Origin of the sequence: Desulfobotulus pelophilus (assembly GCF_026155325.1) — a bacterium.
Taxonomy (GTDB): Bacteria; Desulfobacterota; Desulfobacteria; order Desulfobacterales; family ASO4-4; genus Desulfobotulus; species Desulfobotulus pelophilus.
The window spans coordinates 56,935-172,277 of sequence record NZ_JAPFPW010000004.1; the positions used below are offsets into that span (position 1 = coordinate 56,935).

Annotated in this window: 107 protein-coding genes (1 of these 107 running past the window's edge); 57 read left to right on the plus strand and 50 right to left on the minus strand. The window is 51.4% G+C overall.

Annotation, left to right across the window (positions count from 1 at the left end; translation table 11 throughout):
* The first annotated feature begins 10 nt into the window (after positions 1-10).
* From eutM (OOT00_RS05040) to OOT00_RS05110, 15 genes are all read left to right on the plus strand, one after another.
* Positions 11-295, plus strand: coding sequence for an ethanolamine utilization microcompartment protein EutM (gene eutM, locus OOT00_RS05040; RefSeq protein WP_265424218.1), 285 nt, complete (start codon positions 11-13; stop codon positions 293-295).
* Between the two features lie 6 nt (positions 296-301).
* Complete coding sequence (locus OOT00_RS05045) at positions 302-1,048, plus strand: cobalamin adenosyltransferase family protein (RefSeq protein ID WP_265424219.1); 747 nt, start codon at positions 302-304, stop codon at positions 1,046-1,048.
* An 80-nt stretch (positions 1,049-1,128) separates the two neighbouring features.
* Complete coding sequence (locus tag OOT00_RS05050; RefSeq protein ID WP_265424220.1) at positions 1,129-1,800, plus strand: phosphate propanoyltransferase; 672 nt, start codon at positions 1,129-1,131, stop codon at positions 1,798-1,800.
* A gap of 11 nt (positions 1,801-1,811) precedes the next feature.
* On the plus strand, positions 1,812-2,633 hold the full coding sequence (gene eutJ / locus OOT00_RS05055) for an ethanolamine utilization protein EutJ (RefSeq protein WP_265424221.1): 822 nt from the start codon (positions 1,812-1,814) through the stop codon (positions 2,631-2,633).
* 9 nt (positions 2,634-2,642) lie between these two features.
* On the plus strand, positions 2,643-3,233 hold the full coding sequence (locus tag OOT00_RS05060; protein WP_265424222.1) for a hypothetical protein: 591 nt from the start codon (positions 2,643-2,645) through the stop codon (positions 3,231-3,233).
* A 16-nt stretch (positions 3,234-3,249) separates the two neighbouring features.
* The gene (locus OOT00_RS05065) at positions 3,250-3,525 is read left to right on the plus strand and encodes a EutN/CcmL family microcompartment protein (protein WP_265424223.1); all 276 of its coding nucleotides are present in this window, start codon (positions 3,250-3,252) and stop codon (positions 3,523-3,525) included.
* A gap of 3 nt (positions 3,526-3,528) precedes the next feature.
* Positions 3,529-4,077, plus strand: a complete 549-nt coding sequence (locus OOT00_RS05070) for a BMC domain-containing protein (RefSeq protein WP_265424224.1) — start codon at positions 3,529-3,531, stop codon at positions 4,075-4,077.
* A 3-nt stretch (positions 4,078-4,080) separates the two neighbouring features.
* On the plus strand, positions 4,081-4,455 hold the full coding sequence (locus OOT00_RS05075; protein ID WP_265424225.1) for a hypothetical protein: 375 nt from the start codon (positions 4,081-4,083) through the stop codon (positions 4,453-4,455).
* 41 nt (positions 4,456-4,496) lie between these two features.
* Complete coding sequence (gene eutM, locus OOT00_RS05080) at positions 4,497-4,775, plus strand: ethanolamine utilization microcompartment protein EutM (protein ID WP_265424226.1); 279 nt, start codon at positions 4,497-4,499, stop codon at positions 4,773-4,775.
* A 58-nt stretch (positions 4,776-4,833) separates the two neighbouring features.
* Entirely contained in the window at positions 4,834-5,943 is a 1,110-nt protein-coding gene (locus OOT00_RS05085) for a 1-propanol dehydrogenase PduQ (RefSeq protein ID WP_265424227.1), read from the plus strand.
* A 60-nt stretch (positions 5,944-6,003) separates the two neighbouring features.
* Entirely contained in the window at positions 6,004-7,329 is a 1,326-nt protein-coding gene (locus OOT00_RS05090; RefSeq protein ID WP_265424228.1) for a 4Fe-4S dicluster domain-containing protein, read from the plus strand.
* An 18-nt stretch (positions 7,330-7,347) separates the two neighbouring features.
* Positions 7,348-7,899, plus strand: a complete 552-nt coding sequence (locus tag OOT00_RS05095; RefSeq protein ID WP_265424229.1) for a BMC domain-containing protein — start codon at positions 7,348-7,350, stop codon at positions 7,897-7,899.
* Positions 7,900-8,104: 205 nt separating this feature from the next.
* Complete coding sequence (locus OOT00_RS16385; RefSeq protein WP_265424230.1) at positions 8,105-10,576, plus strand: CehA/McbA family metallohydrolase; 2,472 nt, start codon at positions 8,105-8,107, stop codon at positions 10,574-10,576.
* A 114-nt stretch (positions 10,577-10,690) separates the two neighbouring features.
* Complete coding sequence (locus OOT00_RS05105; RefSeq protein ID WP_368407578.1) at positions 10,691-11,050, plus strand: BMC domain-containing protein; 360 nt, start codon at positions 10,691-10,693, stop codon at positions 11,048-11,050.
* Positions 11,047-11,487: a EutP/PduV family microcompartment system protein gene (locus tag OOT00_RS05110; protein ID WP_265424231.1), complete on the plus strand. Its 441-nt coding sequence runs from the start codon at positions 11,047-11,049 to the stop codon at positions 11,485-11,487. The genes OOT00_RS05105 and OOT00_RS05110 overlap by 4 nt, the downstream gene beginning before the upstream one ends.
* 486 nt (positions 11,488-11,973) lie before the next feature.
* Here OOT00_RS05110 and OOT00_RS05115 read toward each other — a convergent pair whose 3' ends face one another.
* From OOT00_RS05115 to OOT00_RS05135, 5 genes are all read right to left on the minus strand, one after another.
* Positions 11,974-12,498: a 2-thiouracil desulfurase family protein gene (locus OOT00_RS05115; RefSeq protein ID WP_265424232.1), complete on the minus strand. Its 525-nt coding sequence runs from the start codon at positions 12,496-12,498 to the stop codon at positions 11,974-11,976.
* A 62-nt stretch (positions 12,499-12,560) separates the two neighbouring features.
* Positions 12,561-13,556 carry an NAD-dependent epimerase/dehydratase family protein gene (locus OOT00_RS05120; RefSeq protein WP_265424233.1) on the minus strand — a complete coding sequence of 332 codons (996 nt, stop codon included), beginning with the start codon at positions 13,554-13,556 and terminating at the stop codon, positions 12,561-12,563.
* A gap of 10 nt (positions 13,557-13,566) precedes the next feature.
* Positions 13,567-14,064, minus strand: coding sequence for an SRPBCC family protein (locus OOT00_RS05125; protein ID WP_265424234.1), 498 nt, complete (start codon positions 14,062-14,064; stop codon positions 13,567-13,569).
* The gene (locus tag OOT00_RS05130) at positions 14,045-14,959 is read right to left on the minus strand and encodes an alpha/beta fold hydrolase (RefSeq protein ID WP_265424235.1); all 915 of its coding nucleotides are present in this window, start codon (positions 14,957-14,959) and stop codon (positions 14,045-14,047) included. Before OOT00_RS05130 ends, OOT00_RS05125 begins: the two co-directional genes overlap by 20 nt.
* An 81-nt stretch (positions 14,960-15,040) precedes the next feature.
* Entirely contained in the window at positions 15,041-16,453 is a 1,413-nt protein-coding gene (locus OOT00_RS05135; RefSeq protein ID WP_265424236.1) for an MFS transporter, read from the minus strand.
* Positions 16,454-16,875: 422 nt separating this feature from the next.
* Here OOT00_RS05135 and OOT00_RS05140 point away from each other — a divergent pair, with 422 nt between their 5' ends.
* Positions 16,876-17,640: an AMIN domain-containing protein gene (locus OOT00_RS05140; RefSeq protein ID WP_265424237.1), complete on the plus strand. Its 765-nt coding sequence runs from the start codon at positions 16,876-16,878 to the stop codon at positions 17,638-17,640.
* Entirely contained in the window at positions 17,612-17,857 is a 246-nt protein-coding gene (locus OOT00_RS05145) for a hypothetical protein (RefSeq protein WP_265424238.1), read from the plus strand. Before OOT00_RS05140 ends, OOT00_RS05145 begins: the two co-directional genes overlap by 29 nt.
* Positions 17,858-17,950: 93 nt before the next feature.
* On the opposite strand, the gene OOT00_RS05150 is transcribed toward OOT00_RS05145, so the two are convergent.
* From OOT00_RS05150 to guaA, 4 genes are all read right to left on the minus strand, one after another.
* Positions 17,951-18,403: a metal-dependent hydrolase gene (locus tag OOT00_RS05150; RefSeq protein ID WP_265424239.1), complete on the minus strand. Its 453-nt coding sequence runs from the start codon at positions 18,401-18,403 to the stop codon at positions 17,951-17,953.
* On the minus strand, positions 18,390-19,184 hold the full coding sequence (locus OOT00_RS05155; protein ID WP_265424240.1) for an alpha/beta hydrolase: 795 nt from the start codon (positions 19,182-19,184) through the stop codon (positions 18,390-18,392). Before OOT00_RS05155 ends, OOT00_RS05150 begins: the two co-directional genes overlap by 14 nt.
* Positions 19,185-19,214: 30 nt before the next feature.
* Complete coding sequence (locus OOT00_RS05160; protein ID WP_265424241.1) at positions 19,215-20,075, minus strand: coiled-coil domain-containing protein; 861 nt, start codon at positions 20,073-20,075, stop codon at positions 19,215-19,217.
* A 69-nt stretch (positions 20,076-20,144) separates the two neighbouring features.
* On the minus strand, positions 20,145-21,668 hold the full coding sequence (gene guaA, locus OOT00_RS05165) for a glutamine-hydrolyzing GMP synthase (RefSeq protein ID WP_265424242.1): 1,524 nt from the start codon (positions 21,666-21,668) through the stop codon (positions 20,145-20,147).
* 357 nt (positions 21,669-22,025) lie between these two features.
* On the opposite strand from guaA, the gene efp reads away from it, so the two are divergent.
* A complete protein-coding gene (gene efp / locus OOT00_RS05170) occupies positions 22,026-22,589 on the plus strand; it encodes an elongation factor P (RefSeq protein WP_265424243.1) in 564 nt (187 codons plus the stop codon).
* A 145-nt stretch (positions 22,590-22,734) separates the two neighbouring features.
* Positions 22,735-24,738, plus strand: coding sequence for a response regulator (locus tag OOT00_RS05175; protein ID WP_265424244.1), 2,004 nt, complete (start codon positions 22,735-22,737; stop codon positions 24,736-24,738).
* A 38-nt stretch (positions 24,739-24,776) separates the two neighbouring features.
* On the opposite strand, the gene OOT00_RS05180 is transcribed toward OOT00_RS05175, so the two are convergent.
* The gene (locus OOT00_RS05180) at positions 24,777-25,832 is read right to left on the minus strand and encodes a radical SAM protein (protein ID WP_265424245.1); all 1,056 of its coding nucleotides are present in this window, start codon (positions 25,830-25,832) and stop codon (positions 24,777-24,779) included.
* A 3-nt stretch (positions 25,833-25,835) separates the two neighbouring features.
* A complete protein-coding gene (locus tag OOT00_RS05185; RefSeq protein WP_265424246.1) occupies positions 25,836-26,576 on the minus strand; it encodes an arginase family protein in 741 nt (246 codons plus the stop codon).
* Between the two features lie 445 nt (positions 26,577-27,021).
* On the opposite strand from OOT00_RS05185, the gene OOT00_RS05190 reads away from it, so the two are divergent.
* Genes OOT00_RS05190 through OOT00_RS05200 form a run of 3 tightly spaced genes read left to right on the plus strand, consistent with a single transcriptional unit; the run spans position 27,022 to position 29,755 of the window.
* Complete coding sequence (locus OOT00_RS05190) at positions 27,022-27,294, plus strand: metal-sensitive transcriptional regulator (RefSeq protein ID WP_265424247.1); 273 nt, start codon at positions 27,022-27,024, stop codon at positions 27,292-27,294.
* Between the two features lie 46 nt (positions 27,295-27,340).
* Positions 27,341-29,275, plus strand: a complete 1,935-nt coding sequence (locus OOT00_RS05195) for a heavy metal translocating P-type ATPase (RefSeq protein ID WP_265424248.1) — start codon at positions 27,341-27,343, stop codon at positions 29,273-29,275.
* A gap of 42 nt (positions 29,276-29,317) precedes the next feature.
* Complete coding sequence (locus OOT00_RS05200; protein ID WP_265424249.1) at positions 29,318-29,755, plus strand: arsenate reductase ArsC; 438 nt, start codon at positions 29,318-29,320, stop codon at positions 29,753-29,755.
* Positions 29,756-29,924: 169 nt separating this feature from the next.
* Here the strand turns inward: OOT00_RS05200 and OOT00_RS05205 are convergent, their stop codons facing one another.
* Positions 29,925-30,350: a TraR/DksA family transcriptional regulator gene (locus tag OOT00_RS05205; protein ID WP_265424250.1), complete on the minus strand. Its 426-nt coding sequence runs from the start codon at positions 30,348-30,350 to the stop codon at positions 29,925-29,927.
* 311 nt (positions 30,351-30,661) lie between these two features.
* Here OOT00_RS05205 and OOT00_RS05210 point away from each other — a divergent pair, with 311 nt between their 5' ends.
* From OOT00_RS05210 to OOT00_RS05225, 4 genes are all read left to right on the plus strand, one after another.
* Positions 30,662-31,411, plus strand: a complete 750-nt coding sequence (locus OOT00_RS05210) for an SGNH/GDSL hydrolase family protein (RefSeq protein WP_265424251.1) — start codon at positions 30,662-30,664, stop codon at positions 31,409-31,411.
* Between the two features lie 154 nt (positions 31,412-31,565).
* Positions 31,566-32,891: a uracil-xanthine permease family protein gene (locus tag OOT00_RS05215; RefSeq protein ID WP_265424252.1), complete on the plus strand. Its 1,326-nt coding sequence runs from the start codon at positions 31,566-31,568 to the stop codon at positions 32,889-32,891.
* A 459-nt stretch (positions 32,892-33,350) separates the two neighbouring features.
* Positions 33,351-33,761, plus strand: coding sequence for a hypothetical protein (locus OOT00_RS05220; RefSeq protein ID WP_265424253.1), 411 nt, complete (start codon positions 33,351-33,353; stop codon positions 33,759-33,761).
* A 351-nt stretch (positions 33,762-34,112) separates the two neighbouring features.
* Positions 34,113-35,810 (plus strand): methyl-accepting chemotaxis protein, encoded by a 1,698-nt coding sequence (locus OOT00_RS05225; RefSeq protein WP_265424254.1) that lies wholly within the window; start codon positions 34,113-34,115, stop codon positions 35,808-35,810.
* 202 nt (positions 35,811-36,012) lie between these two features.
* On the opposite strand, the gene OOT00_RS05230 is transcribed toward OOT00_RS05225, so the two are convergent.
* Complete coding sequence (locus OOT00_RS05230; RefSeq protein ID WP_265424255.1) at positions 36,013-36,429, minus strand: hypothetical protein; 417 nt, start codon at positions 36,427-36,429, stop codon at positions 36,013-36,015.
* Between the two features lie 242 nt (positions 36,430-36,671).
* Between OOT00_RS05230 and OOT00_RS05235 the strand changes: the two genes are divergently transcribed.
* Positions 36,672-39,248, plus strand: a complete 2,577-nt coding sequence (locus OOT00_RS05235; protein ID WP_265424256.1) for a zinc-dependent metalloprotease — start codon at positions 36,672-36,674, stop codon at positions 39,246-39,248.
* A gap of 112 nt (positions 39,249-39,360) precedes the next feature.
* Here the strand turns inward: OOT00_RS05235 and OOT00_RS05240 are convergent, their stop codons facing one another.
* From OOT00_RS05240 to OOT00_RS05250, 3 genes are read right to left on the minus strand one after another with little or no spacing between them, the layout of a single operon-like run.
* Positions 39,361-40,419 (minus strand): prolipoprotein diacylglyceryl transferase family protein, encoded by a 1,059-nt coding sequence (locus OOT00_RS05240; protein ID WP_265424257.1) that lies wholly within the window; start codon positions 40,417-40,419, stop codon positions 39,361-39,363.
* 17 nt (positions 40,420-40,436) lie between these two features.
* Positions 40,437-41,444 carry a phosphatidylserine decarboxylase gene (locus OOT00_RS05245; RefSeq protein ID WP_265424258.1) on the minus strand — a complete coding sequence of 336 codons (1,008 nt, stop codon included), beginning with the start codon at positions 41,442-41,444 and terminating at the stop codon, positions 40,437-40,439.
* Positions 41,441-43,840 carry a hypothetical protein gene (locus OOT00_RS05250; protein WP_265424259.1) on the minus strand — a complete coding sequence of 800 codons (2,400 nt, stop codon included), beginning with the start codon at positions 43,838-43,840 and terminating at the stop codon, positions 41,441-41,443. The genes OOT00_RS05245 and OOT00_RS05250 overlap by 4 nt, the downstream gene beginning before the upstream one ends.
* 362 nt (positions 43,841-44,202) lie before the next feature.
* On the opposite strand from OOT00_RS05250, the gene OOT00_RS05255 reads away from it, so the two are divergent.
* The 3 genes from OOT00_RS05255 to OOT00_RS05265 are packed head-to-tail and all read left to right on the plus strand — an operon-like array spanning position 44,203 to position 45,787.
* A complete protein-coding gene (locus OOT00_RS05255) occupies positions 44,203-44,604 on the plus strand; it encodes a hypothetical protein (RefSeq protein ID WP_265424260.1) in 402 nt (133 codons plus the stop codon).
* Positions 44,605-44,661: 57 nt separating this feature from the next.
* On the plus strand, positions 44,662-45,282 hold the full coding sequence (locus OOT00_RS05260) for an Lcl domain-containing protein (protein WP_265424261.1): 621 nt from the start codon (positions 44,662-44,664) through the stop codon (positions 45,280-45,282).
* Positions 45,283-45,334: 52 nt separating this feature from the next.
* On the plus strand, positions 45,335-45,787 hold the full coding sequence (locus OOT00_RS05265) for a hypothetical protein (RefSeq protein WP_265424262.1): 453 nt from the start codon (positions 45,335-45,337) through the stop codon (positions 45,785-45,787).
* A gap of 27 nt (positions 45,788-45,814) precedes the next feature.
* On the opposite strand, the gene OOT00_RS05270 is transcribed toward OOT00_RS05265, so the two are convergent.
* Complete coding sequence (locus tag OOT00_RS05270) at positions 45,815-48,217, minus strand: glycosyltransferase (protein ID WP_265424263.1); 2,403 nt, start codon at positions 48,215-48,217, stop codon at positions 45,815-45,817.
* 356 nt (positions 48,218-48,573) lie between these two features.
* Here OOT00_RS05270 and OOT00_RS05275 point away from each other — a divergent pair, with 356 nt between their 5' ends.
* The 6 genes from OOT00_RS05275 to OOT00_RS05300 all read left to right on the plus strand — a co-directional run bounded on the left by OOT00_RS05275 (position 48,574) and on the right by OOT00_RS05300 (position 55,228).
* Complete coding sequence (locus OOT00_RS05275) at positions 48,574-50,139, plus strand: hypothetical protein (protein ID WP_265424264.1); 1,566 nt, start codon at positions 48,574-48,576, stop codon at positions 50,137-50,139.
* Between the two features lie 807 nt (positions 50,140-50,946).
* Positions 50,947-51,462, plus strand: a complete 516-nt coding sequence (locus OOT00_RS05280) for a lipocalin family protein (protein ID WP_265424265.1) — start codon at positions 50,947-50,949, stop codon at positions 51,460-51,462.
* A gap of 214 nt (positions 51,463-51,676) precedes the next feature.
* Positions 51,677-52,048: a hypothetical protein gene (locus OOT00_RS05285; RefSeq protein ID WP_265424266.1), complete on the plus strand. Its 372-nt coding sequence runs from the start codon at positions 51,677-51,679 to the stop codon at positions 52,046-52,048.
* A 79-nt stretch (positions 52,049-52,127) separates the two neighbouring features.
* The gene (locus tag OOT00_RS05290; RefSeq protein ID WP_265424267.1) at positions 52,128-52,562 is read left to right on the plus strand and encodes a hypothetical protein; all 435 of its coding nucleotides are present in this window, start codon (positions 52,128-52,130) and stop codon (positions 52,560-52,562) included.
* Positions 52,563-52,651: 89 nt separating this feature from the next.
* The gene (locus tag OOT00_RS05295; RefSeq protein WP_265424268.1) at positions 52,652-53,302 is read left to right on the plus strand and encodes a CatA-like O-acetyltransferase; all 651 of its coding nucleotides are present in this window, start codon (positions 52,652-52,654) and stop codon (positions 53,300-53,302) included.
* Positions 53,303-53,587: 285 nt separating this feature from the next.
* Entirely contained in the window at positions 53,588-55,228 is a 1,641-nt protein-coding gene (locus tag OOT00_RS05300) for an ankyrin repeat domain-containing protein (protein ID WP_265424269.1), read from the plus strand.
* Between the two features lie 108 nt (positions 55,229-55,336).
* Here OOT00_RS05300 and OOT00_RS05305 read toward each other — a convergent pair whose 3' ends face one another.
* Positions 55,337-55,921, minus strand: a complete 585-nt coding sequence (locus tag OOT00_RS05305) for a hypothetical protein (RefSeq protein WP_265424270.1) — start codon at positions 55,919-55,921, stop codon at positions 55,337-55,339.
* Between the two features lie 186 nt (positions 55,922-56,107).
* Here OOT00_RS05305 and OOT00_RS05310 point away from each other — a divergent pair, with 186 nt between their 5' ends.
* From OOT00_RS05310 to blaOXA, 5 genes are all read left to right on the plus strand, one after another.
* Positions 56,108-56,947, plus strand: a complete 840-nt coding sequence (locus OOT00_RS05310; RefSeq protein WP_265424271.1) for a class I SAM-dependent methyltransferase — start codon at positions 56,108-56,110, stop codon at positions 56,945-56,947.
* Between the two features lie 387 nt (positions 56,948-57,334).
* On the plus strand, positions 57,335-58,351 hold the full coding sequence (locus OOT00_RS05315) for a methyl-accepting chemotaxis protein (RefSeq protein ID WP_265424272.1): 1,017 nt from the start codon (positions 57,335-57,337) through the stop codon (positions 58,349-58,351).
* A 158-nt stretch (positions 58,352-58,509) separates the two neighbouring features.
* Complete coding sequence (locus tag OOT00_RS05320; protein WP_265424273.1) at positions 58,510-59,883, plus strand: amidase; 1,374 nt, start codon at positions 58,510-58,512, stop codon at positions 59,881-59,883.
* A gap of 103 nt (positions 59,884-59,986) precedes the next feature.
* Entirely contained in the window at positions 59,987-60,472 is a 486-nt protein-coding gene (locus OOT00_RS05325) for a GNAT family N-acetyltransferase (RefSeq protein ID WP_265424274.1), read from the plus strand.
* Positions 60,465-61,262 (plus strand): class D beta-lactamase, encoded by a 798-nt coding sequence (blaOXA, locus tag OOT00_RS05330; protein ID WP_265424275.1) that lies wholly within the window; start codon positions 60,465-60,467, stop codon positions 61,260-61,262. The genes OOT00_RS05325 and blaOXA overlap by 8 nt, the downstream gene beginning before the upstream one ends.
* Positions 61,263-61,283: 21 nt before the next feature.
* On the opposite strand, the gene OOT00_RS05335 is transcribed toward blaOXA, so the two are convergent.
* From OOT00_RS05335 to OOT00_RS05360, 6 genes are all read right to left on the minus strand, one after another.
* Positions 61,284-61,775 (minus strand): hypothetical protein, encoded by a 492-nt coding sequence (locus OOT00_RS05335; RefSeq protein WP_265424276.1) that lies wholly within the window; start codon positions 61,773-61,775, stop codon positions 61,284-61,286.
* A gap of 293 nt (positions 61,776-62,068) precedes the next feature.
* The gene (locus tag OOT00_RS05340) at positions 62,069-63,430 is read right to left on the minus strand and encodes an ATP-binding protein (protein WP_265424277.1); all 1,362 of its coding nucleotides are present in this window, start codon (positions 63,428-63,430) and stop codon (positions 62,069-62,071) included.
* 47 nt (positions 63,431-63,477) lie between these two features.
* Positions 63,478-64,440, minus strand: coding sequence for a DUF2860 family protein (locus OOT00_RS05345; protein WP_265424278.1), 963 nt, complete (start codon positions 64,438-64,440; stop codon positions 63,478-63,480).
* A 315-nt stretch (positions 64,441-64,755) separates the two neighbouring features.
* The gene (locus OOT00_RS05350) at positions 64,756-65,484 is read right to left on the minus strand and encodes a response regulator (protein WP_265424279.1); all 729 of its coding nucleotides are present in this window, start codon (positions 65,482-65,484) and stop codon (positions 64,756-64,758) included.
* Positions 65,481-66,179, minus strand: coding sequence for a class I SAM-dependent methyltransferase (locus OOT00_RS05355; protein WP_265424280.1), 699 nt, complete (start codon positions 66,177-66,179; stop codon positions 65,481-65,483). Before OOT00_RS05355 ends, OOT00_RS05350 begins: the two co-directional genes overlap by 4 nt.
* 219 nt (positions 66,180-66,398) lie before the next feature.
* On the minus strand, positions 66,399-66,866 hold the full coding sequence (locus OOT00_RS05360) for a GNAT family N-acetyltransferase (protein ID WP_265424281.1): 468 nt from the start codon (positions 66,864-66,866) through the stop codon (positions 66,399-66,401).
* A gap of 319 nt (positions 66,867-67,185) precedes the next feature.
* On the opposite strand from OOT00_RS05360, the gene OOT00_RS05365 reads away from it, so the two are divergent.
* Entirely contained in the window at positions 67,186-67,725 is a 540-nt protein-coding gene (locus tag OOT00_RS05365) for an Lcl C-terminal domain-containing protein (RefSeq protein ID WP_265424282.1), read from the plus strand.
* 362 nt (positions 67,726-68,087) lie between these two features.
* Complete coding sequence (locus OOT00_RS05370; RefSeq protein WP_265424283.1) at positions 68,088-68,411, plus strand: hypothetical protein; 324 nt, start codon at positions 68,088-68,090, stop codon at positions 68,409-68,411.
* A gap of 214 nt (positions 68,412-68,625) precedes the next feature.
* Here the strand turns inward: OOT00_RS05370 and OOT00_RS05375 are convergent, their stop codons facing one another.
* Complete coding sequence (locus OOT00_RS05375; protein ID WP_265424284.1) at positions 68,626-69,165, minus strand: carboxymuconolactone decarboxylase family protein; 540 nt, start codon at positions 69,163-69,165, stop codon at positions 68,626-68,628.
* A 142-nt stretch (positions 69,166-69,307) separates the two neighbouring features.
* On the opposite strand from OOT00_RS05375, the gene OOT00_RS05380 reads away from it, so the two are divergent.
* Positions 69,308-70,228 carry a LysR family transcriptional regulator gene (locus OOT00_RS05380; protein ID WP_265424285.1) on the plus strand — a complete coding sequence of 307 codons (921 nt, stop codon included), beginning with the start codon at positions 69,308-69,310 and terminating at the stop codon, positions 70,226-70,228.
* Positions 70,229-70,333: 105 nt separating this feature from the next.
* Here the strand turns inward: OOT00_RS05380 and OOT00_RS05385 are convergent, their stop codons facing one another.
* From OOT00_RS05385 to OOT00_RS05415, 7 genes are all read right to left on the minus strand, one after another.
* A complete protein-coding gene (locus OOT00_RS05385; protein WP_265424286.1) occupies positions 70,334-71,092 on the minus strand; it encodes a 4Fe-4S double cluster binding domain-containing protein in 759 nt (252 codons plus the stop codon).
* A 113-nt stretch (positions 71,093-71,205) separates the two neighbouring features.
* Positions 71,206-71,403, minus strand: a complete 198-nt coding sequence (locus OOT00_RS05390; RefSeq protein WP_265424287.1) for a hypothetical protein — start codon at positions 71,401-71,403, stop codon at positions 71,206-71,208.
* 286 nt (positions 71,404-71,689) lie between these two features.
* Positions 71,690-71,890 carry a hypothetical protein gene (locus OOT00_RS05395; protein ID WP_265424288.1) on the minus strand — a complete coding sequence of 67 codons (201 nt, stop codon included), beginning with the start codon at positions 71,888-71,890 and terminating at the stop codon, positions 71,690-71,692.
* A 27-nt stretch (positions 71,891-71,917) separates the two neighbouring features.
* On the minus strand, positions 71,918-72,190 hold the full coding sequence (locus tag OOT00_RS05400; protein ID WP_265424289.1) for a hypothetical protein: 273 nt from the start codon (positions 72,188-72,190) through the stop codon (positions 71,918-71,920).
* Positions 72,191-72,295: 105 nt separating this feature from the next.
* Complete coding sequence (locus tag OOT00_RS05405) at positions 72,296-72,592, minus strand: hypothetical protein (protein WP_265424290.1); 297 nt, start codon at positions 72,590-72,592, stop codon at positions 72,296-72,298.
* Between the two features lie 122 nt (positions 72,593-72,714).
* Positions 72,715-74,469, minus strand: a complete 1,755-nt coding sequence (locus tag OOT00_RS05410; RefSeq protein WP_265424291.1) for a TIGR03768 family metallophosphoesterase — start codon at positions 74,467-74,469, stop codon at positions 72,715-72,717.
* Positions 74,470-74,653: 184 nt separating this feature from the next.
* Complete coding sequence (locus tag OOT00_RS05415) at positions 74,654-75,868, minus strand: transposase (RefSeq protein ID WP_265424292.1); 1,215 nt, start codon at positions 75,866-75,868, stop codon at positions 74,654-74,656.
* A 260-nt stretch (positions 75,869-76,128) separates the two neighbouring features.
* Here OOT00_RS05415 and OOT00_RS05420 point away from each other — a divergent pair, with 260 nt between their 5' ends.
* The gene (locus OOT00_RS05420; protein WP_265424293.1) at positions 76,129-76,749 is read left to right on the plus strand and encodes a type IV toxin-antitoxin system AbiEi family antitoxin domain-containing protein; all 621 of its coding nucleotides are present in this window, start codon (positions 76,129-76,131) and stop codon (positions 76,747-76,749) included.
* On the plus strand, positions 76,746-77,636 hold the full coding sequence (locus OOT00_RS05425; protein ID WP_265424294.1) for a nucleotidyl transferase AbiEii/AbiGii toxin family protein: 891 nt from the start codon (positions 76,746-76,748) through the stop codon (positions 77,634-77,636). The genes OOT00_RS05420 and OOT00_RS05425 overlap by 4 nt, the downstream gene beginning before the upstream one ends.
* 108 nt (positions 77,637-77,744) lie before the next feature.
* Here OOT00_RS05425 and OOT00_RS05430 read toward each other — a convergent pair whose 3' ends face one another.
* The 5 genes from OOT00_RS05430 to OOT00_RS05445 form a co-directional block, all read right to left on the minus strand.
* The gene (locus tag OOT00_RS05430) at positions 77,745-77,948 is read right to left on the minus strand and encodes a hypothetical protein (RefSeq protein ID WP_265424295.1); all 204 of its coding nucleotides are present in this window, start codon (positions 77,946-77,948) and stop codon (positions 77,745-77,747) included.
* Positions 77,949-78,431: 483 nt separating this feature from the next.
* The gene (locus tag OOT00_RS05435; RefSeq protein WP_265424296.1) at positions 78,432-80,153 is read right to left on the minus strand and encodes a DUF2326 domain-containing protein; all 1,722 of its coding nucleotides are present in this window, start codon (positions 80,151-80,153) and stop codon (positions 78,432-78,434) included.
* Positions 80,144-80,377 (minus strand): ABC-three component system middle component 6, encoded by a 234-nt coding sequence (locus tag OOT00_RS16390; protein ID WP_368407579.1) that lies wholly within the window; start codon positions 80,375-80,377, stop codon positions 80,144-80,146. The genes OOT00_RS05435 and OOT00_RS16390 overlap by 10 nt, the downstream gene beginning before the upstream one ends.
* On the minus strand, positions 80,370-81,362 hold the full coding sequence (locus tag OOT00_RS05440) for an ABC-three component system protein (protein ID WP_265424297.1): 993 nt from the start codon (positions 81,360-81,362) through the stop codon (positions 80,370-80,372). The genes OOT00_RS16390 and OOT00_RS05440 overlap by 8 nt, the downstream gene beginning before the upstream one ends.
* Before the next feature lie 191 nt (positions 81,363-81,553).
* Complete coding sequence (locus tag OOT00_RS05445) at positions 81,554-82,675, minus strand: hypothetical protein (RefSeq protein WP_265424298.1); 1,122 nt, start codon at positions 82,673-82,675, stop codon at positions 81,554-81,556.
* A gap of 1,159 nt (positions 82,676-83,834) precedes the next feature.
* On the opposite strand from OOT00_RS05445, the gene OOT00_RS05450 reads away from it, so the two are divergent.
* The 7 genes from OOT00_RS05450 (at position 83,835) to OOT00_RS05480 (ending at position 93,147) form a co-directional block, all read left to right on the plus strand.
* Entirely contained in the window at positions 83,835-84,278 is a 444-nt protein-coding gene (locus OOT00_RS05450; RefSeq protein ID WP_265424299.1) for a hypothetical protein, read from the plus strand.
* A gap of 280 nt (positions 84,279-84,558) precedes the next feature.
* Positions 84,559-86,001: a sigma-54 interaction domain-containing protein gene (locus tag OOT00_RS05455; protein WP_265424300.1), complete on the plus strand. Its 1,443-nt coding sequence runs from the start codon at positions 84,559-84,561 to the stop codon at positions 85,999-86,001.
* 201 nt (positions 86,002-86,202) lie between these two features.
* The gene (locus OOT00_RS05460) at positions 86,203-87,069 is read left to right on the plus strand and encodes a hypothetical protein (RefSeq protein WP_265424301.1); all 867 of its coding nucleotides are present in this window, start codon (positions 86,203-86,205) and stop codon (positions 87,067-87,069) included.
* Between the two features lie 10 nt (positions 87,070-87,079).
* Positions 87,080-89,053, plus strand: coding sequence for a TonB-dependent receptor domain-containing protein (locus tag OOT00_RS05465; protein WP_265424302.1), 1,974 nt, complete (start codon positions 87,080-87,082; stop codon positions 89,051-89,053).
* Positions 89,054-89,128: 75 nt separating this feature from the next.
* A complete protein-coding gene (locus OOT00_RS05470; protein ID WP_265424303.1) occupies positions 89,129-91,033 on the plus strand; it encodes an extracellular solute-binding protein in 1,905 nt (634 codons plus the stop codon).
* A complete protein-coding gene (locus OOT00_RS05475) occupies positions 91,030-92,127 on the plus strand; it encodes a microcin C ABC transporter permease YejB (protein ID WP_265424304.1) in 1,098 nt (365 codons plus the stop codon). The genes OOT00_RS05470 and OOT00_RS05475 overlap by 4 nt, the downstream gene beginning before the upstream one ends.
* 3 nt (positions 92,128-92,130) lie before the next feature.
* The gene (locus OOT00_RS05480) at positions 92,131-93,147 is read left to right on the plus strand and encodes an ABC transporter permease (RefSeq protein ID WP_265424305.1); all 1,017 of its coding nucleotides are present in this window, start codon (positions 92,131-92,133) and stop codon (positions 93,145-93,147) included.
* Positions 93,148-93,167: 20 nt separating this feature from the next.
* Here the strand turns inward: OOT00_RS05480 and OOT00_RS05485 are convergent, their stop codons facing one another.
* From OOT00_RS05485 to OOT00_RS05545, 13 genes are all read right to left on the minus strand, one after another.
* Positions 93,168-93,680 carry a hypothetical protein gene (locus tag OOT00_RS05485; protein WP_265424306.1) on the minus strand — a complete coding sequence of 171 codons (513 nt, stop codon included), beginning with the start codon at positions 93,678-93,680 and terminating at the stop codon, positions 93,168-93,170.
* Positions 93,677-94,933, minus strand: coding sequence for an AAA family ATPase (locus OOT00_RS05490; protein ID WP_265424307.1), 1,257 nt, complete (start codon positions 94,931-94,933; stop codon positions 93,677-93,679). Before OOT00_RS05490 ends, OOT00_RS05485 begins: the two co-directional genes overlap by 4 nt.
* Positions 94,934-95,051: 118 nt before the next feature.
* Positions 95,052-95,417, minus strand: a complete 366-nt coding sequence (locus tag OOT00_RS05495) for an SH3 domain-containing protein (RefSeq protein WP_265424308.1) — start codon at positions 95,415-95,417, stop codon at positions 95,052-95,054.
* A 107-nt stretch (positions 95,418-95,524) separates the two neighbouring features.
* Entirely contained in the window at positions 95,525-96,694 is a 1,170-nt protein-coding gene (locus OOT00_RS05500; protein ID WP_265424309.1) for a Fic family protein, read from the minus strand.
* Positions 96,695-96,917: 223 nt separating this feature from the next.
* Positions 96,918-97,916, minus strand: coding sequence for a Fic family protein (locus OOT00_RS05505; protein ID WP_265424310.1), 999 nt, complete (start codon positions 97,914-97,916; stop codon positions 96,918-96,920).
* Between the two features lie 37 nt (positions 97,917-97,953).
* Positions 97,954-99,273 (minus strand): restriction endonuclease subunit S, encoded by a 1,320-nt coding sequence (locus tag OOT00_RS16395; protein WP_265424311.1) that lies wholly within the window; start codon positions 99,271-99,273, stop codon positions 97,954-97,956.
* An 88-nt stretch (positions 99,274-99,361) separates the two neighbouring features.
* Positions 99,362-100,402 (minus strand): PDDEXK nuclease domain-containing protein, encoded by a 1,041-nt coding sequence (locus OOT00_RS05515; protein WP_265424312.1) that lies wholly within the window; start codon positions 100,400-100,402, stop codon positions 99,362-99,364.
* A complete protein-coding gene (locus OOT00_RS05520) occupies positions 100,399-102,117 on the minus strand; it encodes a type I restriction-modification system subunit M (protein WP_265424313.1) in 1,719 nt (572 codons plus the stop codon). Before OOT00_RS05520 ends, OOT00_RS05515 begins: the two co-directional genes overlap by 4 nt.
* A 5-nt stretch (positions 102,118-102,122) precedes the next feature.
* Complete coding sequence (locus OOT00_RS05525) at positions 102,123-102,374, minus strand: KilA-N domain-containing protein (protein ID WP_265424314.1); 252 nt, start codon at positions 102,372-102,374, stop codon at positions 102,123-102,125.
* Positions 102,375-102,501: 127 nt separating this feature from the next.
* Entirely contained in the window at positions 102,502-105,312 is a 2,811-nt protein-coding gene (locus OOT00_RS05530) for a type I restriction endonuclease subunit R (protein WP_265424315.1), read from the minus strand.
* On the minus strand, positions 105,299-105,520 hold the full coding sequence (locus OOT00_RS05535) for a helix-turn-helix domain-containing protein (RefSeq protein WP_265424316.1): 222 nt from the start codon (positions 105,518-105,520) through the stop codon (positions 105,299-105,301). Before OOT00_RS05535 ends, OOT00_RS05530 begins: the two co-directional genes overlap by 14 nt.
* Before the next feature lie 309 nt (positions 105,521-105,829).
* Entirely contained in the window at positions 105,830-106,705 is an 876-nt protein-coding gene (locus OOT00_RS05540; RefSeq protein WP_265424317.1) for an alpha/beta fold hydrolase, read from the minus strand.
* 67 nt (positions 106,706-106,772) lie between these two features.
* Positions 106,773-107,996: a MerR family transcriptional regulator gene (locus OOT00_RS05545; RefSeq protein ID WP_265424318.1), complete on the minus strand. Its 1,224-nt coding sequence runs from the start codon at positions 107,994-107,996 to the stop codon at positions 106,773-106,775.
* A gap of 573 nt (positions 107,997-108,569) precedes the next feature.
* Here OOT00_RS05545 and OOT00_RS05550 point away from each other — a divergent pair.
* The 4 genes from OOT00_RS05550 to OOT00_RS05565 all read left to right on the plus strand — a co-directional run.
* On the plus strand, positions 108,570-111,614 hold the full coding sequence (locus OOT00_RS05550) for a chemotaxis protein CheB (protein ID WP_265424319.1): 3,045 nt from the start codon (positions 108,570-108,572) through the stop codon (positions 111,612-111,614).
* Entirely contained in the window at positions 111,611-113,347 is a 1,737-nt protein-coding gene (locus OOT00_RS05555) for an ATP-binding protein (protein WP_265424320.1), read from the plus strand. Before OOT00_RS05550 ends, OOT00_RS05555 begins: the two co-directional genes overlap by 4 nt.
* Before the next feature lie 130 nt (positions 113,348-113,477).
* The gene (locus OOT00_RS05560; RefSeq protein WP_265424321.1) at positions 113,478-114,299 is read left to right on the plus strand and encodes a LytR/AlgR family response regulator transcription factor; all 822 of its coding nucleotides are present in this window, start codon (positions 113,478-113,480) and stop codon (positions 114,297-114,299) included.
* 6 nt (positions 114,300-114,305) lie between these two features.
* Positions 114,306-115,343, plus strand: partial view of a LytS/YhcK type 5TM receptor domain-containing protein gene (locus OOT00_RS05565; RefSeq protein ID WP_265424322.1) — the 5' portion only. Its footprint extends 666 nt past the window's final position; only the first 1,038 of its 1,704 coding nucleotides appear in the window; it begins with the start codon at positions 114,306-114,308; the stop codon falls past the right edge of the window.

Genomic DNA, 115,343 nt, shown 5'->3' on the forward strand with positions numbered 1-115,343 from the left:
GGAGAAAGACATGTCCTCATTGAATGCACTGGGAATGATAGAAACCAAAGGTCTTGTGGGCGCCATTGAAGCAGCAGATGCCATGGTCAAGGCAGCCAATGTTACCCTGATCGGACGGGCCCAGGTAGGTGCGGGTCTTGTGACCGTTATGGTTCGTGGTGACGTTGGTGCGGTGAAAGCGGCAACGGATGCCGGCGCGGCGGCGGCGGACAGGGTCGGTGAACTGGTGAGCGTGCACGTAATCCCCCGTCCCCATGGTGAAGTAGAGCTGATCCTTCCGAAAATTGAGGGGTGATAAGGTATGAAAGTCATATCGGAATCCTTTCTGAGGGAGCTTTTCAGAAAAGAGATCCCCGAGACTTTCAGGGTGGAGGAGGGTCAGATTCTGACCCCCTCCGCTGCACAGCTCCTTGGTGAAAGAGGAGTGAAAATCATCAGGGATGAAGACAGGGCTTCGGAGAAATTGCCGGAAGTCCGGGAAACGGCCGGAGATATCCCGGAACCTCAGTACGTGGTGGCCGGAGGCGGTATGCTGACAAGTAAGCCCGAGCATATGACCCAGCTTCGCGGTAACTGTCTGGTAGCCAAAGATCACGTCCGCATTATTCTCCGGGGCAGGCTGGACAGCCTTCAGTCCGAAATCCTTCTTGTCCAGGGTAAAGCCCATGGTAGCGGCCTTACGAATCTTGTCAGAGATCTGGGCGATGTGCTGGCACAGGCAAGGGCGGTGATGAGGGCAGAGGTACTGGAGGAACCCCTGCCGGAAGGTCTGATCATGGGGCTGGGTGCGGCGGAACTGAGGGCACAGTCCCATCATCCAAAACAATATTTCGGCGTGGATCATCTTCTCCCCTCTTTTACCATGGGGGAAATGCTGCTGACCCTGAATGCGCTCAGAAGCCTGGTCCGGGAAGTGGAAGTGGCCGCCGTCAGTGCCTTCAGAGCTGAGTTTGGATCGGAACGTCCGGATATCATTCAGGCCCTGAACCGGATGAGCAGTGCTGTCTACATCATGATGCTCAGGGAGGCGACGGGCAGGTACCGTTGATGAAGCCTTCGGCCGGGCGTGAAGATGGGGGAAACGGAAGGGTTTTCCGGGGGGAAGCAGAAACGCTAAGGGAGTCTTCAATGAATGAACAAGCCATGAAAGATATCCTTGGTGATATCATCAGAAAAGTGCTGGAACAGCTGGAGGGTGCATTGCCTGTGGTTCCGGAGGCAGCCGATGGGGTGGACGGGATTCCTGTGGAGCTTTCCGCGCGCCATGCCCATCTGAGTGAAGAAGATGCCATCGCTCTTTTTGGAGGTCCACTGACAAGGGTAAGGGATCTTTCCCAGCCGGGTCAGTTCCTCTGTAAGGAGCGGGTACGGTTGATCGGTCCTAAAGGGGTTATCGATAATGTGGCCATTCTCGGGCCTTCCCGCGGCAGTTCTCAGGTGGAGATTTCCAAAACCGATGCCCGTATTCTTGGAGTGGATGTCCCCATCCGGCAATCCGGTGATACGGCCGGAAGCCCCGGAATCATTCTTGCCTCTCAGCAGAATGTGGTGGGCCTGGAGGAAGGACTGATTGTTGCGGGACGTCATATTCATATGGCACCCAAGGATGCAGAAAGATTCGGCGTTACGGATAACACCAGAGTCAGTGTCCGGCTGAACAGCCAAAGGCCTGTTATTCTGGAAGACGTACTGGTTCGCGTGAATGAAAATTTCCGTCTTGCCATGCACATCGACCTGGATGAGGGAAATGGAGCCGGTTGGAATACGAATGTCACTGGCAGTATTGTGGCAAAACAATAGGGAGACGGCAGGTGGATTTCACAGCCATTGATCAACAAATCAACGCCCTTGAACAATGTGTGGACAAAACGGTTCCCGTGGACAGGGATGAACCCCTGCTTGTGGGGGTGGATCTTGGAACGGCCTACATTGTGGTGGTGGTCCTGAACAGCAGCAGCGAACCCGTGGCCTGTGCCATGGAGTTTGCTCAGGTGATCAAGGACGGGCTGGTGGTAGATTACATTGGTGCTACCCGCATTGTCCGCAGGCTGGTGTCTCAGCTGGAAGAACGGTTGGGCCGGACTCTGGAGCGCGCCGCCATCGCCGTTCCACCCGGAACCGGAGAGAAGGACTGCAAGACCCATGGCTATGTTGTGGAAGGAGCAGGGCTGGAGGTGGTAACCATTCTGGATGAGCCTACGGCAGCCAATGCGGTGCTGGGTATCTCCAGTGGAGTGATTGTGGATATTGGTGGCGGTACCACGGGCCTTTCCGTCATTGAAGAGGGCAAGGTGGTGTATGTAGCTGATGAAGCCACGGGCGGCACCCACCTTTCCCTTGTGCTGGCCGGCAATTACCGGGTGAGTTTTGAAGAGGCGGAAGAGCTGAAAAAGGACAGAAGCCGTCAGAATGAAATCCTTTCTGTGGTGCGTCCGGTTATTCAGAAGATGGCCTCCATCGTCAATACTCATATACAGGGAAGGGATGTGAAAGCCATTTATCTTGTGGGCGGTACCTGTTGTCTGAAAGATATGGAAAAGGTGATGGAAAAGGAAACGGGTAAGCCTGTGTACAAACCGGCCAATCCATTTCTTGTAACGCCTTTGGGCATAGCCATGAACTGCGGCAGGTAGGAGATAGCCATGGATGTGGACGAGCTGGTCCGAACCATTACGCGTGAAGTACTCAGGCAGATGACAGGGGAAAGTCCCAGAAAGTCTGTCATGGTTCTGGCCGAAAGAACGGATTTTCTTGCCGAACGGATTCAGGGGTTGCTGGGTCAAGAGGCGGAGATCCGTTTCAGAGGGGAAGGGGGGGTCCAGAAAGGTGCTGACCGCTATATCCTGCCCTTTCTTTCCTGCGGAAGCATGGCTGATCTGGCGGCCGGTCGTCCTGGTGAAGGGGAGGTTTCCGAAGTGCTTTCTCTTCTTCTGAAAGGGTATACAGTAGACGTGCTGGATTTTGAATACAGGATGTATACGGATACGGCACCCGGCCCCCTGTATGGTTTGTATGAATCCTATCGAAAAACGCTGGCAGCTTACGGACTGAAAGAATTTGTCCGGGATCAGCCCCATGCACTCAGGTTGAAAAAAACTCTGGTGACGGAAAAGGATATCCTTGAGGCACAGGAGCAGGGTGCATCGGTTCTCTGGCTTTCCATGGACGCAAAGGTGACACCTCTTGCCGCTGAGTCTGCCAAAGACCTGAATGTACGGCTTCTGAAACGCTAACGGAGGCGGTGGACAGATGATAATCGGCAAAGTGATCGGAAACGTATGGGCTACCCGTAAGGAAGAGTCCCTGAACGGTATGAAGCTGATGGTGGTCCGGCGTCTGGATACCGAAAGCGGATGTGAACAGGAAAGCTTTGTAGCGGTGGATTGCGTGGGAGCCGGTATTGGAGAACGGGTTCTCGTAACCACGGGGAGTTCCGCGCGCATGGCATTGGATAATCCTAACAAGCCTGTGGATGCCACTATAGTCGGAATCATCGACGAAGTGGAAGTCCGGGCGGAGGGTTGATTCATGGATACTCTCGGTATGGTGGAAGCAAAAAGCATTGCCGCAGGTGTGGAACTGGCGGATGGCATGATGAAGGCTGCGGCTGTAGAGCTGGTTCGCGCATCCACCATCTGCTCCGGCAGATACCTGATTTTTGTGGCGGGCGACCGCGATGCCGTTGGTACTTCCATCCGGTTTGCAGAGGATTCGGGCAGGTTGCTGGTCGGAAGTTTTATTCTCTCCAATGTTTCTCCTCAGGTGCTGGCGGTACTGAAAAGGAGCCAGCCCGCAGAAGAGGGGGCGGCCATTGGTGTTATTGAGAGCCGCAACGTATCTTCCGGGGTGGCGGCGGCTGACGGGGCTGTCAAACGGTCCGCTGTCCGTCTGGTCCGCCTGGTCACGGGGCAGGGCATCAATGGGAAGTCCTATTTTGTGATGAGCGGAGATGTGGCCTCCGTGAAAGAAGCTGCAGAGGCCGCAGAGGCCATACTGGGCAGAAATCTTGTCGAGGCCGTTGTGATACCCAAGCCCAGCGCCTCGGTTGTGAAGGCGTTAACCAGCGTAGTGAGGTAAAAAATGGGAAAAACACTAGTGGGAGTCAAAAACCTGGAGACTTTTATCTGTCAGAAGGATGCTGCCATTTATGTTGATGGCAGCATGATCCTTACGCCAGGTGCCAAGGATGAGTTGACAAAAAGAGGCATGAAAATTGTTTATGGCCCTAAGCCTGTAATGCCATCCAGCACGGAGTCGGCATATCCGGTCTCCTGCCCTCCTGGATGCACCTGCGAAGCCTGCATGAAAGCTCTTCTCCTTTCCGGGTCTGCCAGTCTGGAGGCATTGGTTCTGGCCGTAACGGGAGTTCTGAAAAATCAGTACGGTATCCGTGACCCTGAGCAGCTGGTCAGCATCAGCAGCCAGGTTGTTGCAACCATTCGTGAAAATATTTGAAAAACAGGAAACACCAACCCTACCCAACAAAGGAGTATACGATGAAAGCACTGGGAATGATTGAAACCAGAGGTCTTGTGGGAGCCATTGAAGCAGGTGATGCCATGGTAAAGGCGGCCAATGTTGAGCTGATCGGGCGTGAGCAGGTGGGCAGCGGCCTTGTTACCGTTATGGTTCGTGGAGATGTGGGAGCCGTGAAGGCGGCAACGGATGCCGGTGCGGCGGCTGCGGAGCGTGTGGGAGAGCTTGTGAGTGTCCATGTGATTCCCCGTCCCCACAGTGAAGTGGAAAGAATACTGCCTAAAAGCTTTACAAAGTAAAAACGGTTTGTGCTCGTTGCTATGAAGAATATTGGATTTACATGAGGAGGGTCGGCGGGTGACACAGTTTAACGGAAGAACCAAAATCTGCTACGGATCAGATGCCATTGAGACCCTCGAACATTTACCGGCGAAGCGGGCTTTTATTGTTACGGATCCCTTTATGGTGAAAACCGGCTTTGCTGCCAGAATCCAGAGTCATCTGGACCGGGCCGGAATTCTCCACCGGGTTTTTGACGGTGTGGAGCCCGACCCTTCTCTGGAAACGGTAACGCGAGGTACCCTGCTTCTCCTGCAGCATGAGTCGGATCTGGTCATTGCTCTGGGAGGAGGCTCGGCCATTGATGCGGCCAAAGCCATGATGTTCTTTGCCCATAAAGCCAGGGAAGATAAGAAAAAGCCCATGCTGCTGGCCATACCCACCACCAGTGGTACCGGATCGGAGGTAACGGCCATTTCCGTGGTGACGGATACGGCCAACGGCGTAAAGGTGCCCCTGAATGATGAGTTGCTGATTCCGGATGTGGCCATTCTGGATGCACGGTTCACCCGTACCGTTCCCCCTTCCGTAACCGCTGTAACGGGAATGGATGTGCTTACCCATGCCATTGAGGCCTACACTTCCCGTCAGGCCAGTGCCTTTACCCGTATTTATTCGGAATATGCCACTAAATACGTGTTCCAGTATCTTTTCAGGGCCTATCAGTGCGGGGATGACATGGAAGCCAGGGAAATGATGCTGCTGGCATCCTGTATGGCTGGTATGGCTTTCAATAACAGTGGTCTGGGTATTACCCACAGTATGGCCCACAGCCTTGGCGGACTTTTTCATATCGCCCACGGCATGGCCAATGCTGTGCTGCTTCCCTATGTGATCCGGTTCAACAGCTTTGATGTTGGCGTGAAATATAGGGAAATTGCCGGGATGCTCGGGCTTGCCGCCAGAACAGTGGAGGAGGGAACCACAAGCCTGATTGCGGCCATATGCAGTATGAATGACTCCATGGGTATTCCTAACAGGATACGGGATCTGAATATAGAAGAGCGTGCTTTCCGGGAGCATCTGGGCACTATGGCCGGCCATGCACTGGAAGATGCCTGTACAAAAGGCAATCCGAGAATGCCGTCCCACGGGGACATCAGAGGCCTTCTGGAAAAAGCCTGGTAAGCGGGCGGAATGCCCTTCGGACAGAACAGGCTGCCCATTTAACGGACAGTGGGGACTGAAATGAGAGAGCAGATTGTAGAGAAAATAAAGAATGCGGGTGTTGTGGGGGCTGGTGGTGCCGGTTTCCCGACCCATGTGAAGGTGAATGCGGAGGTGGACACGGTTCTGGTGAACGGTGCTTCCTGCGAACCCCTGCTCATGAGTGATCCTTATCTCATGGAAGCGGAAGTGGATACCATGGTTCGCGGTTTGGAAGCGGTTCTGGACAGTACCGGTGCTTCACGGGGAATTATCTGTCTCAAGGGTAAGCATGAAACAGCCATGGCGGCGGTGCGCCATTCCGTTGCAAGAGATTCCCGTGGTCGTCTGGAAGTCTTTGAACTGAAAGATTTTTACCCCGCCGGTGATGAGCAGGTACTGGTGCATGAGGTTTTGGGCAGAACGGTGCCCGAGGGCGGCATTCCCCTTCAGGTGGGTGTTGTGGTCAGTAATGTGGAATCCCTTTATAACGTGGCTCGGGCCATGGACGATATTCCCCTGATTGACCGGTATGTGACCGTTACGGGAGAAGTCCGCAGGCACATGGTAGTGAAGGTTCCCGTGGGCAGCCTTGTGGCCGATGTGATAGCCTTTGCCGGCGGTCCTGCCATTTCTGACTACCGGGTGGTGGACGGCGGCCCCATGATGGGCCGGGTACTGCCGGACATGAACCAGCCCGTAAGCAAAACCACCAGCGGACTCATCGTTCTGCCACCGGATCATACGGTGGTGGCCAGAAAAATCATGGATCCTGAACGGGTTCGACGGATTACCAATACGATTTGTTGCCAGTGTTCCCAGTGCACGGATCTTTGCCCGAGAAATCTGATGGGCCATTCCCTTCATCCCCATAAACTGATGCGGGTGCTGGCCTCCGGTATACTGGACAGCGATATGGCCAGAGAAGCGTTGCTTTGCTCTGAATGCGGTCTTTGTGAAAAATTTGCCTGCCCCATGATGGTTTCTCCCCGAGAAGTGAACGCCCAGATCAAGCAGGCACTGATGAAGGAAGGTATCCGCTGGCAGGCTTCCGGCAGGGAGCCTGTGGCTCATCCTTTCCGGAATACCCGCTATGTTCCCACCCAGCGTCTCATGCAGCGTTTAAATGTGACACAATATGATACCCACCCCGGTTTTGTGAGCGGATTTACGGCCAGCAGGGTGATGATTCCGCTCCGTCAGCATATCGGTGCACCCGCCCGTTGTCTGGTATGTGAAGGTCAGAGTGTGAAAAGGGGCGATCTTATAGGTGAAATTCCGGAGAATGCGCTGGGAGCAAGGGTCCATGCAAGTATTGACGGTGTGGTCGAAGCCATTGCAGACGGCATGGTAACCATCAGGGCCTAATCATATAAGGTGACTACAATGGATTTAAGAACAATAGGTTGCGTTGAGCTGAACAGTATAGCCATGGGCATGCACACGGCTGATGAAATGGTAAAGGCTGCGGAAGTCAGGCTTGTGTTGGCCCGTCCTACCTGCCCGGGACGTTATCTCGTTATGGTTGCCGGAGACACGGGGGCTGTGAAAAGCTCTGTGGAGACGGGGCGAGAAATCGGAGGTGAGGCCATTATCGACTGGTTTGTGCTTCCCAATGTTCACAGTGGTGTGATTCCGGCTCTGAACGGAACGGGTCTGAGGGCTTCCATTGATGCGCTGGGCGTGATTGAAACCTATACAACGGTGGCCTGCATTCTGGCCGCGGATGCGGCGGCCAAAGCCGGCCAGGTGGATCTTCTGGAAATTCGTTTTGCCGCTGGTCTTGCGGGAAAGTCCTTTGTCACTATGACCGGCGATGTGGGATCTGTGCATTCCTCCGTTCGCGCTGGAGTGGAGGGTGTGGGTGATGCGGGGCCGGTTCTGAGTCATGTGGTGATTCCCTCACCCAGTGAGGATTTGAAGGCACAACTGCTGTAAAATCCGGAAAGTGATTCCCGTTCCGCGGGAAGCAGCGCCGGTGTGTGATGCAGGATTGCCTGTTTCGGAAGAGTTTCAGGTTGCTGCGATTTCAGCACGGCTTCCCGGCTTCAGAAGTTGGGAAAGGAGGGGCTGCCTGCGGATTTTCCGGGGCCTTCCCTTGCGGAAGCGCAGTGAAAATGTACTTTTAAACGGGAGGTTTGTGGTGTTTGCTAAAAAAGTTTCAGGTTTTCTGGCCATTGGTTCCCTTGTCCTGCTGTCGGTATTTCTGCTGACAGCCTGTGGCAAGATGCAGGTTTCGAATCCTGCTTCCGGAGAAAAAGAGGGGGTGAGAGTGGTAACGGGTCCTTCACCCATTGAGGGTGATGTGCTCAATCACCCCGATGATATTACCCTTTATAATGAACACCTGGCCGTTACCCTGGCCATTGGCAGCCCCAATTTCTGGGGTATGACCAACGGCAGTATTTCCAATATAGCCGTTATGACGGAGCCGGGTGTTTTTGGGGTGAATATTGTCAATGACGTGGAGTTTTTGGTGAACTCCTGGACGGCCAGTGGCGGATCCCTTAAGGCGGAAGCCGCTATTCTTGAAAATACCGCTGATAGGGGTGTGGTCAAAACCACCAGCACATGGCTGGGTGATGGTAAGGGCAATGCCCTGGATGTGGTGACGGTCTATACACTGGAAAAGAACAGCCCCGTGCTGAAAATGGTGACAACCGTATCCAACCCCGGCCCTGACACGTACACGGACATGAAGAGCGGTTATTCCATGAGTGGTCTGGCTGCCTACATGTTCGGCCCCTTCGGTTATCATACGCCGGATGTCCGTGCCAGAAATATCCATGTGGGTAAAAATGTGGGTGAGACCTTTGGTGATTTTGTGGTGAGTTATAACCATGATTACGCCATCACCCTGCAGATGGATGATACGGAAATTTACCGAGGCACCACAGGATATAAGGATCTTCATCATAATTATGATCTTGCCCCCGGAGAATCCCGTGTCTTTACGGGTGAACTTCAGGTGGCTCCGCAGGGACACACCACGCCGTTTATTGCCAGAATGATTGAGAAGAAAAATCTGGATTCTGCCATGGTGTCCGGCGTGGTTCGCAGTGATGACGGTAAGGTTTACGCCAATCCTGTGATTGTGGTGGAAAAGGAAAGCCGTTTCAGGGGTACCTATGATGGATCCCAGTATCTTCCTTCGGAGGAGACCCATGTTCATACACAGCCTTTTGTATGGCACGTGGGGAATGGGGACGGGTCTTTTTCCTTTGAACTTCCCGAAGGGGATTACAATGTGTATGCCATTGCTGCAGGCTATACCGCATCCCGGTCCAAAGCCATCCGTGTGGAGGCCGGCAAGGACGCACGCCTTTCCTTTACGGGAGAGTATGCCATTGTACAGGGTGGTCGTGTGATGCTGACTGTGAGGGATAAAGAAACAAAAGAAGCCGTGGATGCCAGAATTGAAGTGGACGGTCCTGTGCCTGCGGTAAAGTATCTGGGAGCACGCACCTACTTTACGGATCTTGACAATGTCGGTCATGTATCCATTCCCCTGGCGGTGGGTGATTTCAGTTTCCGGGTGATGTCCGGTGCCCACTTTGTCAGCCTGCCGGAAGTGGTGAAAGCCCGTGTGGCATCCCGCCAGAAGCAGTCGCTTGACGTTGCCGTGAAAACCTTTATCCACCCCAGCCATGAAGCCTGGTACAGTGTGGATCTGCATCATCATTCCGATATCGGAGATGGCAATACTTCTCCGGAAGATCTGGTGAAATCTCAGCTTGCCAGTCGCCTGGACCTTACTCTGGTGAGTGATCATGATTCCACGGATAACCACCTGCCCATCAAGCGTTTTTCCGATGCCAGAAATATCGGTATGATACCCAGCCTGGAAGTATCTCCGGGATGGGGGCATCTGAATATTCTGCCCATGCCTCTGGGTGGTGAAATCATTGAACCCAGCCTCACCGTCGGGGAGATTATTGCTCAGGCCCACGCCAGAAACGCGCTGGTCATTGTGAACCATCCCTATACAGATTACGGCTACTTCAATAACCGGGAAATTGCTCCCGGTGGTTATGATGCGGATTTCGATCTGATTGAGCTGCAGCCAACCATGGATCTTTCCAAGGCAAAGAATACGGATACCCGTACCCTTGCCAAAGCCATGGAGCTGTGGACCGACCACCTTGCCGGTAAAAACAAGGCCTATTATCTGACCGGTGGTTCCGATTCCCACGATGTGGCTTCTCCCACCCTTTACTCCGGCATGATCCGTACCTATGCCAAAGTAGAAGGTGATTTTACACCGGCAAGCTACATAGAATCCGTTGCTAAGGGCAGGTCCTATGCGTCCATGGGGCCGCTGTTTTTCCCCAAGGGAATGGAATTCGGTGAGACCCTTACCATCAGGTCAGGTCAGACCCTTTCCCTGAAACTGGATGCTTTTGCCGTACATGGTCTGGAGAGTGTGGATCTCTACACCAGCGGGACGGAAATCGGCAGCCCCCTTTCTTCCAGAAAACTGGATGGAAGCAGAAACAGGGAAGCCCTTTCCTTTGACGTGAAACCCACCGCAGACACCTGGTATAATTTCATTGCAAAAGATGCTGCGGGCAGGGTTGCGGTCAGTAACCCCGTGTGGGTGCATGTAACACCCTGAGCGATGCGGTCAGGCAGATTCTGACGGGGTTTCGCCCTTCGGCTGGAAACGGCCGGGGGGCGAGTCTCTGCCCCCCGCCATCATACCTTTTTTGGTGATTTTCCGGAGGTGAAAGTGACAACGGTATCCGAACAGCCCAAGCAGAGGGTGATTCAGGAATATGTGCCGGGAAAACAGGTGACCCTGGCCCACGTAATTGCCAGTCCTCACAACAGTATCTACATGAAACTAGGGTTGGATGAGGAAGTGGGAGATGCCATCGGCATTCTTACCATCACCCCCAGTGAAGGTGTCATTATTGCCGCAGATATTGCCACCAAGGCCGCTTCTGTGGACATCGGTTTTCTGGACCGCTTTGGTGGCTCCCTTGTGATTGTGGGGGATGTGGCCAGCGTGGAAGCCTCCCTCGGGGCTGTTCTGGATTATTTTGACACTGTGCTTCGTTATGCTCTGGTCGAAATGACGCGGTCATGAGCGGTGTGGAAACCGGTAAAAAGATGTTGTTCATCGGAGAAAACGGAGCGGGTAAAACGGCCCTCATGGAAGCCCTCTCCGGCAAACGGTCTGCTACCCGGAGACCCATGGCCGTGGAATACTGCGGCCGTTTTGTGAATACGCCTGGGGAGTTTTTGGAGAACCGGCGTTTTTACCCTGCCATTATCACCACATCAGCAGACTGCGATGTGGTAGTCATGGTGCAGGATGCAACTCGAATTAACAGCCTTTTCCCTCCTCAGTTTGCCAGTCTTTTTACCCGTAGAGTGGTGGGAGTCGTATCAAAGGTGCAGATGGCGGGTGCCAATGCGGACAGAGCGATACGTTTTCTGAAAAGTGCGGGTGCCAGAGAAATCGTTCTCTGGAACAGTGATACGGGCGAGGGCCTGGAGAGACTGCAGGCCATGCTCCAGTAGTCAGCCTGCCGCAAGCCCACCGGATAATGTGTTTCCAGTTTTCTCCTGTATCTGCTCACGTCCTCCGCTTTGCACCATAAGGTACAGGCCACCGGGGTAGTGATACAACAGTTTGTGCCATCCGTTTCCGTTTCTTCTGATAATGGCATAGGAAACCCATGGCCCCGCAGTTTCGTATTATTGACAGGCGCAGGATTCTTTCTGCCAAGAATATGATGAAGACAGGGCTTGGCCCGCAGTCCCACAGTTCTGACCATAATCTGAGCCTGACAAAGGTATGTTCTTTCGGTTGACGATTTTTCGTAACACGGAAGAATGCCCTTTTTATTTCAAGTAGTTCAATGATTTTGAAAATCTTATGCATGCCGCACCTGCCCCCTTCCCTGCTGGCTGCTTTGCCTGCTGGGGCGGGAAGCCGACGGGGACGTATTGCCTGGATGAGCGGTCGATTATCTGCCTTGCTTCCAGAGCCGAATGGATACTGTATTACTCCCCTGATCGGATTTTTTTCTGCGACAGTTTCGTTTCCATTTTCTGAAGAAGCCGGGCAACATCTTCAATGGCATGCTGACTGAAAACATAAATATGGTTGGCTCGTAAAAGACTTGCTGTCACGCCTGCCCCCGCAATGGTTTTTCCGGAGAAGCTGCCATCGTAAATTCTGGTACTGCCGCAGGAAGGGCTTCCTTCGGTTAAAATGGCGATTCTTATTCCTTGCTTCAGGCAAAGATCCAGTGCCATTCGGGCAGCTGCTGTAAATAATGCGGTCATTCTGTTTCCGCTGGCATCCACGACATGGGCTGTGCCTTCCAGAACACGGCTGCCATCGCCTCCTCTGATTTCAGCGGGAGGGCGTGGGATGCTCATGCCGATATCTGCTTCCGGACATAGGGAAAGGATGCGTTTTTCAATCTTCCATTTCTCAAAAATGGGATCGGAAACCCCTAGGGAACTGCCGTTGTACCGAACTTTTTTCCCGAGAAGACAGCTGCTGACCAGTATTTGTTCCATACAATATTCCATGGTGTTGTGGGGGCACGGGAGGTCTTTTTTTTGATATCCGCCTTTGGCGTTTATTGTGTTCCCGGCAGTTTGTTGTGGGCTGTCAGATGGCTTCGGATTTTTTCCATGGATTCATTATAGGATACTCGGCTCTGCCATCCCAGTTCCTCCTTTGCCCGTTGGGTGGACACACTGTGGTCCATTCCCATGATGGCTGCGGAGATGCGGGAAATGGGGGGGCGTTTTCCCGTAAGACCGGACAGCCATTCCGCTGCACCACCCAGTTTCCATGCCAGGCCCACGGGGAGGCTGGCGGTGGTCGATTTCCCGATCCAGCCTGCAAGGGTCTGGATATAGGTTCTCCAGTCCGGTGAATCACCATCCATGAAATGGTAGGTTCGTCCCGCAGCTCTGGGAGAGAAGGCAGCCAGCAGGCTGCCTTCCACAAGATTATCAACGCTGATAAAGGCTCCGGGTGCCCTGCCTCCTGCTATGAGCGGTACGGGACCTTTCTGAAAGGCCTGCAGCACATCCCGTGTCCACAGGCTCTCCGGGCCAATGACATTGGCGGGCCGGATAATGGTTACGGGTATGCCGGAAGAATGGGATACCTGCCTGACAAGGATTTCTGCATCCAGCTTGGTGTCACTGTAGGGAATGCCCGTGCGAATGGCAGGGGCTTCTTCATCCAGACCGCGTGTGGGGCGACAGAAGCCCAGGGCTGCACAGGAAGAAAAGTAGACGAAGCGTTCGACCTTTTCTTCCATGCATGCTTCCAGGATATGACGGGTCCCTTCCACGGCCGTTTCATAAAAATCATTGTAGGAACCCCAGTCCGTAACCCTGGAAGCGAGGTGAAAGACGTGGGACACGTTCTTGGCCACTCCTTTGAGGGATTCAGGGCGGGTGATGTCTCCTGGGTATACTTCACATCTCGGAGCCGTCTGCTGGCGGGCTGGGCTGTGGGAACGGCTGAGTATGCGCACCTCGCAGCCCATTTTCAGAAGGGCGGTGCAGAGCTGGGATCCTATGAAACCGCTGGCACCGGTGACAAGAATTTTTTTCATTTTGGTCCTTTCATGGCTTGTCAGGGCGGCATTTCTTCAGGATGAAGCCGGAGGTATCAGGAAAACAGGCCTCAACCGCTTTTTCCCGGAAATCAAAAACCGCGTCCAGTCTTGTACGGATAAGGGGATGGAGAGGACGGCTGAAGGGATCCATGGGAAGGGCATAATGGATAGAGTCTTCCATGAGTATTCCCTTATCACAGGGGGTAAAGCGGTGCAGGTGATGCCAGAAACGGTAGGGACCGAACCGCTGCTCGTCCACAAAAAACACACCTTCCTGCACATGGGTGATCTCTGTGACCCAGGTCATGGGAATATTTGCGATGGCTTTGATACGGTAGTTCAGAATCTGGCCGGGAAACATGGCTTTTTCATGGCCGGAACGAATGGTAAAGTGCATCCATTCCGGTGTAATAGCCTGAAGATTGACGGGATCGGAGAAAAACGACCATATGGCGCTGTGCTTTCCGTAAAGAATCTGTTTTCTTTCAAGCCGGTGCAGGTGCATGGGAGACCAATCCTTTGCGGCGGACGAAGTCCAGAATATGATCAGCGCAGATATCAGGTTGTTCCATGGGAACAAAATGGCCGGCTTTGTCCACTACCACCAGTTCGCAGTCTTTCATGGAACGGGTGAGTCTTTCTGCAGCATCCTGTAGAAAAGTATCGGATTTTTTACCGCGAATGGCCAGAACGGGGCACTGAACGTTTTCCACATAGGTCCAGATATCCGCAGGAACGGATTCAAAAATCTGTGCTTCCAGTTCCGGGTCGCATTTGAGTATGGCCGTTTCCTCATCCACTTCCAGAAGGCCGCATTCAAGATAGGCATCCACAAAGGCGGGATCCCAGGTTTTAAAAATTCCCCGTCCGGCGGTAAAACGGGCAAAAGCTTCCTGTTTGCCCTGGAAGATGAATTTTCTGCGCCGTGCACCTTTGGCAAGCGGAAATTGTTTGATGAGGCCTGCCATGCGTAAAAAACGCATGAACAGGAGGTAGCGTCTGGGCAGTATCACGGGGTCCATGAGGATGATGCAGGAAAAAAGTTCCGGATGTCGCACGGCAGCAATGAGGGTGGTTACGGCACCGAGGGAGTGACCGATGCCTATGACAGGTGGAGGCATCAGGCTGGTAATGGTGTAGTGGAGGTCTTCGGCGAAGATTTTCCAGTGCCGGACGGGCATCGCAGTGGGAGAGGGGGAGCTGCCATGGCCCCGGATATCGCTTCCGATGATGTGCAGGTCTTTTGTCATTTTCCGGATCAGAGGATCATAGGTACCGGCACAGAAACCATTGGCATGGAGGAGGTGGGCGAAAGGCCCGTTACCTCCCCAGTCAATGTAGTGAAGAGGACCTTTATCCGGATGGTGTACATAACCTTCCTGAGGTGCAGGCTGTAGCATGAAGGATGCTCCTTGCTATGGGATCTGGGTACAATACAAAGTATAATAGCATAAGAAAGCCAGCCCTTCCGGTCAAGGCTTTCATTTCTCAGGGCCGCGCAGCCATGAAGGAATCATGGCACAGAAGGCAAAGGCGGCACCTGTCAGCATGGCAGCACGGAAGGACTGCATAAATATTTCAGTATGTTCCGGCCGGAAAGCGGCAAGGGAGACACCTCCACTGCGGGTGTCAAACACAAAATGGAAAACCGCTCCCGCCAGTGCCACGCCGAAAACCATACCAAGGTTTCGTGCCGATGCCACCACGGCTCCTGCCGTACCACGGTTCGCTGGCGGTACATGGCCCATGACCGTTGCAGAATTTGGAGAAACGAAAATGGAGGTACCGATGCCAACCAGCGCCAGACGCCATGCAATGTCTGTAACTGTGTGGGGGGCTGTCAGGTGAGCCAGACACACAAGGCCTGTTCCCATGACAAAAAGTCCGAAGGTGCAAAGAATCCTTGAACCCATGCGGTCCGAGAGAGTGCCGGATAGCGGAGAAAAGATGAGGAGGAAGACAAAGGGAATCATGAGCATTTTGCCCGTAAGGGCACTGGAGAACTCGGCGGCCAGCATGAGATAAAATGGCATGAGAAACACCATGAAAAAGAGGCTGCAGAAAAGCAGGAGGCCGCTGAGGGCTGGCAGGGCGAAAAGACGATTGCGAAACAGAGAGATATCCAGCATGGGAGATGGATTTTTCTTTTCTGCCTTCATAAAAAGAATGAAAAAGAGAGTACTTCCCCCAAGGGTAACGATAAACAGCGGAGAGAGAAATCCCCACCCGTATCCATGGGTAAGTGCCATCAGAAGGAGGCCAATGGCAAGGGCTGCGAAAAGGGTACCCTGCCAGTCAAAACTGTCAATCTGATGCTGCTTTTTGGATTCTCTGAGACACACTAGAACGAGGGCTGCTGCTGTAAGCCCTATGGGAACGTTTACGTAAAAGATCAGGCGCCAGGATCCGAAGGAAAGGAGAAAACCGCCTATGGCAGGACCTGCCGTGAGGCCACATGCCACCACGGCACCATTGAGCCCCAGCACTTTGCCGCGCTGGGCATCGGGAAAGGCGTCGACCAGAAGAGCGGGTGTGCAGGCCATGATCATGGCGGATCCCAGGCCCTGGAAAAGGCGGGCTCCTATCAGGCTGCCGATAGTGGGTGCCAGGGCACAGAAAAGGGATGCCAGAGTGAAAATAAAAAGACCTGTGGCATAGATACGCTTTCGTCCCAGAAGGTCGCCCAGTCTGCCGAAGGTCAGCAGAAAACAGGTGATGGTGAGCAGATAGATCATAACAACCCATTCGGTCATCGCCAGGCTGGACTCATAGTCTTTCAAAATGGTCGGCAGGGCAATATTGACGATACTGCTGTCCAGGGTAGACATGAAAACACCTATGGCCACAAGGAAAAATACCTGCCATGGGTGATTGCGGTATGAAGCGGTTTGCATTGTGGAAAATCCCGGCTGTAGGTTGCGTAAAAAAAATGGCGTCACAGGCTTGTGAAGTTCCATGTGAAGGTGGCATAATCTCAAGATTCCTGTTTTGTCAAATACGGATTTTCCGAAATGCATGGAATGGAAGGGATAATCATGGACAGAGTGGGGCCTGACAGGAGAGAGCAGGGGCTGTTTGCTGAAAAAAAGGATGTTCAGGCTTGAATCTGCGGGAAGCATGCTTATGATACCAAAGTTGCCCTTTCATATCCATAGAGTAATGGCCTTCACTGCAATCGTATTGTAGTGAAACACAAAATGATGCTCCCGTGAAAAACGAGTGCACGAAGAAATATTTCGGAAGTGCGCGTGCTGAAAGGCCTGCAGAAGCGCTTCGGGTTGAAGCCCTTCCGGAAAAGGCTGAGGAGGTTAACGGTATGCTGCGATGGGGATTTGGCCTTGCCGGAATCCTGCTGATTGTTCTCTGGGGTGTCATTCTGGGCCTGCAGGTGATGGGAAGTCAGAAAGATCCGAGGGCTATTCTGGAAACCGATGCCCATCAGAGTTCAGGACGGTATGTTCTGGTGTTTCCGGAAGAAGAAAAGGGAGTGCCGGGAGCTGTCGCTGCAGCGGATGTTTCGGAGAATCTGGTCTCCTCATCGGATTCGGAGAAGGAAAAAAGAGACGTTTTTGCGGCTGGCGACGGGGACCCGGGTGAACAGCCCGAAAGTGCAGCCATCGGATTTCCGGAGTCACTGGAAGAGGTTCAAAGCGATGTGGCTCTTCCTGTTACGATTGAGGCTGCAGGAAAAAATACGTTTCCATCCGTTACAGGTGCTGCCGCCGTAGAGAGAAAAAAAGAAGACTCTGCCGTACAGCCCCTTCTGAAAGAAATCCGGGTGGAGGAGGGGAAACAGACAGTCAGGATTCTAATTGATGCGGGAGCTTCCATCCATGACAGCAAAGCCTTTACTCTGGAAAAGCCAAGACGGATTGTTCTGGATCTGGCAGGCATGGGATCTCGTTTTAAGACAGAGCAGAGCCTGGATATTGCAAGCGAGGCTGTTATCCGCATCCGCCATTATTCTTCGGGAGAGAAAACCCGTGTGGTGCTGGATCTTCGGGAAGACTGGAAAGGATCTTTCCGTACGGAGGTCACGGGATTTGGCATGCATGTTCTGCTGGAAGATGGGCTCTTTTGAAAAATTATGTGCTTACCAGGTGACCGTGGTCAGCCCTGAGATCAGGTTCAGGCGGCGCATTATTCTGTATGCGCGTTTTTTTGCCGATCTTGTCAATGGATTTCCCCGCATTCTCACCGAATACCCTGAAGTACATTCTGTCTGCCATGGTAGGGATGCCGGCTGGATGGGACCGGACCTGCCATTGGAACATGGTGTCCGTATCACGGCAGTGTAGGGATATCTGTCACCCTTCTTTTTGCCCGATTGCTTCCATCTCCCTAGACAGAGGTACCACCTTGATGGGAGGCTGGCGGCTGAGTGGTCCATCTTAAAAGAATTTCCTGTCCAGAAGAAGATGGGAGAAATAGCCGAGAACAACGGCAAGGTAATAGGGGAGAGCCATCTGCCAGCTCTGATGGAAAATAAAAACAGGTGCGGCCAGTATGGGCAAGGGTATCAGGAGCATGGCCCACCATGAGTGGGTCCAACCCCTGTGATGGCCCAGGGCGGGCAGCATGGCGCAGAACCCCAGGATGGCAGCCCATTTATATTCTCCTTTCAAAATCAGAAAAAGATCAAAGAGAATGAGCAGTGTGTATACAAGATTCTGCCCCTTGGAGTCCGTATCCACATCCGGCGTCAGGGAGCCGATGAGGCAGAGTCCCATGAGAACCGCCATGGTTTCAGGAGAAGGACGGTAGATGCTCCAGAAAAAGAGAGCGGCAATACAGAGCAGGCCTGAAATGAAGCCGAAACTTACGTGAGCTTTATATCCGGGCATCAGGAATGGCCTCCAGCAGGGACGCAATGGCTGTAAAATAGGGTTTGAGTCCATAATAAAAAAGGGTGTTGTGGTCGGCTGTGGGAATGATGACCATGCTCAGGGGATGACCTGCGGCATGGTTTTTTAGTTTTTGAGCCTGTGCCAGAGGAATCACATGATCGTTCTCACCATGGATGATCAGGGTAGGCCCTCGGAAGGTTCGGACACCCTCAAGGTTGCCGAAATCCGCATCGTCAGGAATGCCAAGGGCTTTCATATCGGCTCCCAGAAGGCGTATCAGGGGCTGGGTGTCGGCAAATCCGGATTCAACAATGAGAGCGGCGGGTAGCTGGGGCCTCCTGGCCGCCGCATGAAGGACGGCGGCACTGCCCAGTGACCGCCCCATGAGGGCAATGGGTCTGTCCGGGTTTTCTTTGTGGAGGCTGTCCAGAATCCAGAGAGCATCTTCCTGCAGGCTGATGGCCGTGGGTTCTCCCTTGGATCGGCCGTATCCCCTGTAGTCCATGACCAGAAAATCCCAGCCGAGGGCCGTGAAAAAAGGAGCCAGCTCTCTGTATTCTGATGCAATTTCTCCGTTGCCGTGGAAAAAGAGAATAAGGGGCGCATTTTCTGTACCGCAGCTGTGGTGTTCACCGGAAAGACGAATGCCGTCGGGATGGACCATGTCTTTGTAGGAAACCGGTGGCAGGGGACGGGGAGCATCGTCTGGCCTTGGATGAAAAAGGACCCGTTGAACTGCCGGATGATTCAGAGCCGCAAGGACACGGTTATCGGTCATGATGCCTCCTTATTGGATGCCTGTGGCCGTTTATTCCTGCAGAACTTCCTGTTGCAGAATGGGTGATGAGGAACGGGTACTGTCATTTGTACCGGGCATGCCGCCACGGAGAGCGGCGTCCAGAGAGACCTGAAGCTGCTGGAATTTACGGTTGATGCGGTTTTCCATGGCTATTCTGTCATTCTCATTGCGTCGGGCCAGTGCATCGAGGTCTGATTTTCTGGCCATGCCTTCGGGACTTTCCTGGGCTTTTCGCAGGGCCTGCTGTTCCTGACGCAGGGCCTGTATTTCTTTTCTGGTGGCAGCTTCCTGTTCCTGAATATTTTTGCTGATCTGGGCCAGCAGAGTGGCCTGGCTTTCTCCCGCCTGCCGGAGCTCGTTATGGTCTTTTTTCAGGGAGGCAAGCTCCGTTGCCATTTTTCTGCGTTCACCCTGTTCTGTCTGGAGGCTGCGACTGGTCTGAGTGAGCTGGGTCTTCAGATTTTCTATGGCAGCGGCATCCGGGATTTCCCGGGCCTCCACAGATGCCAGTTTCCGGGTCAGTTCACTCCGGTCTTGTGTCTGTCGGTCTGCCAGCTGTTTTGTTTCATTCTGAAGGGTTTGCAGCATTCCTCGGGTGAGGGAGAGCCGCTCCGCAACTTCCTCCTGTTTGGCTTCCAGGGCAAAAAGCTGCTGGGAGAGGGGCTTGTTGCCGGAAAGAACCTCGGCCTGCCGGGTCTGGATCTCCTTGAGTTCCTGCCGGATTTTTGAGTAGGAAATGAAAAACAGCCCGCCGAGAAGCCCGGCAATAACCAGAATGGCCAGCGTCAGGCGGAAGGAAACCCCATCCATTCGTTTCTGGAGGCGTTCCATTTCAAAGGCGGTATCGTAGTGATCTCCCTGCATGGGCATGACACAGGCCTGTCCTTTCATGGCTGGTCAGAAGCGGCCGTTTGCTGCTGTCTGCCGCTTCTGACGGTGTTATTCCCACTCTATGGTAGCCGGTGGTTTGGAGCTGATATCATAGGCTACACGGTTGATTCCGCGCACTTCATTGATAATACGGCTGGAAACCTTTGCCAGAAATTCATGGGGCAGCCTTGCCCAGTCTGCTGTCATGGCATCCTTGCTGGTAACGGCACGGATGACGCAGGTGAACTCGTAGGTTCTGTGGTCACCCATCACACCCACGGTACGGATGGGGAGCAGTACCACAAAGCTCTGCCATAACTCCTTGTACAGACCGGCGGACCTCACTTCTTCCAGTAAAATGGCATCGGCATCCCGGAGGATGGCAAGACGTTCTTCCGTAATTTCTCCCAGAATCCGGATGGCGAGCCCCGGTCCGGGGAAGGGTTGCCTCCAGACCATGGCGTCGGGAATTCCCAGTTCCGTACCCAGAGCCCTTACCTCATCTTTGAAAAGATACTGCAGAGGCTCGATGAGCTTCAGGTTCATGGTTTCGGGAAGGCCTCCTACGTTGTGGTGGCTTTTAATAACCGCTGATGGCCCGCCAAAGGCAGATCTGGATTCAATAACGTCCGGGTACAGGGTTCCCTGCCCCAGAAAAGCTGCATTCTGGATTTTTTTGGCTTCCTCATCAAAGATTTCTATAAAAAGATTGCCAATGATTTTACGTTTTGCCTCCGGATCGGTCACTTTCTCAAGGGCTGCAAGAAATTGCCTGCCCGCATCCACAAAGCGGATATTCATCTGAAGGTTAGTTGTGAGTATTTCTTTCAGGGTTGTGGCTTCATCCTTGCGAAGGAGGCCATTGTCCACGAAGATACAGGTGAGCTGATCCCCTATGGCTTTATGGATCAGCACCGCAGCCACGGAAGAGTCCACTCCACCGGAGAGCCCCAGCACCACCTGCTGATCTTTGACCGTGCTTCTGATTTCTTCTATGGTTTCTCTGGCAAAGGAGGCCATGGTCCAGTTACGGGTGCACTGGCAGATGGAGAGGAAGTTGTCGATGATTTTTCGACCTTCGCAGGTATGTTCCACCTCGGGATGAAACTGTACGCCATATAAATGTTTTTCAGGATGGCGGCAGGCTGCAACGGGAGTATTGGCTGTGTCTGCAATGATCTCGAAACCATCGGGAATGCTTTTAATGGAGTCACCGTGGCTCATCCAGCAGCTGGTATCTTTGATGTCGGCAAAAAGATCTTGGGTGCAGTGCAGTTTCAGAGAAGCAAACCCGTATTCACGCTTCAGCGATTTTTCAACGGCACCGCCAAAGGTATGTACCATGAATTGCATGCCGTAGCAGATGCCAAGCACGGGGATGCCCATGTCGAAGATGGCAGGGTCTACTTTCGGGCTTCCTTCATCATAGATGCTGGCAGGTCCTCCGGAAAGAATGATGCCTTCCGGGTTGCATGCCCGGATGGTTTCCATGGAGACATTCGGGGGTTCGATTACGCAGTAAACGGAATGCTCCCTCACCCTGCGGGCAATGAGCTGGTTGAACTGAGAGCCGAAATCAATAATCAGAATCATGAATACTCCTCAATGTGGAGGGGGCTGGCTGCCATAAACATAAAAAGCTGGCCTTTTTTCTAACAAACGAACGGAAATTGCAAGCTGGAATCCTGCAGACCGGAAAGGCAGGGTACAGGGTGTGCATGAAGAATTGCGAAGCTTCCGGAAATATGGTAGAAACCCTTTGTCTTGTCAAGACCGTCCTCCCGAGGGAGGTCTGGGCAGATACCCTGAAAGATTTCCGGTATCTGCATGGTTTATACCGCAATTCTGGCCGGGTAATATGGAGAAGCTTCCTTGTCTGGGAAGCTTTTTTTGAGGGTGCTTGTCAGGCACTTTTGTTATTTTTATGAGAACTTGGTAAAGGAGTTTGCTATGCTGGATTGTTCCGATCTTCGTAAGGGCCTTAAGATAGAGTATGAGGGGGATCCGTACGTGGTCACCCAATTTGAGTTTGTGAAGCCCGGAAAGGGGCAGGCTCTTTATAAGTGCCGCCTGAAAAACATGGTTAACGGGAACCAGTTCGAAAGAACTTTCCGTTCCGGAGAAAAATTTAATAAAGCGGATCTGGAAGAGCGTACCATGGAATTTTCCTATATGGACGGTGAGAATTACTGCTTTATGAACACCTCAACCTTTGAGCAGGAATTCCTTACCCCGGATCAGGTTGCCGATGTTGTTGGTTTTTTAAAGGAAAATGTTGTGTGCAGTGTGCTTTTCTGGGGCAGCAGGGCCATTGGTGTGACTCTGCCCAACTTCATTGATCTTGTGGTTACCAAAGCGGAGCCATGGGTCAAGGGCGATACCGCATCCGGGAATTCAAAGCCAGCTGTTCTGGAAACCGGCGTAACGGTTCAGGTTCCTTCCTTTGTCGAGGAAGGTGAAAAAATTCGTATTGATACCCGTACCGGGCAATACTCAGAGCGTGTGAAAGAGTAAAGAAAAACAGGGCCGCCGTTGCGGCCCTGAGTATTTTGGGCTGGTATGGAGAAAAGAAAAGCGTTTTCCGGTGTATGGGCTTTTCCCATTGTTTACGTCTGTGCTTCCGGGATTCTTTATCGCTTCAGCAGGTAAGGTGCTTGCCATGTTCCGATTTCACAGAATACTTCTAGTCGATGATGATCCGGCTCTGCGGCGCTTGTTGCACCGCATGCTGACTCAGGAAGGGTATGCATGCTGTACCGCCGCCAATGCCACCGAGGCCATGGCAGAAGTGGCGGAAGAGGTTCCGGATCTTGTTATTTCGGATATCACCATGCCGGGCATGGATGGTATCGGTCTGATGAAGATGCTGCGTCATCACCATCCCGAGCTTGATGTGATGATGATGACGGGTATGTCGGAAAAGTATAATTATGCAGATATTATCGAAGCCGGTGCCTCGGATTATGTGTGCAAGCCCTTTGACCGAAGGGAGATTCTGGCACGGATTCATCGTGTGGAGCGTGAACGGAAAGCCTTGAAGAGTTTGCGTGAGATGAATGCTTCCCTTGAGCGTATGGTTTCCGTTTCCGGTACGCTTGCAGCCAGGGCGGAGGCCGCATCCAGAGCGAAAAGTGAGTTTCTGGCGGGTATCAGCCATGAAATCCGTACTCCTCTCAATGGGCTGATCGGTTTTACGGATTTGCTTCTCGATACCCGCCTGGACGAGGAGCAGCAGGAATTTCTGGGAATCATCCGTTCCAGCAGCGAGACCCTTCTGCAGCTTCTGAACGATATCCTGGATTTTTCCCGCATCGAGGCGGGCCAGATGATCATGGAAGAGATTCCTTATGATCTTGAGCTTTTGTGCTTTGATGCCATGGAGGTGCTGCGTAGCCGCATGGATGCGCAAAAGGTTACCCTTATATCCCACTTTGATGACCTGGTGCCCGATCGTGTTGTGGGGGATCCTCAGAAACTCCGGCAGGTACTGATCAACCTTCTTTCCAATGCGGTGAAGTTTACGGAAGAAGGTGAGATTGTTCTTTCCGTATGCATTGTTGAAGAAAAGGAGGGAAGACTCTCTCTCCGTTTCCGTGTGAAGGATACGGGTATAGGCATTCCGCCCGGGCAGGAAGAGGCTATTTTCGGTGCTTTCAGACAGGCAGAAGGTACCTGTACCCGTAGGTACGGTGGCTCAGGGCTCGGTCTTGCCATTTGCCGGAAGCTCGTGGAGATGATGGGAGGAAACATTGCTGCGGAGAACAATCCGGAAAAGGGCAGCACTTTCACCTTCACCATCAACGCCTCCCGTGACCGGGAAGTTCTGGTGACAAAGCAGGGCTCCAGCCTTGATCTTCGGGGCTACAGCATTTTTCTGGTGGACGGGCATCCCATGCAGGCGGAGATATCTGCCCAGTATCTCAAAACTTCCGGAGCTTCCGTTGCCGTTTTTCGGAGTGGAGAGGAAGTCCCCCTTCAACCCGTGCCGGATCTGCTGGTGGTTTCCATCGATAATCCGGATAAGGGGCTGGAAGGCATGGGCATCAGGCTGCGGGGTGTTCCGGTTCTGGCCCTTTCCCGTCCTGTTCCCGGCAGTGCCGGTTTGTGCCGTAAATCCGGGTTTGCCGGATATCTGACAAGACCTGTTTCCCGTACTTTTCTCATTGAGATGGCGGCCCGCTTACTCGGTGAAGGCGGTGACGGAGAAATGCTGACCCGTCACCGTCTCCGGGAAGTCCGGAAAAAGAAATTCCGCATGCTGGTGGGCGAATTCGGACCGGGCGATGTTCTTGATTCCATGGTAGTTTCGTCCGGTTACAGAAGGCAGCAGGTTACGGATCCTTCCGCTCTTCTGGCGGCCTATGTGGCTGAAGAAGGGCATTTTGACGGGATTCTTATCTGGTTTTCCAGTGAAATGAGTTCTCACCTGATATCCCGGATCCGTCATTGGGAGCAGCTGGCAGGAAAGCCACCTGTTCCGGTTTTCATCGTATTTCCCGGTGGAAAAGGGGATGCCTTACCGGAAAAGGATGGAGATTCGATTTTTTGTACGGAGATGGAGGCTTTGCGCAGAGGCGGGCTCGATGCCTTTGTTCAGTCCTGTATCCTTTCCGGCCGTCCTGAAGTAAGGCAGGCTAAGGGCTTCGACAGAAAGAAGTCTTAGCCCTTCTGTTCTTTGTTTGTCAAAAACTGTCATCAGCCTTACAATCCATTCATTTTGGCGCATGCACGGCATGACTGTGGTACTGGGTGTTTGTCAAAAAAAGTCTTTTCAATGGCAGGGGCTTCCAGCAGGCGGCGTCTGCCCTCGCTGCAGTTGTCTATGCCTTTATAAAGATCTTCATGAAAATCCCTCCGGACCTGAAATGCCTCCCGGAATTGGCCGTAAAGGGTGTGATTCCATAGGGTATCAAATTCTTCTTCAAAAAGATTTCCCATGATCGCAAAGGGCGGATGCCCTGAACATCCAGGTTTCAGCGGTAGCTGAAGAAAGATGCAGGGGCTGACGGAACCATCTGCTCCAACGAAGACGCACTGGAGGGGATCATTGGCGCAGACGGCTTGCTCCACAGGCTGAACCCTGGCGCTGATATAGTTCTGAGCCTTTCGGATGGAAGTCCAGAGGGCGCGGAGACCGGCCCATTTTGTGCCGAGTCCGGGCCGGACATACTGGCGCTCATGGTCGGGTGTAGGCAGATAGGTCGCATTGATGGCAAGGCAGTCATCCATCTTGTATTCCCGGGCCATGGCGACCACCGCGGCCAATTCATGGATATTTTTGTCCTGTTGCAGAAAGCTCAGGGTAAGCTGGCAGGCGGCTCCGGATTCTTTCGCCAGTTCCCTGAAACGACGTATGTTTTTCATGATGGCTGAAAGATCCGAAGGAGGTCGCAGGGCTGCATGGGTTTCCTGTGTGGCTCCGCTTACGGAAACCGTGAGCTGGGAAAGTCCGGCTGTGAGGAGGTTCCTGCTTCGTTTTTCATCCAGAAGGGATCCGTTGGTGGTAAGGGCACAGCGGGTTCCTGTCTGTTGGATAGCTTCCACTATGGCAGCGATGCTGGGATGGCAGAGAGGTTCACCCCATCCCTGGATCTGTACCATTTCTGCCCTGGCAGCCAGTGGCAGTATGCGGTGCAGCTGGTCCATGGGTAAATGGCGGTTTTCCCAGTGTTGTGCAAACGCCGTGCGAGGGCAGGTGGGGCATCGGAGGGTGCAGCAGGTACTGGGTTCAATTTGCAGAACAAGAAAGTCTTTCATGGCTCAGGCCATCCCTTCCATAAGCGCCCTTGCATTTTTCCCCAGAACGCTGTGGTTGTATCCTCCTTCGAGCAGGGCGAACAGCCCGGCATGGCAGCGTTGTGCGGCTTCCTTTGCCCATTGTCCCATGACAAAATAATCTTCTGTTTCCAGAAGTCCCCCCCAGTCTTTCTTGTGATGGTCGAATCCTGCTGATATGCCGATGATATCCGCTTCTACTTCTGCCAGACGGGTTGTCACATCATGGAGATAGTCCTTGCGGTTGCGGTCCATGGGATTGTGCAGGCTGACCCATGGAAGGGGACCGAGGATGTTGGTGGTGCCATCTCCGAAGTGAAGATCGAAGTCCAGCACATGGGCCCTTTCAATCAGTCCTTCGGCCTTCATGGCCAGCATGGCCACGGCCATGTTGGAAAAATAGCAGAAACCCCAGCAGCTGTCCCTTGATGCATGATGGCCGGGTGGCCGTATGAGACCGAAAACCGGTTCCCGAAAACTCATGCGGGCCGTAAGAATGGCGGCACCGGCTGCCAGGGCTGCTATTTCAAAGACTCCTTCTGCCCGTACTTCATTGAGGAGATCCGGGCTGTGGGCCCGGAGAAGTTCTGCCTCCGTGGCGGGTTCCGGTGAAATAAAAACGGCCATGTCTTCAATCTCCTGCACAATGGCCTGCATGCGTCCGGCTTCTGCGGCAGGATCTCTGGAATACACTTCATAAAAAGCGGGGTCGAAGACTACTTTCATGGGAAAACCTCCCTGAAGTCGGCGTTGAATGCCATTGTCTGCCTGAGGGCTGGTGATCGTATTCTCTAGGGACGGACGACGCCTTACTGTAGCACGGGATCTTGCCTGTGCAAACAAGGTCTGATTTTTTTGGGGGGTATATTGGTTTCTGAACTATATGGTATTTCAGCCATGGTGAGCTGAATTCGGAAAAAGGCAGTCCTTGGTTGCAGGTACAGGACTTGCTTCTGCCAGCCGTCTGGCATTCAACCGGATCTTTGGCTGCTAACCGCCTGAAAAATTATGCTAAATTTATGATCAGAATGGATGGGCAAGGGTCGCTGTATCGAACTGCTGATCTGATATGGGGAAGGGATATGACTCTTGCTTTATCTGGTAAAAGAGTCTAGTAAGCAGCATAGGGTATACCCCTATAGGCTATTAATGCGGAAACGGGAGATTGTCCATGGGATTGTGCGGAACAGATCAGGATAAAGAGCGTCTTATCAAAAGACTGGGCAGAATTGAAGGCCAGGTGAGGGGGCTTTGCGCCATGGTGGAACAGGACAGAGACTGCATTGATGTACTTAGGCAGATCAACTCCGTTTCCGGTGCACTCCGGGGTGTATGGATACAGGTTATCGGAGATCACCTGAAAGGTTGCATAGCTAAGGCGGCTCTTGAACATGATGAGGAACTGATTGATGAGCTTATGGAACATTTGCAAAAAATCCGGTGAGAGTCAGCCTGTCTTTATTCTACTGTAACGTACAGGAGCAAAATTTATGATAGGACGTTTTGCCAGACTGGGTGTTTACGAGGACTTGCTGCAGAGCAAAGATTTCATGAAGTTGGGGATGGGAGCTTTGCTGGCCTTTGCCGGTTTTCTTCTGTCTGAATTCATGCCGGAGTACCCTGTAGTGGCTCAGGGCCTTATTCTGATTTCCGTTGCCATCAATGGGCTGCCCGTCATTGCCGGTGCCGTAAAAGGGCTGATGGAAAAGAAGGTGAATGTGGATGAGCTGGTGTCTCTTGCCATTCTTGCCTGTCTTGTGAGCGGAGAATTTCTGACGGCCGCAGTTGTCAGCTGCATCATGGTGCTGGGTAGTCTGGTGGAAGAGATGACAGCAGCTTCTGCCCGCAGATCCATACAGGCCCTGGTGAAGGTGTCTCCCCTTCATGCCACCGTAGTGAGGGGAAATCACGAAGAGCGGGTACCCGTTGAGAGTGTACGGGCAGGAGACCATCTGATCATCCGTCCGGGCGAGCAGATACCCGTGGATGGCCTTGTTATCCGTGGGCTTTCAGCTGTGGATCAGTCTGTTATAACCGGAGAAGCCATTCCCGTGGAAAAGAAAGCGGATGATTTCCTCTATGCCGGTACCATGAATCAGAATGGCGTTTTGTGGATGCGGACGGAAAAGGTGGGACAGGATACTACTCTGGGGCAGGTGATCCGCCTTGTGGAGAAAGCGGAAGCGGCCCGCCCGGAAACCGTTCCTTTTATTGACCGGTTTGCGCGGTATTTTACTCCCCTTGTTCTGCTTTGTGCCATCGCCGCATGGGTAATAACCGGTGACGCTACAAGAGCTGTGGCTGTACTCATTGTCGGATGCCCCTGTGCGTTAATTCTGGCTGTTCCGACGGCTACGGTTGCGGCCATCGGCCGGGCGGCACGGGCGGGGATTCTGGTGAAAGACGGGGTGCATATGGAGGCTGTGGGACGGGTTGACATCCTTGTTTTTGATAAAACGGGCACCCTTACGGAAGGACGGCCCAGGGTGAAGACCCTTATCACTGCAGAGGGCGTGGCACCGGAGCACCTGCTGCAGATGGCCGCCAGTGTGGAGAACCATGCCAGCCATCCTCTGGCAGGGGCTGTGCTCAGGGCTGCAGAGGAAGCAGGAATTATTGTCAGCCCTGCTGACAACCCGGGAATGGTTCCGGGACTTGGCGTGCAGGGTCAGGTGGATGGTGTTCTTGTGGAGGTGGGAAGTGCCGGTTTTTGTGGTGGTATGTCGGCTGTGCCGGAAGGACTGAAGGGCCCACTGGAAGCCGCCATGCAGGAAGGCAGCACGCCTCTCATGGTGTGGAAGGAAAAAAAGGCACTGGGGATGATCTGTGTGGCAGACCGTGTCCGGCATGGGGTGGCAGAAACCATTACAGAGTTGAAAGAGGCAGGAATTCAGCATATTGCCGTATTATCCGGAGATCATGCCGCATCCGTTGAAAGGGTTGGAAAGGAGACGGGGATCCGTATATTGTGGTCCGGTTTGAAGCCTGAAGAAAAGCTGGAGCAGATTCTTACCCTGAAAGGCGAAAAAGGAAGGGTTGTTTTTGTGGGAGACGGTATCAATGATGCTCCGGCTCTGGCAGCAGCGGATACGGGCATTGCCATGGGCGCCATGGGAACGGAAGTGGCATTGGAAACGGCAGATATTGCTTTGATGGGGGATGATATCTCACGGCTGCCTTTTCTTATTCACCTGAGCCGCAGGATGATGGGAGTGATCCGGTTTAATATCGCTTTTGCCCTTATATTTAATATCCTTGCTGTTTTCGCCAGTGGTGCTGGCTTGATCACACCCATCATGGGGGCAGTGGTACATAATGTCGGTTCCGTGCTGGTGGTGCTTTCATCCGCCAGTCTGGGTTTTCTGGCGGAGAAAAAGGGAAACACATTCAGGGGCTCATCCTTTCCTAACAGAAAGCCTGTATAAATGGTTTGGAAGCCTTGTTTCATTTACGAAAGGAGACCTGTTATGTCCGAACATAAGAAACTGGTAATTTTTCTCTGCAATGGTAACACCATTCGCAGTCAGATGGCCGAAGGCCTGCTCAACCATATGGGGGGTGACCGTTTTACGGCCGTCAGTGCGGGTGTGGAACCCGGCGAAAGGGTTCATCCCATGGCCATTGCCGTACTGGCGGAAGAAGGTATGGATATCAGCAGCCATCAGCCTAAAGGTATCGGTGTGTATCTGGGGAAGGAGGCTGTTCTGCATATGATTACCGTATGCGATAAGGCGCAGCAGTCCTGTCCCCGTGTTTGGCCGGGGCTGCCCGAAGGCAACCGTCACCACTGGATGCTGGATAATCCTTCCGGGGCGGAAGGTTCCGAGGAGGAAAAACTGGCTGCCTTCAGAAAAGTGAGGGACGACCTGAAGGCAAAAATCCGGGACTGGCTCAGAAAAGTCTGAATTCTGCGTCAGGCTTCCCGTTGGATAGAAGATCTTTCCTTCCCGTTAGTTATGAAAGAGGTTGTCCCGGCCCCTGCCATCCTGAGGCAGGGGCCGAAGGAGAATGATTGCGGGGGATTCACTGGGAGCAGGAGTTTGGCTGTTCTGGTGGAACCATAGCGGATCAGCCCTAAGAAAGGGCCATCATTCCTCCCCTTTTTTCCCTGAGCTGCTGGGCTTCAAAGCTGAAAATGGCATCCGGAACAGCCAGCAGGCGGGGAATGCCTATGGGTTCTCCCGTCAGGCTGCAATAGCCGTAATCCCCTTCTTCAAGAAGGCGCAGCGCTTCGGTGTTTCTGTCCAGTACTTCCCGGAATCGGACCTGAACCCGTAGTTGCTGCTCCCTCCATATTTCCGATACGCTTCGATCCACCATATCGGATACCTGCAGAAAATCCGTTTCCCGGATTTCTCTCAGCTGCCTGCGGGCCTCCTGCACCAGTGCTTCCCTCTGTTCCAGAAGACGTTTTCGGAACCATGCCTTCTGTTTCCCGTTCATGTAGGGTTCTTTTTCATGGGGCTGATAGGTTTCCAGGGTAATCATGGATAGGGCCATCGTCATACTCCTTTTCTGATGTTGACTCTTCTGATTCCACTGCCTGCAGGATAGGGCGGCTCTGTTGGAGGAAGATGAGGCCTCCGTTAAAAAATCGTCATTTGCTTGCTTTTTTATGGGAAAGCCGGTTCAGACGGGTGGCGTGGTTTCTGTTGCCCGGATTCTGTGTCCCCGTTCATCAGCCCAAAGAGTCTCGGAGGGCTTGCGGCAGGGGAGGAAAGGGACTAAGGGAGAAGGGTGGGAGGGCATGCAGTTCCAGGGCCCTGCTTCCCTTTTTTTGTATAAAAGGAAGATGGCGATGGAGGGTGGTTATGGCTGAGTTCCTGCTTCGATGGCTTGTGAATCTGAGTCTTCTGTTCAGTCCTTTTTTTCTGGTGCAAGGCTGGTGGCTCTGCCGTACCATTCCACGCTTACCCGAAGCTGACGGGCCGGTCAGGGGCCGGGTACCGGGCCGGGCACCGGGTTTTCATATCCTGCTCATTGGAGAATCCACCGCTGCTGGTGTGGGAGCAGCAAGCCAGAAAGAAGCCCTTGCCGGTCAGCTGGCCAAGGCTTCTGCGGAGCGTGCGGGTTGTGAAGTCTTCTGGCAGGTTCTCGGCCGGAACGGTCTGACTGCAAGGGATGCCTGTACTTTGGTGGCAGGAAGCAGAGTCTTCTTTTCCCCGGATGTGGTGGTTCTGGTTCTGGGGGTGAATGATGTGGTGCGGATGAGAAGTGCCTCTGTCTGGCGCAAGGACCTCCGTGCTCTGATCTCTCTTTTGCGCAGAAGATGGGAAGCTGTTCCTGTGGTGCTGGCAGGGGTCCCGCCAGTGGGCCTTTTCCCGGCCCTTCCCCAGCCATTGAGGGAAATTCTGGGGTTGCGTGGCCGGATGCTTGATGCGGTCAGTCGGAGTCTGGCGGAAAAGAGTTCGGGTGTGAGCCATGCCGCTGGCCCCGTTGGCGTCCATCCCGAACCGGAGTTTTTTTGCAGCGACGGCTTCCATCCTTCTCCGGTGGGATATGCGATCTGGGGGCGGTATCTTGCAGAAGTACTGGTGCCTGAAATCTGCATGGATCAGTGATGTAATCAGGAGCCCTATCCCCGATGCTTCTCCGAATGGGTTGTTTATGGCCAGCGGTGAAGAAGCAGAATATCTGGATTGTTGACCGAGAGATAAAAAGGCCATGGATGTTTTGTTTCATGGCCGATCATTGCAGAAGAAGGAGGAAACTGGTTTGGAAAAGCAGGCAATGCAGTATGGTCTTGATGAGTGGCCCCCTCCGGCCCGGATGCTGGTTTTTGGATTGCAGTGGCTGGCTGTCACCATAGTTACCGTAATCATTATCGGCAAGGTGGTGGCCGGTCTGCAGTACAGCGATCCCGGCCAGCAGTTGCTGTATATGCAGAAACTGTTTTTTGTTATGGGAGCGGCTTTGTTGTTTCAGATTCTGTGGGGGCACCGAATGCCTCTGATCACCGGACCAGCAACGGTTCTGCTGGTGGCGATTCTGGCGGGTTCAGACAGCTCCGTGGATGCCATCTATACGTCCATTGCTGCAGGTGGAGCCTTTCTGGTGCTCCTGAGTATTACGGGCCTTTTTTCGCGTATGGCAGGGCTGTTTACCCCAAGGGTGGTGGCAGCCATTCTCATTCTTATTGCCCTTACCATTACGCCCACCATTCTGAACCTCCTTCTTATGGGTGCATCTCAGGAAAATATTCTGACTCACCTTGGCTTTGCCCTTATTTTTTTTGTGACCATGGTCCTGGCGGACAGGCTTTTGCCCGGTATCTGGAAGTCAACCATGATGGTCTGGGCCATAGTTGGGGGAAGCTTTCTCTGTCTGTTGCTGCTTCCCCCTGATAACTGGCGCCGTGCGGGGGATGCCGGTGTGGTTGCCCCTTTTTTTTCCGGGTTTACTACCAGCCCTGTCTGGGAACCCGGCCTGCTTATCTCCTTTGTGATCTGTTTTATTGCCCTTTCCATCAACGACCTGGGTTCCATTCGCGCACTGGGACAGATTATCCGGCCGCCAGCCATGGAAAGGCGGGTGAGTGCTGGTATCACCCTGAGTGGTTTTGCCAATATGGTGGCAGGTTTTTTCGGAGTGATCGGACCGGTGAATTTTTCCATGAGTGTGGGGATTGTTGCCGCCAATGGAAATGCCTCCCGCTTTACCATGATCCCCACCAGTATGGGGATGATGACCATGGCCTTTTTCCCCGCCGTGGTGGCCTTCACGTGGAATGTACCGGCTCTTGTGGTGGGGACCCTCCTCCTTTATATCATGTGTGCCCAAATGGCCGCTGGCCTTATGGTGGCCTTTGGTAACGGGGAATTTTCCTTTCAGGATGGTCTGACCCTGGGAATTCCCATGATGCTCGGCATTCTTGTTTCTTATATGCCGCCGGAAGTCAGGGTGGCGCTGCCTCCCCTTCTGGTACCCATTCTGGGTAATGGTTTTGTGGTGGGGGTTTTCGCAGCGCTGTCTCTGGAACATATTGTTTTTCGTAGAAGCAGGAGGGAAAAGGCAGAGGAAGAGGTGCTTTCTCAACACTGAAAGGTCAGGGTTTTTAACGGCCACTTTATATCTCATTACATCTTATCTGCTCTCATCATTATGAAGAGACTTGTACCCATCGGCAAAGCCTCAGAAGTTTTAGGAATATCTTCCCTACCTTGAGAAGATGGGAGGCTGAAGGCCGCATATCGCCGGAGAGAACCCGTTCACAGTACGGTGAGTTCCGCCGGATCGTAAAGCCTGTGGAGAGGAAGGCTCTGGCCCTTGCCACAAGGCAAGAGTGAAACCAGCCTCCGGGAAGCAGGAAGTCCGCACCAAAGCTACCTGTGAGTAGATTTGGGCAGGTCTGGCAGAACGCTATTTTGTTTTGATCCGGCTCGGCGCCGGTATTGGCATGATGTTTTTAAATGTAAAGATATTGTTGAGGTGTAAATATTTTTTGGTTTATATTAGCAGCTGTTTCGAACTGATAATATATATAGCGGAAGGGAGGCAGGTATGGACCGTTTCGCAAGCATTGCCTCATTCAGAGATCTGCCACTGGCAGAGCTTGCAAAGGCAAAACTGGAATCCGAAGGGCTTTATTGCCACCTTCTGAACAGGCACCATGTGGGAATGAACTGGCTTTATTCCGAGGCCATTGGAGGTGTGCAGCTCCAGGTGAGAAGTGAGGATATAAAACTGGCAGAAAGTATTCTGGCAAGGGATGAGTCCGGTCTTCTGGAGGAAGGGGCGCTGGATTTTCCGGCAGCTGAAAACATTATGGTTTGTATTGCCTGCGGAGCAGGGGATCTGGAGGCCATTCAATATACAAGGCTTTCCGGAGCACTGATGCTTCTCACCCATATGCCCCTGTTGTTCTGGGGAAAGGGATATCGGTGCAGGAAATGTGGTAAAAAGCAGAAGTAGTACGGAATTTCTTCAGGAAAGAATGAAATTTTTTTCCTGGCAGTACCTCCTGTCTGTTTTCTGCCACTTTTGCCTGCGTTGATGCCGGGGAAAGCGGTTCCCCCATTCCGGCTGGAGCCGGTCCCCGGGGACAGGAACAGACCTCCGCTTGCGCCTGTTCAGCCGGGTTAGGGACAGATTCCTGCCATATTCGCAGTTTTCAGGGTACTGCCATCCGATGTGCTTTTTCAGCATACCGCAGGTTCCAGATTCCTTTCACAAATTTTTAACACGTTTCTCATCTTGTCTGCTCCTTGATTGCCTAAATGTCCGCAGAGCTTTTTCTGTAATGGCCTATTATAAGGAGAAGGAATGCGGATAGCAGGTAAAATTCAGCTTCTTGCGGGAAGCGTACTGGTGCTTTGTCTTGGAATTGCCGGAGGGTTGGCTTTTCACGGGCTGTATTCACTGGAAGCCATGTCGCTGAATGCCATGGAACGGCAGCTTATGGAAGAGCGGCAGCGTCAGCTGGAAGATCTTACATCGGCGGCTGCCCATATAGTATCCTCGGCCAATTTTTATACGGATGCGGTGAATGCCCTTTCCGCGATGCGTTTTGGCACACAGCAGGATGATGGTTTCTGGGTCATGGATACGGCGGGTATGCTTTACGTATCGGCGGTTTTTCCGGAGCTTGCCGGTACAATGCAGAAGGGGCATTTTGAGGATAGCGATGGCCGTTTTCTGGTGGATGAGATTCTGGAGGCAGCGACCACGGCGGAAGCCGGTTTTCTTTCTTTTTCCTTTGAAAAGAACGGGCATACTGCGGAAAGGCTGCTGGCCTACCGGGTGGTGCCGGAGTGGGAGTGGATTGTATGTGCGGATCTCTGGATGGATGATGTTACACAGCATCTGGATGCCCGGCGTATGGAGTATGCTGATGCCGTTTTACGGACAGGAAAGTCCATGGCTGGAGCAGGCCTTGTTCTGGGCATAACGCTTTTTATTTTTGTACGATGGATGACGGGCCGTATTTTTGGTCCTCTCCGGGAAACGGCATACCGTTTCCGTGAAATTGCCGAAGGCGGTGGCGATCTTACGGCCAGTGTACGGATCTGGACCCGTGATGAAGTTGGACGTATGGCAAAGGCTTTCAATGCCTTTCTCGCCATGCTGCGAAACATGGTGGGAGAAATCGGGCAGACGGCAGAAGCCATTCGCAGGGAAGGACAGGGCTTTACCCTTGTGGGCCGGAAGCTTGGGGAAACCTCTCTGGCCGTGGAAAAAGGTATCGGTGGTGTGGAAAAAGAGATGGGGCATTTGGAAGAGGAAATGGCTTCTGTAGGAAAGGCCATTCTTGCCGTGGAATCGGATACTTGCAAAGTTCGTGATATTGCTGAAAACCTGAAAGAAGCAGTGGGGCTTGTGGCTGTTCAAAGTACAAGCCTTCTGGACACGACAAAAACAAGCCTTGTCCGTTCGGAAGCAGCCAGCCGGTGCATGCAGAGGCTGCGAGGAGCCGCTGCCCATATTCACCGTGTGGTGGATCTGATTACGGATATAGCGGATCAGACCCAGTTGCTGGCTTTGAATGCCACCATAGAATCCGCGAGAGCTGGAGTAGCAGGCAGGGGTTTTGCTGTTGTGGCTTCAGAGATCAAAGAACTTTCCAGAAAGACATCCGCTGCCACGGAAGAAATACGGGGCAGGCTCAGTGAAATTTACAGCAGTGCCGGTGAGGCGGGAGAAAAAATTGGCGGCATCGTGGATGTGGCGCAGGAACTGGAAGGCAGGATGCGGTCCATGGCCGAGGATATGCAGAGGCGTCAGCATCAGGCAGCGGATCTTACGGCAGCCATGGCAGGTATTGGATGCGGGGTGGACAGGGTACGGAACAGCGTTGGTATAACTCTTGAAAATACAGGTAAAATGGCAGAAGAGGTGGAAGGGCTCCGCCATACCGCAGCCCTTCTTCAAAAAAACAGTGATGAGGTGGGTAGTGCTGTCACCATTCTTGAAACCCTTTCTCGGGATCTGGGGAAAAGGATGGGGCGGTTTGTGGTGGGTTGATGGCGGGTGCGTTTTTTCCGGTAAGAAAGGGACTGCCGCCTTTCCAGAGGGTGGTGTACTGGCCCAGCCCCTTTTTTTCTCCGGCGCTTTTCCGATGGCCGTGCGGAGTGCTTCCGGTTGCTGCTGTGCTTCAGCGGACTGTCCCTTTGCCTGCCTGCTATACATCGTCTGGCCATCCCTGATGGGAAGGTGATAAAAGTCTTCATGATTCGACGGGTGCCGCACGATTCAAATACAGAACAGGGCTGTCTTTGATTTTCACGAAACAGGTACAGGCATCTGCCCTGTGGCTGAAATCAGGCAGCAGATCACCCAAACTTCCGGTGAAACCTTGCTCCATATCCCTTAAGAGAATGCTATGCCCGCCGTGGGCAACCCTTTCCGCCACCTGCAGTTTAGACATTCCAGGATCTGACAAAGTAAAATAAACCAGCCTGACCTGCCGCAGACCATCTGTCAGCGCCAGACAGGCGCGTATGGCGAAGGTGGTTTCAAGGCCGGAATCTGTACATTTTTGGATACATGCCTCAATCTGTCTTACAAAAATCCTGCTGGCGGACAGCCGTGTCCGTTCCGGCGCTGAGATGGAAAGCCTGCCAGCAATGAGATTCGTATTCACAAACGGCCTGTCTCACCGGTTCTCTTTTTTTTGAGTATCGGCAGAATCTGCAAATCATTCAAAAGAACAAATCGTTTGATCTGTCGGGCCGGAAGGGCTAATAAAAAAACATTGTTTTTTTAAGTGGTCGTTTTTCAGCCAGATTGTTTATAATTCAGAAGGCTGCATGTACGGCTGTTATTTATCATCCATAGGTAAAGCCGTTGGTAATCATGGCTGGGAACGAATTCAAGGGGCAAAAAATGAAAGAACAATCAGGTGAATACAGGCCTATTACCCGTCATAAGAAACAGCATGGCCGCTGGCTGCTGTTTCTTATGATTCTGCCCTTCCTGCTGACTCTGTCTTCCTGCAGCAGCGGTGCCAAACCAGCCGATCCCGATGTCCGGGTATCCCTGCGTACCAGTGAAAAGGATGGCGAACCAAAAATATCCATTCAAAAAGATGCCCTGAACCGGGAATTTCTTTTTCAGGGCAACAGCGTGACCCTGAATCAGGCGGGTTACTTCAATGGGTTGAAAAGTCGTATTGTGACTTTTCAGCAAAAAGGAACAAGTCTGTTTCTTCTGGAATCTCCCAAAGGACACACCGTCACTCCAGACAACCCCTTTGCCCTTATTCTTGCAGAATTTCCCATTCTCGAGGATGAAGGCGGCTGGATTACCTTTGATTTTAATGCGGGCATGTCCAAAATTTTTATGACCGAGGAAATGTATGCTTCGGATTTTTATGGTGAAGACTATCAACCTTCCTTTAAAACGGCTCCGGTGCGACATAGCTTTCTTAACGGTGCGGATGTAAGACATCTGAACCGTCTGGCCGTTCATCAGGCAGCTCAGGTGGAAGATGAGGATGGCAGCATCATTCATGCGGAAGTGCATTACTACCTTTCCCCTTACAGGCCGGATCCGGATTTTGAGCCCACACCCTCACCGGGTTTTGCCCATGCAGGGTATTTTGAGGTAATGCCCCAGCTGAAGGCAGGTGGTGGAACGGAAATATTTGTTATGAAGTGGAACATTCATAAAGGACCCATCACCTATTCCATGTCCGCCAATACACCGGAAGAATTCCGTGAGGCAATCCGGAACGGGGTGCTTTACTGGAATGCGGCTCTGGGCCAGGAAGTTTTTGCCGTAGATGTGGCGCCTGAAGGTGTCCGTGCTCCGGATATGGACCGAAATATCATCCAGTGGCTGGATTTTGATACGGCTGGTTTTGCCTATGCGGATATGCAGGCGGATCCGAGAACGGGTGAGATTCTTCATAGCCAGATTTTCATGTCCAGTATGTGGTCCGTAAAAAGCCGGAAGGATGCCTGGCGTTTTGTGTATCAGAATAAAAGAACCCATCACCGGCACCCCAGTTCAGATATCTATCTTACCAATTTTACCAAACGTCACCTCTGTACCATCAAACCTGATGACAGAATGGTTACAAGTATAACCCGCCTTCTGTCATCCAATGCCACGGACGATATGTTTCTCAGGGCTGCCCAGGCAGAAATTCAGGAAACTATCACCCATGAGGTAGGGCACACCATGGGCCTGCGTCATAATTTTGCAGGAAATCTGCAGGCGGATTTAGATCACCATAGCCGGGAAGATCTGTATCAGCTGTTTCTTGACCGGGGAGCTTATCGTTCCGTCATCCCCACCACCAGCATCATGGACTACAACCAGCACTATGAGTCTGCCCTGAACTCAAGGCGTTACAATGAGGAAGAAAAGGCTCTGCCCCATGATATCAGTGCCATGCGTTACCTGTATCTGGGGGAACCCATGGATAAGGATTTATATTTCTGCACGGATACAGATATGAATTCCATGGTGGATTGCCTTGTTTTTGCCCACGGGACATCTCCCATCGCCTACGGTTCTTCGGAGCTGTATAAGAGCCTGCAGCCAAAAAATCTTGCCAGGGAACTTTATCTGCAGATGGTGCTGGATATTCTTGACGGAACGCCCGTTGATGAACTTTATATGAACCCGGAAGGCCTTGCCCGTTCCATTCTTTCCTTCAAACAGAAATTTCTTCAGCCCTTTACGGAAAATGCTTTCTATGCCCGCGCCCTGAAAAGCCGTTATTCTGATCCCGGCAGTGTAAGCTCGGCACAGAAACGAAGGGATACCGTTCCTCTTGTGGAAAAGGATCTGGAAGACTGGCTGCTGGATAAGCCTTACGGCCTGGAGTCTCTTACCGATATGTTCATGGTTATCCAGCCGGAATGGGAAGCACTTTGGAAAAATGAATTCAGCATACTGCTGGATGACCCTCGTTTTTACAACATTGAAACCCATGAGGGCGGCACCCTGCATCTTTCAGCTCAGGAACGCCAGAAACTCAAGGAAGCTGGAAACGTTTTTTTTGAAGGACTGATTTCCGCACTGGTTTCAGAGGATGTGAAGCTCCTTTCCGAAATGTCTCCCATCGATATCGTGGACAGCTCCACAGGAGATGATCTGCTGGCTGCCTATAAAAAAACCAGCCGTACCTATCTGATGGAAAAAACCAGCTCGCTCCTCAACGTTTCCGTCGGTGGACAATCCCTTTCTCTGCCTGTTTTCCGTTACGAATGGCAGCTTCGGGCTAATGCCAGGAACCTGCTTGATGACCGGGCTGTGTCTTCGGCACTGTGGTGGGGCAGGCGGGAATCACGGGATATTTATCAGGATCTGCTTCTTACCCTTAATACGGTTGTGGGGCCAACGGGGAAAGATTTTTTTGATTCCCTGCTCTATGACGAGTTTCTCGATTCCACAAAACCAGCCTTCCAGTGGTATCTGGAAAACTGCAGGCTGGTCGGATGCGGGTATTGACGTTTCGACCAGCCCCGGATTTCACAGGAAGACAAATACAGGAATTTCTGTCTCTGTCATAAACAGACAGCCTTACAATTCCCGCAGCCTGTCTCTTGTGGTCCGGGGCGTTTTAAATTCTGTCTCCATGCACAAAGAAGCGCAGCTCCGACCCCGTGACCGTACTGCGGCCTGTATAAAAAAAGGTGAGAATCCAGAGAAGAAAAAGTCCTGCTAACACTCCCGGTGTCCAGAGCAGGGTCAGGCCCGCCTTCAGATCCGGTACAAAGGCCATATTTTCCGAAAAAACTGGAATCTTCAGACATAGAAAGAGATAGGGAAGTGTGGAAAGAGCCATGATCTGATAGGCGGAAAAAGCCTGTTTTCCCCTGTAATCCGCCCGCAGGAATTCGGAAAGCACCCTCCAGATCTGGGTGCCGCCAAGGCACAAAAAGAGTGCCCACAGGGGCTTTCCGCCAAGGAAAAGCCCCAGACCTGCCAGACAGAGGAAAATATGGATAAAGAGGGTGAGGGCCTGAACCGGCAGAACAGGTTCTCCATCCAGCTGGTGGGCATAGCTGATTTTTTTAGTTTTCCCATGAAAAATCATGGCCATAGGCTCGAAAAAACGAGCCATTGCAGGAGAAAGACGGCGGAGGGGTTTTCCATAGCAGCAGCCGAAACTCAGGCAGGCCAGTCTCCCCATGCCTTCCCCGCAGGTATGGGCCAGAGCCATGGCAGCCAGTGCGGAAACCGCCGAAAAGGGTGGATACCCGTAACGGGTGATCAGCATATTCACGCTAACCAGAACCCATGGAGCCAGAAGAATCCCCAGAAAGGACGCTCCGCCAACGGTAAAGGTATGCCGCTTGCCCTCAACAATCCTTGCAATCCACCGGGATGCGGGAACACAGACACAAAGCAGCACCATGGCAGTGAGGGCACAGGCCCACAAAGGCGCTCCCGATGCCCGGAGGAGAACAAGGCCCAGAGCTGTACCCAGCACATAGGCCGATGCGCTCAGCAATCCATACCAGGTAAGGTTCATGCCCTTCCATGATCCATTTTCAAGGTGTTGTACAGGAAAGGCGGCCAGCATCTGGTACTTCTCCGATGGCAGACAGCGCACCCCCCAGATGGCAGGAACCAGCAGGACAAGGGCCAGAACAAGCATAAAAAACAATGAAAACATGAATGATCCTTTCGGCTTTAAAAATTCAGGGCGGTTGACGTCCTTCCTATGGTTTCCCTCACCTTCACCTCGGTTTCCACAAGACTTAGGCCAAAGCCCCTGCTGAAACAGCTGGCCACATCCCTGCGAAGGCTGTTGGATACAAGATCCCTGTCAAAGTCCATACGATCCTTTTCAAACAAAAGAACAACGGTGGAACTGCCCGGATAAAACAGGCTTTTGGGCCATCCCTTATGGATGAACATGCCCGGAAGAAGATCTGTGGGATGATCGTAAGCCTTTTGGCTGCAGGCCTGACGGATGCCACCGATCATGAGGGCTACCACTTCGGCCATGGCCACAAGACCCAGCCCGCTGCCACCGGGGACATCGGTGTTGATGAGGGTAATGAGCCGGCGGTTCCGGGAAAAGGGACTGACCTCCCGAACCACGGCATCGGGATGGCAGGCATGGCAACGCCCGTCCGTCATGAAAATTTCTTCCACTCGCCCGCTGACCGGTACATGGTTGTAATGATATTTATCCGGCGTGAGGCGGAATACGGCGGCCTTCCCGTCCAAAAAAACAGCATGCCATGGCCGGTTTCCGCAAAGCTCCGGTAAGTCAAAAAATTTACCCTTCACGGGAATCAGGGCCGATGGAGAAAGATCCAGAGGCAGCATGCGGCTGTCGGAAGGCGACACAATGGCTAAAGGATCTTCGGTCATGGGCCTGTATCTTTCATAGAGAATCTTTCTTTCAAAAAGTGTTCTGGGGCTACAGAGGGAGGTCGGTTCCAGACATTCTTCCATGTTTATTTTAAGCTCCCGGATCATCTGTCCAAGCCTTTTTGACGATGAAAAGGGAAGGTCATAGTTCACGGCCCCCAGAATGCGGCTTGCCACAGGGGAGGTGAAGGCAGAAAAGAGCCACGGGGCATTTTCCCTGACTTCATGGTAGAGAAAACGCACCAGAGGATCGGCAAAGAATGTTTCCTTTATTTTCTTTCCCGTATGGCGTTCCAGATAGTGGTGGGAAAAACTCATGGAGAAGCCTCAAAGTGTTTTTTGTCGTTGTATGTGGAAAGAATGAGGAGCTGAATCAGGGACAGCCTCTCTCCGGATGTAAAAAGACTTATGCCCTGCCTGCGGTTCAGGGAAGTAATGATGCCGGAAATGCTCCCTTTACGGGTGATGGAGGCCAGAGCATCCTTTGAGGCGGCATCCCTGAACAAGGCCCAGTTTTCAAGGCGGGACAGATCTTCTGCAAAATATCGGACAGCTTCACGGATATGGGCCTCTTTCAGCCGGGTGCGGTAACAGGTTTCCGCAGCACGGTTAAAAACTTCCGCAGGCTGTTTTTCCGGCCTCTTCCCTCCCGTTTCTTTCTGAATGAGGGTCTGAAGCCTCGCAGAAGCAGAAAATCCCGGATGGACAAGGCGCATGCGGAGATCTTCCATCAGATCGGCTGCACCATGGGCCTCGATCAGGGCGGCCCCGTCCTGCATGATTTTTTCATGGAAGGCCGTCATCAGCGATGTAACGGGTATCCGGAGATAGCCGGGATAGCGGCGGCTCATGCGGGTTCCTTGGATGAGGGGAAAAAGATCCTTAAGAAAAAGATTGGGCGTATCGGAACGGAAATACACCGTGGGCAGCCCTATGGCCGCAGCAAACATCACTTGCCTTCGTTCGCTTTCCACAAAGGGAGTATCCGGAATGTCCGCATGACCATACCTGCCGGAAAGAAGGTATTGAAAACCCAGAGCCGTGATCAGGGTCTGCAGCCGTGCCGCTTTGCCCATGTCATGGCCGATGGAGGGGAAGGTACTGTACAGGCGGCCTTCAAATCCGGAAAAACCCATTTTGTGAAAGGGTCTGATGCGGTAGGGAAGGTACATGGACATGCGCGGATCAAAGGCCCCGGAATCTCCAAGATCCTTCAGCAGAAGTTCCTGATTGCCGGGGCTTCCGTCCAGCGCAGGAGAACTGGGCGTACTGAGCAGGGCCACGGGATAATCCAAAAGCCTGAAATCCGGCACAAGATCTCCCTTGAAACGGAATAGTCTGCGTATATTTTTGTCCAGCCATGGTGGTCCGAAGGGTGTAAGGGATCTGCCTGCAATATGATTTTTGGCCTTTTTCTTCCAGCGCCGCCAGATCATGCGCAGGTGGGTGAAATCCAGCTCATGGGGCAGAAAGCCCAGAACCTGCTCGGGATGAAAATCTTCAAACTCCAGGCGGTAGGGCGTTGCGGAATAGGTCCCTACGAAAAGGGGCAGAAAATGTTCTGTTATTTTGGTGATGAAATCACCCATCCATTTTTCATCCCTTTGGCCAAGGGCTGTGGTGGGATTGGCCATGAGCCGGGTGAGCCTGCGGCTGCCGATGGAAATGTGGGTACCGTTGTTGGCAAGGCAGATGTTGGAGGTATTGGGCAGAACCACAAGATTTCTTGTAATGATGCCGCATTCCTTCAGCTTTTTAACGGCATTGAGCTGACTGCGGGAAAGCACCTCATGGCAGAGTCCCATATAGCGTTTTTTGGATTCGCCCTGATCCCAGCCCGAAAGGCAGGGATTCATGAAGAGTTCCCGGTAAAAACCATCGGAAATCATATCATTCAGGGCTTTCTGCCTTAAGGGCGGATGGGAGGCAAAATACAAGGCCGCTTTCTGCCCAGTCTCCAGAAGTCCGAGGGTCTCATTGGCATGCTCCAGCAGAAGCTGGCAGAGAAGAAATCGTTTCAGGGTTTCTCCCGTAAGGGCATCTGCCGCACCCTTGCCAGAAGAGATGTGGACAGGGTGAAAGGAAAGGACTTCCGGTGAGGTGTTGTCGCTGACAAAATGATCCATCATTCTGCTGGCCGTAACCTTCAGGATGGGATGCATGTTCGGTGACCTGCCGATGATATCTGCCAGGGACAGCTTGAGCAGATAGCTGACGGGAACTCTTATCCATGTTTCTTGGTTATGGATGAAGACAAACTGGTGGGCGTCGCTGCGCAGGGGGCTGTCGCTTTTTTTCTTGTCTGCCCGCAGATCCGTATGAAAAAGGTGCAGGGCATAGGCAGAAAGTCTGTTTTCAGGGAAGCGGACCCAGGAGTTTTCCCATATGCTGTTTCCGGTATCCCTAACAAGGTTTGTTATGGCTTCGGCCTGCTCCGGTTCCACGTCTCCGGAAAGGCTTCTTTTCAAAATGTTCTGATAAAAATTGGATTCCCGGATCATGCAGGCCAGGTCCACGTCTTCGGCCCTTCCTTCCACCAGAGCCTGAAACTCATTTTCCACTCCGCAGGTGGTATCTCCCGCACCAAATGGCTGAAACGTAATAAGATTTTCCTTGCCTGATGGGATTTCAAGGCGCTGGAGGAGTTCGTCGGTAGAAGGGGATCTGGCTATATTTTCCATCAAACGGTCTGTGGGATGGGTAAGGCAGGACAAGGGGTACCTCCGCTGTAATAAGGTAAGGTCTGTTGTTACCATCCTTTTTTATAGCCATGCATGATTGGTTTTATGTGAAGCTTTGATGGGTTTCTGGTTATGCGGTTTTTCATTGGATGGAGAGATGGCAGCCTGCCTCCTCAGGTATGGAGTTTGCGGTTGCACACCTCCGAAATGCCTGTTATGGTTGGACTAACCTGAATTAAAGCAGAGTGGATATTTTCTGGCGGTTTTTGATTTTCCGGTCACAGGGCTGAAGAAATCCCCGTGATACGGATCAGAAAGGGTCTGTGGAGTATCCGGACAATGAGCGTACAGTGATCAGAAAAGTTTTTTGTACTCCATATGCAGGGAGAGGGCTGATGAAACGAAAACGGCTGTTCTTTGTTATGGCTTTTTGGTTTTTCCTGAGCGTTCAGACAGTATCAGCGGATTATTTTTCAGGAGACCGTATTCTGGAACTGAGGAATATGACGGGGCAGCGCATTGATATTACAAAGTCCAGAAATCAGCAGTTTCAACAGCAGCAAGTGCAGTGGCATACCCTAAGCCCGGGTCAAGTCTCCCAGTCCAATGTGCTGCAGGGCTCCTATCTCCACATCCGTCGGCACCTTGATGATGATGCCAGTGGCCGGTATCAGTCTTTTCGTTTGGGGCATCATGCCGATTTCCGCTGGTTCTGGCTGGTAAAAGGACAAAAGGCTGGAAATTTCATGCTGGATGCGGATTATGAACGGGCCAGGGGACGGGATGCTTCCCGGTAAAGCGTGATAAGATGCATGGGCCGCGGTGTGCGTAGTACGAACCGCATGGGAGGCAGGATGAAAAAAAATCCGTCAAGACTGTGTGATTGGGTTTTTCTCATTGTTTGTATGGTTGTACTTCCATCCTGTTCTCCCAAAGCGGTACCCATGGTTGTCAACAGTGAGGGGCCTTATGCGGTGGGAAACCGGGGGCCGGCGGGAGGATGGATTATTCACGACAAGGGCCATGATTCGGATGGGTGGCGATATCTGGAGGCGGCTGCTCAGGATCAGACCCCTTTGAGCTGGCGGCATAAAGGGCTGGTACGATGGGGGTGCAGCGGTCAGCCTGTTCCCGGAGCCCGGTATGCGGGCCTGGGCTGGGGAGGAGTCAATACTCAAGCGATAGTGGATGCCTGCTCAGAGCCTGACATAGCGGCCCGCCTCTGCACAGAATATCGTGGTGGAGACAGGGATGACTGGTATCTGCCCGCTCTCGATGAGCTGAATATCATCTATATACATCTTTTTCAGCAGGGTATCGGAGGATTGGGCCTTGGTGAATACTGGAGCTCAACGGAAACAACCAGAGGTTATGTCTGGTCTCATAACTTCAGCAATGGCAAGCAGCTGTATTCCGGTAAAAATCCGAAATACAGGGTGCGCTGTGTCCGTGCTTTTTCCGGGAATAAAGAATGAGGAACCGGTCATCCGAAGTCATTGTACCGGCCGGGCAACACAGGGAGATTCCATGAAATCTGCCAAAATTATTTTCACGGTATTGTGTGGTTTTCTGATCGGTGTTTCTGCGTTGGCAGGGGAATTTAAGATTCACTGTTTTGCCGATCTGGGAGAGTGTGCGTCAAAAATTGAGGGGCTTGTTTCCGAAAAATTTACCCGTCATTATCCCGCCAGCCATTTCCACATTGTTGTGATCGCTGAATTCCAGCCCTATGGCAGCGGTGGTGGTGTGGGGTATGCATTGGCCGGTGTTTCCCCTCTGCTGGAAGATGGAACGACCCAGTTTCCCATCCACCGTTTTGCCACCACCGTACGGATTAATGACAGGGTCATGGGGCCGTATGATGTTGCGGAAGAAACGGCAGAAGTGATGCGCCGTTCGGTGGAGCAGATGATGGCTGTCTGTGACCGTTCTCCGGATTGCGCCGTTCACATACCCTATCCGGGAACGGACCCCTACTGAACAGAGCAGGTTTTGTTCTTGGTTTGCTCATGCTGCGGGCAGTTCTTCTTTTTTTCTGTCCTCCCTTTTTTCTTCCGAAAAGATGGCTTCCAGTGCATTCTCCCAGGAAAATGTCATCCCCCGTTTACGGGCAGCACGGCGCATGCGGGCATGGGTCAGGGGCTGAATATCCATGCGGCTCAACAAAGAGGACAGAGCCCTTACCCATGCATCCATGTCTCCGGCAGGAAGCACTTCTCCGGTTTTACCCGGCACCACAATTTCTCTGGGGCCTCCCTTATCGGACACCAGGGCAGGAAGGCCACAGGCCTGTGCTTCCAGCACCACCATTCCAAAGGTGTCTGTGGTGCTGGGAAAAAGCAGCAGATCTGCCCCACCGTAAAGCATTGGCAGTTCTTCCCTTGGAATACGGCCCGTGAATGTAATGGCGGGGTTGGCGGCGGTCTCTTTTTTCAGATGGTCAAGGTCCGGGCCATCCCCTGCCAGTAGCATATGAACATTGTGTCCCTCTGCCTGCAGGCACCTGTGTATTTCAAGTATTTCATCAATGTTTTTGTCTTTGGAAATCCTTCCCGTATAGAGAAGGATTCTGGATGCCTCAATGCCATATTGCTGTAAGATTTTTCCGCGGGCTTCTCCGGACGGGGCAAAGAGTTCCGTATCCACGGCTCTGAGAAAAAGACGCATCCTGGAAGGTTCCAGCCCCCTTTCTGCAAGAATATCCATGTAGACCCTGCTGGGTACAAAGATTTCATCGGCAAAGGAATAAAAGAGGCGCACGGCACTGTCAACGGCATTGTAAAGGGATTCGCTGCCTGTAATGGCCTTTGCCTGAGCTGCAAAATCCGTATGGTATACGGCCTTGCAGGGCAGGTTGAGAAGTCTTGCAAGTAAAAGGCCGAGCATGCCCACCGGACCGGGGGTGGAAATACAGATTTCATCCACCTCAAAGGAGCTCAGTTTTTGGATGGCCGTAAGGATAGAGGGTACCCTGATTTCAATGTTTTCGTAGTAAGGCAGGGGGAAACCCAGAAAGGTGCTGAGATCCGTCAGGGTGTCTGGCAGAAAATCGGATGCTGTTTGAGCCATCCCGGAAGGCAGACTTGTCACAATACGTATGGGAAGCCCTTCTTTCTGCGATTTTTCCGCAATTTCCCGCAGAGTAGCCGCCACCCCGTTCATTTCATGGAAGGTATCCGTAAACCACAGGATTTTTTTTTCATAGGGTCGGGCTTCAAGGTAGTTTTCCCTGAGTTCTTCCAGAAGCCTGCGGCCATCCTGCATGTGGCGTAAAGTCATGAAAAAGGGAATGGAAAGAAAGATACCGGGAAGAAGGGAGGAAACGTTATAGATACAGTGATCAACATTGCCCTGACGCACATCGTTGACGATGGAAAGGAGAATATGTTTGAAAAAAGTATCAGAAATTTTGGTTATTGTATCATAAATCCCCTCAAGCCACAGGCCGGTATCCGGGTTTTTCATGTCCAGCACCGGATTTTCGCTCAGGGCGTCAAGGAGCAGGCGGATCTGGCTTTCTTCGTTCCATTCCTTCTCCGGATTTTTGCCATCGTTTTTTTCCGTGAACGGACGGAGGATGACATCCCCCAGGCGGGACAGGGCAGACCGGTGAAGGGATGTACTTTCTGTCATGGAAAAATCATAGGCAATTTTATACAGGGCAAAGGCGAGGGACCGGGCATCGTTGTGCTGACCATGGGCGCAGGTCTGACGGGTTTTCAGGGCATCAAGGAAAGCTTCCGGGCTTGCCGCTCCCGCAAGGGTATAGGCTTTGGCAATGAAAAGGCCGGCATGGTCGTCGGAGCCGCCGGTAAATCCTTTGATCCACGGCTTTTCTCCCATGGGAAGAATGCCGTGTTTTGTTTTCAGGTTTTCCATCCGTTCCGGAGTCAGGGAACGTAATACGGCGGTCCATGCGGTATTGGATGCCATGCTCCGGGCTCCATTGACACCTTCAAACACATTGAAAAGAAGCATCAGTTTTTCAAGCATGTCCAGCGAGAGTTTCCCATTGATAGAGTAGGTGGCGTGGGCCACGGAATGGGCCATATTTCTTTCCCGGACCAGTTCCCGAAGCTGGTAGATATCCTTTCTGGCCTTCTGTACATCCTTAAAATCCGATTCCGTAAGGCCATAAAGGAGCAGATGGATTTTACAGCCGTTTTCCGGAAAATAGGTGGTGGATTCCACCCCGGTAAAGGTTTTTGCCGGGTATTGTTCCTTGAGGATGAGGGCTGCATCCATGCAGTTGTGATCCGTTACCGTGACAAAATCCATGCCCCTTGCCATGGCCTGTTCATAAATGATTTCCGGCCGTGTGTAGGATTCGGAAGCGCCGATGCGTTGAAGAAACCAGTTGGCAGGGCGTTCGGAATACATGGAGTGGACATGAAGATCGGCTCTGGCCATGATCTTTCCTTTCATGGAGCAAGGGTTGAATTGTTTCCCGGTGTCTTTCGGAAATGGGGCGCCAGCCCCTATTCCTTGAAAGGGTATAGGGGGCATGTTTGTTCTGTATTGGCGTAGGATGGGGATTCGGTGTGGAGATATGTTGGTTCTGGCAGGAGTTTTTTTGTTTTGCTTAGGAACGATATTCACAACCATGAAAAGGGTTGACTTGATACTTTGTTTTGGTCCATTTTTATATGGGTTTGATTTTACAGGTGTATTCACCAATCATTCCAACAAGAGAAAAGGGGTGTATTTTTCAGGCCATGAAGACCTGAAGCGTAGTAAAAGATTTACAATAAAAAAGGAGTTATCAGATGAAAAAGTATTGGGGATCTTTGTTGGCAGCCTTGTTTCTGCTCGCCGCAGGAGGGATGCACCAGGAAAGCAAGGCGGCATTTACCAATGCCGATGTGGATGGACTTTACGATTATATCTGGTTCGGCCAGGGAGTTACGGATGCGGTGGATATCGACATGGATACCATTGAATTTGATGGAGCAGGCGGGTTTGCCGTGCCAGATCAGGCTCAGCAGGCAGCTACTGGCACGTATGATATGATTGAGAAGGGCCGTGTGATGGTTTTCTCCATGGCTGGTGAGGGGATGATAAGCAATGCCGGCGCTATCAGCCCGGATGCTTCCATCATTGCCATTCCTGAAACACTGGTAGATGACCATCCCGGTTATAACTTGCTGGTGCAAAGGGATTCGAGTATAGGGCCTGCAGATCTGGCTGGAAAAAGATATAATTTTGTGGATTTTTCGTATTTCAGACAAAACGGTCGTCTTGAGGTGTCAGCGGGTTATATGCAGATGAATGACCGTGGTACCTCCATGATTCCCCATGAACAATACAACAGTGTTGAGGGGGATGTGGATAAAACCTTTGATTCTTTTCCCTTCACTGTGGAAGATGGTTATCTCCGGGCGGGCAATGCTGTTAAAGGTATTATCGGTACGGGAGGGGATTTTCTTGCCATTGCTAAGAAGACAGATGGACAAGAGCCTGGGGTTGTTTTGATGTTTCGTTCAAAGAATGTGGGAGAAAGGGCCTTGCACGGTTTCTATCATCTCACCTCCTACACGGTTGACACCACTGTAACTCCTTGGGCGGCCGGTGCGGATAGCGGTCTTCTTTACGTAGATGGTAAAGGGGGCTGGTCCGTTGTGGATGGAAACATGGGGGGGACCTATCAAGTGGACGGTGATGGACGGTTGCTATTGAACCGGACCGTTCCTGTCTCTGAAACAATAACATGGTACGGGGCTGTGAGTCCTGACGGTCAGCTGTTCATTTTACCGGAAGGAAATGATGACGAACTGGGATTTACGCTGGCCGTGAAACTTCCACCCGTATCCGTAACGCTGAACTCTCCTGCGGGTGTGACCATCACTACCCAAGACTCTGCAACCCGAACAAGGATGGAGCTACAGGAAGCTTTTCAGAACGTACCGGTTGCTTTTCAGCCAATGGGTGAAGTGTTTGAGTTCGAAGCAACCGTATCTTCAGGCACACCCAGTGTATTCACCTATGTTGTTAGTGATTTGACTGGAAGTGTAGGAGATCTGACACTGCTGAAGCTGAAAGAGAATGATGACAGTCTGGCTTTCACCTATGCGGAAGAAGCTCAGACCCAAAATCCTGTGGACGGTATGTGGTGGATTACAAGGGGTAATGTGTATCAGACAAGGGCAGGCACCGTGAACCATGGTACCAGTTATACCATCCATTTTGCCATTGAAGACAATGGTGATTATGATCTGGATCCTGCTACCGGCACTATCCGTGATCCGGCCGTACTTGGGACAGTCGTGGAAAGCCCGGGCGGGGGCGATGGAAGTGAAAGCAGCGGCTGCTTCATCCATAGCCTGATTCCTTAACCAAAACCGAAGAGTGGAGAAAAGGGGTCTTGATCTCTTTTCTCCATTTTTTGTTTGGGCGTTGGATCGGGAGTTCCATTTATGGGATGTTCAGCGGGTTCCGTTAGGCTGATGGCGAAGAGCAGATCCGGTCTGCCCGGACCGATGCCACCGTAAGCTCAGACAGCCCCTTTCCTGTATGGTGTCATTTTTATGGCAGAGTAGTCTGTCTGGCCTTTTGACAGACCTGATGATGTTTCCTGAAGCTTTCCCGCATCTGTGGTCATGCAGGTTATCCGTTGCCACAAAACAAATACGGCCATGCTGGTGTTCCGTGGTATATTATACAACAATTTCATCCACCCATTTCTGGGCCTTTCGTAAAGAAGAAAAAGGCTTTGAAGGATTTTGTGCCTGATCCTGTCCGGACAAAACCCTGGTGCAGGCATTGGGGCCACGCGGTGGAAACAATGTTGATCAGGCTGGATCGGATCATAAACCATGCTGTGTTACGAATAAGGCCCGAAGCCCGCTTGACAAGGTATCCCTTGTTTCAGATGTGATCACCCCGTCAGGTATTTTTATTTGCCTTGTGTGGGAAATGAACTTTTTAGCATGTGGTGTTTGATTGGTAAAAATACCATAAAAGCTTTTTTCTTTGCAGTATGTAAGAAAAGAAAGCTCTGAAATAAAGAAACAACATAAAAGCCATGTGACTTTTTCGCTACACATTGCCGGAGCAGTGCGCTGTCGGTCTCGGGGACTGCTAATGATTGCTGCTGACAAAAGTGAGAAATGATATGTGGCCTCACGTATCAGGAGATCGCCGTGAAAAAATTGCTTTCCATTCTCAGTATTCTCATTTTTAACGGCTGCCTGGGAATGCCGGAGTCCGTGCAGCCGGTTACGGGTTTTGAGCTGAACCGGTATCTGGGGAAGTGGTATGAGATTGCCCGGCTGGATCATTCTTTTGAAAAGGGGCTGACCCATGTCACCGCTGAATATGATTTGAGAAAGGACGGTGGTCTCCGGGTTCGTAACCGGGGTTTTTTGGCATCGGAAAACCGATGGAAAGAGGCGGAGGGGAAGGCATATTTTGTGGGCAGCCATTCGGAAGGCTATCTGAAAGTCTCCTTCTTTGGTCCCTTTTATGGCTCTTATGTGGTTTTTGGACTGGATCATGAAAACTATCAGTACGCTTTTGTTTCTGGGCCAAAAACAAACTATCTGTGGCTTCTGTCCCGGACACCCACCGTTGAGCCGGAAATCCTGAAGGAATTCATCACCATGTCCAAAAAAGGTGGTTTTGACACGGAAGCTCTGATTTTTGTTCAGCAGAACTGACAGGCCGTAACGCTTTGTTCTTCCGGTGGACAGATCCGCCTGGCGGTGCCAACAGAGTAGGCGCTGCCAAATATGTGGGCGCAAACAGAGGTGTCCGGGTTGTCATGTGTGCCTTGCAAGGGTCTGGAATCAACGCTTCAATGGTGTGGCATGAGGTGTGCAATTTTATCGAATCAGTGTTTTTTCAGGATTAACAGACCAGGGAGGTATACCCATGAAAACGGTGATCCCGCTTCGCATCGCCGCTATCCGCAGTGTCCGGATTCTTATCCTTATTGCTGCGGTGATACTTTTCACCGCAGGACATCTTTCAGCGCGGACCCTCATTTGCCAAAATAACCCCGACTACTTCAGTAAGCGTTGCACCCTTCATCCTTACGCCGTTACCCGGGTTGTGGATGGTCAGGTTGTAAAGGGGCATCTTGTCGGTTGTCAGTTTAAATCCTACACCTGTATGGACGGGGTATGCAGGGATAATTACGGACCTCTCGAGATCCCTTATGCCATTTCCATGGATGATCATCAGGGGTTCTGCCGTCAGCTCTGCAACAATCCCCCCTGCAGCGATCCTCTGGGGTGGCAGTAATCTTTTTAAGGCTTCACCGCATGGTAGCGTATCTGGTACTCCGGGATATTATCTGACATCGTAATAAAGGGAACTGATCATGAAAACAATAAAAGTACTGCTTTTCAATGCCCTTCTGGCTCCGGCCCTGATCCTCATGGCCGTTCCTGCTTCCCATGCCGCATCAGGCACCTACATTGACTGTATCCATGGTTGTCCTGATCTGATTGTCTGCACCAATTGTTGTAATCAGGTTTTCAGCTCCATTCTGGCGACATGCGATGCCAGCCGGGATCAATGTGAGGCCCTCTGCCCTCCGGGGAATATGGACTGCCTTGATGCCTGTATGCGTGCCAGAAATAATTGTCTCATGCGGGACAGGCGGGATTTCAGCTGTCCGCAATGGGTGGAAGGCAGCTCGAAATCCGGCCTGGGCAGCGGAACAGGTACCGATATTTTTTTTAAAAGGAGCGCCCCCCAATCCGGCATGTCCATGAAATCCAGTCAATGTCAGGCCTGTCATGGTGACTGGTGAAGAATGAACCATGGTTGTATGAATAAAAAAGCTGTAAGGACGGATGCTTTCCTGTCCACTTTCAATCCCTTCTTAATCTGGATGTTTCTATGCAAAAGATAGATCTTGCCACCTATAAGCGAAGGGGGATGTTTGCGGCCTTCAAGGATCGTGACATTCCTTTTTTTTCAACATCGAGTCATGTTGACATAACAAATCTGAAAAAATTTACGGATCTCCATGGCTGTGGTTTTTTTCTGTCCATCAGCTTTCTGATTACAAAATCCGTCAATCTTGTGCCGGAACTGCGTCAGCGGGTCATTGATGGGGATGTATTTGAATTCAGCAGGGTGGATCCGGGCTATACCGTGCTGCTGGAGGATGAGACCTTTTCCTTTTGTGATTCCCGGTATTTTGATTCTTTTGATGAGTACCGAAGATATTCGGAAGCTAAAATAAATGAAGTCAAGGAGTGTCCCGACCAGAGTTCCGGTGAAAAGCACCACATGTTTTTTATCACCAATGTGCCCTGGTTCAGCTTTACATCCATGGTGCATCCCTATGATAAGCAATATGCATACATCCCTGTGCTTACCATTGGAAAATATTTTTATGAGGGAAACAGACTGCTGGCCCCCATAGGAATTCAGGTTAACCATGCTCTGGTAGATGGTATCCATGTCGGTAAATTTTACCAGCAACTGGCGGAGATGTGTGACCGTCCGGAGCGCTGGCTGTCTGTCGGCAGCCCTCAGGCCTGATGCTCTGTCAGGTGAGATCTGCAAACGGCCGACTGGATTGGCCTTAAGGGCTGTGCTGACCTGACCGGGTCTCTGGGTGTATGATGAATGACTTCAAGTGCTTATTGAGAACCTGTACCATGAGAGGGATCTGATTCCCGGGGCCATGGGCCAGAAGACGAGGATGCGGCAGGAACAGCCAAAAATATGCAGGGAAGAATTTTTATTCATGATGTTGCGGAAAGGGTGGGCCGTGCAGAGGGAAAAGGTACCACCCCTTTTTGTGCACCAACCGGGAGGGTCTCCATGGGTGGAACAGATTGGGTAAGCAAGGGCTTCCGTTATCTGTGCCATCTGGCTTTGGCAGGTGGGATGGTGCTGGCATTGTTCACTGTCGCTATTTTTCAGGGAAGCGTTGCCAATACCGGTCCTGCCTTGGCATATGGAGAGGTGGCGTACAGGGGGGCGCAGGCTCATGGGGATCAGGGCCTGATTCCCTTGCGGGTTCAGGATGCTCTGGCTGACTGTGAACAGAAATCAGGCCTTTCTTCTGATGACTTGAAGGATACAGGTCCGGGTCTTCAGGGGGTAATTCCCACACGGCAGGGTTGCGTTGGGGAAGGGGAGTATAGTTCGGCCTCAGCGCTGCCGCATGTGCGGGAAGCGGCCAGTCTTCCGGATGTCCGACTCTCGCTTTTTGCCGATCCTGAGACCTCCATACCCGTTTCTGGGCGTTATAGCCGGATTGATCCTTTGTTTTTGAAAATTGAAATGACAGGCGGTACCATGCCGGGAAAAGATGAAGCCGATCTCTTTTTTAGGCTTGTACGGCAGAACCCCGAATTCTCACCGCCCGGTGGTGAGGGACAGCTTGCCCCCGGAGGCCGGACTTTTTCTTTCCCCTTGCCCCGTACTTTCGTCACCACTCTGGACATGGAACCGGATAAGGTTCTTCCCGCAGGGGACTATATCCTTACCCTTGTTCTGAGATCCTATGAGGATCATCTTGCTGGCACCAATGGGGGAGACAGCTCCCATCAGCTCAGCATTCAGATAGTGAAAGACCGGAGTGAGCTGAACTATGAACTGCTCATGGCTTCCCATGACGGAGATCTGAAAGCGGTTCAAAAACGGCTGGCTGAAGGGGCCAATGTTCATTTTTCCGATGGACAGGGACTGACAGCCCTCCATTACGCGGCCCTTTTCAATCATCGGGCTGTCATGGAGTTTCTGCTGCAAAAGGGTGCAGCGATTCAGGCAATGGATTACCGGGGCAATCCTCCCGGTTATTATCTGTACTGGGGATACGGACAGAAAGCCGGTGTTGCCGCACGCTACGGTTACAGGGAACCGGAGGATAAGAAAAAACAAAGGGCTGCGGCACAGGCCGTTTTCCGGGAAATGATGGAAGGTATGGGGCAGGGTATCAGAGAGGGGCTGGAGGATGCAGCCCGGGCTTCCCGCAGCCCGGTTTTTCTTCCCTATGATGGCCTGCATGGCATGCCTCCTGTTGCCGGAAATGAGAGGGTGGCAGCAGCTATTTCAAAAGAGAGGCCCGGAACGGTGGTCCGTTATGAAGTCAGGCTGGGTCCGTCAGACGATTCGATTCTGGAAGATCACAGAGGTCGGGGAGATCACTGGAATGGCTATGGGGCTCTGGGCTGGCAGGAAGCTCAGGGCAGATGGCCGTCCGGAGAGGTGAAGGTTACCATTGCAGGTCATACCTTCTGGATGGCGGGGGTGGATGCGGAGAGGTTGGTTGCGTGGCTGAACGGCCGTATGAAACCTGTTTCAAGAGACAATCGGTGGGACCGAAGGCCCGGTAAGTTCCGGTGGAAGTATATTCAGCTGATGCAGTGGACAGAAAATCCGGCCACTCCCTCCCGGGTGATCTATGAAGGCAGAATTTCCAGCACCCGCATTGTCATTGGCAATCAGGGCCAGTGAAAGTGCGTTTGGGAACGGATACGGCAGAGATGTCTGGAGCCTTTACAACGATCTTACACCGGGTTGTACATACAGGCCGGGGAGAAGGGCTTCATCGGAATATCCGGACTACTCTCTGGTCAAAGAGGTTACAAAAATGAGCTCGCAAGCACCCTGACCCGTATCCTCCCGGGTAAGAGAACTGATCCATCGCCAGCCATCGGCGGCATCCGCGCGCACCAGAAATCCCCTGATCTGAATAATGTCATCTTTGCGTACGGCCAGCATGGATGCTTCTACCCGTTCATCGGCTGGAATGAGATGCATATTGGAGCTGTGGGTTTCCATTTCTCTTCTGGGGATGGGAAAATGGTCCGTTTTCCATCGGTACCACCGGCCGGATTGGGAAATGCGGATCTTATCCAGTACGCTAGAGTCGGACATGCGACCCCATCCAAGGGCCATGTCCAGGGGAGAAAGTTCTGCTTCCCGGCCTGTGGCATATCGTTTTGTGGAGAGCACCCTGGCCCGCAGTTCCATATGGGCCAGGGGTGTAAGGGTGTAATTCCTGAAAGGAAAAGGTGCGGGCAGATTGACCGTGGACTGCGTGGGCATTTCGGGGACGATCACACCCGATGGCATGGCCGCATTGTTTCCTTTGAAGAAGATATAACCAGCTGCAAATAGCAGAAAGATCCATAGTAGTTTTTTCATATGTCCGTCCTTTTCGATGGTGCCCGGTTTCTGCCTTGATTTTTTAGCAGAATCTTTTTTTTCTGGCCAGAAAGACCGGCCTTTTCCCTTTTACTCTTTTGGTCTTGACAGTATGTTCCTGCTTCTGAAAAATATATGTTTTGCAGGGGTTTTAATGTGACAAGAGCCGTCAGGCAAGGAGCCAATATGTTTACAGCGTTGGAAATGATGAACCAGAAGCCGGAACCATTTGAGTTTTATACGGCGGCAGATCTGTGGACGGATGCGCATACATCGGAGCGGATGCTAGCCTGCCATCTGGATGACTCCCTGGATCTTTCATCCCGGAATGCTCCCTTTATCCGTAAATCTGTGGAGTGGATTACGTCTGTCTTTACGAGTAAGAGGAACATTGCCCTTGCGGATTTCGGCTGTGGACCTGGATTGTACACAACGCCTCTGGCCAGACAGGGTGCAAAGGTCACGGGCATTGATTTTTCAGAAAGATCCATTGCCCATGCAAGAAAAACAGCGGCTAATGAGGGCTTGGATATTCGCTACATGGTGGCAAATTATCTGGATTGTGCCATCGAAGATCGTTTTGACCTGATTCTGATGATCATGTGCGACTTCTGTGCACTGAGTCCTTCGCAAAGAAAGGCAATGCTGAAGAAGTTCAACTCTTTGCTGAGACCGGGAGGCTCGGTTCTGCTGGATGTCTATTCCCTGAAGGCTTTTGAAGAACGGGAAGAGGCTGTGGAGTATGGACCGGATTTTCTTAACGGATTCTGGTCTCCGGATAAATATTATGGGTTTCTGCATACCTTTACCTATCAAAAAGAAAAGGTGGTGCTGGATCAGTATACCATTGTTGAGGCCCATCGTACGAGAACGGTGTATAACTGGTTGCAGTATTTTTCGCCGGAAGGGTTGGAAAAGGAGTTTATGGAAAGTGGTTTCTGCATAGAAGCGTTTTATTCTGATGTTGCCGGAACTCCTTTTCATACGGATTCCAGAGAATTTGCTGTGATTGCAACAAAAAGGTAGCCTTTCTCCGAATTTGTCTGACTTGGCTGATCCCACAGGGACTGTTTTGGGCTGTTCTGGTTTTTTCTGAAAGTTTATGGTTTGAGCCGCCTTTGCCTCATTCGTTCAGAGCCGCCCGGCCAGATATGGATATCTTTCTGCCCATGAACGGCTACTTTTCACCATCCCAAAAATATTCGAAAGTAGAGAATATTTTTGGGGGAAATCCTTGCTATGATATTTTCCACGGGGTACAAAATTTTTGCACAGCCTCAGCGGTGAAAAATGTAAAGCAGGCTGGTGGATCTTTTGGGGTAATGGCACGGATAAGCTGAATAACCGGTTTGGAACATTTCGGCAGGCAGGGATTTGTCCTTTGCTGAAGGTCTCGATATGGAGCACTGAACAGTGAGCGTTGTTAATGTTGCTAATATTATTAAAAACATTCAGAACCGCATTCATACATTTGCCCGTGAAAGCGAATCCATTGCCGCGCAGACACGCATTCTGTCAATTAATGCCACCATTGAAGCTGCAAGAGCGGGTGAAGCTGGTAAAAGCTTTGGAGTGGTTGCACAGGAAATTCGTAATCTGGCATCACAGACAGCATCCAACTCAAAGGAGTTGCGCCGGGATGTTGAGGAACTGGAATTGGTAAAGGGCCAGTTTGAACAGAAAGAAAACATGCGACTGGCAGAAATGGCGCAGGCCCTGGTGCAGCTGATTGTGAGAAATCTTTATGAACGCACAGCCGATGTCCGCTGGTGGGCAACGGATGGTGCTTTGCATAAATGTCTGGAATTTCCTGACCGTCAGGCCATTGCAGACGCAGCTGCTCGTCTGGAAGTGATTAACCGTTTTTACACCGTGTATCTGAATCTTGTGCTGGTGAATCCGGATGGTGAGGTACTTGCGTGTTCACGGCCGGGGGATTACCCCCATATGGTTGGCAGTAATCTGAGCCGTAGAAGTTGGGTGAAAAAGGCACTGGCAACCACCAGCGGAGATCAGTATGCGGTAGAAGCGGTTTTTCGGGATCAGAGCTACGGTAACCGTCTGGTTGCCGTATATGCGACTGCGGTACGTAGAGGTGGTCAAATTGGCGGCAAGGTGGTTGGGGCCTTGGGTGTGTATTTTGATTGGGAAACTCAGTCGGATTCCATTGTGAGAAATGAACCGAATCTCACAGAGGAAGAATGGAGACGAACCCGAGTATTGCTGCTGGATCATAACAGAATCATTATCGCATCTTCTGATGCTAAGGATCTCATGGCAACTTTCCGGTTGAATGAGAGAAGTGGCGACAAAGGCTATTATAATGAGGGTGGGCATGTAATTGCTTATGCGAAAACCCTTGGTTATGAGGGGTATGACGGATTAGGGTGGTATGGTACTATTGTGCAGAAAACAGAGGAACAGGCATAGTGCTTTTCCCTTTCATGCAAGCCATATGGCTATGCCGTCATTTTTTCCATTCCTAATGATAGCTTCTGGTCATCAGTTGTCGGAAGGTATCCGTGATGTGTGGAGATTCTGCTGGTATAACGAGCTCCCCCTTCTTTTCGGAAGAATAGAGGTACATCATGCAGCAGATCATTAATCTATCCGCCACGGCTCTGGCCAGAGCCGTCTGCACCAGAGATATTTCATCCACAGAGCTTGTACATGCCTGCCTGAAGCGTATTGAAGAAGTGAATCCGAAGCTGAATGCTGTTGTGGAGCTTATCGGAGAAAAGGCTCTTGCTGAGGCTGCCAGTGCGGACAGAGCTCTGATGCGAGGGGAAATTCGAGGACCTCTGCATGGTATTCCCGTTACCATAAAAGACTCTCTGGATACGGCAGGCATAGTGACCACAGGTGGGACAAAGGGCAGGGCGGGCTTCATTCCGGAAAAGGATGCAACGGTTGTTCAGCGCCTGCGGGCGGCCGGTGCCATTATTCTTGGCAAGACTAACACGTCTGAGCTTACCCTTAGTTATGAAACGGATAATCTCGTTTACGGTCGTACAAACAACCCCTATGATCTTTCCCGTTCCCCGGGGGGAAGCAGCGGCGGGGCGGCGGCCATAGTGGCTGCCGGGGGCGCTGCTCTGGATATCGGCAGTGATTATGGAGGCAGTCTCCGGTATCCGGCCCATTGTTGTGGTGTTACCACCATTCGGCCCACTTCGGGACGCGTGCCGCGTACGGGGCATATTCTGCCCTTTGGTGGTGTGCTGGATTCTTTTCAGCAGATAGGCCCCATAGCCCGGTATGTAAAGGATTTGGTTTTGCTGCTGCCTCTGATGGCAGGGCCTGACTACAAAGACCCTGCCATGGTTCCCATGCCATTGAAAGATCCGGAAAAAGTGAACCCTGCGGGGCTCAGGGTGGCCTTTCATGTGCATAACGGCATTGCTTTTCCTGCTCCTGCAATAGAAAGGGCTGTTCGTGATGCCGCCCTTTTTCTGGAGCGGGAGGGCTGTATTCTTACGGAAGTGCGTCCGGATGGCATTGAACTCTCTTATGATCTCATGATCCGGCTTTTATCCGCTGACGGAGGGGCTTCCATACGGAGGCTGCTGCGGGAGGCGGGAACGGAAGAGCATGGTCTGCCATGGCTTGGGCTTGCAGAGCCTGTGGATGCCATCAGCCGTGATTTGCTTATGATGGAATGGAGCCGGTTTCAAAGTCGTATGCTGCACTTTTTCAGGGATTATGATCTGATTCTCAGCCCTGTGAATGCCCATACGGCTCAGCCCCACGGATCTTTTGGGGCGGAACTGGAGGCTTTCAGTTACACGATGACCTATAACCTGACAGGATGGCCTGCGGCTGTTGTACGTGCAGGGACATCACCGGAAGGGCTTCCCGCAGGTGTGCAGATTATAGCCCATCCATGGCGGGAAGACATGGCACTGGCTGCTGCCGGTTTGATTGAAAAGGCCTCCGGCGGATTTCAACGGCCAGTGTTATGAAAAAAGTGCCTGCTTTTCAGTGAACCATGGGGGGGATTGTTTGATCTGAAAGGAAGGAGCCCCCATTCGTAACCTGCATTGCGTATGGAATTCTGGAGATTGTATGGTGACAATCCGAAGTTTACAAAAAGGTGATCAATGCGCCGTCATGGCTCTTGCGAGGGAAGTGGAGCCGTTTTTTGGAAGAATGGCGGGAGTCAGTGAATTTGAAGATGGCATCCGTGCCTGCCTGGAAAACGGGAATGGCTTGTGCTGTGAAGGTCCGGATGGCCTTGAGGGAGTGATCATCACAGACAAAAATACCAATGCCATTGAGTGGTTTGTCGTTGGCAGCCGCAGCAGGGGAAAAGGAAGGGGACGGCTTCTTCTGGAAGGGGCGCTGTCCCAGCTTGACAGGGAAAGGGATCTCACGGTTCAGACCTTTGCTTCCCACGTCCCTGAAGGGATGGCCGCAAGGTCTCTCTATATGAAAATGGGCTTTACGGATTTCAGGGATGCTGGAAAGAACCCGGCGGGTGTGGATACGGTTCTGATGGTCAGGAAAGGATGGGCAAAGGGTTCTTTTGAAGATGAGGTCATCAATGAGTAGAATCCTTGCAAGGATCCTTTGTCTGATTCTGAGCGGAAGCCTGTATGCCCATGCGGAAGATACTGCTTTGGCGGAACTGTTTCACGGCCGGAACATTGCAGGTACTCTGGTCATCAGTTCTCAGGATGGCGAGACAGTCTACGTTCATAATAACGAGCGCGCCCGCACGCCCTGTCTGCCCGCATCCACCTTTAAGGTGCTCCATACCCTCATTGCCATGGAAGAGGGTGTGGTGGCAGATGAAAGGGAAATGCTGCCATGGGATGGAAAGCACAGGGGCCCCGCTTCATGGAACAGGGATCAGTCCATGGAGACGGCTTTTGCCCTATCCTGCGTGTGGTTTTTCCAACGGCTGGCAGAGCGTATGGATCCTGAAATATATGCAGATTATCTGAAAAAAACGGGGTATGGCAATGCACAGGCAGGCCCGGATGTCCGTAGTTTCTGGCTGGATGGGGATCTTCGGATCAGCGCCATGGAGCAGATTGATTTTCTGAAGGGGTTCCATGCAAGGAGGTATCCTTTCAATATGGCATCCTATGATCTGGTGGAAAGACTGATGCTTGTGGATCAGGGTGAAACGGCCATTATCCGCGCAAAGACAGGCTGGGTCCAGAAGGGACAACCGGAGATTGGCTGGTATGTGGGCTATGTGGAAACATCCGACAATGTGTGGTTTTTTGCCATGAATATGGATATTCATCAGCCCGGAGAAAGCCGTTTCCGACAGATTATCACCATGGAGGCCCTGACGTCCAAAGGGATACTGGCTGATGCAAGTATGCAGTGAGTGCGGAGTCAGCTTGCCTTTTTATTCCTCCTGCTGGGTTTCATGGATCAGTGTGTCCATGAAGGCAACGAACTGATGGTCAAAGTTGGGCCCGAATTCAGGCCAGCGCTGCCGGAAGTTTTGCCTCTTGCTGTAGTGTTTCATGTATGCGACCCAGCCTTCCCATTGCCGCTTTTTTATTGCCGTGTTCTGATCTTTGTACATGAGGTAGGCTCTTTCGATGATACTGATCAGAATTAAGAACATTATTTCTTCCTGTCGTTTCTTACGGGCAGTCGCATTCATCTCATTCGAATCAAAGGGCAGGTCAAAGACGTCCAGTTCCGGTCTTTCAAGGCATAACTCAAGAAAATGAGTGTATTTGTTATCAAGCGCATCATAGGTACCATATTCCCTGTCCTGGCGTTCTCTTCTTTTTTCCCTGTAAAAGATCAGCAGGGCCAGAGGTAACCCCAGAATAGTGACAGTATGGGCGATGAGCTGTAAATAATCATTCAGTAGAGCTGGATTCATATTCCGACTCCTTCAGAAAGAGATTTTTTGCACCCGCTGTTTTAGCTGATAACAGGGGAAAAATGCCTGCGGATAAATGCATCCCCACCAGGCGTAAAGCCAGTATATACGAAGTATCGGCACAAAGCGGGTGCTCTGTAAAGTTGAAAGTTGCTCTGACTTTGTTATGGAAATCTTGCCCTGTAGAGGTCTGAGAAAAAGGTTTATGCTGGCTTCGCCGGTCCGTTATTTTTTTTGTGTGCGGAAAATGGAGTGCACGGAGGGTGCAGGTTAGAAGAAATACGGCTGTTTTTTTAAGCTGGAGATGATGACTTTTTGGATGAGGGCCAGCAGAGTGAGAAACGGGCACCTCCCATGGAAGCGGTTTCGATGCAGACCTTTCCGCCATGGCTTGCCATTATGTTGAAAACGATGGCAAGCCCGAGGCCATGGCCACCGGTTTCCCGGCTTCTGCTGGGGTCGAGCCGTACAAACGGCTCAAAAATTTTCCCCCGGTCTTCCGGGGCGATACCGCTGCCGTTGTCATCAACGTGGATGCAGCACACTCCTTTTTCAAAGAGAAGGTGAACGAAGATGGCATTGCGACCGTAGCGGACGGCATTTTCCAGAAGGTTCTTCACAGCCCTTGCCATGTAAAAAGGTTCAAAGGAGGTTGTTCCCTTCTGTTCCAGTTTCCAGTCCAGCGTAATATCCGGATGCATGGTTTTAAAGTCCTTCAGGATCTTGATAAGCCATGGCCCGGGTTCTCCCTCCTGCATCTGAAGGGCCGGGGTTGTACCGTTGAGTCTCGTATACGTTAGCAGTTCTGAAAGCAGCCTTTCCATTTCGTCCACATCTCCCTGCATGCCGTCGGTGTAGCGACGCCTGTCCGTATCCCTTTCTGCTGTCCGGAGTATTTCCAGTCCGAAGCGGATACGTGCCGCAGGTGTGCGGAGTTCATGGGAAATGGCATGAATCAGTTCCCTGTGGGATGCAATGAGCCGGGTTATTTTATCTGCCATGGCATTGAAGGCCATTGCCATGGGAGCGAGAGAGGATGTTTTGGGAATACGGACTCTTGAGCCGAGGTCTCCTGCGCCAAAGGCAAGAACGGCATGGTTGATTTTTTTGAGTTTGCGGGCGTAGGGGTAGGTCCAGATCAGGGTCATGGAACCAAAGCCAAGGATGAAGGCGATCCAGACCAGTATGTTGAGGGGAATAAAAATGTTGGGTTCCTGAAATTTGCCCATGGTGAGGATGGCGGTACTGTTTTCGATTTTTTTATGGTAGAGCTCGCCCTTTTCCTGCACAAGAATGCGACCCGCGAGCAACTCTTCCCTTTCCTGTGGAGTCAGATGAAGAGATTCTGCGGTATGGATGGAAATGGGATACCCGAAAAAAGGCTGGAGGCTTTCCATATATTCTGGCCAAAAAGCTTCCGGCTGCTGGAGGATATCTTTTTCCATTATGTGAAAGGAGCCCCTCACCAGATCCTGATAATAGGTGTTGATGGCATCTTTCATGAAAACCTGGATCAAGGAGTTGAAGCCGTACTGCAGGCTGAGGGCCGTGATCATTACAGTGACAAAAATGGAGAAAAAAAAACGGAGGAACAGTTTGCTGAAATTGGATTCTGTTTTCGGGATGTCCGGGTTGTCCTGATGCTTGATGTACATATGGGAATTCTCCTTAAGCAGAATATCCGCTGGGGGTATACGGAGGTTTAGAATGCATAGCCCATTCCCGCTCCGGCAAAGCTTGCCCTGCTTTCAAAGAAGGCATGGCTGGCATGCACCCTGCTGTGACCTGCCATGACCATCAGGGTAAGCTGTTCATATCCCATGGGTGCTGGAATGATAAGGGTCAGTGCAGCGGAGCCTTCTTTTTCTTCTCTTGTTTTGCCCAGTACGGGATGGGATTTTTCAAAATTTCTGAATATTCCATTCAGGCTGACAGTCATCATCCAGCCTTCCATTACCCGCGTAAGGGAAAGGTCACTTCCAAAGGCTTGGTATGCGTTGCTTTTTCCGGAATAAAGTCCGCGTTCGTAGGAGATCTCAGGTGTAAGGATCAGGGTATCACGGAGAGGGAGGCCGCATCCCAGACGGATTTGGTGTGTATGGCCCCTGCGTGTGAGATCAGAATGCATTGCGGCAATCCCGTCTTCTTTAACGTCGGTCCAGGATCCTGTATAGTGCATGGTAATGCCCGTTTCCAGAAAGTTCTCCAGAAATAGGGTAAGGCTTTTTTCCCTCTGCCGGGTTTTGGATCGATCCTGGTTCAAAAGGTAGGGGTTTTTCCAGACGTCCCAGGATCCCATGCTGGCGAGGATACCAAGGGTTCCCAGAGCCCCCGCTTTCTGGGAGATTCCAACGGCGGGTAGAGCCCCTGATTTCGTGCCGCTTTCTGCAACAAGCGTCGTACCCGTGGGAAAAGCATAATTCAGGGAGGCTTCTGCTATGATAAAAGAGGATGTGAACTGCTTCTGCCCCTGATTCCAGCCAGAGATGCGGACTTTGCCGGGGTCTGTTTCAAGGCCGCTGCTTTTACCTGTGACACCGCCCGCTCCAATGAAGATTTGACCGGAAAAACCAGTCTGTGAAAAGGGCATTTCGCTTTCTTTGGAAAAAACAGAGTGTGCGATAAACAACAGGGCTGTTACCAGAGTGAAAATCGTTTTTTTCATGGGGCCTCCGAAAGATGGGATGATATTCCGGTGCCCCTTGTAGCAGGTTAGGGGTGATGGATCTGTCAGTAATGTGTGGGAAGATGTAACAGAGTGTCGTACTGCGAACGGGAACTTGTCTGGGAACGGATTTAGCATGCCATAGATTGTTGCAATTGGTTCAATTCCCCACAGTATATTGCGTATCGAGTTGTGCACATAGAAATTTTAGGGCAGCCTCACGGATAATTTTTATCCCGAAAAGGCGGAAGCCTGCTGTTCTTACGGTCTTTTCAGGGTGCGCGTACTTTGGTGCCGGCCTCTGTCTCCTGTTTTTTACCAGGCATCTTTGACAAACAGATAACCTTCTGCCCACACGGTTTTAATGCGAAAGGGTCTTGTACCGTCATCTCCCAGTTTTTTGCGCAGTCTTGAGATGTACATGTCAACCGACCGATCCACGCCGTCGTAATCAATGCCTCTGAGTTTTGCCAGTATTTTTTCCCGGCTGAGAACCCTGCCTCCATGGCTGGCCAGGAGAGCCAGCAGGCTGAATTCCACGGTGCTGAGGATGACGGGTTTTCCGTCCAGAAGGACGTTGCGGGAAGCCATGTCCACACGCAGACTGCCAAATACCAGAGATATGGCTTCACTGGTATTGGGAACAGAAGGGGTTGCCCTCCGGAGGAGAGCCCGGATATGAGCCAGGAGCACCCGTGGTACTACGGGTTTTTTGACATAGTCATCCGCCCCGAGTTCAAGCGCGGCTACTTCGTCCATATCTTCCTCCCGTGCCGTGAGTATCAGCACTGGCCCGGTATAGTCCCGGCGGATTTCACGGCACACGCTGAGACCGTCCTGACCGGGAAGCATGAGGTCGAGAATGACCAGATCGGGATTTTCCGGAGGAATTTTTTTTGCTGCCACATCTCCCCTTGGGATCACAAGAGTTTTATAACCGTTGATGGTCAGATATTCACTGATGAGGCCTGCTAGGCGCTGGTCGTCTTCCACAAGGAAGATGCGCTGTTGGGATGGATTTTTTTCCTGCGAGAAAGGGTTCATTGAGGCTTTCTCTGGCTGTTCATCCATTGTTTGTCCTTGTGGTGAGGAATTGAAGGATATTGTTGGCGTGCAGGCTGCTTTTCAAGATGCAGGGTATAGGCAATGGCGTTTCCGTAAAAGCCTTTTTCCTTGAATCCGATGCTTGATGCTAGTTGGAGAACGGATTCTTTTTTCTGAAAGTGCGGATCAAAGATGATTTCCGTTACGGAAAGAATTCCGTCAGGCTTCAGTGCCTGATAGATTTCCGCAAGGGCTGGTTTGGGATCCGGAATCTCTCCAAGTACCGTTACCAGAAGAACACGGTCGAAGCGATACCCTGCAAGGGCTCCGGAACCTGCACCGGCCTTGAGAAAAGTGATATTGTCAAGCCCGGACGCTTTTGCCTTCTGGCATGTTCTGCTGAGCATACCTTCCTGCATATCCATGGCGATCACATGGCCTTCCTTGCCCACGTTCTGGGCAAGAGGTATGGAAAGGCGACCTGGGCCGCAGCCCACATCCGCCACGAACATTCCCGGGCGGATGTCCAGAAGGGAAAGGATGGTGCTTGCCCTGTTGGTACGGGTGAAGGGGTTGTCCATTTCCACAAGCCAGCCCAGCCATACGGGGCAGGGAAGACTTCGTCGGCGGGAGGCCAGCCGCCAGACTGGAAAGCTCAGCAGAATCAGCAGTATAAGGCCAAGAATGATTTTCATTTTATGGCATACCTTTCAGGCTTATTGAAAAATGTGACGGGTAAGATGGAAACGGACTCGACAAAGGCATTGGTTTTTCCGGCATGTTCAAAAAACAGGCTCATTCCTGTGTCGAGTGAGAAGTGAACTGATTTGTTAACTTCCGGATCGGCCACAGCACGGTACGGATGCTCATTCCTGTGAGATGAGTTTTACCGCATATGGTATTCTGCAGGCGCATTAAACAGAACGAAACCGATGTCTTATGATTTTGCCCCAGTAGGCGTCTGTATGGGAATCTTCCTGAAATTTTCCTCCCGTAAACTCTTGAATAACCTTGCGCCAGAATTCTGTGGCATACTCAGCCCCGCTTATCTGCTTCACTTCCCATATGCCCTTGTGCATGCGGAAAATATGATTGACAAAATCTCTTCCCAGTCCTTTTTTTCTACAGGCTGGTACAATATAAAATTCACAGATTTCAAAGGAGTTCCCGTCAGATTGTATATCTACAGCCATGAACCCAAGGGGTTTTGCCCCGTCATACAGCAGATAACCTGAAACATGGCTGCCGATAGGAGTATCCAGTTCAAACAAGCCATCCGGGTTCGGTTTTTTACGTGTTATGGAAGAAAATTCACCTTCATAACTCTGACACAGGTTCAGATAAATATGCAGATTGGAACTGGTGACTTTCACAATGTCCATTTCAGGCCATCCTTACCATACGAAAAAATACAGTGATTACCTCACCGGTTTTTACAAACCCGCAGGTTCCTGATCCTGATCGAACTTTCAAAACGGTTCAGGCCTAAGCCTTCTGACTTTGAGCGTAAAAAAAGGTAGGGTACTATTGTTTACATTGAGGCCCTGCTAAACAGGTTTTTATGCCCCGCCCCTCACATACAATGACCATGAAAAATAATTTGATCGCCTGTTTTATTTACAAAAAACTTGAAAGACCTATGGTAAAAAAAATCTAAAACTTTTATAAAACAGATATTTTTCAATAAGGAAAAGAAAAAACATGAAAAAAATAATTTTTGCTTTGTTGTTTTCTGTCTTTTTTTACGGTTCGCCTGAAGCACAGCTGATAGCTGGAAAATATAAAGACAACGGCGATGGCACCGTAACCGATACAGAAACAGATCTCCAGTGGATGCGATGCAGCCTGGGACAGACCTGGGATGGCAGTACCTGCACAGGTGAAGCGAAGATGTTTAACTGGAATAATGCTCTGGCAGCTGCCAGCTCACATCATTTTGCAGGAAAATCGGACTGGCGTGTACCTGCCATCGAAGAACTGAACAGCCTTGTATATTGTAGTTCGGGCAAAAGAAAGGTCTGGCAACCCGGAATAAGTGGAGGGGCCTGTGATGAAGATTACCAGAAACCCACCATCCATACAGATGCTTTTCCCCATGCCCCTGCAGAAATTTTCTGGTCTTCTACGTCCAATACCAACTACAGGTACGCTGCGTGGTGTCTTCCTTTTTTCAATGGCAGTGTTACCTATGATTCAAAGGGCATCGGGGGCCGGGTGCGTCTTGTACGTAACGGACAGTGATTTTTGTCTTTTTGTAATATAATCTGAATTCCATAATCATTGTATCAGGAGTGAGGACCAGCGGAGTGTTTTGTGGCTGCATAAATGAAATTGGTGTTGTCTGGTTCTCAAAAGGGGCAGTAGCGCACAGAGTCCGATTCCATATGGTGTCATGGTTTATCAGGCTGCATTAGACAACTGAGTGGGCGTCCCGTATTTTGCGGATCTTGGTGCTTTATTATTGGTTTATCAAAGGTTTATTGGGCGTCCTGATTGCTTGGAATTATTTTGGTGTTTGTAAAATATTGTGAGCATCTTGAAAACGGGGCACCCTGTTGCACTGTTTTCCACAAGGTCAATTCACATTGCCAAGGAGAAACATAATGAACAGACCCGGAATATGTATCGGATTATTCATGGCTCTTATTGGAACTGTTTTGATCTCCCTGCCTTTTGAATCCCGTGGTCAACTCATGGATCAATTGATCGCCATACCTTTTGAGTCCAGTGGCCAACCCATGGACGGTAAGGCACTGGTAGCCGAACGTTGCATCTCCTGTCATACCATAGATCGGATTGAACGCCGTTTCGGCCAGCCTGCTCACTTCTGGGAGAGCACCGTAGACCGAATGCTCGGCAAGCGAAATATGCTCAACGATGAAGAATTGCGTTCAGTTCTGGATTACCTGGCCAATCCAAATTATTGACAGGCATGATCAGGTGAATGCAATAATCGCTAAGAAACTCTGGAAAAGGGGTGTCCCCAAAGCTCTTGCTCACAGGGCGCACGCTTTTTGGGGGTTCTTTGTGAAGCTTCTTGTTATTGGTCTGAATCATTTTTTTTGTGTGTTTTCCCGGGCAGAGCATTACCGGGGAGAACACACAGCCCCATTGCCATGGGCACCCATATTATGGGCTGATTTAGCCCATTTCACAGTTCTGGTTGATCCGGAAGACCTGCATCATGATGGCATGATCGATCATACCTACCCCCTGGGCAAGTGCTTCAACCATATCCTGTTCTTCATAGCCCTGTTCCTTCAGTTTTGCCATATCCTCTGGAGTGATAGAATCCGGCTTTTTTATTGCACGGATAACGAAGTCGAGCATGGCGTTTTCGTTTTCCTCAAGCATGGATTTGCCGGGATCTTCCTCCATGATCCTGAGGGTATCGTCGTCATACCCCAATTTTTTCAGGAAATGTCGGTTGAGGTCCATACAGTAGCTGTAATCGAGGGTTTTTGATGCCAGATAACGGATGTGGCCGAGCAGGGCGAAACTCAGTTTCGGATGTTTGCTGAAATACTGGATTCGCTTGAGCTGCAACTCGAACAGCTCCGGACTGAGGCTCATCAGTTGCATGGGCTGCGGGATGGTTCCGACGTTTTTCATAAACATGTCATAGCCTTCCTTGATGATCCCTGTTGCATTTTCCGGGGTTACTGTGGTTACGAGTGTCATAATCGCTCCTCTTGCATGATGGGATGGGGATGCGGCGCTTGTCGATGCCGCACTGAATTCCCTTGGAAGATAGGGGGGAATGATGTATAAGTGAAATTAATATATATAATGAAAACCATAAGTGTGGGTAATCGAAAGATCTATGTATAATCTCGAAATCAAACATCTACGCATGATATGTGCCCTGGCAGAGAGCGAAAACATGACCAGAGCTGCGGAAAAACTCTTCATAACCCAGTCCGCCTTGAGTCAGCAACTGAAGGATATTGAGACGAAGCTGGGAACGGATCTGTTTTTCCGGACACGCAAAAAAATGATCATCACCGAAGGCGGCAGACAGCTTCAGAAGACGGCGGTGGAGGTACTGGATGCGGTTGAGCGGGCCGAGCGGGACATTTCAAGGAAGACCCGGGGCGAAAAAGGAGAACTGAAGGTCGGCACCCAGTGTATCTTCTGTTATAAATGGCTGCCTCAGGTACTCAAGCTTTTTCATGCCCGGTTTCCCCATATAGAAATTGAGATTGGCAACAGCGTTGAACTGCTTGAAGAACTTGAAGAAAAAAAGTTCGATCTGGTAATCTCCGGAGCTGTTTCTTCCACCGAGATCCATACGGCTGTTCCGCTTTTTGAGGATCAGCTGGTTTGTGTCATTCCAGAGGATCATCCGCTGGCAGCCTGCCGATTCCTGCACCTGAGTGATTTTGGGGGTGTCAGTCTTATCGCCCATGCCGACAGGGCAAGGAACAGGTTCTATCAGCAGATTCTGAAACCGGCGGGTGTCGAACCCGGCAGGATCATGAATGTCGGTGCACCCCAGGCCATCCTTGAGATGGTGATGGCGGGTTTTGGTATGGCCGTTCTTCCTCGCTGGGCGGTGGCCGAGATCCTTCCTGTCTGGCCGGTCACAGCACGGCCCATAACCCGGAAGGGGCTGCCCCTTACCTGGCATGCCGTCTATCTGACCCGCAGCAACATTCCTGTTTATCAGCAGGAGTTCATCCGGAGTATCAGCCGGTTGAAGGTCACTGAAGAGGGGGGTGCGGTGGTGCCTCCCTTTTTTTAATGCCAGCGTTTCATATGATTCCATGGGTGTACGTGTCATGGTGCGCCTTGTGCGTGCCGGACAATGAGTTCTGTACAACTTGAATTTCACTTGATTAAAGTCAGATTATTCAGAAACTCTCGGTTTTCCTGCCGGACACACATATTCACACAGCCTGCAATATTGTACCAAAGGTTCCTTTTCGTCCTTGCCCGCAGAGCTTTCGTTCAGGTCTTTTTCCATCCTTATGCTACAGAGATCCCTGTTGTAAGTGCCATCCCTTCCGGGCAGGGAGTCAGAAAATTCAAAGGTGCTGAAAATGGCAGATTTTTCGCTTATCGCATTTTCCGGGCAAATTTTTCTGCAATAAACCTTACATTCAGTACAGGGATCAAAGGCAACAGGCCCGGTGGGGGAAAGCTCAGCATCTAAACCTAATGCCCTGAGTCGAATTCGGGGACCATGGGACGGAGTTACCAGCATATTATTTTTTCCAATACACCCAAGCCCTGCCAGCACCGCAGCATCTTTGAGAAAAATCCCTCCTTTTTCGATAAAATAATGGAGCTTCGTGGTCTTTATTTTCAAGGTGTTTTCAATTTCCTGGCTTGTCCGTTTTATGATGTCAATCAAAATACGGTTACCGGATGTTCCTCTGCCATCCCACCAGTCAAGTTCAGGTTTATCCTGAGGATGTGAAAGTCCAATCACGAGTACGGATTTTACAGAATCAGGCCAGGAGAATAATTTATTATCAGGACTATCATTCTCATTGATAATACCCGCTCCTGAGTAGTCTCCCATTTGATTATATATGGTATGAGATGCCGATTTTTTAATGTCTTCCATCCTTGCTATACCGGCAAGGGAGGCTCCGTTTTCCATGGCCCTTTCAATAATATGCTTTTCAATGTCCATTGTTTACATTCTCCTGTTTTTGTAAAAAAAGAAGTGGCTGCTGCTGTGGCGCAGGTGGGAGGGAAAAGATACGGAGCGGTTCAGCGTAAAGGCAGGGGCTCCGCCATTCCGGTAAACAGCCTTAAGGCAAAAATCACAAGCCATGCTCCGGCAGCACCATAAACCAAAAATATGATCCAGAAACCTGCGGGCTGTTCATGGGGCCTGAATTCAAGCCGTCCTTTCAAACCGTTTGTACCGCAGGGCAGCCATCCCGTTGCAAGGGTACGAAAATCCATCAGCAGAAGCCCTCATCCCAAAGCAAGAAAAAATATACCCTGAAAAGTCGTCATGCCTTACTCCTGAAAGCCGATATTTTTATCTGACTTCCTTACTTCAATTTCCAAAGTTTTTTCAAATGTAAGATTGTATTTTTTTGCTATCAAAGATAGCAATGGCCCGGAAAAAGAAATTTTTTTTGTATCCTTCTGGGCCTGTTTTGTAAACACAAGCTTCCAGCTCACCCGTCAAGTGGTGGCCCTCAAGAAAGGCAGGAGCGAGCATCTCATATGGAGATCTGGCTCATCAGGCTGCATCAAAAAAAACATGGCACCGAACCCCAGGCATAGAACGAAGTCGCCTGAGCGTGCAGTGCATCCTTAATACTTCCGGTTCACCCACGGCGGTTCCGAACTGCTCCAGCAGGGTATCCATGGAAGAAACAAAAAGAGCCGCATCCACACCTAACCGCTTTAGAATTGGCGGAGTTTTTTTACGGATGCTCATCTTCTTTCGCCGGAGTTGCCTGCCTGTTCAGTCCACTAGCTCTGCATATTTATGGAATCCGAAGGGGATGGCAAAGGAAAGGTCTGTGAGATCGTCAAAGGGGGCAAGGGTAGCTCTGGGTTTTGCAGGGGGGGCATCCGGGGATGTGTCCGGTGATTGAACGGAAGATTCGGAAGAACAGGAAGCCGCATGATGGGACTTAGGGAGAGTTCCTGCAGCAGAACGACTGACTGCCCCTGTCACCCTCTGGGAGAGGGTTATCGGCCCGGTATGCCGATCTGTTGCTACGTCTTTTGCCATGTCAGGGTTTTGTTGCCTGAGTGCCGGGGAGGAAGGGGGGGCATTTCCGGGTACATTCAATTCTGAAGAAACCTTGAGGGCATCCAGCCTTTCCTTGATGGAAGTCTATTCTGAATCTTCGGGTATTTCTGCCATGCCAGCCCGGACAGGATTGAGATCCACATAGGCCATGGCCGCCAGTATGGCCTTTTCATCGAGAAGAGCCTGACTTTTGAAACGTCCCTCCCAGAACCTGCCGGAAATCCCTTCTTCCTGATTGGCTTTCCTTGTAATAAAGTGGGTGTCCAATGGTCGCTGTAATGAAGTGGGTGTCCAATGGTCGCTGCATGGTCGATGGTCGTCTTGTCCAATGGTCGTCTCTATGGTCGCCTGATGGTCGGTAAAATGACAGCAAAATCCCACTCATGTGTCCCATGGAGAGGCACATGAATGGGATAAAAAAGTTACATGCATACCCGGGTTATATTGTACAAAATTGCTTCACATTAGAAAGATTGCTCGTAATGGCTGATGCTGAATGATGATCAAAATAAGTTTTTCAGTTTTTCCTGCATGGCTGGGCTTAGGGGAACCAGTAACTCTGCGTTGTAAGACCCGGTTGGCATGGGCTTCACTGTGGGATCATTTGTTGGATTCCATTTTGTCACATGATCCAGGGTTCCGACAATCTGTGCTGTCGCAACGGCATATTTCCGTGACATTGCCGCAGGCGTTCCATCAAGAACCGCCGGATCAACGTTGGTGGTCACTATAGAGATGGTAGCATCCTTGTTTAAATGAATTTCAAACGTTCTGAATTGCTGCGGAAAGTCCCTAAGAGATGATGTCTCCACATGCCAGAAGCCGTTTTCCGGTCTGGTTGCATCAGATGAGACAAAAGCCTTAACGGTATTCAAATGACGATGACCGGACATCCACATAATCAGGTTCGGATGGCTTTGAAGCTCCGCAATGAGATCCGGATAAGTGACGGCATTTTGCGGATTGACCCACCAGCCCATCGGGGAATTTGGCGTCTCGTCAACACCGATAGGAACGTGGGCAGCAATAATCATGAGCTGTCCCGCCGCCGAACCCTCGGCCAGTTCTTTTTTAAGCCAATCCCAACGTTTGGAATCCAAAAAACCATGACCGTGAATATCGACGGAACCACTGTCTTCGTTCTGTGAGTTGTCCAGCACAATCACCTTGAGCGGAACATTCGACTTCGGAATAAAGCTGTAGCAGGCAAATCCATCTTTAGCATCATCCATATTGAAACCGTGACCTGCCGGTAGGGAAGAGGTTTCAAAAAATTCCTGCATCCACTCATTTCGCAAAAGCGCACGGCGGTCTGGATCAGCAGTTACTTTCGGTGGGCTGTTGAAGTTTTCGACAGGCCCTGCATACTTGATATCCCCATAGGGTGTCGAACCATCAAGCACACCGACGTAGTAATCACGACGGTTAATATTTCGGGGGTCACTCAGGACATCACCCGTGGCAAAGACTTCATCGGAAAGATAGGATTGCCGAAGATCCTTACGCAGGCTGTAGTCCACGGGTATGGATCCCATCCAGAAGATATCGTGATTACCCAGCGTCTTATACCAGGGGATGGACTTATCCAGTCCTGCCGCCTTGTAAGGTTTCTGATAATCAATGGTATCGGCTCCAAGATGTGCGCCTGAACTGGGGGTTATGACCTTACCGTCCATGACATCGATGAACCATCGTACTTCGTTGTACTGTGCGGAGTTGCAGGCATCGCCCAGAGAGATACCGAAGTCCAGGGGGTTTTGCTGATGAAGTGCATTGACTGTCTGCATGGCAGCATCAAGCACATGCGTGGTATAAAGCATGACTCCTGAATAGATTGATGCACCCACCGGTAACTTGGGATGCAGACTTTGAATATAAATCAACTGATTTGGAGATTCTTTATCGGTAATATGAATATCAGTGAAGGTAAAGAAATTCAGGAGTTTTGTTTTTTTTACAACATCATTGCCATTGTAAGCGTTCGGCATAAGATCGAGACGCCTGTCGTGGGGAAGTCCAGGGCCATAGGTCCATTTTCCATATCCGTATTCATCATATTTGGAAATTTCCCATAGGTCGATTGCAGTCGCAGGGGGCGGGTATGGTACGATAGTCCTTTGAGCTGTCGTTTGCACGTCAGCGGCAATCGGGTATACTATAGGATCACTATTACCTGCTGAGCAGCCCCATAAAAAGAAAATCAGCAAGCCTGATAGTAAGACTAAACGGAGCTGTTTGTACAAATACAATGGATTCATTCAGATTTTCTCCTTATTATTTTGATGTTTATCCGCTCTATTTTGAGCATTTTATGAATGTCAAAATAGTAAAGTAGTCAGTAAAAAATTTTGTTTTTTTACCGGTGGGAGGGAAAACATACGGAGAGGTTCAGCGGAAAGGCAGAATCGCTCCGTATCCAGTTCCATATAGAACCGTGGTTCATCAGGCCGCATCAAAAAAGACATCGCACCGAATCCCAGGCATAGAACGAAGTCCCCTGAGCTTGCAGTGCATCCTTAATACTTCCGGTTCACCCACGGCGGTTCCGAACTGCTCCAGCAGGGTATCCATGGAAGAAACAAAAAGAGCCGCATCCACACCTAACCGCTTTAGAATCGGCGGAGTTTTTTCACGGATGCTCATCTTCTTTCGCCGGAGTTGCCTGCCTGTCCAGTCCACCAGCTCTGCATATTCATGGAATCCGAAGGGGATGGCAAAGGAAAGGTCTGTGAGATCGTCAAAGGGGGCAAGGGTAGCTCTGGGTTTTGCAGGGGCGACATCCGGGGATGTATCCGATGGTTGAGTGGACGGTTCGGAAGAAGAGGAATCCGTATTGCGGGGCTTACGGAGATTTCCTGCAACAGAGCGGCTGGCAGTCCCTCTCACTTTCTGGGAGAGGGGTGTCGGCCCGGCATGCCGATCTGTTGCAATGCCTTTTGCCACACCAAGGTCTTTGTCGTCTGGGGGGAGGGGGGAGAGGGGGGCATTTCCGGGTACATTTAATTCTGAAGAAACCTTGAGGGCATCCAGCCTTTCCTTGATGGAAGTATATTCTGAATCTTCGGGTGTTTCCGCCATGCCAGCCCGGACAGGATTGAGATCCACATAGGCCATGGCCGCCAGTATGGCCTTTTCATCGAGAAGAGCCTGACTTTTGAAACGTCCCTCCCAGAACCTGCCGGAAATCCCTTCTTCCTGATTGGCTTTTCTTGCTATGGATTCATTGAGCATACGCATGAACCATGAAATATCAAAAAGGCGGCTCCGGTAGAGGCCTGCAAGCTCTGCCAGCTGATGCTGATCCGAATGGCTCAGATCTCCGGTTTGTGCAAGGTAACGCCTTACCACATCCGGGCCTGTAAAAAGCTGAATCCAGCGGGTGAAAACCTCATGATTCGACCATGACAAAGCCCTGTTTTCATCCACATGCAGGATAATATGGTAGTGGTTGCTCATGACTGAATAGGCCGCCACATCAATGGAAAAAATGGCCGAAAGCTCCATGATGCGTTCTGCGATCCAGCCCCGGCGGTGGTTAAAGTCCATGCCGGACTGGTTATCCTTGCCACAGAGAAAGGCCCTGCGGACACAGCGGCAGACACAGTGATACCAGGGAGTGCTTTCAAGGCTGATGAGGGTGGATCGGGGATAGGTCATGGCGACTCCTTGCCTTAAAAGATGCTGTTTTTAAAGGCCAAGATAGAAGAGCCGGGGAAGAATGTAAACAACAAAGGGGCGTCCTATCCTAGTCTGTTTTCCCTCCTCATTCTTCACCCCCATCAGTCCCCCGATGCATTATTCATCATCCTTTCCATCTACTCCCCTGCACAAGCCAATCTTTACAAAAAAGTCTTGATTTTTTGAATTGATTGGATAGTATCTACCTTACTTATAAATATGTGGGGTAGATACTGTCTATGTCCAGAAAGAAAAATCGGGCCAGTGCCCAGGATAAAGCCAAAGAGTTTATTCGCCAGAGCGGTGGGATTATAAAAACATCTGACGCGCTTTTGGCCGGAATTCATCCCAGAGTATTTTACCAGCTACGTGATGCCGGAGACCTTGAGCAGATCTCAAGGGGAGTTTATCGGCTAACGGAGATGGAAGCCGTATCGAACCCCGATTTTGTCATTGTTGCCATGAGAATTCCCAATTGTGTTATCAGCCTTGTTTCGGCACTGTCTTTTCACGAAATAACGACTCAGATCCCCCATGAAGTTTCTGTAGCAATACGAAAGGACAGCAAAGCTCCGATAATTGATTATCCTCCCGTAAAATTTCATAAATTCTCCAGCGATTCCTTTCAGGCCGGAATAGAGGAACACCAGATTGACGGCATCTTTGTGAAGGTTTACAGCCCGGAAAAAACACTGGCAGACTGCTTTAAGTTCCGCAATAAAATTGGAATGGATATCGTGCTTGAGGCTCTGAAGCTTTATAAAACCAGAATGACGTTTGACCATAAAAAAATTATGGAGTATGCCAAAATTTGCAGGGTGGATAGGGTCATGCTCCCCTATCTTGAGGCAAGCATATGAAATCTTATCAAAATATCTCTGCTTCAGTAAGACAGCGCCTCCTTAACCGGTCGAAAGCAGACAATCGCTCATTTAATGAACTGCTCCAGTACTATGCTATGGAGCGTTTCCTGTATCGTCTGTCCCTATCATGCCACTCACAGGATTACATCCTGAAAGGGGCTCTCATGCTCAGGGTATGGAATGCTCCGGAGTTCAGGCCGACCATGGACATTGATATGCTTGGAAGAACCTGGAACCAAGAGAAAAATATCATCTCTCAGATCCGTAACATTCTTGCTGTGACGGTTGATCCTGACGGTCTGAGTTTTGATCCGGAATCAATTCTGGCTGAAAAAATAACCGAAGATGCTGATTATGAAGGAGTTCGGGTAAGATTTCGTGGTTTTTTGGGAACCGCCAGAATCACGATACAAATGGATATTGGTTTTGGAGATATCGTCTATCCGGAACCTGAGAGGGCAGAGCTTCCATGTATGCTGGATTTCCCTGCCCCATCCTTACTTTGTTACAGCCGGGAGAGTGCCATTGCTGAAAAGTTTGAGGCAATGATCAAGCTTGGGCACTTGAACAGCCGTATGAAAGATTTTTATGATATCTGGCTTTTGTCCCGTCAGTTTCAATTTGAACTCAGCAATCTTGCAGAGGCTGTAAAGCTTACGTTCGGACAGCGCAGGACGGAATTAAAACATCCTATAGAAGCTTTTTCTGCGCATTTTGGCTTATCACGGCAAACCATGTGGACCGCATTTTGTAAAAGATTGAAACAGGATCACGTGCCTGCATCTTTTCAGGGCATAACGGCAGCAGTGGAATCGTTTTTAGATCCGGTCATTAAAGGTGTTTCGGACGACATTGTCTGGAAACCGGCAGGTCCTTGGTCATAATTGCTTTTGCCAAATAGCTTGCCATAAGTGGTCTTTTTTTTCGGAAGGAAAGACACGACACCTCTGTGCAGAACTACGTGAGGAAACAACAAAGTGGGTGTCCTGTGATTATTCTTCCTGATTGGCTTTCCTGGCAACGGACTCATTGAGCATACGCATGAACCATGAAATATCATAGAGGCGGTTCCGGTAGAGGCCAGCAAGCTCTGCCAGCTGATGCTGATCCGAATGGGTCAGATCTCCGGTTTGCGCAAGGTAACGCCTTACCACATCCGGGCCTGTAAAAAGCTGAATCCAGCGGGTGAACCTCATGATCCGACCATGATAAAGCCCTGTTTTCATCCACACGCAGGATAATATGGTAGTGGTTGCTCATGACCGAATAGGCAGCCACATCAATGGAAAAAATGGCAGCAAGCTCCATGATGCGCTCTGCGATCCAGCCCCGGCGGTGGTTAAAATCCATGCCGGACTGGTTATCCTTGCCACAGAGAAAGGCTCTGCGGACACAGCGGCAGACACAGTGATACCAGGGAGTGCTTTCAAGGCTGATGAGGGTGGATCGGGGATAGGTCTGGTGATTCCTTGCCTTAAAAGATACTGTTTTTAAAGGCCAAGATAGAAGAGCAGGGGAAGAATGTAAACAACAAAGTGGGTGTCCTATGGTCGTCAGGGGAAGAATGTAAACAACAAAGTGGGTGTCCTATGGTCGTCACTATGGTCGTCTGTACTTAGTCATCAACCTTTTTTGCTTGTTAAGAACAGGGGTAGCCACGTATTATTATCCACAAACTTTCAATCTTTTTCGTATTGCATATCTATCTGAACACCGAGTAACTTAGATTCCGGAGAATCGTCTTTTAACTCTAGTCTTACCGTGCCAAATATTTCCTCAAATTCTTCTTCTACAAGAACATCTTTTAGAGATGTTAACTGATCTTCGTTAATGGTAGCTATATATTGTTTTTCGTATGCTTTAGTCAATTTGTGGGCAAGCTGTAACAATATTGCTCTTTGTCTAGGGTCTATATCACTAAACAACCTACTATCATGGAAAATACTTTGAAAACGATGAACTCTGGAATTAATTAAGTTGTTTAAGTCATAGCAGAAGATTTTAACTTCGTTAATTCCATCTGAAGCGTCATTTTGAATTTTCGCACTTATTTTGAATCGTTCTTGGTTGTTGCCCTCGTTATTTTGAATTGAAATGCCAGCAGGTACTTCAGGATAAAACTCATTTACCAGGTCTCTAAATCCAAGATAGACAGGATGCTCTTGTTCTTTATACGCTTCCAAATACTCGATTGTAGTTACTTCTTGGCTTGATAGTTCCTTTTGCGCCTCTGCCATTTCTTTTTTAGAATGTACCGAAATATTCTTGTAATCTTGCAGTTTAGAAAGCTTGCTCTTTAGTTCAATTAATTTGGCATTGATTGCAGAAAAAAAGTCTAACGCTCGACTTTTTGCCAGCAATTTCATTTGCTCATCAAAAGCTTTCTGAAGCTCATCCTTGCTTTTTTCTTCTTCCAAATGTGTAGCAGACAACTTCCTAAGCTCTTTAGCTAATCGTTCACTTCGTTTAACATGAATACTTTTATGGAATGCAGTGACATTTTCGAGCGATTGTAGCGTTCCTTCTTTAAATATTTCAGTAATTTCACCATAAAGATTATAAACTTTCTCTAAGTCCAAATCCTGATATAAGTTCATACTGTGCTTTATATTTTTGATACTAGTGTTTAAGTAATAAAGCCTGTTTTTCATTTGTGACAGTTTTTCAGCCATACCGTCCGCTTCCGCTTGGATCGCCGCGTAGTTTTCTGCCACGTTATAGTTTTTAATGTCAGATTCTAGTTTCTTTACATCTTGTGTTAATCGAGAAATCTCAAATTCAACATCTAAATCGCCAGTGTAGTATTCCCTTATTACTGGGTCATTTTTGAACGACTTTTCGAACTTTTCTAACTCTTGGTAACGTTTCCGCGTGTTTCGTTTTTGATAGACATAAGCAAGGTCTAATTCAAGCAAGAAGGCATTATTTACCAAGGATGAAAATGGCTGCTCTTTAGCAGTTGCGAGGCTTGATACATAACTTCCCCGGCCTGTACGATAAAAACGAGAAAGAACAGTCCTAAAAGTAAGATATGGTGAGTCTTCAGGTATATCTACAAGCATCCGCTCCATTTCAGCATTGAAAGCAGTTTGCCCGAACTCCTTATCATTTAGATAAATCTTGTTTTGATTTTTTGCAGCACGGTTTGCGGTAAACTTTTTATCACCAACCTTGAAGCTAAGAGTAAACTCCCACCCCGATAAATACTGTTCAAATGCTGGAATTTTGTTGGAACCAAGGCAAAAATTAACGATCTGGAGCAACAATGACTTCCCAACACCATTGTATGTATTATTTTTATCATTTGATGTGCTTTTCCCAATAATTAGGGTTAAACCCTTGGGGTTAAAATGAACTGTGTTAAAAGATGGCTTATTCGCTTCTAGAGAAATTAACTGCATTTGACTACTTTTCCTTGTTCATTCAGCTCAATCGCTCCACATGCATATAAAAAATCTAACGCTAAAATGATGTGTTCAAAATCATGACTAATGAGAAAATTGAGATTCTTCAACTTGTCATAGATTTGTTCAGGGGTCTGTGGATGAGACAATAAATTTAGAACATTTGCGCCCAACCCTAAAAGTGATTCAGACAATCGTATGTGCTTTTGTGGACTAAGCATTTTCAATCACCTTCGGTTCATAACCTTCAGGTGGTTCCTCAAAGATGTCACATGCCTCAAAAAAGAAAGCCATAACAGCGATTACATTTCTTTCGTAATCACGCCTCTGCATATTAGACAAGTTTTCAGGCAACATTTCATCAACCATGTTTTTAAAAACTATATCGGACTCAGGCAAGCCTGTAGCTACCGCAGCTTCCGCCTTGTCAGTATTTAAGTGGTGTTGATACATTTCGTTCAACGAGTCTCTAGACTGTTGGCGGGAAAACTTACTATTGGTTCGAAAATAGTCATCAACATAGCCTACTTGATATGCTCCAACATTTAAGTGCATCGCAGTACTTTTGCCCAGTTTATTAAAGTGTATCTTGTTATAAAAATCAGGTGGTTCATTGGTTTGAGAGTCAGAAAAGCCACTGTAGTTCTTAGATACATAACCTACAATTTCTGCAACGATTGAATTATCGATAAACCCGATATCTTCTGGCTTTGGATAATAACCACATATTGAGGCAATACTGTCCTCTGGTAACTCCATGAAAATGTCTTCTAACTCAGAGGAAAGAAACACATCACAAACCTCCAGACTATACTTATTCTTAACGCTATTTAGTGTTGTATAAATTTCTGGGTAGGCACCATGATATTTATCGTTGAACACAAAGTAGAAGTGTCTAATTTCATACTTATGCTCATTCCCCCAATACGCAATTAGTCCGTCTAAATCTTTTTCGATTTTTGAAGTGGCGGAAGTGGGATTGCCAGTCGGAGATTGAGGAGAATAAACTTGAAAATATTTTCCCTCTAATGGGATAAATCCATCATTTTTTCTATCACCAATGCGTCCTTGTGGTTTTACTTTTTTAAAGTCTTTATTCGATGCACGCATCACATCGCAGAACAAATCTTCGAATGCATTTCCATTTGACTCGTAGATACGCAACTTAAAGGCTTTACGTACATCTAATTTTTGCTGAACATCCATTGACGAATTCCTTTCACTGCATCATCGACAGTTTTCTTTTTATAGCCTTGGCTAGTTTAGGGCTCACAGCTTTAACGAATTAACTATAAATATTCGTTGACTGAAGGCACTACACTTCCATTAGAAATTAACGCCGCGCTCTGCGGCAAACTTGGAGCGCAGCGGAAAATTTGTCCGACAGCAGCGCTTTGTTATGCCCGAGATCTATCAACATTCTCTTGCAATCTTCTTCTTAACTCGTCAGATAGATCAATCTCATATGGAATACGATCAAACTCTTCAAATGCATCAAGAAGATATTGATCGTATTCATAAGATGTTTTGCCCATGCTAAATCCACCACACTGAATAGAGTTCATCAATGCATCTGCGTAAGGCTGTGTTGCGGCTACTTTTCTCAACTCGAAATATCGTCGATATACGATATCTATTATGTATTTTTTGAACCTGTCAGAAAGCGCATCAGTCACCAGTATTTGTTTGGCTATCTGACCAAGTGCCAACATGCTACTTTTAGGTATGTTCCCATTTTCGTGGTGTGCCAATGTTGTTTCTAGTGCAACGTTGTCTTGATCCAACGGCAGATGGTCAACAGCAGAAGCCCACTTACAAAGACAAGAGGTTATTTCATACAGTGCATAATGGTATTTAGTAGGCCACTCTGCATGAAAGTCGACAAGTTTCTCGTTGGGATCTAAATTTCTTACGATACGCTCAACAAAGTGCGTAAAGTAATAGAGCCACATATGCCATTGTATGTTCTGGTACAAAGCGCTTGTGACCATGATATCGAAAAATCTAATTCCCACCATAAGTTTTGAATCCCACTGCCCCTCCTCAAAAAAATCACCCATAGGTTCATTATATGGGTCAGGTAAGGAACTGCTGTATAACTCATCTAGATGGGAAATAACAAATTCCCCAATAGGCCTATATACCCCGTATCTTTCAGCAACCTTGCAATCTCCGAATAAGTAATTGAGGAGCCGGTTTCTTTTAGGGAGGGCATAACGATCTCTCCCGGCCAAGTTCTGATTGTTGCGCACCTCATGATACAAAACACTTTTTGTATCTTCTGCCAAGTATCTTAGGTACGTATCTACAAATTCATTATTTTCGTAAAATTCATAAGGGAATATTTGCAACGCGAAATATGGCCTTATTTCAGAAATCGCTTTGACGGTTTTTCTGTTTATCAAAACCTCATGCACAATTTCCGTTGCGACTTCCTTTTCTCTTTCATAGGTGGGAAATACTCGAGCCAACAGCCCAGAGCACTTCCTTAGAACTGTATGGATTATATCACGCCCCATTGGTTCACGTCCTTTGGGAGTACCCCCTAACTCAGAAATCAACGATCGAACATCTGGATAGTCTCTTGAGTGCCGTTGAAAATAGGCATGGAGTCTTGAGAGTACTGAGCGCCCGTTATATATACGTGCAACATGGTTGATATTTCTCTCAATCAACGAGAATAGTTCTGAGTATTTTTTCTCACGTGAAAGCTCAAAAACATATTCCCTGAATTTAACAATGTTAGATCTAGAGAGCCGTCTAATACGCAGGTAAACGTATAATGTCAGGGACATTATCAGGATTATTAAAAATGAAGCATTAGAAGGCGTGATTGACCATCTAGAGAGATTTAAGCTTGGCGTAAGGCCCAAGGATCTAAATGTTTGGTAAAACTGCAAATACAGAATAGACGCCACGGAGATTAATAGTATTGCCCAGCCAACCTTTCCAAATCGAAGAGAGATCTCTAACCGTCTTACCCTAGGAATAATTGCATAAGCTGCGACAAACAAACCCGCAACTGTTATCAGGCTATCTAAGTTCACACATTACCTCTCAAGGGTGCATAATCGTGGTGCTGACCGGCGCCGAGCGCCGATCAAGCAGACGAAGTCTGGTTGATCGGTGTGAGGTGTCCGGTCGAGTACCTTGTTCAGGCGCGTAGCGCCGGGGCAAGGTACTCGACGTAGTCAGCACCACGATTCACGGCGGCGCAGCCGCCGTGAACATATTATTGTGTGGTTCCGTACAACCACCATTTTTTAACAAAGACCCGACAAAAAAAACCACAAAATAACACTTTCCTAACCGTATAACCCTCAATGTATCATGCTGGATAGAAAACTATCTATTTCAGATTCCCATCCCCTGTAAAAACCCCCATCAAAAAAAGTTCCCACAGCGGCTGAAAAAGGATTCAATTTTCATAGTCCACCCCACCCATTAAGGCAAGTTTTTTCCTCCCCATTCTTCCCCCCCCATCAGCCCCCCCGCATTATCCATCATCCTTTCCGCCTATTCCCCCTGCACAGCCCAATCCTTACAAAAAAGCCTTGATTTTTTATCCTAAAAAATGTTAGTCGCATCAAAATATTTTACCATCTTTTGATTTCCGGGTAAAAGAGCTGAGGCGGAGAAGAAAGCTGATAATAATGATATGGAGCAAAAGAGGAAAACATGAAAAAATACCTGATTGCAGCCATGGTTTTTATGATGGCAGCCATGCTTGGCGTGGGATGCACATCAAAAAGGGCGGTGGACCCAGCCCTGCAGATCCACCCCGATGGCCGGTACAGGGGCGTGTATGGCGATGGCGGTGAGCAGCAGATCAGCATTGAGTTTCATCTGAAAGACGGACTTCTGACCAAGCTCTCCTTCAGGCATTTGCAGTATAAGGGTAAGGATTACAGGCGTGCAAAAGAGGGCGATGGGGACTGGCCCGTTCTGCATCAGCATGGGATGGTGCTGGCCTATCTGGAAGGAAAGCCCTTGAGTGCCGTTTTGGACCTCTACAATCCGGGAAATGTGGTGGCGGATGTGGATGGATTTTCCGGTGCTACGATCCGGGGCAGTAAAATCATTTCTGCCATACGGGACGGCCTGAACAGGGGCATTTACTAAAAAATCAGCAGGAAGAAACCGGTATTTGCTGCCTGAGGAAGTGATGGGGTTTCTGCCAAGCAATGATTGATCTGAATTGCGGGAGGTTTCACCTTTGGGGTGGAGTCTCCTTTTTTTGTTAGACTCGTAAAAAAGTGAGGAAGGGCAGGGAGCTCCATGATCTGATATGAATGGTGCCGGAAGAGTGCGGTATCCGTGGGGAATTGTCCTGTGTTATTATTTTAGGTTTGACAAAAAAAGTACATTCTGAAAAAAACCTTTCTGGAAAGGGAGGTAGCCCATGGCAGAAAAGCCGTTTCAAAAAAATCAAAGTGTTCTGCCGGATCATCTGGAAGAAAAATTTTCGGTTCTGATGCGCAGTTTACCCGGTATGGCCTATCATCGCAGAAAAGATGAATTCTGGACCTTAACCTTTGCCAGTGAAGGAGCCCGCCGTCTTTTCGGGGATCTGGCCTGGGAAAAAATCCGCTCCGGGGTCACCTGCCTTGGGAATATGGTGCATGAGGAAAGCTATCCCCATGTTCTGGAATCTCTGGAAAGGGCGCTGGCCCGGAAGGAGCCTTACCAGCTGGTGTATCGGGTCAACTCCCTTCTGCATTCAGACAGATGGGTGTGGGATCAGGGGGAGGGCGTTTACGATGAAAAAGGGCATCTGCTTGGTGCCGAAGGTTTTGTAACGGATTTTACGGCATTCAAAACCATGGAAAGGGAACTCAGGGAAGAGATTGGCCGTCTGCGGTGCCGGGAAGACAGCCCTTTGCCGGAACCTGTTATTCCCGGCATCATTGGGCAGACACCGGAAATGATGGCCGTGTTCCGGCTTGTGCAGCAGACCGCATCAAGCGATGCCGCCGTTATTCTCTATGGAGCATCGGGTACGGGCAAGGAGCTTCTGGCCCGGGCCATCCATGATCAGAGCCTGCGCAGCAGGGGGGCTTTTGTTCCGGTGAACTGCGGGGCCATTCCGGAAAACCTCATGGAAAGCGAGTTTTTCGGTTACAGAAAAGGGGCCTTTTCCGGAGCAGACCGGGATCAGCCGGGCATTCTGGATAAGGCCCACGGCGGCACCCTTTTTCTGGATGAAATCGGAGAAATTCCCCTTTCCATGCAGACCCGCCTTCTCCGGGCCATTGAAGGGGGCGGCTTTAGTCCCGTGGGCAGCCGGGAAATCCGTCACCCGGATTTTCGCATCCTTGCGGCCACCAACCGGGATCTGGAAGAATGGGTGCGGCAGGGCAAGATGCGGGAGGATTTTTTTTATCGCATTCATGTGGTGCCCGTTCATATTCCTCGTTTAAAGGAGAGAAAGGCGGACATCCCCCTGCTGGTCAGCCATTTTCTGGAGAGTTTGCCCGGTACACCGCCTCTGGGAGCGGCGGAGCTCCATCGTCTCATGGCCCATGACTGGCCCGGCAATGTGCGGGAGCTTTGCAATGTGATCCGGCGTTATGCCCTGCTTCATACTCTGGATCTCCCGGAGCGGGGAAAGGCCTTTGGGATGAAGAAGCCTCCGGCTCTGCCTGCCTGCGGAACCCTGCAGGAGCAGATGGCCCTGATGGAGGCGGCGGTGATTCGGAAAACCCTTGAGGAAACGGGTTTTCACAGAAGTGAGACCGCGCGGATTCTTGGCATAGACCGGAGAAGTCTTTATACCAAGATGCAGCGGCATGGAATTGGGAAGAAAGGTTCTCAATCTGGGATGTATTCATCTCATCTTGAATAAGTATATGGATTAAAACAATTTTTTGTTTTTGTTTAAAGAAGGTGGGTAGTATTCTTCCCCTTCAGGCCACACCATTTTCCAAAAAGAAAAATGGTGTGGCCTTGTTTTTTAGGCACCTGCAATATGTTTCGTTTCTGGCACGCACCCTGCACTACAGCCCTTCGGAAGTGTGAATTTAACGGATGAACGAAGGAGAAGGGTATGATGAGCGGAGCAAGGATGCCGGATGTGATTCTGATAGGGGATAAGCTTTCGGATGTGGCCCGGCATCTGGGTATTCTGGGCCGGGGCATGGTGACATCCCAGATTCCCCAGATTGAAAGAATATTCCCCGGCATTCCCCAGCTGGAATGTACCCGGTGCATCATGGGGGATAAGCGAAGGGTGCTGTATACCGCGGCCAAACGTATGGGCGTGAACTGGATTGTGCTGGAAAAGGACGGCCCGGATGGGCCGGGCTGGTCTGGCATGAATCCCGCCTCCATGGAGGAAGAGCTCCGGCAGGAGGGCTATCGGGTGGATGTGGTGGATTTTACGGAGGGGCTTGAAAAGGCCGTGATGGATGCGGGGAGAATTTTTGAAAGGGAAAAGGAAGGGGCCAGACTGATTAAGGGATACGGGGAGAAAATGGCCGGGCTTTCGGAAAGCATGCCCCGGAACCTTGGGCTGAAGGTGGCGGTTTTCCTTGGCATGGTCCATCCGGAAACGGGCCAGCATTATCTGGTTGCCGAAGGCCCGGACACCTTCTGCTGTCAGCATCTTCTCCGGCCCATGGGCTGTGAGGAGGTGGGAGGATCCCTTGTGTCCGGTGAGGGGCCGGAAGTCCTGCAGAGCCTTTTTGCCCTGAAAGACGTGCGGCCGGATGTGCTGGTGTTCACGGGTGATGCCCAGGTGGGGCTGGGGCTTCTCCATGGGGAAGTGGCCGGAGACAGGGCGCTGCTGGAGGTTCCTGCCCTGCGGGATCTTGCCCTCTTTGCCCTTCCCCATGTGAGCGGCGGCGAACCCATGGATTATCCTGCCCGGATGCAGCAGTGGATCATGGCCTTTTCACCCTTTAAAGATCGGTAAGGAGTACGGGATGTTTTGTAAAAAATGGGCGGTATGGATGATAACACTGGCCTTTCTGCCTCCCTTTGCCATGGCGGACGGGCCGAAGGATCTGGAAATGGACGGGGTGGTGGTCACGGCCACCCGCACGGAAAGTGATCTTCTGCGGCTTCCTGCTTCGGCGGATCGTCTGGAGGGGGATGCCCTCAAGGACAGGGGAGCAGGGGATATCACGGATATTCTTTCCACCCTGCCCGGTGTGGACATTTCAGGGGGAACGGGTCACAGCCGTCAGCCTGCCCTGCGGGGTCTTCCCGAAAGCCAGACCATCATTAAAATAGACGGGGCAAGGGAAAATTATGTGCAGAAGGCAGGGGATGCCCAGACCACCATTCTGCTGGACCCGGATCTTCTCAAGGCCGTGGAAGTGGTGAGGGGACCGGCTTCCACCCTGCACGGCGGAGGCGGTATCGGTGGTGTTATTGCCTTTACCACCAAAGATGCGGCAGATCTGCTGCGGCCGGGTCAGTCCTTTGGTGCTTCTCTGCGTGCGGGGGCCTCCACGGCGGACAGCAGCCGGGACGGGAGTCTCATGGCCTATGGCAGAAGCGGAGATGCGGATCTTCTGGCTTTTTCCTCATACAGGGATTACGGCTCCTATACGTCCAGTGATCCGGACAGGGCCAAGACCCGTCTTTCCGGAGACAGGCGGCAGCACCTGATGAAGGCTTCCTGGATTCCCGATGAAGGCAGGCGGGTGAGTTTCAGCGCATCCCGCTATGAGCAGGCCTACAAATATCCGGATGAGGGCAGCTGGTACGAGAGTGAGCAGAACCGCTTTCTTGCCGCACTGGAGCTGGATCCCGGCAGCCAGTGGGTGGATGCTCGCATGACCCTCATGCATTCCGAACGGAAAGAAGATCAGTTTAATAATGTCAGAAATGGCCTGAAATTCACCTCTTCCGGTGTGGATGTGCAGAATGCCATGCGTTTTGTGGCAGGCCCCACACGCCACCGTGTGGTGGTGGGCGGGGATTTCTATAAGGATGAATACAGGCCGGAAACGGACAGCTGGACCGATCCTCCCGGAGAAGGCAGGGACGGCGGGCTTTTCATTCAGGATGAGATGGCGCTGGCGGATGGAAAGATTCTTATCATTTCCGGTCTTCGCTATACCTGGTTTGACCGCAGTGGCAAACGTTCCGATGCCGGTGACGGCAGTGACTCCCGCCTGAACCCACGGGTTTCCCTAAGCTGGAATCCTCTGGAGAGCCTCGGGTTTTATGCCAGCTATGCCGAGGCCTTCCGCCCGCCTCTGGTGAGCGAGATGTACGCGGAGCTGGATTTTATGATGCCTCCCGTACACATTCAGGTGCTGGCCAACCCGGATCTGAAGCCGGAAACGGCCAAAACGCGGGAGCTTGGCATGCATGTGAGCCGCAACGGGCTTTTCAGCCACAGGGATGCCCTTCGGTTCAAGGCCGTCTGGTTCACCGAGGACATTGAGGATCTGATCAGCATCAAAACCCTGAAAGATCTGGACCCTCCCCATTCCTTTGAGCGCATTGTGCAGACCGTGAATGTTGAATCCGCCAAACGTCAGGGCTATGAGCTGGCAGCCACCTACGGCATCGGGGATTTTGGCATGCTCTTCACCTATGCGAAGGTCGATAACCGGGAGTCTTCGGACAAAGACAGCTGGGCCGGGGCAACTCCCGGAGTGTTCCAGAGCCGAATCCATTACCATTTTGTGGAAACGGGTCTGCGCTTTGGCTGGCATGGCCGTTTTGTGGAGTCCTTCAAGGCCGAAGGCAAAACCTGGGAGTCCCACAAGATCCACGGACTCTTTGCCCGTTGGGAAGGCCGGAGCGGTTCCCTTGATGGTCTTTCCGCAGGGATCTTTGTGGACAACCTGCTGGACGAAAGCTACCGGGCCTATCATTTCAAGGATTCCGGTGCGGGCATTGGACGGAACCTGAGGGTTTCTTTGGGGTATCGCTTCTGATCTTTGCGATTAGCGGGCCATCCCCTTCTCCTGTTGGGAGAGGAGGATGGCTCTGGATTGATGCAGGGGCAGGCTTTGCGCCTGCTTGCTTTTGTGGCGGCACCCCCTGCGGGTGCCTGTCTTCTGCTGTTTTGTTTTGTAAGAATCGGGTGTCCGGGTATGTGTGTTCAGCGTATTTTTCTTTTCTTCTGCCTGTTTTTGATCATGAATTCCCATGGAGAAGCTCTGGCCCTCCACGCCTTTAGTGCGGATGGCGAGCCTCTTTATGCCTCTGACTTCACCCATTTTTCCTACGTAAATCCCCATGCGCCCAAGGGCGGAGAGCTGCGCTGCCACACCATTGGCACCTTTGACAGCTTCAACCCCCTGCTGCTCAAGGGTCGCCCTGCGGAAGGCATTCATCTGATCTACGACACCCTTCTTGTGGAAAGCGAGGATGAGCGGGATGTGGCCTATGGTTTGCTGGCTTCCGAAATTCATGTGCCTCCGGATCTTTCCCATGTGATTTTTCAGCTGCACCCCGAAGCCCGTTTTGCCGATGGCAGCCCCGTCCGTGGGGAGGATGTGGTGTTTTCATGGGAAATGCTGCAGGCCCATTTTGGTTCCGCCCTGCGCCGTTACAGCGAGGCCGTGGCATCCGTAACCGTTCTTTCCGGTAACCGGGTGCGTTTTGATTTTCGGGAACAGCAGAACCCCTCCCTTGTTCTCATGGTGGGTCGCCTGCAGATTCTTCCGGCCCATTACTGGGAGGATAAGGACTTTGGCCGTGCGGATCTCACCCCGCCCATGGGTTCCGGTCCCTATGCCGTGGCGGAGGTGGAAGCGGGCAGGCGTGTGGTCTATGCCCGCCGAGTAGATTACTGGGCCGCAGACCACCCCGTAAACCGGGGGCGCTGGAATTTTGACCGCATCCGTTATGAGTATTTTCGGGATGATACGGTGGCCATGGAGGCCTTCCGCGCCGGGCTTTATGATTTTCGCTTTGAGTCTTCCGTGAAAAACTGGGCCACCCGCTATGAAGGCCCCCGTTTTGGCGATGGCCGTATCCTGAAACAGACGCTGGAGAACCGGGAGCCATCGGGCATGTATGGCCTTGTGATGAATACCAGAAGGCCTGTGTTTGCGGACAGGCGGATAAGAAAAGCCATGCTGTTTGCCTTTGATTTTGAATGGGCCAACCGTCGTTTTTATTATGGTGAATATGAGAGAACGGAAAGCTATTTTGAAAATTCAGACATGAAAGCCCCGCCCCTTGCCGATGAAGGGGAGGCTGCCATTTTGCGATCCTTCGGGGATGACCTGCCCGAAGGCGTACTGGAAAATCCCCTGAGCCTGCCCCTGACGGACGGAAGCGGCCATAACCGGGAAGGTCTCATGGAGGCGGACAGGCTGCTCAGGGAAGCAGGCTGGGTGGTGGAAGGGGGCAGAAGGGTGCATGGGAAAACCAAGCAGGTTTTTCGGTTTCAGTTCCTCACGGATTCCCGCAGGGAGGAGCGCATGCTCCTGCCCTTTGCCCGCAGTCTCGGACGCCTTGGCATTGAGATGCGGATTCACATGGTGGATGGCCCCCAGTACACCCGCCGTCTGCGGGGCTGCGATTTTGACATGATTGTGGCAGGTTTCGGGGCAGGTCACAGGCCGGGCCGGGAGCTTGCCGTGGCCTTTCATTCCGCAAGCCGTGACCGGAAGGATCAGCGGAATTTCATGGGTATTGCCGATCCTGTGGCAGACGGCCTCATTGAGAAGATCCTTTCCAGAGAAAGCCGCCGGGAGATGATCCCCTATGTCCGTGCTCTGGACCGCATACTGCGTCACGGCCATTATGTCATTCCCTTTGGTGCGGGAAAGCGGCGGTATCTGGCAAGGGCTGTTCACATTCAGTCTCCGGAAACACCTCCGCCATGGGGCAGGGGTGTGAGCACATGGTGGTACGGAGAAGAAGACCGGGCAGCCGCCCCAGCTTCTGAGGGAGAGTCATGATTGCTTATATCGCAAAAAGGGTTTTTCTTCTTGTTCCCACCCTTCTGGGTATTCTGGCCTTAAATTTTTTCCTTGTGCAACTGGCTCCGGGCGGGCCGGTGGAGCAGATGATCAGCCGCATGGAGGGCAGGGGCGACCGGGCGCTGGAGCGCATCACCGGCGCAGAGGGGGATGCCATTTCCATGGTGGAAACCTCTTTGGACAGCACTTCATCCTACCGGGGCAGGGACGGGATTTCCCCGGAGCTGGTGGCGGAAATTGAGAGGCGTTTTGGTTTTGACAGGCCGCTGCATGAGCGGTTTTTTTCCATGCTGAAAAGCTATCTTCTTCTGGATTTCGGGGAGAGTTTTTTCAAAGATCGCAGCATTCTTGGCATGATCGGGGAGAAAATGCCCGTATCCCTGTCTCTGGGGCTCTGGAGCACCCTTGTGATCTATCTGGTTTCCATCCCTCTGGGAATCCGCAAGGCCGTGTGCCACGGCTCACCCTTTGATGTGTGGACCAGCTTTGTCATTGTGATCTGCAACAGCATTCCCGTATTTCTTTTTGCCGTGATCCTCATCGTTATCTTTGCAGGGGGCAGTTATCTGGAATGGTTTCCCCTCCGGGGGCTTGTTTCCGATCATTTCCATGAACTGTCCTTTACGGGAAAAGTTCTTGATTATTTTCATCATCTGGCCCTGCCCATCCTTGCCATGACCATCGGGGGGATTGCCGGTTTTGCCATGCTCACCAAAAACTGCTTTCTGGATGAAATCCGTCATCAGTATGTGGCCACGGCCAGAGCCAAGGGAGCCAGCGAAGGGCGGGTGCTTTTCGGCCATGTGTTCCGCAATGCCATGCTCATTGTCATTGCAGGGCTGCCCGGAACCTTTCTGGGTCTCTTCTTTACGGGTTCCATGATGATAGAGGTGATTTTCTCTCTGGACGGTCTGGGCCTCATGGGCTTTGAGGCCACCATGAACAGGGATTATCCCGTGATGTTTGCCGGGCTTTATATTTCCACCCTCATGGGCCTGTTTGTGAAAATTCTCTCGGACATCACCTATGTGCTGGTGGACCCGAGAATCCATTTTGATGCAGGGGGAGTATAAACCATGCGTGCTGTCACCCGCCGCCGGATGAAAACCTTTGCCAGCAATCGCAGGGCATGGATCTCCTTATGGATGTTCATGACGCTTTTCACGGCAAGTATTTTTTCCGAGTTCATTGCCAATGAAAGACCCCTTGTACTGTATTTTCAGGATCGAATGTATTTTCCCGTTTTTTCTGAGATTCCGGAAACCCTGCTGGGCGGATATTTTGAAACGGATGCGGATTTCACGGACCCTGCGGTCATTGCCATGGCAGAGGCCCATGGCTGGATGCTCTGGCCGCCGGTCCGCTTTTCATGGCATACGGTGAACCTTGCAAGGGAGGGTGTGTATCCTGCTGCACCCGGTGAGGGGAACTGGCTGGGAACCGATGACCATGGCCGCGACATTCTGGCGAGGCTTCTCTACGGGTTCCGGGTCTCCGTACTTTTTGGTCTTTGTCTGGCTGTTTTCAGTACGCTTGTGGGCATTGTGGCCGGGGCGGTGCAGGGGTATTTCGGCGGCAAAGTGGATCTCTTTGGCCAGCGCTTCATGGAAATCTGGTCCGGTCTTCCCATGATCTATCTGCTCATCATCCTTTCAAGCTTCATGCAGCCGGGCTTTTTTGTGCTGCTCTTCATCATGCTCTTGTTTTCCTGGATGGGCATGGTGGATGTGGTGCGGGCCGAGGTGCTGCGCTGCCGGAACTTAGGCTATGTGAAAGCCGCCCGCTGCATGGGGCTTCCGGACCGGGTGGTGCTTTTTCGCCATGTGCTGCCCAATGCCATGGTGGCCACCCTGACCTTTCTGCCCTTTGTGCTCAACGGTGCCATCACCACCCTTACATCTTTGGATTTTCTCGGATTCGGCCTGCCTCCCGGCTCCCCGTCTCTGGGAGAGCTGCTTGCACAGGGAAAGGAAAATCTGGATGCTCCCTGGATCGGCATTGCCGCCTTTGCCGTGCTGGCCTCCATGCTGAGCCTGCTGGTTTTTATCGGGGAAGGGGTGAGGGATGCCTTTGATCCGCGGCATGAAGGGTAGGGGGGGGAGTGACACCTTCATCATCGTCCTTGTCTCCGTCTTGGCACAGCAACCGGGACAAGCGGCTCATGCGCTTTCAGGCTCTGGTCGCCGGTCAGAATTTCTGTGGCAAAGCCCATGCGATGATAGAGTTCGGCCACATCTTTAATTGTGGCATCGCCAAAGGAGATCTGTTGGGCAGCCAAAAGTGGCCAGGAATCGGCCAGTTTTTTCAGGCTTGCCGGTAGCCAAAGATCAGATTGTTGGGAAAAGGCGGCCCATGGTGCTTCACTGTCAGCACTTTTCCGCATTAAATCCGCCAAAGCCTCTGCAAATTCTTTGCGGCTGTGGGAAGCCTGAGCAATGTGATTACCCGTTTCGATGAGGGTTGCCAGCGGCAGCACAAAAAGAGCCTTTTCCTTAAAACCGGCCTCAATTCTCTTTGCTATACGTTTTTTGTCCCAGCGGTTTTCAGCAGAACCACAAACATCCATCCCCGGTATCGCCAGCCAGACACACAGGATACTGGTATCAAAAATGATAACGCGCCTCATGGCTTGGCCTCCCGCTTCAAGGCCTCTTCCAGCCATCCCCATTCAGAGAGTCTCCCCAGCGTTCCGCTTGCAATCAGTTTGGGCAAGGCATCAATATCCTCCAGCAAGGTCAGTTTGCTGAATCCAGTAGTATCTTCACGATGGACAACGGTGATAAAGGGCACCATACCCACTACGGCAGCGGCATCCAGTAAAGCTGGATTATGGGTGGTGACCAGCACATCAATGTTTCGCTCTTTTCCCAGAGTTTTGAGCATATCCACCAGAAAATGCGCCCGAGAAGGATGCAGCCCGTTATCCACCTCCTCAATGACCAGCAGACTGTCAGGCTCCCGGGTCAACAGGGCTGTGACGATGGCCAGATAACGCAAGGTACCATCGGACATACCGCGGGCATCCACTTCATGGGTTGGTTGTTTTTCCCAGCCTTCCTCGCAGTAAAGCATGGCATCTGTTTTGAATTTTCCCACGGGCTCGGTCCAGATGCGTTGAATGTCGCGTTCCGGAAGATCCTTGAGATAGCGGGTCAGGGTTTCTTCAACGATCTTTTTCCTATCCGTTTCCAGACCGGCCAGAACCCCGGCAATATTAGAGCCGTCCGCCAGCAGTTTCTCCGACAGTGGTGTGTAATTCCGCATATGGCTTGGGATGGGGTCGAATACAAAAATTTTCTGCAGATGAGAGAGTACCCGTCTCGCACCTTCCTGAATTTCCTTTTTCACATTCAGGGTTTCGACCTGAGAAAGAATGATATTGGCACGGTTCAGATCATGTCGTTTACCCCTTCCCTGGGTTCCCGTAGAAAAATAGGTGGGGATGCCGGGTGAGCTGGATTCTTCCTGCTTGGTCTGAAACAACATTTTTTCTCTGGGATGTTCCCGGCGGGGACCGTAGGTGAGCAGGGTCAGTTCTTCCGCATAAACCTCGGCCTTTGTGCCATTGAGCAGGACGGTCAGGTCATAGCGGTAATCCTGCCTTTCATTATCACTTCCCAGCGTAACAGAAAGCTGAAATTTCTTTTCAGGTTTACGGCAAATCCATTCCACTCCACCACGCAGAGCAGGCAGACTCACATCTCCGGCAATGGCAGGAAAAATAGCAATCCCCTGACTGACCCGATTGAGAAAAAGAAGGGCATCCAGACAATTTGACTTACCGCTGGCATTGCTGCCAATCAGAACCGTCAGGGGGTCAACATGGAGTGTTGCTTTTTCGAAGCTTTTCCAGTTGATGAGTTCCAGTTCTTTTATCATGGCTACTCCATTCCAGGGTTTATCAGGTGCCATGGCTCTGTAAAGAGCCCATTCCTCCTGCATTGAATCTTCAAATTTTTTGGCTGAAATCGTCTCTTTCGGTTTTGTAGAATCCGATTCACGAAGGTACCTCCTGCAGGTTTTCAAGCGGCACCCAGCCGGATTCGGAACTACCTGATTTTTCGCACCAAACCCAGCCGTTGAGGGCTTTTGTGCCAATAAGCAACTCTCCTTTTTGCACATTCAGCTCCCTTGCCGTGTAGTCTTCACGGGCACGGGCGGTGTTGTCTGTGATGATCTCGATAATCTGTGCCGGAACCCAGCCCCCTTTTTGTCCAGGCGTTTCACAGAATATCCAGTTTTCCCATCCCTCCGGGCCTTCATATTTCTCACCCACGCTGAGAGAAGCGCCTTTTTCAAAGGTAATGGGTTCGGGAAATTCGCTGGTGTGGTCTTGAATGACAAGGTACTGTCTGGTTTCCATGTTTGTTTCCTTCAGCTAAGGATTGATGGTAGAGAGTTCGGAAAGACAGGTTTTTCTTCCCCGTGTGAGAGGGGCAAGGATAATCACTTGGCCCTATCCTGCTCGATTTATTTCCCCGGCAGTTCCGTGCCGCGTCCCATGATCTCGATATAACCTGCATAGCTGAACAGGCGGTTGCGTTTCTGGGCGGTCAGCTCCTTGACGATACCGAGCTGCTCCAGGTGGCCGAGCGCCTTATTGACCGTGGCTGGAGTGATGCCGGTCTTCTTAACCAGGGAGCCAGAGGTGGCGATGGGATGTTCCATCAGCGCCCGGTGGACCTGCAGGGTGGATGCCGCTGCCCGTCCCAGGCTGCTGATCTTGTCACGGTCCTGATTCGTCAGGTCGAGAAGCTGCCGGGATGTTTCCACCGCCTGGGTGGCCGTGGCAATCACCGCCTCGGCAAAGAAATCGAGCCAGGCTTCCCAGTCACCGGTCAGGCGGACATTGTTGAGCAGCTCGTAGTAATACTGGCGGTGCGTCTTGAAATAGAGGCTGAGGTAGAGCATCGGTTCCCGCAGCACCTTCTGCTCATACAGGATCAAGGCGATCAGCAGACGACCGAGACGGCCATTGCCATCGAGGAAGGGGTGGATGGTTTCAAACTGCACATGGGCCAGCGCCGCCTTGAGCAGCACCGGGGTCGGCTCGGGCTGGTCATGGAGGAAAAGCTCCAGCCTGCCCATACACTCCAGCATCTCTTCCGCCGGAGGCGGAACAAAGGCCGCGTTGCCCGGCCGGGTGCCGCCGATCCAGTTCTGGCTGCGCCGGAATTCGCCCGGAGTCTGATTGCTGCCCCGGCCTCTGGTCAGCAGCACACCATGAATTTCCCGAAACAGGCGCAGCGATAATGGCAGCCCTTCTTTCAGAAGGTGCAGACCATGGTGGAGCGCTGCAACGTAGTTGCTGACCTCCCGTACGTCATCCAGTGGTACGCCGGGTTCCTGATCCAGCTCGAACAGCAGCAGGTCGGACAGAGACGACTGGGTTCCCTCGATCATGGAAGAGAGTACCGCTTCCTTACGGACGTACATGTAGAGGAACAGGGAGGTGTCCGGCAAGAGGGTCGAGACGCTGTCCAGCCTGCCGAGGGCCAGCAGCGCCTGATCGAATTTGCTGCGTAGCTCCGGGGTCCAGTGGATGGGCGGATGCGGCGGCAGCGGCGCAGGCACGAAGGCCTGAGCCTTCTCACCCACCGTCGATATGGTTACGTACCTGCCCTGGAGTTCTCGTTTCATTCTGCCCGCCTTGAACCTAAAATAAGATTGGATGTTATTTTACTTTAACCTTAAATACTAAAATAAAGAGTCGCAAAGTAAAAATCAAGGGGCTTTTCCGAAGGACGGCTGTATGGCTTGGCCTCCCGTTTTAACGCCTCTTTCAGCCATCCCCACTCAGAGAGTTTCCCCAGCCTTCCGCTTGCAATCAGTTTGGGCAAGGCATCAATATCCTCCAGCAAGGTCAGTTTGCTGAATCCCGTAGCAGACGGCCCTTGTCCGTCAGCCGGTATTTCTGTTTGCTGCTGCGTGGCTTATCGGGGAGGGTCATTTCAATGAGACCGGCATCCAAAGCAGGGAGCAGGTAGGCCTTACGGAAATGCTCATTATCTTTCAGCCCAAGGGTTTCTTTGAGCTGTTGCCGGGTCATTTCGGAGGTTAAGACCGAAAGGAGCCGGACTTCCGGGGTGACTTCCTGTGTGACTTCCGGGGTTGATGTGCGGACCGTATCCAGAATCATCCGCAACATAAAAACAACAAAGGGGGAGGCATCGGACTGGCGGGTGCTCTCCTGAATCGCCTGATAGTACGCGGTCTGGTGCTGGAAGATGAGGCTTTCCACCGGGATGTCAGCAAACAAGGCATTCCAGCGGGCGAGAATCAGGCTTTGCCATAACCGGCCCATGCGGCCGTTGCCATCGGCGAAGGGGTGGATGAATTCGAACGCGTAGTGAAAAACCGAACATGCGATGAGTGGGTGGGCATCGGTGGCGGCCAGCCATCGGAACAGATCGGCCATCAGATATGGCACCTGCTCTGCGGGCGGGGCCATGTGGATCACCTGTTTGCCAGCCATCACCCCCACGCCGCCCTGTCGGTACATACCCGTCTCGTCAATCAGGCCGGACATCAGTATCCGATGGGCTTCCAGCAGGTTCTTTTCCACATTGGGCTTCCAGATATGGAACCGGTCGTAGGCGGCCAGGGCATTTTTCACTTCCTGCACCTCACGGGGTGGGGCAATGACCCGCTTGCCCTCCAGAATTGCCGTGATCTGCGCCTCACTCAGGGTGTTGCCCTCGATGGCCAGCGAAGCGTGAATGGTGCGAACACGGTTAATGCGCCGCAGCCGCAAGACTTTCGCCTGATCGGTGAGTACGGTCCGTCTTCCGATGGCCTCGCTGATCTTGGCGACCAGATTCACAATCAGCGGGGTGATGGTGTAGGGCGGCTGGTATTTCATGTGGCTGTTTTCCTGATCATTGAAGATGCCCATCCAGCTATTTCAGCAGCATTGGTTTTTGTTTCTCAAAGCAGGACAAATTGCTGGTATGGCTTTTTGTCGGAGAGGAGAAGTGAAAGGGTTTTTCAGATTCCGGCAAAGCAATGTCAGGCTCTGTTTCAGCAGGTTCTTTGCGGGACGCATCCGGTTCGGTGGGCAGGGGTATCCGGGACAGATCCAGCTCGCCCTTGAATGCCTTCTGAGTCAGTGCGGCATAGAGGGTTTCCAGATCGGTGAGGCTTTGCTGGTAGCGGGATTTGAGGCCTTCGACCTTTTCGACAATGGCGGCGAATTGGTTTTGGAGGTCAATGTCGGGGGTTATGATTTCGAAATTTTGAATCTGGGTAAGATTTAGTCCCGGCTTAGCTTGCCCATACTGCTGTTTCGTTATGATCCGCTGCCCGCAAGCTGGCATGGATAGATAAAAGGAAAGGTAAACGGGATTAATTCCTTTTGTTCTGATAATTGCTACATGCTGACTTATATAGGCCTCCTCGAAATCTTGTGGAACAGAGCAAACTCTGCCAATTTTAGAACCCGTGATCGTCAGTAAAACATCGCCTTGAATAACCCTCGTTCTTTCAGTTTCTTTATTATTTGGGGGGGTGACATAAACGATATCATCCGAACCAATGGCGTTCATTTGAACATCTAAAGAACGGATAAATCGTTTTCCTGAATCAGAATAGTATTTTGCCCATCCTCGGCCACCACTAGTTAGATGTGTAATGTAGGGCGAGAGAGTAGAAATATTATGCTTCTTCTCATTTTGTTCTGGGTCGCCGAACATCTCCAGAAAGACGCTTTTGAGCAGGTCGTCGAGTTGTTGCAGGTGCTGTTTGCGGTGGGCGATCAGCCCTTCTACCTTGCCGAGCAGATGGGCAATGCGTTTTTGATCCTTGATCGGTGGGATAGGTATTTCGATTTTTTTTAGAGTTTCTTGTGTAATCGCCTTAAATGTTGAGCCAGTGCCTAGGGCATCAATTTGCTTCTCGTTCGCCTTGAAGAAATAGTAAAGAAACATACCATCCAGACTGGAAGATGGACGTATGGCGGACAGACCACGTCCAATAATAGACTTTTGATTACAGATATTTACTGCGCCGACAGGGGCGCGAACTGATATTAGAATGTCACCTGGCTCTGCTTCCTTGCGCTTGGCACTTGTGCACCACATACGAACTGTAGGAAACATTTCTTGAAAATCTGCCTTCCCTTGAAAAAATGGCAGCCCATTACCAGTTGAGTTGTAGGTCGATGATTCAGGAGATTGACCTGCAATGATTTTTGTCACTGCCTGTAGTTGTTTTTTTTTCACGACCACACCTCATTTTTTATTTCGTGTGTTTCGTGGTTAAAAATCCTCTTCATTCCGTGTTTTCTGTGTCTTCCGTGGTTCATCTTCTTCATTCCCCACCTCCGGGTAATTTCCGTTCTGCCAGTCGCTCCCGCACCTCAATCAAGGCATTGTGCAGTTTTTCTTCCAGCAGTTTTTTGGGAGGCAGTTCCGTCCAGTATTCGGCCACCATGATATTGTCTTTCTGCATATTGAGCAGCTCCACCTGTTCGGTACCGGCTTCCGCACAGAGGATCAGTCCGATGGGGGCTTCTTCGCTATTCTGCCGTTCGTATTTGTTGAGCCAGTTGAGATAGAGTTCCATCTGGCCCTTGAAGGCGGCTTTGAAACGGTCGATTTTCAATTCCACCGCCACCAGTCGCCTCAGCTTCCGGTGAAAGAAGAGCAGATCAAGGTAAAAATCCTCGCCGTCAATAATCATCCGTTTCTGGCGCTCCACAAAGGCAAAGCCTTTACCCAGCTCCAGAATGAAAAGCTCCAGCTCCTTGAGGAGGGCGGTCTCCAGCTCATTTTCCAGATACCCCTCCTTCAGTCCCAGAAAATCGAGAAAGTAAGGATCTTTGAAGCTGCCGTTCAGGTGATCCGCCTCGGCCAGGGATAGTTTTGTATCGGCAATTTCGGAGCGTTCAAAGGCCTTGCGCTCGATCTGGCGTTGCAGTTCCCGTTTGCTCCATTTACCTTCGATTGCCTGTCTGGCGTAAAACCACCGGGCCTCACTGCTTTGCAGAGACATCAGAATGGTAAAATGCGTCCAGCTCAATTGTGACACCAGCGGTGACACAATCTCGAAGTCTGGAAAAACCTCAGCAAACTGCATCATCCGTCTCAGGTTTCTGACCTCAAAACTGTTGCCATAGAGGGCGGCCAGCTCCCCCGCCAGTGACACCACCACCTGCTTGCCGTATTCCGCCCGCTCTCCGTGCAAGACCTCTTCATTGATGCGTTTGCCCACATGCCAGTAGGTGATGGTGACCGCACTGTTAACCGCAGAAACCGCCTGCTTCCGGCCCTGATCAATCAAAGACTTCAGGTCTTGAAGCAGATTTCCTGCGCAGGAATCGGGCAAGCTGTTTTGTGGGCTGCTGCTCATGCTATCATCTCCCTCAGCTCCAGCAGTTCCCGCACAATCCCACCTTCAACACGTTCCAAAAGCTTTTTATGGATTTCGTGGTTTACAAAATCTTCCCCCAGCTCCGCCACCAGCAAGCGCTCCAGAATCACCCCCGGCTTTTCATACGTAACCTCTTCAAACACATCCTCCTTGTACCGGCTTAGGGACAGGTCATAACCCTCGGTCTCGATGTCGGCACGGGGCACCATAAACCATTTTTGCCTACGGTCTGTATCGGTCTCGGGATTACGGGCATGGAAGCGGGAAACAATATCCTGCAAGTCCCCATGCCCTTCCTGCTTGCTGCGCTTATCGTCAAGGGAATAGCCATCCGCCTGCATCTCATAAAACCAGACATGCTCCGTGGCCGCCTGGCTCACCTTGTCCTTTGGCCCCCAGACCTTGGTGAAAAGAAGGATGGCGGTGCTGACCCCGGCGTAGGGCTTGAAAACACCGCTGGGCATGGTGATGACCGCCTTGAGGTCGCAGCGCTCCACCAGCATCCGGCGCAGGGTTTTGAATGCGGTGCCGGAACCGAACAGCACCCCCTGAGGTACGATGACACAGGCGGTGCCGCCCTTTTTGAGCAGGCGGTAGATGTTCTCGACAAAGAGCAGCTCGGTCTTGGTGGTGGAAAGTTGCAGGTTTTCGTTGATGTCGCCCTTATCGATGCTGCCGGTAAAGGGCGGATTGGCCATGACGATGTCGTATTCGGCCTCTTCCAGATAGCCCTTGGAAAGGGTGTCCCTGTAGTCAATATTGGGTTCGTCGATGCCGTGCATCATCAGGTTCATCAGCCCCAGACGTACCATGGTGCTGTCGATGTCATATCCGCAGAGAGAGGCTTGCAGGATGGCCTGCCTTTTTTCGTCGAAGGCGGCTGCAACCGAGGTTCGAACAAAACCGTCTTCATCGGGTTTCAGGTCACTGGTTCCTGCCTTGATGGCCAGCTGGGTGACGATGTACTGATAGGCTCCGAGGAGAAAGCCGCCGGAACCACAGGCCGGGTCTGCGATGCGGTGGCCCAGCTGGGGCCGCACCAGATCGGTCATCAGTTTTATGATATGGCGCGGGGTGCGGAACTGGCCATTCTTACCCGCCGTGGCGATCTCGGAAAGGAGCATTTCATAAACATCCCCCTGAATATCCTGAAAGGCCTGTCCCTTTTCCTGTGAGTCCTTCCCCATGATTTCGAAAATCTCATCGATGGTCTTCACCGCCTCCACCAAGAGGGAGGGTTTAGGGATGATGAACACGGCGTTTTTCATGTGGTGGGTGAAGTTGCTTGCGGTGCCGTTCATGTCCTTGAGAAAGGGAAAAACCTTGCCCTGTACATGCTGCAGCATTTCCTCGGCCTGCATGTGTCTGAACTCGCTCCAGCGCAAGCTGCGTTTATCGATTTCATACATTTTAGCGTCGGTCTGACGTTTGTCCGTTTCTTTTTGGGTGTCGTCTTCCCTTGCTTTGGCGCGGTATTCGGGCGGTATCCATTGCCCTTCGAACCGGGAGGTGTAGGGCTCGCCGGTCCAGTCGGCATCGCCCTGTTTCTTCTGATCCAGATCATCGAGCCGCTTCATGAACAGGAGGTAGGTGATCTGTTCGATGGCCGTGAGCGGGTTGGAGATGCCGCCTGACCAGAATTTGTCCCAGAGCTGGCCGATCTTGCTTTTGAGTTCGGGGTTGTTTTGCAGCATGCTATTTATCCTTCAACTGCTTGACGTTTCTGTCTGGATTGACTTTTCATTGTGGCAAATTCGCCATAATTAAAGTCCGGGTTATGCACCTGTTCCCAAATTCCGAGGAACTCGACGGTATTCCGGTTCCGCAGCCAGTCCGAGATAAAGAAATCTCCGTCCTTGGCACGGAGCATATCGGTCAGGGAAATGAAATCCAAATCGCCATCCGAATAGACCGTTATCTCTGTTCCTTTGACCGATATTTTAGAATTCATGCTTCATGACCTCTCCATTCAACCGTCTCGAATTCGATGGGATAACAATCCATGATCAATTTCGTGACATCAGGAAATTGATCCCAGATCATTATGTGCTTTTCGTGTCTTTCTCAGTTCATATTCATCAGGCCGCCAGGCGTTCTGTAAGCTGCAGGATTTCATTGATCTCCGCCGGGCTAAAGACACCTCGAATTCCCTGGGGGTGAATGACCGTGAAGGGTGCATTAATGAGGTCTTTCTTCTCGATCTTTTCACGCTCGATGATGAAGTCCTTGAGCAGGTTCAGGAACTCCAGCTGGCGGCTGGAGAGATTGGTGTGCTGCTGGATGAACTGATCAAAGGCTTTGCTGACCGTTTCTGGGAAACTCTTCAGAATCTCAATGCCGAGGATGTGGCGGATGAACTGGATGAAGCGGGCCTTGCGGTTTTTGTAGATCTGGCGCAGCAGGTCTTCGGTGATGTGCGGGTGCTCTGCGTGGAGCAGCTCGGCAAGCTGGCTGGCCTCAAGGGGTGAGACCTCTTCTCCGGTTTTAATTTTTTGCAATATGGGATTGTGTGCCGTCAGCTCTTCGATCATGGCTTCGACCATCTCACGGTAGCGGCTGATGCTGACCGATTCATGCTGTGGCCCGAACTCCACCCATTCTTTATGGTGCAGCACGTCGGTGAGATCAAGGTGCATGGGGCCGGGGCCGGGCTGCTGCTCGCGGAATTTCATCAGGGGGCCGAGGCGGGTGTTCAGCTCATCAAGGGCATCTTCCAAAACAAGGGCATCCGTTCTGGCCCAGTAGTGCCGGGTCTGGGCGGCACGGATCAAGGCCTCTTCGGCTTTGACAAAGCTGATCGAGAGTGGCAGCTCGCTGACCTGCTCAACGATACCTTCCTTGAGGGTTTCGGCCTTTTCCTTCTCTTCGCACAGTCTGGCCAGGGTGTATTCCAGTACATCCCGCTCGAAACGCATGGCTTTGAAGTCGGCCTCGGATACGGTGCGGAACAGCGGCTTGATGGCGTTCCGCAAAAATTCCAGCCGCTGGTGATTCAGGGAGATCCAGAAGTTTTCCTCCTTTGTCTGAGCCAGCGCGGCGGCGGCCTCCCTGATGATAATGGAGTTTTGCGGCAGCTCGTTGATCTGCTGGCGCAGTTTGGCTATTTCTCGTTCGGCAATGTTTGTCTGCGCAAGGTCGATGGCCTTTTCGATTTTATCCAGCCGCAATCCAACCAGCCGCACCGGCAGGGGCAGCTGGGGCTTGAGTTCCCTGCCCTTGGGTTGCAGTTTGAAGTATTCGAAATTGTCCCAGCAGTCGAGGATGAGAAAGACCTCTTTTTCCGTGCACCAGGGTTTGGCCTTGCTGGATTCCAGTAAGCGGGTGCCGCGTCCGATCATCTGCCAGAATTTGGTGTAGGAGTAGATCGGCTTGGCAAAGACCAGATTGACGATTTCACGAATGTCGATACCGGTGTCGAGCATGTCAACGCTGATGGCAACGCGGGGCATGTCATTGTTGGTGAACTGGTCGAGCAGGCCGCCCTTGCCATAGACGCGCGGGTCTTCCGAGACCAGCACCTTGGCCAGCTCCCCCTTGTATTGGGGAAAGAGTGCGTCGAAGATTCCTTCGATGCGTCGGGCATGGGCCTTGGTTGAACAGAAGAAAATTGTTTTACCGGGGAGCACGCCATTTGGATCCTTGATGCACTCCTCCATGAACTCTTTGACAATAAGGGTATTGGTACCTTTGTTGGTTACCTGCTTTTCCAGCTGGGAGCCTTCGAAATGGATTTCCTCGACTTCCTTGCCTTCCAGAATCATCTTTTTCTGGTCTTCCAGCGATATGGTGCGCTTGCTGATGCCATCCATCTGGAAGCGGGTCTGGATCTTCATTACCTGAAAGCTGCACAGGTAGGGCGGCACGTTGCTGACCGCCTCTTCAAAGGTATAGGCAAAGGTGGGGAGGCCGTCTTCGCAGTGAAAAAGCTGAAAGGTGTTGTGGTCGATGATGTCGGTTGGCGTGGCGGTGAGGCCCAGAATGATGGTTTTGAAATAGTCCAGCACCTCTTTGTAGGTGTTGTAGATGGATCGGTGGCTTTCATCGACCACAATGAAATCAAAAAAGTGCGGAGACAGCTGTTGAAAGGCATCCCGGATGATATTGAGCATGGTGGGATAGGTCGAGACATAGATGCGGCGGTCCTTGGCAATGAGCTTCTCACCTGTGCTGGGCCAGCGCGGCTCGTGGGGCAGATACTCCTTGAAGGCGGCCAGTGCCTGTTCGCGCAGGGCAATGCGGTCAACCAGAAACAGCACCTTCTCGGCATGACCGGCGCGCATAAGGGCATCGACCATGGCGATGCAGGTGCGGGTTTTGCCTGTGCCGGTGGCCATCACCAGGAGGAAATCACGTTTTTTCTCTTCCATGCCTTCCAGTACGGTGCGAATGGCCCGGATCTGATAATCCCGGCCCGCAATGTCCGTGTTAATCAGTTCCTGAGTCAGAGGCTTGCGGTTGCGGCGGATATACTGGAAGCGCTCAAGATCATCCCGTGTAGGAAAGCCGACAATCTTGCGCGGCGGATAGTTGTCCAGATCCCAGAAATAGATTTCGTGCCCGTTGGCGTAGAAGCAGAAGGGCAGTTCACCGCCCAGTTGCTTCTGGATGTTGTAGCAGTACTGCTTGGCCTGTTCACGCCCCAGCGCAGCATCCTTGCTCGTTTTTTTGGCTTCGACCACGGCCAGGGGCTTGCGATCCTTACCGAGCAGCACATAGTCACTGAACTGGTGGCCTTCGTAGGGGGTGCGTGGTTCGGCAACACCCACAGGAAGCGGAGTCAGGATGTCGAACTCCTCAATGACCTGGGCAGGATCTTTGACGTTCCAGCCCGATTGGGCGAGCTGGCTGTCTATCAGCTCAGAGCGGGTTTGGGCCTCAGTCCTTGTCATGCTTCAGCTTCCCCTGTTCTTTCATCTGCATACAAAAGGCTTCGAATTGCCTTCTTGCCAGCTTGAAGGGAACCGTCTTGCTGTTTTCCCAGCGGTTGATGGTGGAAAAGCTCACGGCCAGCTCGTGGGCCAGTTCTTCCTGACTGAGACCCAGTTGCTGGCGGACCTCTTTGACCGTTTCTGCAAAATTTTCCGGTGTTTTTGCCATATCCTTTGGCCTTAATTCCTGATGGGGCAGCTGTTCACTGCGGCGGGTGAACGACCTTTGCCCAGAGTGATACGTACGTCCAGAGATATAGCAGGTGATCATGCATGTGGAAAGCGGAAACCCGGCAAGTATTTTTGGGGTATTTCCATTGTTTTGCCAACACCCGGCAAGCAAAAACCATGGGAACAGATGCGGAAAAACAGTGCTGCCAACGCCTGATATACGGATTGGAGCTATCCGTTGCGCGGACCCTTTTACCCCCTTATCCCCCGTCACCATCCCTGCCAGCCGGATCGGGTGTCTGGCTGCCTATTTCTTCTTCATGATTTTTCCCACGGCCTCTTCCAGAGCGGGATTGAAGACCGCCGGCCTTGCCAGCATGAGAAAATGGTCGGCCCCCTTGATGACGGTGGCCTCAAAGGAAGCCATGTGCCTGCGGTTGCTTTCATAGTCAATGGGCCAGAGGTCCGCATTGACGGCCATGACGGGAAGGCGGACTTCTTGGAAGATGGCGGCGGACTCCCCGGTGATGAAAAGCCCCATCATTTCCTTTAAGGCACTCAGGGCCACGGCGGGAGGGGCAGCAGCCATGTCGCTGAGAATCCATTCCCGGAGCGGGGCCGGTGTGGCGGGAACCATCATGGTTTCAACAAACGGACGGCTTCCAGTCTGAAAATCCTCTTCCAGCGGGCTGACCATCCCGTCCAGGATTTCAGGGGTGAGGGGATGGGCCACGTTGCCAAAGGTGTCCACGCCGATGAGGCCCAGCACGCGTCCGGGCATGAGACGCGCTGCCTCGGCGATGACGGGGCCGCCCATGGAGTGACCGATGAGAATTACCTCTTTGCTTCCCACCGCTTCCGCCACAGCCTTCACATCCTCTCCAAAGGCCTTCATGGTGTATTGGCTACGGCCCATCCCCGAGTGGCCGTGGCCTGCCAGATCCAGAAGCACCATGCGGTTCTTTTTTGAAAAATGGGCGACCTGCTCCCGCCAGTAGCGGGCATCGCAGCTCCATCCGTGGACAAAAATCAGGGTGGGTTCTCCCTTTCCGTACACTTCATAGGAAATGGGTACGCCGTCCTGGGAGGGTGTCATTCGGGGCCACTGGGCTGCGGCCGGACTGGCAGCGAAGATAAAAAAGAGAAGCCAGCAGGTAAAGGCTTGTAAAGATGTGTGTTTCATAATCTGCTTTCCTTATTTTAAGTTTCAGGAGCGAAGGCGGTTTCGTTTTTTTACGCCTGAAAAAAACTCAGACAGGGACTTTTTTTTGAAGCAGCAGACAGGCATAGCCGTATTCATTGCCGTACTGCCGGTTCATGGCGATTTCTTTTTTCAAATCCTGAAATACGGGGCTTTCTCCAAGGGAATCTTCCAGATCAAGGAGGTTTTTTTCCATGTCATCGTAGAAATCCTGCCAGTCCTGCCGGGGCAGGAGGGCTGCATCCACAACAAGGTATCCGGCCTTTTCCGCCTGACGGCATCTTTCCTCAAGGCTGCGCATGTCGGGGTATTCCACATCCCAGAGTTCTTTGCAGGGGGCAGAAGGGCTGCTGGTAAGCCACACGGCATCACTGACAAAAAGGTGTCCATTCGGAATGAGAAATTTTTTCCATGTGGCAAGCGCCTTTTCAAAGCCCATGATGTAGGCGGCTCCCTCACACCAGATGAGATCAAAGCTTCTGTTTTCAAAGGGCAGACTCAGCATGGAGGCCACAAGGGGCTGGATGCGGCGGGATAAATTTTTTTCCGTAAACTTTGTTGTAAGGGCATGGAGAAAAGGCCCATGGTTGTCCACGGCTGTGATATGAGCTTCGCTCACTTCCGCAAGGGTGAGGGCCGTTTCTCCTTTTCCGCAGCCAATCTCAAGAATATTGCGGATGGCAGCACTGTTTTCGATTTTCCGGAAAGCGCTGAGGGTGGCCTGCCTGCTGCCGGGACCTTGTCGTTTCATGGTTTCAAACACCTTACAAAAGTCTTCCATATAGACCTCATGGTTTTCCATGTTTCGTGAAACGCAGCGGATCTGCGTTGCGGTTTTTTCGGAAAAACCCAGGGCCTGAAGCCACTTCAGGTGGGCCTGGGCAGACTGTTTTTCAAAGGCCGCATGCCAGTGCCTGAGTGGGTCGGTTTCTGGTGTCTGGGGTGGTGCTTTTCCTTCTGTCCTCTGGCAGAGGGCGCGCAGCATGCGTTCAGCGGTTTTCAGATGGAGAATTTCCCTTTCAATGACAAGGAGCTGTTCCCGGAGCATGGCGGTATCCATCTTTCCTTCAATGCAGCGCTGGCACTGGGTCAGGGAAAAGCCCGCCCTCTGGAGGCAGCGGATGGTGACAAGGCGCTCCAGATCACTTTCCGAATAGATGCGGTAGCCGTTTTGCTCATCCCTTGCCGGTGAAACCAGACCGATTCTCTGGTAATAGAGCAGGGTGGAGCGGGCAATGCCAAGGCGGCGGGTGATGTCCGATACATGATACATGAAAGGCCTCCCATGTTCTTTGTTGAAAGCAAAGGTAGCCTATGAACCTTTAGACAGGTCAAGAAAAAAAATTAGGGTGAAAAATTTTTCTGTGGGGCATTGCCGGTATGGGAAGGGGGCCGTGTGAACAGTGAGAACAGAACCAGGGGGGTGGCCTGTGGTTTATGGAAAATCTCCCCGGTATGCCATGGATGGATCCATATCATTCGTTTCTTACGGTACGCTGGACTCCACACAAGGTGATACTTGCAAACTCATGGTATGTAGCTTACTCTTTATGGACTCGTTAAAGGTTCAATCGCAGCCAGTAAGCACACCGTGTACGAAATCTGTCATGGCTTGAGTCCTTTGTATCATAGGTCGTACGGATGTGGATGTGACAAGTGTTTTGATGAAAGGGACATGGGTCGAGAGGTATGCGAGTGGCTCGGAAAGCAGTCTGGCAGGGGGCTTTGGTCCACTCGACCCGACGGAAGGGCCGAGTGCTAAAAATGGCGTTTGTTTTATGGGGAAGCTGGCATGACAAAGAGAAAAAAAAAACCTGCCAAACCGGTCAGATCATGCCCGGGGGAAATGAAAACCGGCATGCTGCCGGAGGGTTCCGAAGACACTGCTGATGCGCATATAAAAACGGGCCGGGCCGCTGGTGGTTTTCCCGTTGTGGGCATAGGGGCTTCGGCCGGGGGGCTGGCGGCTTTTGAGGCTTTTTTTTCCGGCATGCCTGCGAACACCGAACCGGGAATGGCCTTTGTTCTGGTGCAGCACCTGTCTCCGGATCACAAGAGTATCCTGGCTGACCTGATAAGGCGCTACACGCGTATGCAGGTTTTTCAAGTTGAGGACGGTATGGCAGTGATGCCTAACTGCGCCTATATTATTCCCCCCAACCGTGACATGGCTTTTTTGAATGGTACGCTCCAACTCCTTGAGCCAGGTTTTCCGCGCGGACAGCGCATGCCCATTGATTTTTTTTTTCGGTCGCTGGCACAGGATCTGCGCGAACGGGCCATTGGCGTGATACTGTCGGGTACCGGTAGTGACGGTACGCTGGGCATAAGGGCCATCAAGGGCGAGGGGGGGATGGTCATGGTCCAGAACCTTACGGATACCGAATACGACGGAATGCCGCGCAGTGCGATGGCCACGGGCCTTGTGGACTATGAGCTGCCGCCGGCGGAGATGGCGGCCCAGCTCATCGCCTACACCACCCATGCTTTCAGCAAACAGCCCCGACCACTTATCCCGCCCCCTAAAACCGAGAGTTCGATCAGGAAGATTTTTGTCTTGCTGCGAGTCCAAACCCGGCACGATTTTTCCCATTACAAGCCTTCTACCATCCAGCGGCGTATCGAACGTCGCATGGCTGTGCATCAGATTGAAACCATGGATGCTTATGTCAAGTTCATTCAGCAGACGCCAGAGGAAGTGGATGCCCTGTTTCGCGACATGCTGATAGGGGTGACCAGTTTTTTCCGTGATCCTCAGGCATTCAGTGCTATTGAAGAGGAGGTTATTCCCGGGCTTTTTGCCCGGAAGTCCGATGATTCCCTAATCCGGGTCTGGGTGCCGGGTTGCTCCACCGGAGAGGAGGCCTATTCCCTTGCCATGCTGCTGGCCGAGTATCAGAGGACATTGGGAAAGGGTTTTAAGGTGCAGATTTTTGCCACCGACATCGACAGTCATGCCATTGCTGCGGCCCGGATTGGCATTTATCCGGCTTCTGTTGCCGCCGACCTCACGCCGGAGCGGCTGGCGCATTTCTTTTCACCGGAACCGGGTAATAGCGCGTACCGTATTCACAAAAATATCCGTGATATGCTGGTATTTTCGGAGCAAAATGTAATCAGGGATCCACCCTTTTCCAAGCTGGACCTGATCAGTTGTCGTAACCTGCTGATCTATCTGGATGGGGATCTGCAGAAAAAGCTCATCCCGTTATTTCACTATGCCATGAAGCCGGGTGGGATTCTGTTTTTGGGGACATCGGAAAGTGTGGGAGAATTTGGTGATCTTTTTGCCACTCTGGAGCGCAAGCAGAAGATTTATCAGCGGAAAGAAGACATCGTTGGAGTGCAGCGCGTTGGTCTGGGCCGGTTTCTGCCTTCCTTGACGGGGTCTGATACAGTGCCTTTGCGTATTGGTGAGAAGAGGGTTCCTCCCCGGAAACTGCCGTTACGTGAGCTCACCGAACAGGCCTTGCTGCAACAGCTTGTTCAGGTCGGGGCGCTGGTCAACGGCCAGGGAGATATCCTTTATCTTCACGGCCGTACGGGTATGTATCTGGAGCCAGCCCCCGGGGAGAGCGGATCCAACAATATTTTGAAAATGGCAAGGGAAGGATTGCGGCGCAATCTCACCACGGTATTGCATAAAGCGGTACAAACCGGTGAAACCGTGCATTGCCAGGGATTGCAGGTGAAGACCAATGGTGACTTCACCACCGTCAATCTGATTGTCCGTCCGGTGACCGTGACCTCGTCCGCATTACCCGAACCGCCGTTGTATCTTGTGATTTTGGAGCAGGTACAGAAGCCTGCCATTCATGAGCAGACTGCTAAGTCGTTAGCAGATGAGCCGGTCGGTGAAGATGCCGATTCCCGTATCACGGTGATGAAGCAGGAGTTGAGGGCTAAGGAGGAGTATCTTGAGACCGCGAACGAAGAGCTGGAGACCTCCAACGAGGAGCTCAAATCATCTATTGAGGAGCTTCAGTCGGTGAATGAGGAGCTGCAATCCACCAATGAGGAACTGGAAACTTCCAAGGAGGAGCTGCAATCTGTTAACGAGGAGCTGGCTACGGTTAATGCAGAGCTGCAAATCAAGGTGGCCGATCTCTCACGGGCAAACAACGATATGAACAATCTGCTGGCCGGAACGGGTATTGCCACCGTCTTTGTGGATCACCAGTTGTGTGTTCTGCGCTTTACTCCCACTGCCACGAAAATCATTAATCTGATTCAGAGCGATATGGGGCGGCCCGTAAGCCACATCGTTTCGAATCTGCCCGGCTATGAAAATCTGATAGCGGATATTCATGGGGTCCTCGATACCCTGATCCCTAAGGAACTTGACGTACGGAGTTCCGAGGGCCGGTGGTACACCATGCGCATTCTGCCTTACCGTACCACGGATAATGTTATCGAGGGTGCTGTACTTACCTTTGTGGACATCACGGAGGCGCGAAGGCTTCACGAAGCACTGCGGTTGAATGAAGATCGGCTGCGGGTTGCCTTCAGCGCGGTTCCCCTTTCTGTCTTTAATCAGGATGTGGATCTTCGCTATACCTGGATTAATGCCCCCAACCTTGGATTCACGGAAGAACAGATCATCGGCAAGACCGATGCGGACCTTTTGCCGGAAGAGGATGCTGCCGTGCTGACGGCCATCAAGCAGCAGGTACTGGAAAGCGGAAAAGGTTTGCGGCAGAATGTCCGGATAACTCTTGCAGATAAAACCTTTGAATATAATCTGACCGTTGAACCCTTACACGATGCTGCCGGTGCCGTGGACGGAATCACCTGCGCTTTCCTGGATGTTACCGGGCAACAAGGCGGAGAGAGATCCAATTTTAATTCAAACCGGATTTTGCAATCAGACAATGATGGAGAGAACCTATGACAAACCAGGATAACCGCTCTAAAGCTGCTACGGGGTTTCGAGAGAAAGCCGAAGCGATCGCTAAGGAACGGGCCGTCCGGATGCCGGAAGGCAGTGCTGCCATCTCGTCTGAGGAAATCCAGCGGGTGCTCCACGAACTTCGGGTGCACCAGATTGAGCTGGAGATGCAGAATGAGGAATTGCGTATGGCCCAGGCCCAGATTGAAGCCGGGATGGCCCGTTATTTCGATCTGTATGATCTGGCACCGGTGGGCTACTGTACTGTCAGTGAAAAGGGTGTCATCCTGGAGGCCAACCTGACGATGGCCACTTTGCTGGGCGTGACCCGCAGCCTGCTGGTCACGCAGCCGATATCAAGGTTTATCGTTAAAGACGATCAGGACATCTACTACCTGCATCAGAAACGGATTTTTGAGACAGCCGAACCCCAGGAATGTGATCTGAGGCTGGTCAAGCCGGGTAGTGCCCTTATCTGGGTTCATTTGTCGGGGATTGTCGCTCAGTCGGTGGAGGGCTTACCCGTCTGCCGGTTGGTGCTGGGCGACATCACGGGCCGAAAGCTGGCCGAGGAGATAAATGAAAAGCTCGAGTCTCAGCTGATTCAGGTCCAGAAGATGGAGTCGGTGGGACGACTGGCTGGTGGTGTTGCCCATGATTTCAACAATATGCTGGGCATCATTTTAGGGTACACGGAACTGGCTCTGGGACGGGTTTTACCAAACGATCCCCTGCATGCTGATCTGGAAGAAATTTGTAAGGCCGCCCAGCGTTCCGCCGATCTCACCCGCCAGCTGCTGGCCTTTGCCCGCAAACAGATTGTGGCCCCCAAAATGCTGAATCTGAATGTTACGGTAGAAGGCATCCTGAAAATGCTTCGGCGACTTATTGGTGAAGACATCTGTCTGTCCTGGAATCCCGGTCAGGGTCTCTGGCAGATAAGAATGGATCCCACGCAGATCGATCAGATACTGGCCAACCTTTGCGTCAACGCACGGGACGCCATCACGGGCATTGGTACGGTTACCGTAGAGACGCACAACATCATCCTTGATGAGGAATTCTGCGCCGAGCAGGCTGGTTTCACACCGGGCGAGTACGTGATGCTCAAGGTAAGTGATGACGGCTGCGGTATGGATTCCAAGACTCTCTCTCTCACCTTTGAGCCCTTTTTTACCACCAAGGAAATGGGCAAGGGAACCGGTCTGGGACTGGCTACCGTGTATGGCATTGTCAAGCAGAACAATGGTTTTATCAATGTTGACAGCGAACCGGGCCGGGGAACGGCCTTTTATATTTACCTGCCGCGGTACCTGGGTGAGCCCGACCCTCAACGGGAAAAGGCCCCGGCTGAGGTAATGGTATACGGGCACGAAACCATATTGCTGGTGGAAGACGAACCGGGAATTTTGAAAATGACCCAGACCATTCTCGAAAGGCAGGGTTACACTGTGCTGGCAACGAGTTCCCCGGCTGAGGCTGTCCGTCTGGCCCGGGAACACTGTGGCCGGATCGACCTTCTATTGACAGATGTCGTCATGCCCGAAATTAACGGATGCGACCTGGCCAGGCATCTTCTGGCCATTTGTCCGGGCATCAGATGTCTGTTCATGTCTGGGTATACGGCCAATATCATCGCACACCACGGAGTGCTGGAAGAAAGAGACCATTTCATTCAGAAACCGTTCTCTATTAAGGCTTTGGGGGGAAAGTTACGCGAAATTCTTGATGCCTGACATGTGATGGAATGGAAGCCTGAATGCCAAACTGGCTAAAGTGAGTGGTGGTTTTGGGGCTGTCTTTTGTCTTGACTTGGAACTTCATCTTACACTATGCAGCACAGAAGCTGCGTTGTAAGGAGTTTGCATGCCTTTACCCCCCCCTCCATATGAATCTGCAACCGTTATCCGAACCCTTCTAGTGGATGATGAGCCACCCGCACTGGATGAGCTTGCCTATCTTCTGTCCGCAATCGAGAATGTGGAAATTGTGGGAACCGCCTCCAGCGGTGGAAAAGCGGTGGCTATGATCCGGGAGATGGAGCCCGATCTGGTTTTTCTGGATATTCAGATGCCGGGTAAGAGTGGTTTTGAAGTGCTGGCGGATATTGTGCAGATGGCCTGTCCGCCGTTTGTGGTTTTTTCAACGGCCTATGACCAGTATGCCATCCGGGCATTTGAAGAAAACGCTGTGGATTATCTGCTCAAGCCCGTTTCTCTGGATCGTTTGCGTAAAACAGTGGAGCGTATTTGCCGCCTTCTTGGGGGTAGCAGGGGAGAGCAGGCAAAAAACAGGGAAGACGCCTTTCATCTCCGGACTTTGCTGGCTGTGGCGGGCATTGGTCCGGAGATTGCGCGGTTCAGCGTGGAGTGTGATGGCCGGAATGTGCTGCTCAACCCACGGGATGTGCTGTTTTTTCAGAGTACGGACAAACGTGTCCATGCCCATACGGAAGGGGGGGATTTTGCCTGCCCGTCCGATCTTTCTCTTGAAAAAATTGAAGAACGGCTGCAGAGCTTTTTTTTCTTTCGTGCCAATCGTTCCCAGCTTGTTAATCTGGCCTTTGTCCGCTCCTACGCTCCCTGGTTCAATGGTAAATATGTGGCAACCCTGAGTGACAGCAAAGGAACGGATATTACCATCAGCAAGGCACGGGTCAGAGCTTTCCGTGCCGCTATTGAACTCTAGGCATCCATGCATACCCTTGAAATCATAGTTACCCTTGCGGAACGTTTTGGTCTGATTGTAGGCGGAGCCTTCCTTCTGCTGACCTTTGCTCCGGTTCAGCGCATCGGATTCAGCCCGGTACAGACCCGGCAGAGAACTTTTTTTCTCATCATTTTTTTCGGTATTTTCGGTATCATCGGTACCTATACGGGGAATCTTGTTTTTCAGTCCGTAGCCAACCTGCGGGCCATGGCTGTGATCACAGGAGGGCTGTTCGGCGGTCCTCTGGTGGGGCTCGGGGCAGGTCTTGTGGCGGGAGGGCACCGTATTCTGATGGATTTTAATGGTTTCAGTGCATGGCCCTGCGGTATGTCCACGGTGCTGGAGGGACTGGCAGCGGGATTGATCCGGTACAGGATGGGAAGCCAGGCCATGGACTGGAAGGTGGCGGCTCCCATTGCTCTGGTGGGCGAGAGCCTTCATATGATGCTGGTACTGGCACTTTCAAGGCCTTTTGCTGAGGCTGTGGAGCTGGTCAAGCTCATTGCCGCTCCCATGATGATGATCAATACGCTGGGGGCTGTTCTGTTTGTGGAAGTGATCAATATTTTTATAAGGGACAGGGAACGGCGGGAATCTCTGCAGGCCCAGCAGATTCTGGATATTGCCAACCATACGGTCAGTTATCTGCGCTCGGGCTTAAACCTGGAATCCGCCAGAGCAACAGCGGAAATCATCCATAAACGGGCGGGACTGGCTGCGGTGGCCGTGACCGATACCCGCAATGTTCTGGCCCATGTGGGAGCGGGAAGTGATCATCATCTGGCCGGTCATGCCCTGCGTACCCGTGCCACCAGAAAGGTACTGCGAACGGGCCGATCTCTTTTTATCACCTCTGCGGAACGTATTGCCTGCGATCATCCGGGTTGTCCTCTGGAATCAGTCACCATTGTGCCACTGGAAAAAAGCGGTATTGTGGTGGGCAGCCTTAAATTTTATGGTAATGAGACATGCCCGCTGAACCGAACCATGTTTGAGCTGGCCAAGGGGCTGGGTAACCTTTTT

Excerpts from the sequence above, each read along its gene's own strand:
- OOT00_RS05530 (WP_265424315.1), bottom strand. The coding sequence starts at position 105,312 with ATGACAAGGACTGAGGCCCAAACCCGCTCTGAGCTGATAGACAGCCAG.
- OOT00_RS05050 (WP_265424220.1), top strand. The coding sequence starts at position 1,129 with ATGAATGAACAAGCCATGAAAGATATCCTTGGTGATATCATCAGAAAA.
- OOT00_RS05235 (WP_265424256.1), top strand. The coding sequence starts at position 36,672 with ATGAAAGAACAATCAGGTGAATACAGGCCTATTACCCGTCATAAGAAA.
- OOT00_RS05200 (WP_265424249.1), top strand. The coding sequence starts at position 29,318 with ATGTCCGAACATAAGAAACTGGTAATTTTTCTCTGCAATGGTAACACC.
- OOT00_RS05070 (WP_265424224.1), top strand. The coding sequence starts at position 3,529 with ATGGATACTCTCGGTATGGTGGAAGCAAAAAGCATTGCCGCAGGTGTG.
- OOT00_RS05325 (WP_265424274.1), top strand. The coding sequence starts at position 59,987 with ATGGTGACAATCCGAAGTTTACAAAAAGGTGATCAATGCGCCGTCATG.
- OOT00_RS05345 (WP_265424278.1), bottom strand. The coding sequence starts at position 64,440 with ATGAAAAAAACGATTTTCACTCTGGTAACAGCCCTGTTGTTTATCGCA.
- OOT00_RS05045 (WP_265424219.1), top strand. The coding sequence starts at position 302 with ATGAAAGTCATATCGGAATCCTTTCTGAGGGAGCTTTTCAGAAAAGAG.
- OOT00_RS05555 (WP_265424320.1), top strand. The coding sequence starts at position 111,611 with ATGACAAACCAGGATAACCGCTCTAAAGCTGCTACGGGGTTTCGAGAG.
- OOT00_RS05190 (WP_265424247.1), top strand. The coding sequence starts at position 27,022 with ATGGGATTGTGCGGAACAGATCAGGATAAAGAGCGTCTTATCAAAAGA.
- OOT00_RS05195 (WP_265424248.1), top strand. The coding sequence starts at position 27,341 with ATGATAGGACGTTTTGCCAGACTGGGTGTTTACGAGGACTTGCTGCAG.
- OOT00_RS05420 (WP_265424293.1), top strand. The coding sequence starts at position 76,129 with ATGTCCAGAAAGAAAAATCGGGCCAGTGCCCAGGATAAAGCCAAAGAG.
- OOT00_RS05255 (WP_265424260.1), top strand. The coding sequence starts at position 44,203 with ATGAAACGAAAACGGCTGTTCTTTGTTATGGCTTTTTGGTTTTTCCTG.
- OOT00_RS05450 (WP_265424299.1), top strand. The coding sequence starts at position 83,835 with ATGAAAAAATACCTGATTGCAGCCATGGTTTTTATGATGGCAGCCATG.
- OOT00_RS05465 (WP_265424302.1), top strand. The coding sequence starts at position 87,080 with ATGTTTTGTAAAAAATGGGCGGTATGGATGATAACACTGGCCTTTCTG.
- guaA (WP_265424242.1), bottom strand. The coding sequence starts at position 21,668 with ATGATTCTGATTATTGATTTCGGCTCTCAGTTCAACCAGCTCATTGCC.
- eutM (WP_265424218.1), top strand. The coding sequence starts at position 11 with ATGTCCTCATTGAATGCACTGGGAATGATAGAAACCAAAGGTCTTGTG.
- OOT00_RS05115 (WP_265424232.1), bottom strand. The coding sequence starts at position 12,498 with ATGGAACAAATACTGGTCAGCAGCTGTCTTCTCGGGAAAAAAGTTCGG.
- OOT00_RS05385 (WP_265424286.1), bottom strand. The coding sequence starts at position 71,092 with ATGGAAAACGGAGCCTCCCTTGCCGGTATAGCAAGGATGGAAGACATT.
- blaOXA (WP_265424275.1), top strand. The coding sequence starts at position 60,465 with ATGAGTAGAATCCTTGCAAGGATCCTTTGTCTGATTCTGAGCGGAAGC.
- OOT00_RS05455 (WP_265424300.1), top strand. The coding sequence starts at position 84,559 with ATGGCAGAAAAGCCGTTTCAAAAAAATCAAAGTGTTCTGCCGGATCAT.
- OOT00_RS05435 (WP_265424296.1), bottom strand. The coding sequence starts at position 80,153 with ATGCAGTTAATTTCTCTAGAAGCGAATAAGCCATCTTTTAACACAGTT.
- OOT00_RS05175 (WP_265424244.1), top strand. The coding sequence starts at position 22,735 with ATGTTCCGATTTCACAGAATACTTCTAGTCGATGATGATCCGGCTCTG.
- OOT00_RS05550 (WP_265424319.1), top strand. The coding sequence starts at position 108,570 with ATGAAAACCGGCATGCTGCCGGAGGGTTCCGAAGACACTGCTGATGCG.
- OOT00_RS05380 (WP_265424285.1), top strand. The coding sequence starts at position 69,308 with ATGTATAATCTCGAAATCAAACATCTACGCATGATATGTGCCCTGGCA.
- OOT00_RS05285 (WP_265424266.1), top strand. The coding sequence starts at position 51,677 with ATGAAAACGGTGATCCCGCTTCGCATCGCCGCTATCCGCAGTGTCCGG.
- OOT00_RS05490 (WP_265424307.1), bottom strand. The coding sequence starts at position 94,933 with ATGATAAAAGAACTGGAACTCATCAACTGGAAAAGCTTCGAAAAAGCA.
- OOT00_RS05365 (WP_265424282.1), top strand. The coding sequence starts at position 67,186 with ATGAAAAAAATAATTTTTGCTTTGTTGTTTTCTGTCTTTTTTTACGGT.
- OOT00_RS05410 (WP_265424291.1), bottom strand. The coding sequence starts at position 74,469 with ATGAATCCATTGTATTTGTACAAACAGCTCCGTTTAGTCTTACTATCA.
- OOT00_RS05240 (WP_265424257.1), bottom strand. The coding sequence starts at position 40,419 with ATGTTTTCATTGTTTTTTATGCTTGTTCTGGCCCTTGTCCTGCTGGTT.
- OOT00_RS05155 (WP_265424240.1), bottom strand. The coding sequence starts at position 19,184 with ATGACCGATAACCGTGTCCTTGCGGCTCTGAATCATCCGGCAGTTCAA.
- OOT00_RS05270 (WP_265424263.1), bottom strand. The coding sequence starts at position 48,217 with ATGGCCAGAGCCGATCTTCATGTCCACTCCATGTATTCCGAACGCCCT.
- OOT00_RS05110 (WP_265424231.1), top strand. The coding sequence starts at position 11,047 with ATGAGCGGTGTGGAAACCGGTAAAAAGATGTTGTTCATCGGAGAAAAC.
- OOT00_RS05125 (WP_265424234.1), bottom strand. The coding sequence starts at position 14,064 with ATGCACCTGCACCGGCTTGAAAGAAAACAGATTCTTTACGGAAAGCAC.
- OOT00_RS05370 (WP_265424283.1), top strand. The coding sequence starts at position 68,088 with ATGAACAGACCCGGAATATGTATCGGATTATTCATGGCTCTTATTGGA.
- OOT00_RS05340 (WP_265424277.1), bottom strand. The coding sequence starts at position 63,430 with ATGTACATCAAGCATCAGGACAACCCGGACATCCCGAAAACAGAATCC.
- OOT00_RS05290 (WP_265424267.1), top strand. The coding sequence starts at position 52,128 with ATGAAAACAATAAAAGTACTGCTTTTCAATGCCCTTCTGGCTCCGGCC.
- OOT00_RS05350 (WP_265424279.1), bottom strand. The coding sequence starts at position 65,484 with ATGAACCCTTTCTCGCAGGAAAAAAATCCATCCCAACAGCGCATCTTC.
- OOT00_RS05390 (WP_265424287.1), bottom strand. The coding sequence starts at position 71,403 with ATGGATTTTCGTACCCTTGCAACGGGATGGCTGCCCTGCGGTACAAAC.
- OOT00_RS05495 (WP_265424308.1), bottom strand. The coding sequence starts at position 95,417 with ATGGAAACCAGACAGTACCTTGTCATTCAAGACCACACCAGCGAATTT.
- OOT00_RS05395 (WP_265424288.1), bottom strand. The coding sequence starts at position 71,890 with ATGAGCATCCGTAAAAAAACTCCGCCAATTCTAAAGCGGTTAGGTGTG.
- OOT00_RS05310 (WP_265424271.1), top strand. The coding sequence starts at position 56,108 with ATGTTTACAGCGTTGGAAATGATGAACCAGAAGCCGGAACCATTTGAG.
- OOT00_RS05425 (WP_265424294.1), top strand. The coding sequence starts at position 76,746 with ATGAAATCTTATCAAAATATCTCTGCTTCAGTAAGACAGCGCCTCCTT.
- OOT00_RS05355 (WP_265424280.1), bottom strand. The coding sequence starts at position 66,179 with ATGAAAATCATTCTTGGCCTTATACTGCTGATTCTGCTGAGCTTTCCA.
- OOT00_RS05540 (WP_265424317.1), bottom strand. The coding sequence starts at position 106,705 with ATGAAACACACATCTTTACAAGCCTTTACCTGCTGGCTTCTCTTTTTT.
- OOT00_RS05140 (WP_265424237.1), top strand. The coding sequence starts at position 16,876 with ATGCTGCGATGGGGATTTGGCCTTGCCGGAATCCTGCTGATTGTTCTC.
- OOT00_RS05060 (WP_265424222.1), top strand. The coding sequence starts at position 2,643 with ATGGATGTGGACGAGCTGGTCCGAACCATTACGCGTGAAGTACTCAGG.
- OOT00_RS05305 (WP_265424270.1), bottom strand. The coding sequence starts at position 55,921 with ATGAAAAAACTACTATGGATCTTTCTGCTATTTGCAGCTGGTTATATC.
- OOT00_RS05160 (WP_265424241.1), bottom strand. The coding sequence starts at position 20,075 with ATGCCCATGCAGGGAGATCACTACGATACCGCCTTTGAAATGGAACGC.
- OOT00_RS05295 (WP_265424268.1), top strand. The coding sequence starts at position 52,652 with ATGCAAAAGATAGATCTTGCCACCTATAAGCGAAGGGGGATGTTTGCG.
- OOT00_RS05545 (WP_265424318.1), bottom strand. The coding sequence starts at position 107,996 with ATGTATCATGTATCGGACATCACCCGCCGCCTTGGCATTGCCCGCTCC.
- OOT00_RS16390 (WP_368407579.1), bottom strand. The coding sequence starts at position 80,377 with ATGCTTAGTCCACAAAAGCACATACGATTGTCTGAATCACTTTTAGGG.
- efp (WP_265424243.1), top strand. The coding sequence starts at position 22,026 with ATGCTGGATTGTTCCGATCTTCGTAAGGGCCTTAAGATAGAGTATGAG.
- OOT00_RS05500 (WP_265424309.1), bottom strand. The coding sequence starts at position 96,694 with ATGAAACGAGAACTCCAGGGCAGGTACGTAACCATATCGACGGTGGGT.
- OOT00_RS05130 (WP_265424235.1), bottom strand. The coding sequence starts at position 14,959 with ATGCTACAGCCTGCACCTCAGGAAGGTTATGTACACCATCCGGATAAA.
- OOT00_RS05135 (WP_265424236.1), bottom strand. The coding sequence starts at position 16,453 with ATGCAAACCGCTTCATACCGCAATCACCCATGGCAGGTATTTTTCCTT.
- OOT00_RS05185 (WP_265424246.1), bottom strand. The coding sequence starts at position 26,576 with ATGAAAGTAGTCTTCGACCCCGCTTTTTATGAAGTGTATTCCAGAGAT.
- OOT00_RS05535 (WP_265424316.1), bottom strand. The coding sequence starts at position 105,520 with ATGGCAAAAACACCGGAAAATTTTGCAGAAACGGTCAAAGAGGTCCGC.
- OOT00_RS05375 (WP_265424284.1), bottom strand. The coding sequence starts at position 69,165 with ATGACACTCGTAACCACAGTAACCCCGGAAAATGCAACAGGGATCATC.
- OOT00_RS05275 (WP_265424264.1), top strand. The coding sequence starts at position 48,574 with ATGAAAAAGTATTGGGGATCTTTGTTGGCAGCCTTGTTTCTGCTCGCC.
- OOT00_RS05475 (WP_265424304.1), top strand. The coding sequence starts at position 91,030 with ATGATTGCTTATATCGCAAAAAGGGTTTTTCTTCTTGTTCCCACCCTT.
- OOT00_RS05180 (WP_265424245.1), bottom strand. The coding sequence starts at position 25,832 with ATGAAAGACTTTCTTGTTCTGCAAATTGAACCCAGTACCTGCTGCACC.
- OOT00_RS05485 (WP_265424306.1), bottom strand. The coding sequence starts at position 93,680 with ATGAGGCGCGTTATCATTTTTGATACCAGTATCCTGTGTGTCTGGCTG.
- OOT00_RS05525 (WP_265424314.1), bottom strand. The coding sequence starts at position 102,374 with ATGAATTCTAAAATATCGGTCAAAGGAACAGAGATAACGGTCTATTCG.
- OOT00_RS05320 (WP_265424273.1), top strand. The coding sequence starts at position 58,510 with ATGCAGCAGATCATTAATCTATCCGCCACGGCTCTGGCCAGAGCCGTC.
- OOT00_RS05440 (WP_265424297.1), bottom strand. The coding sequence starts at position 81,362 with ATGGATGTTCAGCAAAAATTAGATGTACGTAAAGCCTTTAAGTTGCGT.
- OOT00_RS05335 (WP_265424276.1), bottom strand. The coding sequence starts at position 61,775 with ATGAATCCAGCTCTACTGAATGATTATTTACAGCTCATCGCCCATACT.
- OOT00_RS05520 (WP_265424313.1), bottom strand. The coding sequence starts at position 102,117 with ATGCTGCAAAACAACCCCGAACTCAAAAGCAAGATCGGCCAGCTCTGG.
- OOT00_RS05415 (WP_265424292.1), bottom strand. The coding sequence starts at position 75,868 with ATGACCTATCCCCGATCCACCCTCATCAGCCTTGAAAGCACTCCCTGG.
- OOT00_RS05205 (WP_265424250.1), bottom strand. The coding sequence starts at position 30,350 with ATGGCCCTATCCATGATTACCCTGGAAACCTATCAGCCCCATGAAAAA.
- OOT00_RS05265 (WP_265424262.1), top strand. The coding sequence starts at position 45,335 with ATGAAATCTGCCAAAATTATTTTCACGGTATTGTGTGGTTTTCTGATC.
- OOT00_RS05515 (WP_265424312.1), bottom strand. The coding sequence starts at position 100,402 with ATGAGCAGCAGCCCACAAAACAGCTTGCCCGATTCCTGCGCAGGAAAT.
- OOT00_RS05090 (WP_265424228.1), top strand. The coding sequence starts at position 6,004 with ATGAGAGAGCAGATTGTAGAGAAAATAAAGAATGCGGGTGTTGTGGGG.
- OOT00_RS05430 (WP_265424295.1), bottom strand. The coding sequence starts at position 77,948 with ATGAGGTTCACCCGCTGGATTCAGCTTTTTACAGGCCCGGATGTGGTA.
- OOT00_RS05560 (WP_265424321.1), top strand. The coding sequence starts at position 113,478 with ATGCCTTTACCCCCCCCTCCATATGAATCTGCAACCGTTATCCGAACC.
- eutM (WP_265424226.1), top strand. The coding sequence starts at position 4,497 with ATGAAAGCACTGGGAATGATTGAAACCAGAGGTCTTGTGGGAGCCATT.
- OOT00_RS05220 (WP_265424253.1), top strand. The coding sequence starts at position 33,351 with ATGGACCGTTTCGCAAGCATTGCCTCATTCAGAGATCTGCCACTGGCA.
- OOT00_RS05260 (WP_265424261.1), top strand. The coding sequence starts at position 44,662 with ATGAAAAAAAATCCGTCAAGACTGTGTGATTGGGTTTTTCTCATTGTT.
- OOT00_RS05210 (WP_265424251.1), top strand. The coding sequence starts at position 30,662 with ATGGCTGAGTTCCTGCTTCGATGGCTTGTGAATCTGAGTCTTCTGTTC.
- OOT00_RS05360 (WP_265424281.1), bottom strand. The coding sequence starts at position 66,866 with ATGGACATTGTGAAAGTCACCAGTTCCAATCTGCATATTTATCTGAAC.
- OOT00_RS05150 (WP_265424239.1), bottom strand. The coding sequence starts at position 18,403 with ATGCCCGGATATAAAGCTCACGTAAGTTTCGGCTTCATTTCAGGCCTG.
- OOT00_RS05480 (WP_265424305.1), top strand. The coding sequence starts at position 92,131 with ATGCGTGCTGTCACCCGCCGCCGGATGAAAACCTTTGCCAGCAATCGC.
- OOT00_RS05145 (WP_265424238.1), top strand. The coding sequence starts at position 17,612 with ATGTTCTGCTGGAAGATGGGCTCTTTTGAAAAATTATGTGCTTACCAG.
- OOT00_RS05460 (WP_265424301.1), top strand. The coding sequence starts at position 86,203 with ATGATGAGCGGAGCAAGGATGCCGGATGTGATTCTGATAGGGGATAAG.
- OOT00_RS05065 (WP_265424223.1), top strand. The coding sequence starts at position 3,250 with ATGATAATCGGCAAAGTGATCGGAAACGTATGGGCTACCCGTAAGGAA.
- OOT00_RS05120 (WP_265424233.1), bottom strand. The coding sequence starts at position 13,556 with ATGAAAAAAATTCTTGTCACCGGTGCCAGCGGTTTCATAGGATCCCAG.
- OOT00_RS05225 (WP_265424254.1), top strand. The coding sequence starts at position 34,113 with ATGCGGATAGCAGGTAAAATTCAGCTTCTTGCGGGAAGCGTACTGGTG.
- OOT00_RS05505 (WP_265424310.1), bottom strand. The coding sequence starts at position 97,916 with ATGAAATACCAGCCGCCCTACACCATCACCCCGCTGATTGTGAATCTG.
- OOT00_RS05300 (WP_265424269.1), top strand. The coding sequence starts at position 53,588 with ATGGGTGGAACAGATTGGGTAAGCAAGGGCTTCCGTTATCTGTGCCAT.
- OOT00_RS05095 (WP_265424229.1), top strand. The coding sequence starts at position 7,348 with ATGGATTTAAGAACAATAGGTTGCGTTGAGCTGAACAGTATAGCCATG.
- OOT00_RS05400 (WP_265424289.1), bottom strand. The coding sequence starts at position 72,190 with ATGGCAAAAGACGTAGCAACAGATCGGCATACCGGGCCGATAACCCTC.
- OOT00_RS05445 (WP_265424298.1), bottom strand. The coding sequence starts at position 82,675 with ATGGGGCGTGATATAATCCATACAGTTCTAAGGAAGTGCTCTGGGCTG.
- OOT00_RS05075 (WP_265424225.1), top strand. The coding sequence starts at position 4,081 with ATGGGAAAAACACTAGTGGGAGTCAAAAACCTGGAGACTTTTATCTGT.
- OOT00_RS05245 (WP_265424258.1), bottom strand. The coding sequence starts at position 41,444 with ATGAGTTTTTCCCACCACTATCTGGAACGCCATACGGGAAAGAAAATA.